General features: G+C 65.6%; 110 protein-coding genes and 3 pseudogenes (2 of these 113 cut by a window edge). 54 read left to right on the forward strand and 59 right to left on the reverse strand.

Features of this window, described 5'->3' with window-relative positions; all coding sequences use genetic code 11:
• The 3 genes from Q0O97_RS00310 to Q0O97_RS00320 form a co-directional block, all read left to right on the forward strand.
• Positions 1-401 carry the 3' portion of a DUF1190 domain-containing protein gene (locus tag Q0O97_RS00310; RefSeq protein ID WP_294923117.1) on the forward strand. 205 nt of this gene lie to the left of the window's left edge, so 401 of the gene's 606 nt are visible here — the last part of the coding sequence; the start codon falls outside the window, past its left edge; it ends in the stop codon at positions 399-401.
• Between the two features lie 86 nt (positions 402-487).
• Positions 488-1,132 (forward strand): bifunctional 4-hydroxy-2-oxoglutarate aldolase/2-dehydro-3-deoxy-phosphogluconate aldolase, encoded by a 645-nt coding sequence (gene eda / locus Q0O97_RS00315; RefSeq protein WP_294923119.1) that lies wholly within the window; start codon positions 488-490, stop codon positions 1,130-1,132.
• A 2-nt stretch (positions 1,133-1,134) separates the two neighbouring features.
• Positions 1,135-2,364 carry an MFS transporter gene (locus Q0O97_RS00320; RefSeq protein ID WP_294923123.1) on the forward strand — a complete coding sequence of 410 codons (1,230 nt, stop codon included), beginning with the start codon at positions 1,135-1,137 and terminating at the stop codon, positions 2,362-2,364.
• A gap of 84 nt (positions 2,365-2,448) precedes the next feature.
• Here Q0O97_RS00320 and xseA read toward each other — a convergent pair whose 3' ends face one another.
• Positions 2,449-4,047, reverse strand: coding sequence for an exodeoxyribonuclease VII large subunit (gene xseA, locus Q0O97_RS00325; protein WP_294923126.1), 1,599 nt, complete (start codon positions 4,045-4,047; stop codon positions 2,449-2,451).
• Positions 4,048-4,115: 68 nt separating this feature from the next.
• Here xseA and purD point away from each other — a divergent pair, with 68 nt between their 5' ends.
• Together purD and Q0O97_RS00335 are read left to right on the forward strand one after the other, a co-directional pair.
• Complete coding sequence (gene purD / locus Q0O97_RS00330; RefSeq protein WP_294923129.1) at positions 4,116-5,384, forward strand: phosphoribosylamine--glycine ligase; 1,269 nt, start codon at positions 4,116-4,118, stop codon at positions 5,382-5,384.
• Positions 5,385-5,702: 318 nt separating this feature from the next.
• Positions 5,703-7,265: a 2-isopropylmalate synthase gene (locus Q0O97_RS00335; protein ID WP_294923132.1), complete on the forward strand. Its 1,563-nt coding sequence runs from the start codon at positions 5,703-5,705 to the stop codon at positions 7,263-7,265.
• A gap of 38 nt (positions 7,266-7,303) precedes the next feature.
• Here Q0O97_RS00335 and Q0O97_RS00340 read toward each other — a convergent pair whose 3' ends face one another.
• The gene (locus Q0O97_RS00340; protein ID WP_294923135.1) at positions 7,304-8,137 is read right to left on the reverse strand and encodes a glycosyltransferase; all 834 of its coding nucleotides are present in this window, start codon (positions 8,135-8,137) and stop codon (positions 7,304-7,306) included.
• A 332-nt stretch (positions 8,138-8,469) separates the two neighbouring features.
• Between Q0O97_RS00340 and Q0O97_RS00345 the strand changes: the two genes are divergently transcribed.
• From Q0O97_RS00345 to Q0O97_RS00370, 6 genes are read left to right on the forward strand one after another with little or no spacing between them, the layout of a single operon-like run.
• Positions 8,470-9,504, forward strand: a complete 1,035-nt coding sequence (locus Q0O97_RS00345) for a rod shape-determining protein (RefSeq protein WP_294923138.1) — start codon at positions 8,470-8,472, stop codon at positions 9,502-9,504.
• A 6-nt stretch (positions 9,505-9,510) separates the two neighbouring features.
• Positions 9,511-10,428, forward strand: a complete 918-nt coding sequence (mreC, locus tag Q0O97_RS00350) for a rod shape-determining protein MreC (RefSeq protein ID WP_294923142.1) — start codon at positions 9,511-9,513, stop codon at positions 10,426-10,428.
• A complete protein-coding gene (locus Q0O97_RS00355; RefSeq protein WP_294923144.1) occupies positions 10,421-10,957 on the forward strand; it encodes a rod shape-determining protein MreD in 537 nt (178 codons plus the stop codon). Before mreC ends, Q0O97_RS00355 begins: the two co-directional genes overlap by 8 nt.
• Before the next feature lie 3 nt (positions 10,958-10,960).
• A complete protein-coding gene (mrdA, locus tag Q0O97_RS00360; RefSeq protein ID WP_294923147.1) occupies positions 10,961-12,904 on the forward strand; it encodes a penicillin-binding protein 2 in 1,944 nt (647 codons plus the stop codon).
• Positions 12,904-14,043, forward strand: coding sequence for a rod shape-determining protein RodA (gene rodA / locus Q0O97_RS00365; RefSeq protein ID WP_294923149.1), 1,140 nt, complete (start codon positions 12,904-12,906; stop codon positions 14,041-14,043). The genes mrdA and rodA overlap by 1 nt, the downstream gene beginning before the upstream one ends.
• Before the next feature lie 16 nt (positions 14,044-14,059).
• Positions 14,060-14,980, forward strand: coding sequence for a glyoxylate/hydroxypyruvate reductase A (locus tag Q0O97_RS00370; protein WP_294923152.1), 921 nt, complete (start codon positions 14,060-14,062; stop codon positions 14,978-14,980).
• A gap of 25 nt (positions 14,981-15,005) precedes the next feature.
• Here the strand turns inward: Q0O97_RS00370 and Q0O97_RS00375 are convergent, their stop codons facing one another.
• Positions 15,006-16,250 carry a Zn-dependent hydrolase gene (locus tag Q0O97_RS00375; RefSeq protein WP_294923436.1) on the reverse strand — a complete coding sequence of 415 codons (1,245 nt, stop codon included), beginning with the start codon at positions 16,248-16,250 and terminating at the stop codon, positions 15,006-15,008.
• 152 nt (positions 16,251-16,402) lie between these two features.
• Between Q0O97_RS00375 and Q0O97_RS00380 the strand changes: the two genes are divergently transcribed.
• Together Q0O97_RS00380 and Q0O97_RS00385 are read left to right on the forward strand one after the other, a co-directional pair.
• The gene (locus Q0O97_RS00380) at positions 16,403-17,377 is read left to right on the forward strand and encodes an ABC transporter substrate-binding protein (RefSeq protein WP_294923155.1); all 975 of its coding nucleotides are present in this window, start codon (positions 16,403-16,405) and stop codon (positions 17,375-17,377) included.
• Positions 17,378-17,421: 44 nt separating this feature from the next.
• A complete protein-coding gene (locus tag Q0O97_RS00385; RefSeq protein WP_294923157.1) occupies positions 17,422-18,030 on the forward strand; it encodes a YitT family protein in 609 nt (202 codons plus the stop codon).
• 23 nt (positions 18,031-18,053) lie between these two features.
• Here the strand turns inward: Q0O97_RS00385 and Q0O97_RS00390 are convergent, their stop codons facing one another.
• Both Q0O97_RS00390 and Q0O97_RS00395 read right to left on the reverse strand, forming a co-directional pair.
• Positions 18,054-18,398 (reverse strand): ArsC/Spx/MgsR family protein, encoded by a 345-nt coding sequence (locus Q0O97_RS00390; RefSeq protein WP_294923160.1) that lies wholly within the window; start codon positions 18,396-18,398, stop codon positions 18,054-18,056.
• 70 nt (positions 18,399-18,468) lie between these two features.
• Positions 18,469-19,773 (reverse strand): DUF3422 domain-containing protein, encoded by a 1,305-nt coding sequence (locus tag Q0O97_RS00395; RefSeq protein WP_294923163.1) that lies wholly within the window; start codon positions 19,771-19,773, stop codon positions 18,469-18,471.
• A 164-nt stretch (positions 19,774-19,937) separates the two neighbouring features.
• Here Q0O97_RS00395 and Q0O97_RS00400 point away from each other — a divergent pair, with 164 nt between their 5' ends.
• Positions 19,938-20,453 (forward strand): L,D-transpeptidase family protein, encoded by a 516-nt coding sequence (locus Q0O97_RS00400; protein WP_294923166.1) that lies wholly within the window; start codon positions 19,938-19,940, stop codon positions 20,451-20,453.
• A 68-nt stretch (positions 20,454-20,521) separates the two neighbouring features.
• On the opposite strand, the gene Q0O97_RS00405 is transcribed toward Q0O97_RS00400, so the two are convergent.
• The 5 genes from Q0O97_RS00405 to Q0O97_RS00425 all read right to left on the reverse strand — a co-directional run bounded on the left by Q0O97_RS00405 (position 20,522) and on the right by Q0O97_RS00425 (position 27,179).
• A complete protein-coding gene (locus Q0O97_RS00405) occupies positions 20,522-21,964 on the reverse strand; it encodes an NAD(P)(+) transhydrogenase (Re/Si-specific) subunit beta (RefSeq protein WP_294923169.1) in 1,443 nt (480 codons plus the stop codon).
• A gap of 10 nt (positions 21,965-21,974) precedes the next feature.
• Positions 21,975-23,549, reverse strand: a complete 1,575-nt coding sequence (locus Q0O97_RS00410; protein WP_294923172.1) for a Re/Si-specific NAD(P)(+) transhydrogenase subunit alpha — start codon at positions 23,547-23,549, stop codon at positions 21,975-21,977.
• Between the two features lie 89 nt (positions 23,550-23,638).
• The gene (locus Q0O97_RS00415; RefSeq protein ID WP_294923175.1) at positions 23,639-24,082 is read right to left on the reverse strand and encodes an isoprenylcysteine carboxylmethyltransferase family protein; all 444 of its coding nucleotides are present in this window, start codon (positions 24,080-24,082) and stop codon (positions 23,639-23,641) included.
• Positions 24,082-26,238, reverse strand: coding sequence for a malate synthase G (locus tag Q0O97_RS00420; protein WP_294923178.1), 2,157 nt, complete (start codon positions 26,236-26,238; stop codon positions 24,082-24,084). Before Q0O97_RS00420 ends, Q0O97_RS00415 begins: the two co-directional genes overlap by 1 nt.
• A gap of 182 nt (positions 26,239-26,420) precedes the next feature.
• On the reverse strand, positions 26,421-27,179 hold the full coding sequence (locus Q0O97_RS00425) for a hypothetical protein (RefSeq protein ID WP_294923182.1): 759 nt from the start codon (positions 27,177-27,179) through the stop codon (positions 26,421-26,423).
• Positions 27,180-27,373: 194 nt separating this feature from the next.
• On the opposite strand from Q0O97_RS00425, the gene pepN reads away from it, so the two are divergent.
• The gene (pepN, locus tag Q0O97_RS00430) at positions 27,374-29,947 is read left to right on the forward strand and encodes an aminopeptidase N (protein ID WP_294923185.1); all 2,574 of its coding nucleotides are present in this window, start codon (positions 27,374-27,376) and stop codon (positions 29,945-29,947) included.
• Between the two features lie 32 nt (positions 29,948-29,979).
• On the forward strand, positions 29,980-30,876 hold the full coding sequence (locus Q0O97_RS00435; protein WP_294923438.1) for a 1-acyl-sn-glycerol-3-phosphate acyltransferase: 897 nt from the start codon (positions 29,980-29,982) through the stop codon (positions 30,874-30,876).
• Positions 30,877-30,954: 78 nt separating this feature from the next.
• Here the strand turns inward: Q0O97_RS00435 and proB are convergent, their stop codons facing one another.
• A complete protein-coding gene (gene proB, locus Q0O97_RS00440; protein WP_294923187.1) occupies positions 30,955-32,067 on the reverse strand; it encodes a glutamate 5-kinase in 1,113 nt (370 codons plus the stop codon).
• Complete coding sequence (gene obgE / locus Q0O97_RS00445; protein WP_294923189.1) at positions 32,055-33,086, reverse strand: GTPase ObgE; 1,032 nt, start codon at positions 33,084-33,086, stop codon at positions 32,055-32,057. The genes proB and obgE overlap by 13 nt, the downstream gene beginning before the upstream one ends.
• A 161-nt stretch (positions 33,087-33,247) precedes the next feature.
• Here obgE and Q0O97_RS00450 point away from each other — a divergent pair, with 161 nt between their 5' ends.
• From Q0O97_RS00450 to eno, 3 genes are all read left to right on the forward strand, one after another.
• A complete protein-coding gene (locus Q0O97_RS00450) occupies positions 33,248-34,666 on the forward strand; it encodes a protein adenylyltransferase SelO (protein WP_294923192.1) in 1,419 nt (472 codons plus the stop codon).
• A gap of 9 nt (positions 34,667-34,675) precedes the next feature.
• Entirely contained in the window at positions 34,676-35,377 is a 702-nt protein-coding gene (locus Q0O97_RS00455) for an endonuclease/exonuclease/phosphatase family protein (RefSeq protein WP_294923195.1), read from the forward strand.
• A 67-nt stretch (positions 35,378-35,444) separates the two neighbouring features.
• Positions 35,445-36,722, forward strand: a complete 1,278-nt coding sequence (gene eno / locus Q0O97_RS00460; RefSeq protein ID WP_294923198.1) for a phosphopyruvate hydratase — start codon at positions 35,445-35,447, stop codon at positions 36,720-36,722.
• A 48-nt stretch (positions 36,723-36,770) separates the two neighbouring features.
• Here eno and Q0O97_RS00465 read toward each other — a convergent pair whose 3' ends face one another.
• The 12 genes from Q0O97_RS00465 to bhcR all read right to left on the reverse strand — a co-directional run bounded on the left by Q0O97_RS00465 (position 36,771) and on the right by bhcR (position 49,426).
• On the reverse strand, positions 36,771-37,535 hold the full coding sequence (locus tag Q0O97_RS00465) for a squalene/phytoene synthase family protein (RefSeq protein WP_294923201.1): 765 nt from the start codon (positions 37,533-37,535) through the stop codon (positions 36,771-36,773).
• The gene (cimA, locus tag Q0O97_RS00470) at positions 37,532-39,154 is read right to left on the reverse strand and encodes a citramalate synthase (protein WP_294923204.1); all 1,623 of its coding nucleotides are present in this window, start codon (positions 39,152-39,154) and stop codon (positions 37,532-37,534) included. The genes Q0O97_RS00465 and cimA overlap by 4 nt, the downstream gene beginning before the upstream one ends.
• Positions 39,155-39,186: 32 nt before the next feature.
• Entirely contained in the window at positions 39,187-40,599 is a 1,413-nt protein-coding gene (gene cysS, locus Q0O97_RS00475; protein WP_294923207.1) for a cysteine--tRNA ligase, read from the reverse strand.
• 260 nt (positions 40,600-40,859) lie between these two features.
• Positions 40,860-41,273 carry a pore-forming ESAT-6 family protein gene (locus tag Q0O97_RS00480; RefSeq protein ID WP_294923209.1) on the reverse strand — a complete coding sequence of 138 codons (414 nt, stop codon included), beginning with the start codon at positions 41,271-41,273 and terminating at the stop codon, positions 40,860-40,862.
• A 93-nt stretch (positions 41,274-41,366) separates the two neighbouring features.
• Positions 41,367-42,464 carry an ABC transporter ATP-binding protein gene (locus tag Q0O97_RS00485; protein ID WP_294923441.1) on the reverse strand — a complete coding sequence of 366 codons (1,098 nt, stop codon included), beginning with the start codon at positions 42,462-42,464 and terminating at the stop codon, positions 41,367-41,369.
• Positions 42,465-42,493: 29 nt separating this feature from the next.
• Entirely contained in the window at positions 42,494-43,300 is an 807-nt protein-coding gene (locus Q0O97_RS00490; protein WP_294923212.1) for an ABC transporter permease, read from the reverse strand.
• On the reverse strand, positions 43,297-44,163 hold the full coding sequence (locus Q0O97_RS00495) for an ABC transporter permease (protein WP_294923215.1): 867 nt from the start codon (positions 44,161-44,163) through the stop codon (positions 43,297-43,299). The genes Q0O97_RS00490 and Q0O97_RS00495 overlap by 4 nt, the downstream gene beginning before the upstream one ends.
• Before the next feature lie 296 nt (positions 44,164-44,459).
• Complete coding sequence (nrdF, locus tag Q0O97_RS00500; RefSeq protein ID WP_294923218.1) at positions 44,460-45,431, reverse strand: class 1b ribonucleoside-diphosphate reductase subunit beta; 972 nt, start codon at positions 45,429-45,431, stop codon at positions 44,460-44,462.
• An 8-nt stretch (positions 45,432-45,439) separates the two neighbouring features.
• Positions 45,440-47,575 carry a class 1b ribonucleoside-diphosphate reductase subunit alpha gene (gene nrdE / locus Q0O97_RS00505; protein ID WP_294923221.1) on the reverse strand — a complete coding sequence of 712 codons (2,136 nt, stop codon included), beginning with the start codon at positions 47,573-47,575 and terminating at the stop codon, positions 45,440-45,442.
• The gene (gene nrdI / locus Q0O97_RS00510) at positions 47,557-47,973 is read right to left on the reverse strand and encodes a class Ib ribonucleoside-diphosphate reductase assembly flavoprotein NrdI (RefSeq protein ID WP_294923224.1); all 417 of its coding nucleotides are present in this window, start codon (positions 47,971-47,973) and stop codon (positions 47,557-47,559) included. The genes nrdE and nrdI overlap by 19 nt, the downstream gene beginning before the upstream one ends.
• A 16-nt stretch (positions 47,974-47,989) precedes the next feature.
• Entirely contained in the window at positions 47,990-48,211 is a 222-nt protein-coding gene (nrdH, locus tag Q0O97_RS00515; protein WP_294923227.1) for a glutaredoxin-like protein NrdH, read from the reverse strand.
• Positions 48,212-48,586: 375 nt separating this feature from the next.
• Positions 48,587-49,426 carry an HTH-type transcriptional regulator BhcR gene (gene bhcR / locus Q0O97_RS00520; RefSeq protein WP_294923229.1) on the reverse strand — a complete coding sequence of 280 codons (840 nt, stop codon included), beginning with the start codon at positions 49,424-49,426 and terminating at the stop codon, positions 48,587-48,589.
• A gap of 171 nt (positions 49,427-49,597) precedes the next feature.
• Between bhcR and bhcA the strand changes: the two genes are divergently transcribed.
• From bhcA to uraH, 6 genes are all read left to right on the forward strand, one after another.
• Complete coding sequence (gene bhcA / locus Q0O97_RS00525; RefSeq protein ID WP_294923232.1) at positions 49,598-50,785, forward strand: L-aspartate--glyoxylate aminotransferase BhcA; 1,188 nt, start codon at positions 49,598-49,600, stop codon at positions 50,783-50,785.
• Between the two features lie 14 nt (positions 50,786-50,799).
• Positions 50,800-51,747 carry a beta-hydroxyaspartate dehydratase BhcB gene (gene bhcB, locus Q0O97_RS00530; protein ID WP_294923444.1) on the forward strand — a complete coding sequence of 316 codons (948 nt, stop codon included), beginning with the start codon at positions 50,800-50,802 and terminating at the stop codon, positions 51,745-51,747.
• A 10-nt stretch (positions 51,748-51,757) separates the two neighbouring features.
• Complete coding sequence (bhcC, locus tag Q0O97_RS00535) at positions 51,758-52,924, forward strand: 3-hydroxy-D-aspartate aldolase BhcC (RefSeq protein WP_294923236.1); 1,167 nt, start codon at positions 51,758-51,760, stop codon at positions 52,922-52,924.
• Positions 52,924-53,886, forward strand: coding sequence for an iminosuccinate reductase BhcD (bhcD, locus tag Q0O97_RS00540; protein ID WP_294923239.1), 963 nt, complete (start codon positions 52,924-52,926; stop codon positions 53,884-53,886). Before bhcC ends, bhcD begins: the two co-directional genes overlap by 1 nt.
• Positions 53,887-54,188: 302 nt before the next feature.
• Positions 54,189-55,670, forward strand: a complete 1,482-nt coding sequence (locus Q0O97_RS00545; RefSeq protein WP_294923242.1) for a nucleobase:cation symporter-2 family protein — start codon at positions 54,189-54,191, stop codon at positions 55,668-55,670.
• Between the two features lie 69 nt (positions 55,671-55,739).
• On the forward strand, positions 55,740-56,093 hold the full coding sequence (gene uraH, locus Q0O97_RS00550; protein WP_294923245.1) for a hydroxyisourate hydrolase: 354 nt from the start codon (positions 55,740-55,742) through the stop codon (positions 56,091-56,093).
• Positions 56,094-56,221: 128 nt separating this feature from the next.
• Here uraH and Q0O97_RS00555 read toward each other — a convergent pair.
• Positions 56,222-57,386: pseudogene (locus Q0O97_RS00555) on the reverse strand (IS5 family transposase).
• 144 nt (positions 57,387-57,530) lie between these two features.
• On the reverse strand, positions 57,531-58,430 hold the full coding sequence (locus tag Q0O97_RS00560; protein ID WP_294923248.1) for a LysR family transcriptional regulator: 900 nt from the start codon (positions 58,428-58,430) through the stop codon (positions 57,531-57,533).
• 129 nt (positions 58,431-58,559) lie between these two features.
• Here Q0O97_RS00560 and xdhA point away from each other — a divergent pair, with 129 nt between their 5' ends.
• Genes xdhA through guaD form a run of 4 tightly spaced genes read left to right on the forward strand, consistent with a single transcriptional unit; the run spans position 58,560 to position 64,360 of the window.
• Positions 58,560-60,005, forward strand: a complete 1,446-nt coding sequence (gene xdhA / locus Q0O97_RS00565; RefSeq protein ID WP_294923252.1) for a xanthine dehydrogenase small subunit — start codon at positions 58,560-58,562, stop codon at positions 60,003-60,005.
• Positions 60,006-60,015: 10 nt separating this feature from the next.
• Complete coding sequence (gene xdhB / locus Q0O97_RS00570) at positions 60,016-62,319, forward strand: xanthine dehydrogenase molybdopterin binding subunit (protein WP_294923255.1); 2,304 nt, start codon at positions 60,016-60,018, stop codon at positions 62,317-62,319.
• Positions 62,316-63,068, forward strand: coding sequence for a xanthine dehydrogenase accessory protein XdhC (gene xdhC / locus Q0O97_RS00575; protein WP_294923258.1), 753 nt, complete (start codon positions 62,316-62,318; stop codon positions 63,066-63,068). Before xdhB ends, xdhC begins: the two co-directional genes overlap by 4 nt.
• Positions 63,065-64,360: a guanine deaminase gene (gene guaD, locus Q0O97_RS00580; RefSeq protein ID WP_294923261.1), complete on the forward strand. Its 1,296-nt coding sequence runs from the start codon at positions 63,065-63,067 to the stop codon at positions 64,358-64,360. Before xdhC ends, guaD begins: the two co-directional genes overlap by 4 nt.
• A gap of 597 nt (positions 64,361-64,957) precedes the next feature.
• On the opposite strand, the gene Q0O97_RS00585 is transcribed toward guaD, so the two are convergent.
• Positions 64,958-65,905 (reverse strand): LysR family transcriptional regulator, encoded by a 948-nt coding sequence (locus tag Q0O97_RS00585; RefSeq protein WP_294923264.1) that lies wholly within the window; start codon positions 65,903-65,905, stop codon positions 64,958-64,960.
• Positions 65,906-66,013: 108 nt separating this feature from the next.
• Between Q0O97_RS00585 and Q0O97_RS00590 the strand changes: the two genes are divergently transcribed.
• The 7 genes from Q0O97_RS00590 to Q0O97_RS00620 all read left to right on the forward strand — a co-directional run bounded on the left by Q0O97_RS00590 (position 66,014) and on the right by Q0O97_RS00620 (position 71,423).
• Positions 66,014-67,201, forward strand: coding sequence for an MFS transporter (locus Q0O97_RS00590; protein ID WP_294923267.1), 1,188 nt, complete (start codon positions 66,014-66,016; stop codon positions 67,199-67,201).
• Between the two features lies 1 nt (position 67,202).
• Positions 67,203-67,637 carry a cyclophilin-like fold protein gene (locus Q0O97_RS00595; RefSeq protein ID WP_294923270.1) on the forward strand — a complete coding sequence of 145 codons (435 nt, stop codon included), beginning with the start codon at positions 67,203-67,205 and terminating at the stop codon, positions 67,635-67,637.
• A gap of 10 nt (positions 67,638-67,647) precedes the next feature.
• Positions 67,648-68,043, forward strand: coding sequence for a cupin domain-containing protein (locus Q0O97_RS00600; RefSeq protein ID WP_294923273.1), 396 nt, complete (start codon positions 67,648-67,650; stop codon positions 68,041-68,043).
• Positions 68,044-68,061: 18 nt separating this feature from the next.
• The gene (locus Q0O97_RS00605; protein WP_294923274.1) at positions 68,062-69,078 is read left to right on the forward strand and encodes a zinc-dependent alcohol dehydrogenase family protein; all 1,017 of its coding nucleotides are present in this window, start codon (positions 68,062-68,064) and stop codon (positions 69,076-69,078) included.
• An 87-nt stretch (positions 69,079-69,165) separates the two neighbouring features.
• A complete protein-coding gene (locus tag Q0O97_RS00610) occupies positions 69,166-69,348 on the forward strand; it encodes a hypothetical protein (RefSeq protein WP_294923277.1) in 183 nt (60 codons plus the stop codon).
• A 338-nt stretch (positions 69,349-69,686) separates the two neighbouring features.
• Positions 69,687-70,640, forward strand: a complete 954-nt coding sequence (locus Q0O97_RS00615) for an alpha/beta hydrolase (protein WP_294923280.1) — start codon at positions 69,687-69,689, stop codon at positions 70,638-70,640.
• A gap of 66 nt (positions 70,641-70,706) precedes the next feature.
• A complete protein-coding gene (locus Q0O97_RS00620; RefSeq protein WP_294923283.1) occupies positions 70,707-71,423 on the forward strand; it encodes a RibD family protein in 717 nt (238 codons plus the stop codon).
• Here the strand turns inward: Q0O97_RS00620 and Q0O97_RS00625 are convergent.
• The 5 genes and pseudogenes from Q0O97_RS00625 to Q0O97_RS00645 all read right to left on the reverse strand — a co-directional run.
• Entirely contained in the window at positions 71,405-71,698 is a 294-nt protein-coding gene (locus Q0O97_RS00625; RefSeq protein WP_294923286.1) for a hypothetical protein, read from the reverse strand. The two genes, Q0O97_RS00620 and Q0O97_RS00625, sit on opposite strands and share 19 nt — an antisense overlap.
• 68 nt (positions 71,699-71,766) lie before the next feature.
• Positions 71,767-72,048, reverse strand: coding sequence for a Rieske 2Fe-2S domain-containing protein (locus Q0O97_RS00630; protein WP_366125235.1), 282 nt, complete (start codon positions 72,046-72,048; stop codon positions 71,767-71,769).
• A pseudogene (locus Q0O97_RS17450) lies at positions 71,990-72,214 on the reverse strand (FAD-dependent oxidoreductase); the annotation flags it as partial. The gene Q0O97_RS00630 and the pseudogene Q0O97_RS17450, both read right to left, overlap by 59 nt.
• 20 nt (positions 72,215-72,234) lie before the next feature.
• Positions 72,235-72,672, reverse strand: a complete 438-nt coding sequence (locus tag Q0O97_RS00635) for an MOSC N-terminal beta barrel domain-containing protein (protein WP_294923292.1) — start codon at positions 72,670-72,672, stop codon at positions 72,235-72,237.
• Between the two features lie 226 nt (positions 72,673-72,898).
• Positions 72,899-73,611, reverse strand: a pseudogene (locus tag Q0O97_RS00645) (glycine betaine ABC transporter substrate-binding protein); the annotation flags it as partial.
• A 344-nt stretch (positions 73,612-73,955) separates the two neighbouring features.
• Here Q0O97_RS00645 and Q0O97_RS17455 point away from each other — a divergent pair.
• On the forward strand, positions 73,956-74,111 hold the full coding sequence (locus Q0O97_RS17455) for a LysR family transcriptional regulator (RefSeq protein ID WP_366125233.1): 156 nt from the start codon (positions 73,956-73,958) through the stop codon (positions 74,109-74,111).
• 123 nt (positions 74,112-74,234) lie between these two features.
• Here Q0O97_RS17455 and Q0O97_RS00655 read toward each other — a convergent pair whose 3' ends face one another.
• From Q0O97_RS00655 to Q0O97_RS00665, 3 genes are all read right to left on the reverse strand, one after another.
• Positions 74,235-75,383, reverse strand: coding sequence for an FAD-dependent oxidoreductase (locus tag Q0O97_RS00655; protein WP_294923298.1), 1,149 nt, complete (start codon positions 75,381-75,383; stop codon positions 74,235-74,237).
• Positions 75,384-75,739: 356 nt separating this feature from the next.
• Entirely contained in the window at positions 75,740-76,399 is a 660-nt protein-coding gene (locus Q0O97_RS00660) for a GntR family transcriptional regulator (protein WP_294923301.1), read from the reverse strand.
• Between the two features lie 28 nt (positions 76,400-76,427).
• Complete coding sequence (locus Q0O97_RS00665; RefSeq protein WP_294923304.1) at positions 76,428-77,441, reverse strand: asparaginase; 1,014 nt, start codon at positions 77,439-77,441, stop codon at positions 76,428-76,430.
• Between the two features lie 67 nt (positions 77,442-77,508).
• Here Q0O97_RS00665 and Q0O97_RS00670 point away from each other — a divergent pair, with 67 nt between their 5' ends.
• On the forward strand, positions 77,509-78,498 hold the full coding sequence (locus Q0O97_RS00670) for a LysR family transcriptional regulator (protein WP_294923307.1): 990 nt from the start codon (positions 77,509-77,511) through the stop codon (positions 78,496-78,498).
• On the opposite strand, the gene Q0O97_RS00675 is transcribed toward Q0O97_RS00670, so the two are convergent.
• Positions 78,489-78,974 (reverse strand): RidA family protein, encoded by a 486-nt coding sequence (locus Q0O97_RS00675; RefSeq protein WP_294923310.1) that lies wholly within the window; start codon positions 78,972-78,974, stop codon positions 78,489-78,491. The two genes, Q0O97_RS00670 and Q0O97_RS00675, sit on opposite strands and share 10 nt — an antisense overlap.
• A gap of 274 nt (positions 78,975-79,248) precedes the next feature.
• Between Q0O97_RS00675 and Q0O97_RS00680 the strand changes: the two genes are divergently transcribed.
• From Q0O97_RS00680 to Q0O97_RS00695, 4 genes are read left to right on the forward strand one after another with little or no spacing between them, the layout of a single operon-like run.
• A complete protein-coding gene (locus Q0O97_RS00680; protein WP_294923312.1) occupies positions 79,249-80,625 on the forward strand; it encodes an amidase in 1,377 nt (458 codons plus the stop codon).
• Between the two features lie 26 nt (positions 80,626-80,651).
• Positions 80,652-81,635 (forward strand): TRAP transporter substrate-binding protein, encoded by a 984-nt coding sequence (locus Q0O97_RS00685; RefSeq protein WP_294923315.1) that lies wholly within the window; start codon positions 80,652-80,654, stop codon positions 81,633-81,635.
• 34 nt (positions 81,636-81,669) lie between these two features.
• A complete protein-coding gene (locus Q0O97_RS00690; protein ID WP_294923318.1) occupies positions 81,670-82,179 on the forward strand; it encodes a TRAP transporter small permease in 510 nt (169 codons plus the stop codon).
• An 11-nt stretch (positions 82,180-82,190) separates the two neighbouring features.
• Entirely contained in the window at positions 82,191-83,465 is a 1,275-nt protein-coding gene (locus Q0O97_RS00695) for a TRAP transporter large permease (RefSeq protein WP_294923321.1), read from the forward strand.
• Between the two features lie 94 nt (positions 83,466-83,559).
• On the opposite strand, the gene Q0O97_RS00700 is transcribed toward Q0O97_RS00695, so the two are convergent.
• The 3 genes from Q0O97_RS00700 to Q0O97_RS00710 all read right to left on the reverse strand — a co-directional run bounded on the left by Q0O97_RS00700 (position 83,560) and on the right by Q0O97_RS00710 (position 86,605).
• Entirely contained in the window at positions 83,560-85,059 is a 1,500-nt protein-coding gene (locus Q0O97_RS00700) for a tripartite tricarboxylate transporter permease (protein WP_294923324.1), read from the reverse strand.
• Between the two features lies 1 nt (position 85,060).
• The gene (locus Q0O97_RS00705; RefSeq protein ID WP_294923326.1) at positions 85,061-85,510 is read right to left on the reverse strand and encodes a hypothetical protein; all 450 of its coding nucleotides are present in this window, start codon (positions 85,508-85,510) and stop codon (positions 85,061-85,063) included.
• A gap of 105 nt (positions 85,511-85,615) precedes the next feature.
• Entirely contained in the window at positions 85,616-86,605 is a 990-nt protein-coding gene (locus Q0O97_RS00710) for a tripartite tricarboxylate transporter substrate binding protein (protein ID WP_294923329.1), read from the reverse strand.
• 194 nt (positions 86,606-86,799) lie between these two features.
• On the opposite strand from Q0O97_RS00710, the gene Q0O97_RS00715 reads away from it, so the two are divergent.
• Genes Q0O97_RS00715 through prpB form a run of 3 tightly spaced genes read left to right on the forward strand, consistent with a single transcriptional unit; the run spans position 86,800 to position 89,538 of the window.
• Positions 86,800-87,432: a GntR family transcriptional regulator gene (locus Q0O97_RS00715; protein ID WP_294923332.1), complete on the forward strand. Its 633-nt coding sequence runs from the start codon at positions 86,800-86,802 to the stop codon at positions 87,430-87,432.
• Complete coding sequence (locus Q0O97_RS00720; RefSeq protein ID WP_294923334.1) at positions 87,429-88,613, forward strand: PrpF domain-containing protein; 1,185 nt, start codon at positions 87,429-87,431, stop codon at positions 88,611-88,613. The genes Q0O97_RS00715 and Q0O97_RS00720 overlap by 4 nt, the downstream gene beginning before the upstream one ends.
• Position 88,614: 1 nt before the next feature.
• On the forward strand, positions 88,615-89,538 hold the full coding sequence (prpB, locus tag Q0O97_RS00725) for a methylisocitrate lyase (protein ID WP_366125234.1): 924 nt from the start codon (positions 88,615-88,617) through the stop codon (positions 89,536-89,538).
• A 285-nt stretch (positions 89,539-89,823) separates the two neighbouring features.
• Here the strand turns inward: prpB and Q0O97_RS00730 are convergent, their stop codons facing one another.
• The 5 genes from Q0O97_RS00730 to Q0O97_RS00750 are packed head-to-tail and all read right to left on the reverse strand — an operon-like array spanning position 89,824 to position 94,731.
• Positions 89,824-90,816 (reverse strand): dipeptidase, encoded by a 993-nt coding sequence (locus Q0O97_RS00730; protein WP_366125236.1) that lies wholly within the window; start codon positions 90,814-90,816, stop codon positions 89,824-89,826.
• 26 nt (positions 90,817-90,842) lie between these two features.
• Positions 90,843-91,907, reverse strand: a complete 1,065-nt coding sequence (locus tag Q0O97_RS00735) for an ABC transporter ATP-binding protein (protein ID WP_294923340.1) — start codon at positions 91,905-91,907, stop codon at positions 90,843-90,845.
• 11 nt (positions 91,908-91,918) lie between these two features.
• Complete coding sequence (locus tag Q0O97_RS00740; protein WP_294923343.1) at positions 91,919-92,731, reverse strand: ABC transporter permease; 813 nt, start codon at positions 92,729-92,731, stop codon at positions 91,919-91,921.
• Positions 92,731-93,642 carry an ABC transporter permease gene (locus Q0O97_RS00745; RefSeq protein WP_294923346.1) on the reverse strand — a complete coding sequence of 304 codons (912 nt, stop codon included), beginning with the start codon at positions 93,640-93,642 and terminating at the stop codon, positions 92,731-92,733. The genes Q0O97_RS00740 and Q0O97_RS00745 overlap by 1 nt, the downstream gene beginning before the upstream one ends.
• An 18-nt stretch (positions 93,643-93,660) precedes the next feature.
• Entirely contained in the window at positions 93,661-94,731 is a 1,071-nt protein-coding gene (locus Q0O97_RS00750; RefSeq protein ID WP_294923349.1) for an extracellular solute-binding protein, read from the reverse strand.
• Between the two features lie 139 nt (positions 94,732-94,870).
• Between Q0O97_RS00750 and Q0O97_RS00755 the strand changes: the two genes are divergently transcribed.
• A complete protein-coding gene (locus Q0O97_RS00755) occupies positions 94,871-95,767 on the forward strand; it encodes a LysR substrate-binding domain-containing protein (protein WP_294923351.1) in 897 nt (298 codons plus the stop codon).
• Between the two features lie 53 nt (positions 95,768-95,820).
• On the opposite strand, the gene Q0O97_RS00760 is transcribed toward Q0O97_RS00755, so the two are convergent.
• Positions 95,821-96,543, reverse strand: a complete 723-nt coding sequence (locus tag Q0O97_RS00760; RefSeq protein ID WP_294923353.1) for an isochorismatase family protein — start codon at positions 96,541-96,543, stop codon at positions 95,821-95,823.
• A gap of 148 nt (positions 96,544-96,691) precedes the next feature.
• Between Q0O97_RS00760 and Q0O97_RS00765 the strand changes: the two genes are divergently transcribed.
• Positions 96,692-97,585 carry a LysR family transcriptional regulator gene (locus tag Q0O97_RS00765; protein WP_294923355.1) on the forward strand — a complete coding sequence of 298 codons (894 nt, stop codon included), beginning with the start codon at positions 96,692-96,694 and terminating at the stop codon, positions 97,583-97,585.
• A gap of 31 nt (positions 97,586-97,616) precedes the next feature.
• Here the strand turns inward: Q0O97_RS00765 and sulP are convergent, their stop codons facing one another.
• The 6 genes from sulP to Q0O97_RS00795 form a co-directional block, all read right to left on the reverse strand.
• A complete protein-coding gene (sulP, locus tag Q0O97_RS00770) occupies positions 97,617-99,332 on the reverse strand; it encodes a sulfate permease (RefSeq protein WP_294923358.1) in 1,716 nt (571 codons plus the stop codon).
• Complete coding sequence (locus Q0O97_RS00775) at positions 99,329-99,751, reverse strand: DUF6691 family protein (RefSeq protein WP_294923361.1); 423 nt, start codon at positions 99,749-99,751, stop codon at positions 99,329-99,331. Before Q0O97_RS00775 ends, sulP begins: the two co-directional genes overlap by 4 nt.
• A 3-nt stretch (positions 99,752-99,754) precedes the next feature.
• Positions 99,755-100,177: a YeeE/YedE family protein gene (locus tag Q0O97_RS00780; protein WP_294923364.1), complete on the reverse strand. Its 423-nt coding sequence runs from the start codon at positions 100,175-100,177 to the stop codon at positions 99,755-99,757.
• 3 nt (positions 100,178-100,180) lie between these two features.
• Positions 100,181-100,510 carry a metalloregulator ArsR/SmtB family transcription factor gene (locus tag Q0O97_RS00785; protein ID WP_294923367.1) on the reverse strand — a complete coding sequence of 110 codons (330 nt, stop codon included), beginning with the start codon at positions 100,508-100,510 and terminating at the stop codon, positions 100,181-100,183.
• 3 nt (positions 100,511-100,513) lie between these two features.
• Complete coding sequence (locus Q0O97_RS00790) at positions 100,514-101,395, reverse strand: MBL fold metallo-hydrolase (protein ID WP_294923369.1); 882 nt, start codon at positions 101,393-101,395, stop codon at positions 100,514-100,516.
• A gap of 84 nt (positions 101,396-101,479) precedes the next feature.
• On the reverse strand, positions 101,480-102,523 hold the full coding sequence (locus Q0O97_RS00795; RefSeq protein ID WP_294923373.1) for an AI-2E family transporter: 1,044 nt from the start codon (positions 102,521-102,523) through the stop codon (positions 101,480-101,482).
• Between the two features lie 175 nt (positions 102,524-102,698).
• On the opposite strand from Q0O97_RS00795, the gene Q0O97_RS00800 reads away from it, so the two are divergent.
• Both Q0O97_RS00800 and Q0O97_RS00805 read left to right on the forward strand, forming a co-directional pair.
• Positions 102,699-103,445 (forward strand): SDR family oxidoreductase, encoded by a 747-nt coding sequence (locus Q0O97_RS00800; RefSeq protein WP_294923450.1) that lies wholly within the window; start codon positions 102,699-102,701, stop codon positions 103,443-103,445.
• A gap of 122 nt (positions 103,446-103,567) precedes the next feature.
• Complete coding sequence (locus Q0O97_RS00805; protein ID WP_294923375.1) at positions 103,568-104,101, forward strand: CAP domain-containing protein; 534 nt, start codon at positions 103,568-103,570, stop codon at positions 104,099-104,101.
• Between the two features lie 248 nt (positions 104,102-104,349).
• Here the strand turns inward: Q0O97_RS00805 and Q0O97_RS00810 are convergent, their stop codons facing one another.
• Positions 104,350-105,024: a hypothetical protein gene (locus Q0O97_RS00810; protein WP_294923378.1), complete on the reverse strand. Its 675-nt coding sequence runs from the start codon at positions 105,022-105,024 to the stop codon at positions 104,350-104,352.
• Positions 105,025-105,164: 140 nt separating this feature from the next.
• On the opposite strand from Q0O97_RS00810, the gene Q0O97_RS00815 reads away from it, so the two are divergent.
• The gene (locus Q0O97_RS00815) at positions 105,165-105,662 is read left to right on the forward strand and encodes a ferritin-like domain-containing protein (protein ID WP_294923381.1); all 498 of its coding nucleotides are present in this window, start codon (positions 105,165-105,167) and stop codon (positions 105,660-105,662) included.
• A gap of 33 nt (positions 105,663-105,695) precedes the next feature.
• On the opposite strand, the gene Q0O97_RS00820 is transcribed toward Q0O97_RS00815, so the two are convergent.
• Both Q0O97_RS00820 and Q0O97_RS00825 read right to left on the reverse strand, forming a co-directional pair.
• Entirely contained in the window at positions 105,696-106,169 is a 474-nt protein-coding gene (locus Q0O97_RS00820; protein ID WP_294923383.1) for a sigma-70 family RNA polymerase sigma factor, read from the reverse strand.
• A 117-nt stretch (positions 106,170-106,286) separates the two neighbouring features.
• The gene (locus Q0O97_RS00825) at positions 106,287-106,451 is read right to left on the reverse strand and encodes a hypothetical protein (RefSeq protein ID WP_294923386.1); all 165 of its coding nucleotides are present in this window, start codon (positions 106,449-106,451) and stop codon (positions 106,287-106,289) included.
• A gap of 263 nt (positions 106,452-106,714) precedes the next feature.
• Here Q0O97_RS00825 and Q0O97_RS00830 point away from each other — a divergent pair, with 263 nt between their 5' ends.
• Positions 106,715-107,845, forward strand: coding sequence for a hypothetical protein (locus Q0O97_RS00830; RefSeq protein WP_294923389.1), 1,131 nt, complete (start codon positions 106,715-106,717; stop codon positions 107,843-107,845).
• Positions 107,846-107,902: 57 nt separating this feature from the next.
• Positions 107,903-108,211: a hypothetical protein gene (locus tag Q0O97_RS00835; RefSeq protein WP_294923393.1), complete on the forward strand. Its 309-nt coding sequence runs from the start codon at positions 107,903-107,905 to the stop codon at positions 108,209-108,211.
• A gap of 5 nt (positions 108,212-108,216) precedes the next feature.
• Here the strand turns inward: Q0O97_RS00835 and Q0O97_RS00840 are convergent, their stop codons facing one another.
• Both Q0O97_RS00840 and Q0O97_RS00845 read right to left on the reverse strand, forming a co-directional pair.
• Positions 108,217-108,909, reverse strand: coding sequence for a hypothetical protein (locus tag Q0O97_RS00840; RefSeq protein ID WP_294923396.1), 693 nt, complete (start codon positions 108,907-108,909; stop codon positions 108,217-108,219).
• Positions 108,906-109,109: a hypothetical protein gene (locus Q0O97_RS00845; protein ID WP_294923398.1), complete on the reverse strand. Its 204-nt coding sequence runs from the start codon at positions 109,107-109,109 to the stop codon at positions 108,906-108,908. The genes Q0O97_RS00840 and Q0O97_RS00845 overlap by 4 nt, the downstream gene beginning before the upstream one ends.
• Positions 109,110-109,254: 145 nt before the next feature.
• Between Q0O97_RS00845 and Q0O97_RS00850 the strand changes: the two genes are divergently transcribed.
• Positions 109,255-109,401: a hypothetical protein gene (locus Q0O97_RS00850; protein ID WP_294923401.1), complete on the forward strand. Its 147-nt coding sequence runs from the start codon at positions 109,255-109,257 to the stop codon at positions 109,399-109,401.
• Between the two features lie 176 nt (positions 109,402-109,577).
• Entirely contained in the window at positions 109,578-110,681 is a 1,104-nt protein-coding gene (locus Q0O97_RS00855; protein WP_294923403.1) for a PAS domain-containing sensor histidine kinase, read from the forward strand.
• Between the two features lie 82 nt (positions 110,682-110,763).
• Here Q0O97_RS00855 and Q0O97_RS00860 read toward each other — a convergent pair whose 3' ends face one another.
• From Q0O97_RS00860 to Q0O97_RS00870, 3 genes are all read right to left on the reverse strand, one after another.
• Positions 110,764-111,198: an SWFGD domain-containing protein gene (locus tag Q0O97_RS00860; protein WP_294923406.1), complete on the reverse strand. Its 435-nt coding sequence runs from the start codon at positions 111,196-111,198 to the stop codon at positions 110,764-110,766.
• Positions 111,199-111,353: 155 nt separating this feature from the next.
• Complete coding sequence (locus Q0O97_RS00865) at positions 111,354-111,731, reverse strand: hypothetical protein (protein ID WP_294923409.1); 378 nt, start codon at positions 111,729-111,731, stop codon at positions 111,354-111,356.
• Between the two features lie 9 nt (positions 111,732-111,740).
• Positions 111,741-112,183, reverse strand: the 3' portion of a protein-coding gene (locus Q0O97_RS00870; RefSeq protein ID WP_294923411.1) for a TIGR02587 family membrane protein. 385 nt of this gene lie beyond the right edge of the window; only the last 443 of its 828 coding nucleotides appear in the window; the start codon falls outside the window, past its right edge; it ends in the stop codon at positions 111,741-111,743.

The raw sequence follows: 112,183 nt of genomic DNA on the forward strand, positions 1-112,183 counted from the left end.
TGGAAACCGCACCCCGCTACGAATCGAAAGAGCTGTGCGAGCAGGAACACGGCGTCGGAAACTGCGGCGACGATCCCGCGCAAGGCGCGCAGGGCACGGGCGGCGGCGGGTTTTCCTTCATGCCGCTGCTGGTGGGCTACATGATGGGTTCGATGATGGCGCGCGGCGGCGGCATCTTCTCGCAGCCGATGGTGAACACGGCGGACGGGCGCTATTCGACCGCCAAGGGCGACCAGAGCTTTGCCAGCAACCGCGGCACGGGCAAGGTCGCGGCGCAGACCTTCACGCGCGGACCGACGACGATGGGCCAGCCGCCGCTGAGCCAGGCGGCGGTGCAGCAGCGCGGCGGCTTCGGGCGGTCGGCCACGGCACGGGGCGGCGGGCGGTCCTTCGGCGGCTGACGGGCTTGCGTCCGGGGGCATAAAGGCGCAGGCTGCGCCGCGCGCCCCCTGGGCCGACCGTTATCCCCGCCCCTTCCGAGGCCCGCATGAACCCGAAGCTGCAATCCGATCAGATCCTGAAACTCGCCGGGCTTGCGCCGGTCATTCCGGTCCTGGTGGTCCACGACCCCGAGACCGCCGAGCCGCTGGCCCGCGCGCTGGTGGATGGCGGCCTGCCCGTGCTGGAGGTGACGCTGCGCACCCCCGCCGCGCTGGATGTGATTTCACGCATGGCCCGGATTCCCGGCGCCCATGTCGGCGCGGGCACGGTGCTGACGCCCGACGACCTGCACCGCGCGCAGGATGCGGGCGCGGGCTTTGCCGTGTCCCCCGGCGCAACCGACCGGCTGATCCGCGCGGCCGAGGATGCCGCCCTGCCCCTTCTGCCCGGCGCCGTCACAGCATCCGAGATCATGCGCGCCGCCGATCACGGCTATCGCATGCTGAAGTTCTTTCCAGCCGAAGCCGCGGGCGGCGCGCGCGCGCTGAAATCGCTGGCCTCGCCCTTGCCGCATGTCTCTTTCTGCCCGACGGGGGGGATCGGCGCGGCGAATGCGCCGGACTACCTTGCCCTGCCCAATGTGCGCTGCGTCGGCGGTAGCTGGATCGTTCCCGACCGCGACCTGGCACAGGGCAACTGGGACGGCATCCGCGCGCTGGCGCAGGCCGCCGCGGGGCTGGCAAGGGGTTAGAAATGACGGACACCGCGACCCACGACATGCCGCGGACGCGGCGCAATGTCGCCGTGCTGGCGTTGGCCCAGGCCATCCTTGGCGCGCAGATGCCCGTCAATTTCACCGTCGCCGGGCTGATCGGGCAGATGCTGGCGCCAAGCCCCTGCATCGCCACGCTGCCCTTGTCGATCTTCATCCTCGGCTCGGCGCTGTCGGCGCGTCCCCTGGCGGGCTTCATGCAGCGCCACGGGCGGCGCGCGGGCTTCCTGCTGGCCTGCCTTTCGGCGGTGCTGGGCGCCGTGATCTCGCTGGCGGGGCTGTGGTATCAGTCCTTCGTGCTGTTCTGCCTGGGCGCGCTGCTGACGGGCGTCTACATGGCGGCGCAGGGCTTTTACCGCTTCGCCGCGACCGACACCGCCCCGCCCGAGTTCCAGGGCAAGGCGATTTCCTATGTGCTGGCGGCGGGGCTGGTTTCGGCGCTGCTGGGGGCGCTGATCGTGCGCGAGACGGAAAGCCTGACCGCCGTGCCCTTCATGGCGACCTATGGCGTGATCTTGCTGATCAACCTTGCCGGGCCGGTGATCTTCGCCTTCCTGGACATCCCCAAGCCGCCCGCACCCGCCCAGGGCGCCCCCCGTGGCCGCCCCCTGCGCGAGTTGATGCGCACCCCCGAGATCGCCGTCGCCATGATCTGCGGCACCATCGCCTATGCGCTGATGAACCTTGTCATGACCTCGACCCCGCTGGCGGTGGTGGGCTGCGGTTTTGCGACGACGGATGCGGCCAATATCGTCAGCCTGCATGTGGTCGCGATGTTCCTGCCCTCGTTCTTCACGGGGTTCCTGATCGCGCGATACGGCGCGCCGCAAGTCATTTTCGTGGGCATCGCCATCCTGGCGGGCGCGGCGCTGGTCGCGCTTTCGGGGGTCGAGCTGGCGCATTTCTACGGCGCGCTGATCCTGCTGGGGCTGGGCTGGAACTTCGGCTATATCGGGGCGACGGCGCTGCTGACCCGCTCGCACCGCCCCGAGGAGCGCGAGCGGATCCAGGGCATCAACGATGCGGTGGTCTTTGGCGGGGTATTCCTGGCCTCGCTGTCGTCGGGCGGGCTGATGAACTGCCTGGGCGGGAATGCCCAACAGGGCTGGAACGCCGTCAACCTGGCGATGATCCCGCTGCTGGTGCTGGCCGGCGGCATGCTGATCTGGCTGAGGCTGCGCCCGCGCGAAAACCCGCGAACGCAGGGCTAGCGCATCCGCGGCAAAACCCGACCCGCGTCTCACGCCGCCGCGACAGGGCGCATCAGGGGCTGCGGCAGGTCCGCCTGGAACAGTCTAGAACAGCGACTTCTGCCCACCGGGATCAGGCTTGCGCCGCCTGGGTCTGGCCTCGGTCGCGGGCGGGGTTTCCGGGGCGGGCGGGGGGCCTTCGCCATCGGGTCGAGCGGTGATGCGGCCATCGTGAAACTCGACCTGGAAGGCCGGGACGCCGCGCGCGGCCTCGGCCGAGGCGATCAACCCCTTCGGGCCGTGGACGATGGCGAAGCCGCGCCCCAGGGTCTCACGGTAGCCCAGTGTCTGGCGCAGCCGGTCCAGGCGTTGCAGCCCCTCGCGCCGGGTCTGGACGATGCGCGGGCCGGATGCCGCCAGCCGCGCAGCCAGCGCCGCCAGCGCCTGCCGGTCGCGCAGGGTCTGGCGTCGGGCATCGGCCAGCCCGCGCTGGCGCGCGCGCGCCACCCGTTCGCCCAGGTCCTTCAGCCGGTCGGCACGGCGCTGGCGGGCGCGGCTTTCGGCGGGTTGCAGCCGGGCGGCCAGCACCGCCAGCCGCTCGCGCCAGCCGCGCAGGAAGCGCCGCAGCGAGGCCAGCGACAGGGGCAGCGCGCTCAGCCGGTCGCGGCGGGTGCGGACGAAGCCGCGCAGGGCAGGCTCCAGCCGCTGGGCGAAGAGGTCGAACCGCTGCCGCGCCCCGTCGGTCAGCGCCTGGGGCCGTCCCAACGCCCGGCCAAGGTCGCGCAGCCGCTGGCGCTGCTGCCCGACCCTGCCCTGCTGGGCGCGCATCATCCGCAGCCCGGCCTCGGCCACGCGGGCGGCAAGATCGGCACGCACGGGCACGGCCATCTCCGCCGCCGCCGTGGGCGTGGGCGCGCGCATGTCGGCGGCGAAGTCGATCAGCGTCGTGTCGGTTTCATGCCCCACCGCCGAGATCAGGGGGATGGCGCTGTCGGCGGCGGCGCGCACGACGATTTCCTCGTTGAAGCCCCAGAGGTCTTCAAGGCTGCCGCCGCCGCGCGCGACGATAATCAGGTCCGGGCGCGGGATCGCCCCGCCCGGCTGCAATTCGTTGAAGCCGCGAATCGCGGCGGCGACCTGCGGCGCGCAATCCTGCCCCTGCACGGCGACGGGCCAGATCAGGACATGGCTGGGAAAGCGGTCGCGCAGCCGGTGCAGGATGTCGCGGATCACCGCCCCCGAGGGCGAGGTGACGACCCCGATCACCCCCGGCAGCCGGGGCAGCGGGCGCTTGCGCGCATCGTCGAAAAGCCCCTCGGCCGCCAGTGCCTTGCGGCGCTTTTCCAGCATGACCATCAGCGCGCCCGCGCCTGCGGGTTCTATCGCCTCGACGATCATCTGGTATTTCGACTGGCCGGGGAAGGTCGTCAGGCGACCGGTGGCGATGACCTCGATCCCTTCCTCGGGGCGGGTCTGCAATCGCGCGGCCTGTCCCTTCCAGGTTACGGCGGCCAGCACGGCGCGGTCGTCCTTGAGGTCGAAATAGAGATGCCCCGAGGCCGGGCGCGAGACCCGCCCGATCTCGCCCCGCACGCGGACGCGGCCAAACTGATCCTCGATCGAGCGTTTGACCGCCCCCGAAATCTGCGACACCGTGTATTCGTGGGCGTTGTCGCCCTGAGCCTCGTCGTCCAGCAGATCCATGCACCGCCACCTTGTTCCTTGCAGGGCGGCAGACTAGAACGCAGGCGCAGATTTAGAAAGGGCCACGCATGAACATCCTGATCCTTGGCAGCGGCGGGCGGGAACACGCGCTTGCCTGGGCGATCCGCCAGAACCCCAAGTGCGACCGGCTTTTCGTCGCACCGGGAAATGCCGGGATGGGCGACGTGGCGCGCTGCGTCGAGCTGGACATCATGTCCGCCCCCGCCGTGATCGGTTTTTGCGAGGAAGCCTCGGTCGACCTGGTGGTGATCGGACCCGAGGCACCGCTGGCCGCGGGCGTCTCGGACGCGCTGGCTGATGCGCGGATCAAGGTCTTCGGTCCCTCCGCCGCCGCGGCGCGGCTTGAGGCGTCCAAGGCCTTCACCAAGGAAATCTGCGACGCCTGCGGTGCGCCGACCGCCGCCTGGGCAAGGTTCGACGATGCCGAGGCGGCGCGCGGCTACATCCGCGCGCAGGGCGCCCCCATCGTCGTGAAGGCCGACGGGCTGGCCGCCGGCAAGGGCGTCACCGTCGCCATGACCGTCCCCGAGGCGCTGGAGGCCGTCGACCGCGCGCTGGGCGGCGAGTTCGGCGAGGCCGGGGCCGAGGTCGTGATCGAGGAATTCATGCAGGGCGAAGAGGCCAGCTTCTTCGTCCTGTCGGACGGCACCCATTGCCTGCCCATCGGCAGCGCGCAGGACCACAAGCGCGTGGGCGACGGCGACACCGGGCCGAACACCGGCGGCATGGGCGCCTATTCGCCTGCGCCGGTGCTGACGCCCGCGCTGCAAGAGCAGGTGATGGCCCGTATCGTGCGCCCCACCATCGCCGAGATGGCGCGGTGCGGCACCCCGTTCCAGGGCGTGCTTTACGTCGGCCTGATGATCCACGGGGGCGAGGCGAGGCTGGTCGAATACAACGTCCGCTTCGGCGACCCGGAATGCCAGGTGCTGATGATGCGGCTTGGCGCGCAGGTGCTGGACCTGATCCTGGCCTGCACCGACGGGCAGTTGGACAATGCCCGCGTGAACTGGGCCGAGGACCACGCCCTGACCGTGGTTCTGGCCGCGAAGGGCTATCCCGGCAGCTATGAAAAGGGCAGCGTGATCGGCGGGCTGGACGATCTGCCCGACGACGGGTTTCGCAAGGTCTTTCATGCAGGCACCGCATCGAAGGACGGCCGGATCGTCGCAGTGGGCGGGCGCGTCCTGGCCGCGACCGCGCGGGGCGACAGCCTCGCGCAGGCGCGCGAGCGGGCCTATGCGCTGGCCCAAGCGATCGACTGGCCCGAGGGGTTTTATCGCCGCGACATCGGTTGGCGGGCGCTGGCGCGCTGAACGGGCGGTGTCGCGGGCCGCATGGTTGCGACATGGGTATTTGGGTGATGAAGAAAGCGGGCGCCGGTCTTTCCCGTTCTTCGTTCCGATTCAGGGGTTTTCAAGCGGCGGATCGGGTGGCTATAGTGGCGCCATGACTCGGACGCGACATCATATCGCCTCGGCCAGGAACGCGCAGAACGGCGCGCGTCTTGCCGTGTCCCTTCGCGGTCTGCTTCTTCTTACGCTTCGCTGAGCGGGTCTTCCGGGCCGCCGCTCAGTGGGGTTCGTGCCCGGATTAACGAAATCTCAGGAATTTGCACGTAAGAAGGACCGGCCATGACCGACAAGAACCATGTATTGATCTTTGACACGACCCTGCGCGATGGCGAGCAATCGCCCGGTGCCACGATGACCCATGCCGAAAAGCTGGAAATCGCCCAGATGCTGGACGAGATGGGCGTCGACGTGATCGAGGCGGGCTTTCCCATCGCCTCGGAAGGCGATTTTGCGGCGGTGAGCGAGATCGCGCGGCAGGCGCAGAACAGCGTGATCTGCGGGCTGTCACGCGCCCAGATCCCGGATATCGACCGTTGCTGGGAAGCCGTGCAGCATGCGAAACGCCCGCGGATCCATACCTTCATCGGGACCTCTCCGCTGCATCGCGCCATTCCCAACCTGGACATGGACCAGATGGCCGACCGCATCCACCAGACCGTGACCCATGCGCGCAACCTGTGCGACAACGTGCAATGGTCGGCGATGGATGCGACCCGGACCGAGCATGACTATCTGTGCCGCGTGGTCGAGATCGCGATCAAGGCGGGGGCGAGCACGATCAACATTCCCGACACCGTCGGCTATACGGCGCCGCGCGAATCGGCGGCGCTGATCGCCATGCTGCTGGAGCGGGTTCCGGGCGCCGACGAGGTGATTTTTGCCACCCATTGTCATAACGACCTGGGCATGGCGACGGCCAACAGCCTGGCTGCGGTCGAGGCCGGCGCGCGCCAGATCGAATGCACGATCAACGGCCTGGGCGAACGCGCCGGCAACACCGCGCTGGAAGAGGTCGTCATGGCGCTGAAGGTTCGCCACGACATCATGCCCTATTCGACCGGCATCGACACGACGAAGATCATGGGGCTGTCGCGGCGGGTCGCGCAGGCATCCGGCTTTGCGGTGCAGTTCAACAAGGCGATCGTGGGCAAGAACGCCTTCCTGCACGAATCGGGCATCCACCAGGATGGTGTTCTGAAGAACGTCGAGACCTTCGAGATCATGCGCCCTGCCGACATCGGGCTGAACGAAAACAACATCGCAATGGGCAAGCATTCGGGCCGTGCGGCGCTGCGGGCCAAGTTGCACGACCTGGGCTATGAGGTGGGCGACAATGCGCTGAAGGACATCTTCGTGCGCTTCAAGGCGCTGGCCGATCGCAAGAAGGAAATCTTCGACGAGGATCTGGTCGCCCTGATGCAGGACAGCACCGCCAATACCGGCGACGATCACTTGCAGGTCAAGCATCTGCGGGTCGTCTGCGGCAGCGACGGGCAGTCGGCCGATCTGACCATGATCGTCGGCGGGCAGGAACAGACCGTTCAGGCCACGGGCGACGGGCCGGTCGATGCCTGCTTCAACGCGGTCAAGCAGGTCTTTCCGCATAGCGCGCGGCTGCAACTGTATCAGGTCCATGCCGTGACCGAGGGGACCGATGCGCAGGCCACCGTCAGCGTCCGGCTGGAAGAGGAAGGCCGCATCGTCAACGGCCAGTCCGCCGACACCGACACGATCCTGGCCAGCGTCAAGGCCTATGTCGGTGCGCTGAACAACCTGATCCTGCGCCGCGCCCGCACCGGCAAGGACGCGGATGCCAAGGAAATCACGATGTATTCGCATTGATCCGGTAAAGGGCGCGGGTGGATCCTGCGCCCTTTATTTCAGGCTGGACGGCGCAGGGACGACCAGTCGAAACCGGCCAGGAAGGGGAAGCTGTCCGCGACCTCGGCGTCGAACTCGGGCCGGGTCAGCGGCTCGTAGCCCCAGGGGTGGCGCGGCGTGCCCTCGCGCGCGGTATCGCCCTGGTCCCAACGCAAGACCAGATGCCCGGTGATCGAGGGGTCGAGGCAGGAAAACAGGTTCCGCGGCAGTTCGAAATGGTTGACGGCATAGATCGAGCGGCCGGCCACCATCAACCGCGCCGCGACCCCTGCCCCGACGAAGGGCCGCCACGTGCGCCAGAAACTGGGCGGCTGGCCGTCATATGTCATCACGCTGAGGCCGCGCGGAAAGCTGAGCGCGAAGCGCGGCAGCCCCCGCAGCCGCTGCGCGTTCTGCCGCAGCGTGGCGATGAAGGAGATCCCCACCGCATCGTCGTCGTCCAGCCGGAATTGCAGCGCATTCGCCCCGGTTTCCTGCTTCACGGCGGTGAGGATGGGGCGCAGCGCGTCCTCGGTATGGGTGGCGTCGGAAAAGACCACGCGGGCCTGCGGCAGGGTGGCGGCGACTGCGCGCAGCGCCTCTTGCCATTTTCGGGGCATCCGGGTCGAACCAAGGATCACGAAATCGAAATCCTGATCGCTTTGCGCCTTCAGCCCGGCCAGCGTGATATGTTCCAGCGTGTGCAGCCGCAGCCGCATGCGCTGGTCCTCGAACAGGTGCCGGGCCTGCCGTTCCAGCCGCGCCTGATCCCGCGCGACGGCGGGGCTGGTCATGCCGATCCAGTCACCCTTGCCGAGGAAGGCAAAACGGCAAACTCCCACAATCCGGTTCATCATTTATTCATAACCATATGATACAGCATCATTAAGCGCATTTTCAGAAACCAGGTCATCCAATGAACGAAACCTCTGCACCCCACTCGAAAACACCGAAAAACAGCCTGATCTATCGGCCAGATGAAGCCTAACGACAAGTGAAAACCTTTGCGAAATCCGCCGCCACGGGCTAAGGGGACAGGCAAGAAAACCCGATGGTTCAGCGAAACGGGCTTTCATACGGGCGCGGCGCGGAATATATGGGCGCATCGCGGCGGAACGGCGATTCCGGCCGGGGCGCAGGGCAAGATGGGCAGGCCGGGAAAACCGGCGCGAAAGGTATGGCGGGCATGGCATTCGGCGGGTTGTTTTCGACCGATATCGCAATCGACCTTGGGACGGCGAACACGCTGATCTATGTCAAGGGCAAGGGCATCATCCTGAACGAGCCTTCGGTCGTGGCGTTTCACGTCAAGGACGGCAAGAAACAGGTCCTCGCGGTGGGCGAAGACGCCAAGCTGATGCTGGGCCGCACCCCCGGCAGCATCGAGGCGATCCGCCCGATGCGCGAAGGCGTCATCGCCGATTTCGACAGCGCCGAGGAAATGATCAAGTATTTCATCCGCAAGGTCTTCAAGCGCACGACGTTTTCCAAGCCCAAGGTCATCGTCTGCGTGCCGAACGGTGCGACTCCGGTCGAAAAGCGCGCGATCCGGCAATCGGTGATTTCCGCGGGCGCGCGCAAGGCCGGGCTGATCGCGGAACCCATCGCGGCGGCCATCGGTGCGGGCATGCCGATCACCGATCCGACCGGCAGCATGGTCGTCGACATCGGCGGCGGCACGACCGAGGTGGCGGTGCTGTCGCTTGGCGACGTGGTCTATGCACGTTCGGTCCGCATCGGGGGCGACCGGATGGATGACGCGATCATCAGCTACCTGCGCCGCAGCCACAACCTCTTCATCGGCGAATCCACGGCCGAGCGGGTCAAGACCCAGATCGGCACGGCGCGCATGCCCGACGATGGGCGCGGCGCCGCGATCATGGTGCGGGGGCGCGACCTGCTGAACGGCATCCCCAAGGAGATGGAGATCACCCAGGCGATGGTGGCCGAGGCGCTGACCGAGCCGGTCCAGCAGATCTGCGAGGCCGTCATGGCCGCGCTGGAGGCCACGCCCCCCGACCTGGCCGCCGACATCGTCGACCGTGGCGTAATGCTGACCGGCGGCGGCGCCATGCTGGGCGAGTTGGACCTTGCGCTGCGCGAGCAAACCGGCCTGATGGTCAGCCTGGCCGACCAACCGATGAGCTGCGTCGCCCTGGGCACCGGCAAGGCGCTGGAATTCGAAAAGCAGCTTCGCCACGTCATCGACTACGACAGCTAGGCCGTCATGGCGCGCAAGGGGCCAGATTTCGCCACCCCGGTCCGGCGGATCCTGATCTTTCTGCTGGTGCTGGCGCTGCTTGCGGCCTTCCTGTTCTGGCGTATCGAGGGCAGCCGGGCCGAACGCATGCGCGCGGCCTTCGTCGACCGCTTCGTGCCCAGCTTTGAATGGGTGATGTCGCCCGCGACCCACCTGACGCGAATGGTGCGCAGCTTCCAGTCCTATTCGCGCCTCTACGAACAGAACCAGGAGTTGCGGCGCGAGTTGCAGACCATGTCCGCCTGGAAAGAGGCCGCCGTCCAGCTTGAACAGGAAAACGCCAAGCTGCTGGCGCAGAACAACGTGCGGATCGACCCAGCGCTGACCTCGGTTTCGGGCGTGGTGATGACCGACAGCGGAACGCCCTTTCGCCAGTCGGTGCTGCTGAATGTCGGCGCGCGCGACGGGATCGTCGATGGCTGGGCCACGATGGACGGGCTGGGGCTGGTCGGGCGCATCTCGGGCGTGGGCGAGACCACCAGCCGCGTGTTGCTGCTGACCGATCCTTCGTCGCGGATACCGGTGACCATCCAGCCCTCGGGGCAGCATGCGTTGCTGAGCGGGGACAACACCCCCCTGCCGGTGCTTGAATTCATCGAAAGCCCCGAAAACGTGCGCCCCGGCGACCGCGTCGTCAGTTCGGGCGATGGCGGGGTCTTTCCGCCGGGGCTGCTGGTCGGACAGGTCGCGCTGGCCACCGACGGGCGGCTGCGGGTGCGCATGTCCGCCGATTACGGGCGGTTGGAGTTCCTGCGCGTGCTGCGCAGCCACCCGGCCGAGCGGTTGTCGGACAGCGGGCGGCTGATCCCGCCGCCTTCCGCCGATTTCGTCGGCCCGCCGCTGCCACCCTGGACCATGCCGGAAGGCAACGGCGCCGATGATTGACCCGCTCAAACGCCGCCAGCTTATGGGCATGGTGCTGTTTGCGCTGATCGCGCTGGTGCTGCTGCTGGTCCGGCTGCTGCCGATCAGTCCCGGCGCGATCCCCCTGCCCGGTCCAGACCTGACGCTGTGCCTGGCTTTCGTCTGGGTTCTGCGCCGCCCCGAACAGGTGCCGGTCCTGCTGATCGCCGCCGTTTTCATGGTCGAGGACATCGTCCTGATGCGTCCTCCGGGCCTGTGGGCCGCCGTGGTCGTCCTGGGAACCGAGGCCGCGCGGCTACGTGAACCCCGTTGGCGCGAGCATCCTTTCATGGTTGAATGGGGCCGGGTCGTCCTGGTTTTCGCGCTGATGATGCTGGCCAATCGTTTCATGCAGGCGGTCGCCTTTCTGGAACTGCCCTCGTTCGGGCAGGTCTTCCTGCAATTCCTGGCGACGGCCTTCGCCTATCCCTTCGTGGCACTGGCGACGCGCTGGCTGCTGGGGCTGCGCCGGCTGGCCATCGCCGAGGCCGAGATCATGAGGCACCGCTGAACCATGCGCAAATCGCCGAAGGAAATCATGGAAAGCTCGCGCTCGGTCTCGCGCCGGGGGGTGCTGATCGGCGCGATCCAGGCGGCGGTGATCGGGGTGCTGGGGTTGCGGTTGCGCTCGATGCAGTTGGAACAGGCGGACCAGTATCGGCTGCTGGCGGACGGAAACTCGATCAAGATCAGGCTGTTGCCACCCGCGCGCGGGCTGATCCTGGACCGCAACGGCACCGTGATCGCGGGAAACGAGCAGAACTATCGCGTCACCCTGACGCGCGAGGAAGCGGGCGATGTCAGCGCCGTCATCGCGCGGTTGCGCCATATCATCCCGATGACCGACGCCCAGGCAGCCGCCGTCATCGCCGAGATCATGCGCCGCCCCGCCGTCACCCCCGTCAGCGTTGCCGACCGCCTGACATGGGACGAATTCGCCGCCATCGCGCTGAACGCGCCGGCGCTGCCCGGCATCACCCCCGAATCGGTCCTGTCGCGCATCTATCCGCAGCGCGGCGATTTCGCGCATGTGCTGGGTTATGTTGGCCCGGTGTCGGATTACGACCTGTCCCGGATCGAAAGCCCCGACCCCGTGCTGCGCCTGCCCGAGTTCCAGTTGGGCAAGGTCGGCGTCGAGGCCCGGCTGGAGGAAAACCTGCGCGGCAAGGCGGGTGCCCGCCGGGTCGAGGTCAACAGCGCCGGGCGCGAGATGCGCGAACTCAGCCGCCAGGAAGGCCAGCAGGGCGCCGCCGTGCAGATGACGCTGGACGCCGGTTTGCAGAATTTCTGCACCCAGAGGCTGGGCGAGGAAAGCGCCGCCGCCGTTGTCATCGACGTGACGAATGGGGATATCGTGGCGATTTCGTCCTCGCCCGTCTTTGATCCCAACATGTTCGTGCGCGGGATCTCGGGGCCGAATTACCGGGCGCTGCTGAACCACGACCACCGCCCACTGGCCGACAAGACCGTGCAGGGCGTCTATCCGCCCGGCTCGACCTACAAGATGATCACCCTGCTGGCGGGGCTGGAGGCGGGCATCATCAATGCCGGATCGCGTTTCTACTGCCCCGGCTATCTGCAAGTCGCCGGTCGCCGCTTCCATTGCTGGAGCAGGGGCGGCCACGGTTCGGTCGATGCGATCCAGAGCCTCGAACAATCCTGCGACGTCTATTATTACGAATTGGCGCAGCGCGTCGGAATCGAACGGATGTCCGAAATGGCCCGCCGCTTCGGCCTTGGCATGCGCCACGACCTGCCCATGTCGGCGGTGGCCGAGGGCATCGCCCCGGACCGCGAGTGGAAACGCAACCGCCACGGCCAGGAATGGCAGGTGGGCGATTCGATCAACGCCAGTATCGGCCAGGGATTCGTGCTGACCTCGCCTTTGCAACTGGCGGTGATGACCGCGCGGCTGGCGACGGGGCTGAAGGTGGAACCGCGCCTGATCAGGGCCGTGAACGGCATCCCCGAACCCTCGCCCGAATTCGAGGATATGGGAATCAACCCGCTGAATTTACGCACGGTTCGCATGGGAATGGACGCCGTGATGAACGCCAGTCGCGGCACGGCGCGGGGGTCGCGCGTGGTCATTCCGGAATGGCGGGTGGCGGGCAAGACCGGCACCAGCCAGGTGCGCAACATCACCGCCGCCGAACGGGCGCGGGGCGTGGTGCGCAACGACCAGTTGCCCTGGAACCGGCGCGATCACGGGTTGTTTGTGGGCTATGCGCCCTATGACCATCCGCGCTATGCGGTCTCGGTCGTGGTGGAACATGGCGGCGGGGCCTCTGCCGCCACCCCGATCGCACGCGACATCCTGCTGTTTGCGCTGAACGGCGGCCTGCCGCCGCTGGACGCCTACCCCCCCGGCCAGCGCGGCGGGGTCGAGGAACTTTTCGACAGCATGAACCTTGCGCCGAACGCCGTGGTCGCACAAAGCGGACGGGCGCGGGCCTGATGAGCTATCTCGATTACAAGGTCGCGCAGGTCCCGACCGGCATCCGCAAGATCCTGCATATCAACTGGCCGCTGGTCTTTCTGCTGACGGCGGTGGCCAGCTTCGGGTTCCTGATGCTCTATTCGGTCGCGGGCGGGCGGATCGAGGTCTGGGCGCAACCGCAGATGATCCGCTTCGGCATCGGCATGGTGCTGATGCTGGCGCTGGCCTTCGTGCCGATCTGGTTCTGGCGCACCATCGCCATTCCCTTTTACCTCATCTGCATCCTGCTGTTGGTCGCGGTGGACCTGTTCGGCGACGTCGGCATGGGCGCGCAGCGCTGGCTGGACCTGGGCTTTTTCCGCCTGCAACCGTCCGAGTTGATGAAGATCTCGCTGGTGCTGATGCTGGCGGCCTATTACGACTGGCTGCCGCTGGACCGGGTGTCGCGCCCCCTGTGGGTGCTGGTGCCGGTCGTGCTGGCGCTGATCCCGACCGGGCTGGTGCTGCAACAACCCGACCTTGGCACGGCGATCATGCTGGTCGCGGGCTGCGGGATCGTGATGCTGGCGGCGGGGGTCAGCCTTTGGTATTTCGGCGCGGTGATCGGCGGCGTGGCCGGGCTGGTCTATGCCGTCTTTGCCAGCCGGGGGACCGACTGGCAGTTGCTGCGCGACTACCAGTTCCGCCGCATCGACACCTTCCTGAACCCCGGATCGGACCCGCTTGGCGCGGGCTACAACATCACGCAGGCGCAGATCGCGCTTGGCTCGGGCGGGTGGTCGGGGCGGGGCTTCATGCAGGGCACGCAATCGCGGCTGAACTTCCTGCCCGAGAAACACACCGACTTCATCTTCACCACCCTGGCCGAAGAGTTCGGCTTTGTCGGGGCGTTCTCGCTCTTGATGCTCTATGCGCTGATCCTGGGCTTCTGCCTTTTCTCGGCGCTGACCAACCGCGACCGCTTCGCCAGCCTGCTGACCATCGGCATCGCGGGCACGTTCTTTCTGTTCTTCGCCGTCAATATCGGCATGGTGCTGGGGTTGCTGCCCGTCGTCGGCGCGCCCTTGCCGATGGTCAGCTATGGCGGCACGCAGATGATGATCCTGCTGATGGCCTTCGGCATGGTGCAATCGGCCCATGTCCACAGGCCGCATTGAAGAAAGAGGTTTTCCGATGAAGGTGCTGTTCGCCGCGCCCGCCGATGGCTGGGACAGGTGGCAAGGCCCGCTGACGCGCGCCTGCCCCGAGATGGAGCTTTGCCGCGAGGGCGATCCCGCCGGCTTCGACGCGCTGATCTATGCGCCGGGCTACCCCGAGGATGGCGGGACGCTGGACTTCACCCCCTTCACCCGCTCCCGCGTCGTGCAAAGCCTGTGGGCCGGGGTCGAGCGGATCGTGACCAACCCGACCCTGACCCAGCCGCTTTGCCGCATGGTCGATCCGGGGCTGGCGCAGGGCATGGCCGAGTTCTGCACCGGCTGGGCCTTGCGCGCACATCTGGGCATGGACCGCTTTGCGCAGGACGGCAAATGGCGCGGCGGCGAGGTTCCGCCCGTCGCCTCGGGCCGCCGCGTCACCGTCCTGGGAATGGGCGAGATGGGGCGCGCCACCGCGCAGGCCCTTGCCGGGCTTGGGTTTCAGGTGACCGGCTGGTCCGCCTCGGGCCGACCGGTCCAGGGGATCGAGGTTCTCGCGGGCGACCAGCTCGACCTTGCGCTGGCGCGGGCCGAGATCCTTGTCTGCCTGCTGCCCGACACGGCGCAGACCCGCGACCTGCTGGACCTGCGCAAGCTGGCGCTGATGCCGCGGGGAAGCTGGCTGATCAATGCCGGGCGCGGCACCCTGCTGCCGGAATCCGACCTGCTGCGCGCGCTGGATCTTGGCCGCCCCGGCCATGCGGTTCTGGATGTCTTCCGGCACGAACCCCTGCCGCAGGATCACCCCTTCTGGCAGCATCCGGGCGTGACCGTCACCCCCCATATCGCCGCCGCGACGCGGCCCGAAACCGCCGCGCCGGTCGTCGCGGAAAACCTGCGCCGGGCGATGGCGGGCCGCCCGCTGCTGCATATGGTGGACCCATCGCGCGGATATTGAACCGCCGGATCAGGCCGCGGGGTTTTCAGCCCCGCACCACCCCGGCGGTTTCCAGCACGGCGTGCAGCAGCACGTCCGCGCCCTTTCGCGCCCATTCGGGGGTGATCTCTTCCGCCTCGTTATGCGACAGCCCGTCCACGCAGGGGCACATGATCATCACGGTCGGCGCGACGCGGTTGATCCAGCAGGCGTCATGCCCCGCGCCCGAAACGATATCCATATGGCTATAGCCAAGCCGGCCGCAGACCGCGCGCACCCGTTCCAGCAAGCCCTCGTCGAAGGCGGGCGGATCGAAGCGGTTGACGATCCGGTGGCTGAATTCGCAACCCAAAGCCTCGCATATGGCAGGGGCGCGGTCCAGGAATTCCTGCGTCATCTCTTGCAGGACGGGCAACAGGTGGCTGCGAAAATCTATCGTGAAAACAGCCTTTTCGATGATGATGTTGGGACTGTTTGGAAAGACCTCGACATGACCGACGGCACCGACGGCGGCGGGCTGGTGCTTCATGGCGACCTCATGGGCAAGTTCGGTCAGTTGGGCCAGCCCGCGCCCCGCATTGCGCCGCATCGGCATGGGGGTCGAGCCGGTATGCTGGCCCCGTCCCGTCACCGTGCATTCGATCCAGCGCAGCCCCTGCCCGTGGGTGACGGCGCCGATGTCCTTGCCCTCGGCCTCGAGGATGGGGCCTTGTTCGATGTGATATTCAAACATGGCGTGGATCCTGCGGTCGCCGGGCCTTTCGTCGCCCTTCCAGCCGATCCGCTCAAGCTCGTCGCCGAAACGCAGCCCCTGCGCATCGGTCTGCGACAGCGCATCTTCCTGTTCGATCGCCCCCACAAAGACGCCCGAGGCCATCATGGCGGGCGTGAAGCGCGCGCCTTCCTCATTGGTCCAGTTGGCGACGACGATGGGGCGGCGCACCCGCAGGCCAAGGTCGCGGATCGTGCGCACGACCTCCAGCCCGGCAAGGACGCCCAGAACCCCGTCGAACCTGCCGCCGGTCGGCTGGGTGTCCAGATGGCTGCCGATATAGACCGGGTCCAGCGAGGGGTCCTGCCCTTCGTGGCGCATGAACATGGTGCCCATCTGGTCGATTGCGGTGGTCATCCCCGCCTCTTCGCACCATGCCTGGAACAGCCGGCGGCCTTCGGCATCGGCGTCGGTCAGGGCCTGCCGGTTGTTGCCGCCCGCCACGCCCGGACCGATCCGGGCCATCTGCATCAGGCTGTCCCAAAGCCGACTGCCGTCCACCCGATAATTCGCCGCCATTTCGCCGGTCATCGCCGTCCCCCTGCCTGTTCGCGCATTCGGCTTGTCCTTGCCCGCCCGCCATCACATCTTGCGGCGTGGCATCGACCAACCCGTGGGCTTCACGCTAGCACCGGCCCACCCCCAGTCAAGCGCCCGATTCGGAGATTACGATGAAGATCATCCCCGCACTCGCCACCGCCCTGACGCTGCTTGCCGGCGCAGCGCGGGCGCAAGAGTCCCTGCCCCTGACGGTGCAACTCAACTGGGTCGCACAGGCTGAATTCGCAGGCTATCACGTCGCACAGGAAATGGACTTCTACCGCGACGAAGGGCTGGAGGTCACGCTGCTGCCCGGCGGTCCCGGCATCCCGCCCTTGCAGTCGTTGGCGCGGGGGCGCGCCGACGTCGCCATCGAGCGGATGCCCGCCGCGCTGGTCGCGCGCGAAAGGGGCCTGCCCGTCGTCAATGTCGCGCAGCCCCTTGGCGGGTCGGGACAGGTGCTGGTCTGCCGCACCGACAGCGGCATAGCCAGCCCGGCGGATCTTGCGGGAAAGGTTGTGGGGACATGGTTCCAAGGCCATGAATATCCGCTGACGGGCTGGCTGGCCCGGATGGGGCTGGAAGGCCAGGTCACGCTGCTGGCGCAGGACCAGGGCATCGCGCCCCTGTTGCAAGGTCAGGCCGATTGCATCAGCGCGATGCGTTATCACGAATATCCCCGCATCCTCGACACCGGCTTTCCTGCCGAGGACCTCGTCGTCCTTCCCCTGTCGGACATGCTGGAAGACGGGGTCTATACATTGGAGCAGACCCTTGCGGATCCGCAAGGGGCCGAGGCGCTGACACGCTTCCTGCGCGCCTCGATGCGGGGGTGGGAACATGCGGCGCAAGACCCAGAAGAGGCCGCGCGGATCCTGTCGCGGACCGCGCAGGGCCGCGCCCTGACGCCGGAACAGCACCGGCGCATGGTCGAGGCGGTGACCCCCCTGCTGGAGCCGGCCGGCGCGCTTGACCCACAGGCCTACCAGCGCACGGTCGATCTGCTGACCGAAGGTGGCATCCTGAGACAAAGGCCTGAAAATTCCTGGGTTTCCACCATCACCGACCGCATGGCGCCCCCCGCCGAAACCGCCCCGCCCGAGTGACGCGGCCCCTTGCGCGCATCCCCGCAAGGGGGCAAGAAGCGGGCATGAATGACAAGGTTCAAGACAAGACCCACAGCCTGCTGGACGATGCGCAGGGGTTGGCCTTCGGCAGCTTCATGGGCGCCGTCGGGGTGCTGCTGCTGACGCATCTGGGCTTTGTCACCGGGCAGACGGCGGGGCTGGCGGTGCTGATTTCCTACAGCACCGGCTGGGGGTTCGCGCCGGTCTTTTTCGTGGTGAACCTGCCGTTCTACTGGCTGGGCTACAAACGCTTCGGCCCCGGTTTCACCGTCAAAACCTTCGCCGCGGTGGCCGCCATGTCGCTGATGGTCGCCATGCTGCCGCCCTACCTGCAATTCGGCGAGATCCATCCGGGGGTGGGGGCGGTTTTCTTCGGCTTCGTCACCGGCTCGGCCTTGCTGGCGCTGTTTCGGCATGGCGCCTCGCTTGGCGGGGTGGGGATCGTCGGGCTTTACCTGCAAGACCGCACGGGGTTCCGCGCGGGCTGGACGCAACTGATCTTCGATGCCTGCCTGTTTCTGTGGGCGCTGGCCCTGTTGGACCTGGCGACCGTCGGCTGGTCTTTCCTGGGCGCGGTGGTGGTCAATCTTGTCATCGCGATCAACCACCGCCGCGACCGCTATGTCGCCTGACGCATTTCCGAACGAAAAACGGCTCAGGCCGGCACGCCAAGCGCGCGCTTGACGTTCGCCGTCCAGCCCAGCAGGCGCTGGTCCCCTGCCGCGATGGCAGGACGCTTGATCAGCGAGGGCTTGGCCGACAGCATCTGGACGGGGGTGCCCGCGCGTTCCTCTTCTGACATGGCGCGCCATGTCAGGCTGGCGCGGTTGACCAGCTTTTCGCCGAATTCGCCCGACAGCGCAGCCCATTCGTCCGTGGTCAGGGGCTGCGTCTTGACGTCGCGAAACTCGATCCGCCAACCCGCGCCGCTCAGCGCATCCCGCGCCTTCTGGCAGGTCGAGCAATGGTCAAGCCCATACATCTTCAGCGTTTTCGGCATCGGCATCCTCCGGTTGGCTGGGGTTTTCCCCTTGTGCCAAGGCCGGGCGGTGAAGTCGAGTGCCCCCTTTTCAATGCCCGCCATCGCCATCCGCATGCAGCCGCGCACGGATGCGCCGGATCGACAGCCAGACCAGCCCCACGACCACGGGCGTCAGCACCGCGATCAGCAAGGTCTTGTCGATGCCAAGCCGCTGCGCCAGCGGGGCTGTCGCATAGCCCGCCAGCCCCACCGCGTAATAGCTGATGGCGACGACCGACAGCCCTTCAACCGTGTGTTGCAGGCGCAGTTGCAGGTCGGCCCGGCGGTCCATGCGCTGCATGATGGCCTGGTTCTGCGCGCTGCGTTCGACGTCGACACGGGTGCGCAGCAACTCGCCCGCGCGTTCGGTGCGGCGCAGCATGTCCTCCAGCCGCTTTTCGGCGGATTTGACGGTGCGCATGGCGGGGGCGTAGCGGCGGGCCATGAACTCGGTCAGCATCTGCCGCCCGGCAAAGCGGCTTTCGCGCAGCACCCGGACCCGGTCCAGCACGATCGCCTCATAGGCGCCGGTCGCGCCGAAGCGAAAGGCATGCGCCGCCGCCGCCGATTCGAGCTGCGCCGAGACGGCAAGCAATTCCTGCAAGGCCAGTTCGGCGGGAAGATCGGATCTGATCATGCTTTGCACGATCTGGTTCAGGCGCGGGTCCAGCACGTTCAACTGCGCGGTCAGGTCGCGCGCGCGGCCCATGCCCAGCATGGACAGGGCGCGATAGGTCTCAAGCTCCAGCAGGCGCTGGACGATGCGGCCCACGCGGTCCTGCGGGACACCGGGCTTGACGAAGATCGCGAAACGCATCCAGCCCGCCGGGTCGATCCTGAAATCCCCGGCGACGATAGCGACCTCCTCCAGCACCCAGACGGCGGCCATGCTGTCGGGAATGAACCAGTCTTGCAGGAAAGGCTGGATATCCTGGGGATCGTCGGGCAGGTAATCGACATGGACCATGACCGCCACGATCCGCTTGCCCAGCGATTCACGCTGCCATTCGGCCGGAAAGACCTCGGCAGCCGAGGGATCGAAGGGCCGTTCCGGCAATCGCGGGGTCGAGGCGGTATAGGTCACGAATTCGGTATGGCTTTCCCACCGCAGCTTGTAGCGCCCAAGCCGCGCGGCGTAATGACCGGCGGAGATATCGGGCCGCGGCGCGGCGTGGCGCTGGCACAACTCCTCCAGGTGGCGGGCGTCCTCGGCCCGGTCGCGGTTTGCCGCGTCCCTGGGGTGCTTGAAGGCCAGGTGAACCGTCGTGCCCGGCACCGGCATCCGCGACGAAGGCCGGGCATGCAACTCGTTGACCAGTTCATAGCGGTGCGGATGTTCTTCGATCATGTCCATGGGCCGAGGTTATGCCCATGCCCCGTGAAAAATGAAGCGCAATCGAACCCTTTTCGCAACGCTGACGCAAACCGGGCACACGGGGGGTTCAGCGCATCGTGATCCACGATCCCATTGCGGGAAATGCGCGCTCAAGGCAAAGTGAAGAAAAAAGGGACAGGCAGATGAAGATTTCGCGCAGGACATTGCTTGCAGGCGCGGCGCTTGGCGCACTGACGGCTTGCTCGACCACGCCCAGCAAATTCAAGAAATACGACGGACCGCCCGTGACGCAGGTTCTTGTGCGCAAGGGCGAAAGGAAGATGTATCTGCTCAACGGCAACCGCGCGCTGAAGGTCTACAATGTCGGCCTTGGCTTCGCGCCCGTTGGCCATAAGAATTTCGAGGGCGATGGCCGCACGCCCGAAGGGCTTTATCATATCGACCGGCGCAACCCCAACAGCCGCTATCACCTGTCCCTCGGCGTGTCCTATCCCAATGAGGTCGATACGGCGCGGGCGATGGCGATGGGCCGCAGCGCGGGCAGCGATATCTTCATTCATGGCCGGGGTCCCGAGGGCCGCGCGCTGGTCCAGCAACGCTGGGACTGGACCGTGGGCTGCATCGCCGTTTCCGACGAGGAAATGGAGGATGTCTATGCCATGGTCCAGGACGGCACCCCCATCATCATCACGCCCTGACAGGGCCGGAACGGACGAACGCAAAAGGCGGGCCTGAAGCCCGCCTTTCCCCTTGTCCCGCGCCCGGATCAGTCGATCATGGGCAGCAGGGCATCCACGGATTTCTTGGCATCGCCATAGAACATGCGGGTGTTTTCCTTGTAGAACAGCGGGTTCTCGATACCGGAATAGCCCGTGCCCTGGCCGCGCTTGGAAACGAAGACCTGTTTCGCCTTCCAGACCTCCAGCACCGGCATCCCGGCGATGGGGCTGTTGGGGTCCTCCTGCGCCGCAGGGTTCACGATGTCGTTCGAGCCGATGACGATCACCACATCCGTGCTGGGGAAATCCTCGTTGATCTCGTCCATCTCCATCACGATGTCATAGGGCACCTTCGCCTCGGCCAGCAGAACGTTCATGTGGCCCGGCAGGCGGCCCGCGACCGGGTGGATCGCAAAGCGCACGTTCTTGCCCTTGGCGCGCAGCTTGCGGGTCAGTTCGCTGACCGATTGCTGCGCCTGTGCCACGGCCATGCCGTAACCCGGAACGATGATCACCTCGTCGGCCTCGTTCAGCGCGGCGGCCACGCCGTCGGCGTCGATGGCGATCTGCTCGCCCTCGATCTCCATCGCGGGGCCGGTCTCGCCGCCGAAGCCGCCAAGGATCACGCTGACAAAATGGCGGTTCATCGCCTTGCACATGATATAGGACAGGATCGCGCCCGAGGAACCGACCAGCGCGCCGACCACGATCAGAAGATCGTTGCCAAGCGTGAAGCCGATGGCGGCGGCGGCCCAGCCCGAATAGCTGTTGAGCATCGAGACCACGACCGGCATGTCCGCGCCGCCGATGCCCATGATCAGGTGATAGCCGATGAAGAAGGCGAAAAGCGTGATCAGCAGCAGCCACAGCACCGCCGGACCCGTGCCCATACAGTAAAGCACGCCCAGCAGGATCGACAGCGCCAGCGCGCCGGCATTCAGCATATGGCCGCCGGGCAGCTTGCGAGGCTTGCCGTCGATCTTGCCCGACAGCTTGCCGAAGGCCACCACGGACCCCGTGAAGGTCACCGCGCCGATGAAGATGCCCAGAAAGACCTCGACCTTCAGCACCGCGATCTCGGCCGGGGTTTTCGAGGCGAGGACGGCGGCGAAGCCGTGGAAGGTCTCGGCAGCGTTCTCGGCCCGAAGGCGCAACACCCGCGACAGTTCGAACTGGGCGTTGAAGCCGATGATGACGGCGGCAAGCCCGACAAGGCTGTGCATCGCGGCGACAAGCTGCGGCATCTCGGTCATCTGGACGCGCTGCGCGACGACCCAGCCGATGGCGCCGCCGATCGCCAGCATGACCAGCGTCAGCCCCCAATTGCCATAGCCCGGCCCGATCAGCGTGGCGACGATCGCCAGCGCCATCGCCACGATGCCATACCAGACCGCGCGCTTGGCGCTTTCCTGTCCCGAAAGCCCGCCGAGCGACAGGATGAACAGCACGGCCGCGACCACATAGGCGGCGGTGGTGAATCCGTATTCCATCATGCCCTCCTTACGATTTCTGGAACATGGCAAGCATCCGGCGCGTGACCAGGAAACCGCCGAAGATATTGATCCCGGCCATGAAGACCGAAAGCGCCGCAAGGATCACGACCAGCCACGACCCCGAGCCGATCTGCAACAGCGCCCCCACGATGATGATCGAGGAAATCGCATTGGTGATCGCCATCAAGGGCGTGTGCAGCGAATGGCTGACGTTCCAGATGACCTGGAAACCGACAAAGACCGCCAGCACGAAAACGATGAAATGCGACAGGAAGCTGGCAGGCGCATAGGCCCCGACCAGCAGCATGGCGACGGCGCCCGCGCCCAGCAGGGTGACCTGCGATTTCGTCTGCGCCCGGAACTCGGCTATTTCCCTGGCCCGGCGTTCCTCGGGGGTCAGTTCCTTCGGTTTTTCCTTGGGCTTGGCGGCGGCGATGGCCGCGACCTTGGGCGGCGGCGGCGGCCATGTCACGTCGCCCGCATGGGTGACGGTCGCGCCGCGGATGACGTCGTCCTCCATGTTCTGGACCGGCACGCCGTCCTTGCCCGGCGTCAGGTCGCTCAGCATGTGGCGGACGTTGTTGCCGTAAAGCTCGGACGCCTGTGCGCCCATGCGCGACGGGAAATCGGTATAGCCGATGATCACCACGCCGTTTTCGGTCACGAAGCGTTCGTCGGGCACGGTCAGTTCGCAGTTGCCCCCACGCTCGGCGGCAAGGTCCACGATGACCGAGCCGCGCTTCATCGCCTCGACCATGTCGCGGGTCCACAGGACCGGCGCGTCGCGGCCCGGAATCAGCGCCGTGGTGATGACGATATCCATCTCGGGCGCGAGTTCGCGGAACTTCTTCAACTGCGCCTCGCGGAATTCGGGGGACGAGGGCGCCGCATAGCCGCCCGTCGCCGCGCCGTCCTGCTGGTCGCCCGCAAAGTCCAGATAGACGAACTCCGCGCCCATCGATTCGATCTGCTCGGCCACCTCGGGGCGGACGTCGAAGGCATAGACCTGCGCGCCAAGGCTGGTCGCGGCCCCGATGGCCGCAAGCCCCGCGACGCCCGCGCCGACGACCAGCACCTTGGCGGGCGGCACCTTGCCCGCCGCCGTCACTTGGCCCGTGAAGAAGCGCCCGAAGTTGTTCGCCGCCTCGATCACCGCGCGATAACCCGCGATATTGGCCATCGAGGACAGCGCGTCCATCTTTTGCGCCCGGCTGATGCGCGGCACCATGTCCATCGCAATGGCGGTCACGCCCTGGTCGCGCGCGGCCTCGAGCAGTTCGGGGTTCTGCGCGGGCAGGAAATAGGAAATCAGCGTCTGGCCCGAACGCATCCCGCCAATCTCGTCCTGGCTGGGCGGGCGGACCTTGACGACGATATCGGCGCCCTCGACCAGCGCGGCGGCATCGGGCGCGACCTGCACCCCTGCCCCCTCATAGGCCGCGTCGGTGAAGCCCGCACGCGCCCCCGCGCCGGATTCGACCATGACCTCGTATCCGAGCTTCTTCAGATGCGCCGCCGAGGATGGCGTAATCGCAACCCGGCTTTCACCATCCTGAACTTCCTTAAGTGCGCCGACTTTCATCGTGCCCCCCTCTTGTCGCAGACCTTCGGGGTTTTAGCATTGCCGGTTGCGGTATCACAAGGGCGCGAGCGACCTGAGCGGCGCGAAGGTCATAGCCACCGGCGGACCCGCGCCTTGTAGTCGCGAAAGCCCTGGCCGAACTCGGCTTCGATCACGCGCTCTTCGGGCAGGATGAAGAAGCGGGTCAGCGCTTGGGCGAAAACGGGCAGAAGGACCAGCCCGACCGGCAGTTGCAAGGCCAGCAGGACGCCGCCCATGACCAGCAGGTCGCCCAGATAGATCGGGTTGCGCGAAAAGCGGAACGGGCCGTCCGTCACCAGCGCCTTGGGCACCAGCCCCGGCATGAAGCTGGTGCGCGCCCGCGTCATCGTGGCGGCCGCCCACATCATCAACCCGATTCCCGCCGCCGTGACGCCAAGCCCCGCGACCTGCACCGCCTTGGGCAGCGCGACCGGCCAAAGCCTTCCCAGCAGCATGCCGGCCACCACGAAGGCGGCCAGCCAGAATTGCGGCAGGGCGGCAAGCCGGGCCATTACCGCGCCGCGGCCTCATCGGCCTGCAACGCCTTGGCCTGCTGGCGGCGGGCGTGCAGCACCGGCTCGGTATAGCCCGACGGCTGTTCGCGGCCCAGAAAGACCAGATCGCAAGCCGCCTGGAAGGCCACGCCGTCAAAGCCCGGCGCCATCGGACGATAGAGCGGGTCGCCCGCGTTCTGGCGGTCCACCACCTGCGCCATCTTGCGCAGCCCGTCCATCACCTGCGCCTCGGTCACGACGCCGTGCAGCAGCCAGTTCGCCAGTTGCTGGCTGGAGATGCGCAGCGTCGCCCGATCCTCCATCAGGCCCACGTCGTGGATGTCGGGCACCTTGGAACAGCCCACGCCCTGGTCGATCCAGCGCACGACATAGCCAAGGATGCCCTGGCAGTTGTTTTCGATCTCGGCCCGAATCTCGTCGTCGCTGTAGTTGCGCCCGGCGGCCAGCGGAACCGTCAGCAGGTCGTCCAGGCGCGAAGGGCGCGGGTTGGCGGCAAGTTCGCGCTGGCGGGCATGAACGTCGACCTTGTGGTAATGGGTCGCATGCAGCGTCGCGGCGGTGGGGCTGGGAACCCATGCGGTATTGGCCCCGGACTGCGGATGGGCGATCTTCTGCGCCAGCATGTCGGCCATGCGGTCGGGCGCGGCCCACATCCCCTTGCCGATCTGCGCGCGGCCCGCAAGCCCGCAGGCCAGGCCGATATCGACGTTGCGGTCCTCGTAGGCGCTGATCCAGGGCTGGGATTTCATCTCGCCCTTGGCCAGCATCGGCCCCGCCTCGATCGAGGTGTGGTATTCGTCCCCCGTCCGGTCAAGGAAGCCGGTGTTGATGAAGGCCACGCGATGCTTCGCCGCCCGGATGCACTCGGCAAGGTTGGCGCTGGTGCGGCGTTCCTCGTCCATGATGCCCAGCTTGACGGTGTATTGCGGCAAGCCCAGAACTTCCTCGACGCGGGTAAAGATCTCGTCGGCGAAGGCGACCTCTTCGGGACCGTGCATCTTGGGCTTGACGACATAGACCGAGCCGGTGGCCGAATTGCGCGGGCCTTCCTGCCTTTGCAGGTCGTGCATGGCGCAAAGCGTGGTGATCATGGCATCCATCAGGCCCTCGTGGACCTCGTTGCCGTCGCGGTCCAGGATGGCGGGGTTGGTCATCAGGTGACCGACGTTGCGCACCAGCATCAGCGCGCGGCCACGGAAGCTGACGGGCTGGCCATCTGGCCCGGTCGCCTGAACGTCGCCCGCAAGGCGGCGGGTGAAGGTCTTGCCGCCCTTCTCGACCTGTTCGGACAGGGTGCCGTCCATCAGGCCCAGCCAGTTGGAATAGGCCAGGGTCTTGTCCTCGCCATCGACGCAGGCGACGGAATCCTCGCAATCCATGATCGCGGAAAGGGCCGATTCCAGCACGATATCCGAAATCCCGGCCTTGTCCTGCCGGCCCACGGGGGTCGAGGCGTCGATGCGGATGCGAATCAGCAACCCGTTGTTGCGCAGGAAGATGTCCGAGGGCGCTGCGGTCTCGCCGATATGGCCCGCGAATTGCGCCGGATCGCGCAGGGCGGGGCGCAGCGCGCCGTTTTCGACCGAAAGCGCAGGGGCTTCGGCCCAGCTTCCATCGGCCAGCGGCGCGGCCTCGTCCAGAAAGTCGCGGCCCCACGCGATCACCCGCGCGCCGCGTTCGGCGTCGTAGCCCTTGCCCGCAGGCGCATCGCCAAGCGCATCGGTGCCGTAAAGCGCGTCATAGAGGCTGCCCCAACGCGCATTCGCCGCGTTCAGCGCATAGCGTGCGTTGGTGATCGGCACGACAAGCTGAGGCCCGGCGATGCTGGCGAATTCGGGGTCGGTATCGGCGGTCTCGACCTGGAAGGGCGCGCCTTCGGGGACCAGATAGCCGATGTCGGTCAGAAACTCGCGATAGGCCGTCAGATCGACGGGTTTGCCCCGGTTCGCGGCATGCCAGCCATCCAGCCGGGACTGGAGTTCCTCGCGCTTTTTCAGCAACGCGCCATTGCGGGGGCCAAGCTCGTGCACCAGCGCGGAAAAGCCTTCCCAGAAGCGGCGCGGTTCGACGCCCGTGCCGGGCAGCGCACGCTGGTTGATGAAGTCGGCCAGAACCTGATCGACCCTGAGACCGGCTTTCTCGATACGTTCCATGACGGCACCTTTTCGACGACGGAATTCTTCTGGCGCGTTGGTATGCGATGGCGCACAGGGTTGCAATCCGTCCGGTATGCGATTGTGGACGGGGATGCGCCCGGCCTTCGCGCGGCCCGAAAAGCGGCATGAAAAAGCCGCACCGGGGCAACCCGATGCGGCGAAACCCGTTCAGGCGGCAATCACTCGGTGGTGACGGGCTGACCTTCGGGGGTGCGGGCGGCGTCCACAGCCTCATTCAGCGCATCGGCGGCGTCCGACGCGGCAGAGGCGGCGCCTTCAGCGGCTTCGGCAACGGCATCCATCGCGCCCGCTGCGGCCTCGCTTGCCGCGTCAGCGGCTGCGGCGGCTGCTTCCGAAGCGGCAGAGGCCGCGTCGCTTGCAGCCTCGCTTGCCGCATCGGTGGTGTCCTCGACGGCCTCGCCCGTGGCGGTGGCGGCGTCGTCGGCCACCTCGGCCGCGGCATCGGCAGCCGTGCCGGCGGCATCGGCTGCGGAATCGGCGGCATCCGTGGCAGCGGCAGCGGCGTCGTCAGCCGCATCCGCGGCGTCGTCGGCAGTCGCATCCGCAGCGGCGGCAGCGTCATCGGCAGCCTCGCCTGCCGCATCCGCCGCGTCGTCCGCGGCTTCGCCCACCGCATCGGCTGCATCCTCGGCCGCGGCTGCGGCGTCGTCGGCTGCATCCTCGGCAGAGGCGGCGGCGTCATCGGCGGCCTCTTCCGCCGGGGTGGTCGCGGCGGGCGCTTCCTCGACGGTCACGCTGTCGTCGCGCATGAAATATTGCAGCGCGAAATAGGCCACGGCCAGCGCGAGCAGGATGCCGATGATCAGCGGCAGAGGCGACGAGCGCGTCTCGACCGGCTCGACGCGGGTTTCGCCAGCCGGGGGCGTGCGATCGCTGGGATCGACCGGACGGTGGGGATCGTTGGGGTCGTGGGTCATGTCGTTATCCTCGTTATGCTTCTTATCATTTGCTGGGCCAAATCTCGCGGGCCAATTCCCCGATGCGCTTCAAGGATTTGAGCGAATCGGGCCATTGCGTTTCTACACTGCCGCTTGCGACCGCGCCATCCAGCGGATAACACTCATCATCCCGCACGGGTTCCCCCGCGCGGCCTGTCCTGCGGAGAACCGTCATGGCCACCACCCAACGCCTTGCCGACTGGAAACCCTATCCTTTCAGGGTCGAGGAAACCCGGCTGGAATTCGACCTTGCCCCCAGGGGCACCACCGTCCGGTCGCAGATCAGGCTGCAACGCATCGCGCAAGGCCCGCTGGTGCTGGATGGCGCAGACCTGCGGACCCAGGCGCTGACCATCGACGGCGCACCCATTCCCGATACCGCGCACCGCATCCAGGGCGAACAGTTGGTCATCGACGCGGACGCCCTGCCCGAAGGCGGCTTCACCTTCGGTGCCGAGGTGCAGATCGACCCCGCCGCCAACACCGCGCTGGAAGGGCTTTATCAATCCGGCGACATGTTCTGCACCCAATGCGAGGCGCAGGGTTTCCGCAAGATCACATGGTATCCCGACCGTCCCGACGTGATGGCGCCCTTCCATGTCACGATCCGCTCGGACAAGCCGGTGCTGCTGTCGAACGGCAACCCCGTCCGGCAGGAAAAGGGCCTGGCGGTCTGGCACGATCCCTGGCCCAAGCCGTCCTATCTGTTCGCGCTGGTCGCGGGCAACCTGGTGTCGCTGGACGACCGTTTCACCACGCGCTCGGGGAATGTGGCCGATCTGCATGTCTGGGTACGGCCGGGGGATGAGGATCGCGCCGATTTCGCGATGGAATCGCTGAAGAAGTCGATGAAATGGGACGAGGACACCTATGGCCGCGAATACGATCTGGACGTGTTCAACCTTGTCGCCGTCGATGACTTCAACATGGGCGCGATGGAAAACAAGGGGCTGAACATCTTCAACTCGAAACTGGTCCTGGCCAGCCCCGAAACCGCGACGGACGGGGATTATGAACGGATCGAGGCGGTGATCGCCCATGAATATTTCCACAACTGGACCGGCAACCGCATCACCTGCCGCGACTGGTTCCAGCTTTGCCTGAAGGAAGGGCTGACCGTCTTTCGCGACCAGCAGTTCACCAGCGACATGCGCTCGCCCGCGGTCAAGCGCATCCATGACGTGCAAACCCTGCGCGCGCGCCAGTTCCGCGAGGACCAAGGCCCGCTGGCCCATCCGCCGCGCCCCGATCATTATCAGGAAATCAACAACTTCTATACCGCGACCGTCTACGAAAAGGGCGCCGAGGTCATCGGGATGCTCAAGCGGCTGGTCGGGGACAGCGGTTATGACAAGGCGCTGGATCTCTATTTCACGCGCCACGACGGGCAGGCCTGCACGATCGAGGACTGGCTGAAGGTCTTCGAGGATGCCACCGGCCGCGACCTGACCCAGTTCAAACGCTGGTATACCGATGCAGGCACCCCGCACCTGGCCATGAGCGAGGACTGGCAGGACGGCACGCTGACGCTGACCTTCACGCAGGAAACCGCGCCCACGCCCGGCCAGCCCGGCAAGGCCCCCCGCGCCATCCCCATCGCGCTTGGACTGATCGGCCCGAACGGGGACGAAGTGCTGCCTACCACCGTTCTGGAAATGACCGAGGCCCGGCAAAGCTTCACCTTCGACGGGCTTGGCGCGCGGCCCGTGGTGTCGCTGCTGCGCGGGTTCTCGGCGCCAGTGACGGTGGGGCGGGTGATCACGGCGGATCAGCAGGCGCTGCTTCTGGCCCATGACACCGACCCCTTCGCCCGGTGGGAAGCCGGGCACGACCTGGCGCTGGCCGATCTGGTCAGCCGCGCGACCGGCGGTCCGGCCAGCGCCGCCCATGCCGAGGCCATCGGCGGCGTCCTGGCCGATGCCGCGACCGACCCCGCCTTTGCCGCGCTGTGCCTGTCCCTGCCCGGCGAGGATGAGATCGCGACCGCCATCGCCGCACAGGGCGGCACCCCGGACCCCGATGCCATCCATGCCGCGCGCGAGGCCGCCGCGACCGATCTTGCCGCGCGGCACGAGGACGCCTTGCAGCGCCTTTACGACCGGATGGCACCCGACGGTCCCTATCGTCCCGACGCGGCAGGCAGCGCACGGCGCAGCCTGCGGCTGGCGGCACTTGCGCTGCTGAGCCGCCTGGACGAAGGCGACCGCGCGCTGGTCCTGTTCGGCACCGCCGAAAACATGACCGAGCGTTTCGGCGCGCTGGCCCGGCTGGTCGCTGCCGGACGCGACCGCGACAGCCTCGAACTGTTCCGCCGCGAATTCCAGGGCAACCGGCTGGTGATGGACAAATGGTTCACCGTGCAGGCCCTGCATGCCGCGCCGGGCGATGCCCTGGCGCGCGCCGCTGCGCTGGCCGGGCGCAGCGATTTCGACTGGAAGAACCCCAACCGTTTCCGCGCCCTGCTGGGCGGGCTGGCGGCCAATCATGCGGGCTTTCACGCAAGCGACGGCTCGGGCTACGACTTTTATGCCGGGTGGCTGATGAAGCTGGACCCGGTGAACCCGCAGACCGCGGCGCGGATGTGTTCGGCATTCGAGACCTGGCCGCGCTACGATGCAGGGCGCCGCGACAAGGCCCGCGCCGCCCTGCAACGGATCGCCGCCATGCCGGGGCTTTCGCGCAATACCGCCGAGATGGTCACGCGCATCCTTGCCGCTGGCGGCAAAGCGGGGCCTAATAAGGGCTGACGGAAACCAGCCAGAGGCCGATCATGCAGGCAATGGATGCCCGCGAGGACATGCGCACCCGGATCGAGCCGCTCATCATCGAGCGCGCGCCGTGGCTTTATTCGGGCAAGTGGCACCATACGCTGCTGCGCCACATGCTGATGCGACTGCTGCGCTATCCGCAGACGCTGAAACTGGGCGCCGATTACCGCGACCTGCCCGCGCAAGAGATGATGCGCCGCCTTGCGCTGCTGATCGCCCATGACATGCGGATCGAGGGGCTGGAGAACCTGCCCGCCTCCGGCCCCGCGCTGATCGTGTCGAACCACCCGACCGGAATCGCGGATGGGGTCATCCTGAATCATATCATCTCGGCCATCCGCGACGACCTGTTCATCTATGCCAATCACGACATCCTGCGCGTGATGCCGCAGATGGCCGAGATCATCGCCCCCGTCGAATGGCGCGTGGAAAAGCGCAGCCATGCCAAGACCCGCGCGACGATGGACTATACCCGCGAGGCACTGTCGCGGGGGCGGATCGGGCTGATATTCCCCTCGGGGCGGCTGGCCAAGCGGCGCGGGCTGGCGCTGCATGAACGGCCCTGGATGGCCAGCGCGGCGATGATCGCGCGCAAGTTCCGGGTGCCGGTCGTTCCGTTGCGGATCCGGGCGCGCAACTCGGCCCTGTTCTACCTGCTGGACGCGCTGCATCCGACAGTGCGCGACGTGACGCTGTTCAACGAGGTGCTGAACAAGCCGGGGCAGGTCTATCGCGTCACCATCGGCGCCCCCATCGCGCCCGACACCCTGCCCGCCCGCAGCGAGGACGGGATCGCCCATCTGCGCGAGGCCGTGCTGGCGCTGCCCGAACCCGGACCCGGCGCCACCCATCTGTCGCAACTGCGCGGGCTGGCGCTGAACCGGCGGGGGGCGGCCAAACCGGCGTGATTGCCGCCCGCCTTCGCCGCCGGACCGGGGCGCCGCCCCGGACCCCGGGGGTATTTGGATGATGAAGAAAGCGGGCGTTCAGATCACCATGTCGTCGCGGTGGATCAGCGCCGCGCGGCCCGGATAGCCCAGGATCGAGGTGATTTCGTCGCTGCGGTGGCCCGCGATCTCGCGCGCCTCGTCCGAGGCGTAGCGCGTCAGCCCGCAGCCGATGCGGTTGCCCTTGGTGTCGAGGATCGCGACGGGTTCGCCGCGTCCGAAGGTGCCGGTAACGGTGGTGACGCCCGCGGGAAGCAGCGACTTGCCGCGCCCGAGGGCGGCGGCGGCGCCTGCGTCCACGGTCAGCTCTCCGCGCGGTTTCATGGCGGCGATCCAGCGCTTGCGCGCGGCCTGCGGGTCGGTTTCGGGCAAAAACCAGGTCGTGCGCGCCCCTGCCGTGACCGCGGCGAGCGGGTTGGCGACCGAGCCTTCGGCGATGGCCATTGCGCAGCCCCCGGCGATGGCGATGCGCGCGGCCATGAGCTTGGTCTTCATGCCGCCCTTGCTGACGCCTGACACGGGGTCGCCGCCCATTGCCTCGATCTCGGGGGTGATCTGGCGGATCAGCGGGATGTGGCGGGCCTCGGGGTCGGTCTTGGGATTGGCGGTATAAAGCCCGTCCACGTCCGAGAGCAGCAAAAGCTGGTCCGCCCCGCAGGTCACGGCGATCTGCGCGGCAAGGCGGTCGTTGTCGCCATAGCGGATCTCATCGGTCGCGACGGTGTCGTTTTCGTTGACGATGGGCACCACGCCAAGACCCAGCAGGGTCTGCATCGTCGCGCGGCTGTTGAGATAGCGGCGGCGGTCGGTGGTGTCGTCCAGCGTCAGCAGAAGCTGGGCGGTCTTGACGCCGTGGGGGGCAAGGGCTTCCTCATAGGCGCGGGCGAGGCGGATCTGGCCGACCGCCGCCGCCGCCTGCGATTGTTCCACGCTGAGGGCACCGCCGGGCAGGCCCAGCACCTTGCGCCCAAGCGCGATCGCGCCCGAGGAGACCAGCACGACATCGGTGCCGCGCTGGCGGGCCTCGGCGATATCGTCGCAAAGCGCCCGGAGCCATGCGCCATCCAGCCCGTCGGAACCGACCAGCAGGGCCGATCCGATCTTGACGACAAGGCGGCGGGCCTGCGACAGGTCCGGGGTCAGGGCCGCCACGGTGCTTGCCCTTCCGGTTCGTCCTTGCGCCGGGTCGGCTCGATCCGCGACCAGAGCGCGCGCAGCACCTCGGTCACGCCGGTGCGGGCGACGCCGGACATCATCAGGACCGGGCCGCCGGTCTCATTCTGCAAGGCCTGGCGCGCGGCCTGAAGGCTGTCGTCGTCCAGCGCGTCGATCTTGTTCAGCACGGTCACGCGCGGCTTGGCGGCCAGCACGGGGGAATAGGCCGCAAGCTCGGTCAGGATGGTGCGGGCGTCGCCCGCCACGTCCTGCGAGGTGCCATCGACCAGGTGCAGCAGGACGGCGCAGCGTTCGACATGGCCCAGGAACTGGTCGCCAAGGCCGCGCCCTTCGGAAGCGCCCTCGATCAGGCCCGGAATATCGGCCATGACGAATTCGCGCCCGTCCACGCCGACCACGCCAAGGTTGGGGTGCAGCGTCGTGAAGGGATAATCCGCGATCTTGGGACGCGCGTTCGACACCGCCGCGAGGAAGGTCGATTTTCCCGCATTGGGCAGGCCGACCAGCCCGGCATCGGCGATCAATTTCAAGCGCAACCAGATCGTGCGCTCGACCCCCGGCTGGCCTGGGTTGGCGTGGCGCGGCGCGCGGTTGGTCGAGGATTTGAAATGCAGGTTGCCGAAGCCGCCGTTGCCGCCCCTGGCCAACAGGACGCGCGTGCCCGGCTCGGTCAGGTCGGCGATGACGGTTTCCTGATCCTCGTCCAGGATCTCGGTTCCAGCCGGGACGCGCAGCACGATGTCGTCGCCACTGGCGCCGGTGCGCTGCGCGCCCATGCCGTGCTGGCCGGATTTCGCGAAGAAATGCTGCTGATAGCGGAAGTCGATCAGGGTGTTCAGCCCCTCGACCGCCTCGGCCCAGACATTCCCGCCGCGCCCGCCGTCGCCGCCGTCCGGTCCGCCGTATTCGATGAACTTCTCGCGCCGGAACGAGACGCAGCCCGCGCCGCCGCCGCCCGAGCGGATATAGACCTTGGCCAGATCGAGGAATTTCATTGCTTTCCCGCCATGTTTTCAGGACGCCATTCGCCGAAGCGCCGTCCGGCTTGCGATACGCGCTAAGACGGTCCGGTTCAAGCGCCCCGCCGGTCGATCAGCCGATTGTGCCTTTGCGTTTTGCGGGGCCATGCCTACATTGTTCGGGCATGAGAGGTCCGATGATCGCATTCGACAACAGTTTTGCCCGCCTGCCTGCCGGCTTTTTCACCCGCACCGCCCCGACGCCCGTGCGCGACCCGGCGCTGATCGCGCTGAACCGGCCACTGGCCGACAGGCTTGGGCTGGACGCCGATTGGCTGGCAGGTCCCGAGGGGCTGGCGATGCTGTCGGGCAACCGCCTGCCCGAGGGGGCGGCGGGAATCGCGCAGGCCTATGCGGGCCACCAGTTCGGCGGTTTCGTTCCGCAATTGGGCGACGGGCGCGCGGTCCTGCTGGGCGAGGTCGTGGCGCCGGACGGCCAGCGGTTCGACCTGCAACTGAAAGGCGCAGGCCCCACGCCGTTCTCGCGGCGCGGCGACGGGCGGGCGTGGCTGGGGCCGGTCCTGCGCGAATACCTGGTCAGCGAGTTCATGGCGGCGGCGGGCATCCCGACGACGCGCGCGCTGGCCGCGGTCTCGACGGGTGAAAACGTCATCCGCGAAACCCTGCTGCCCGGCGCGATCCTGACGCGGGTTGCGGCCAGCCATATCCGCGTCGGCACCTTTGAATTCTTCGCGGTGCGCGGCGATACCGAGCGGCTGCGCCTGCTGGCCGACCACACCATCGCTCGCCACTATCCGCAGGCAGGCAGCGCGCTGGAACTGCTGCGGGCCGTGGTCGCCGCGCAGGCCGCGACGATTGCGGGCTGGATGGCGCTTGGCTTCGTGCATGGGGTGATGAACACCGACAATATGGCGCTGTCGGGGGAAACCATCGACTATGGCCCCTGCGCCTTCGTCGACGGATTCGACCCGCGCGCGGTGTTTTCATCGATCGACACGGGCGGGCGCTATGCCTGGATCGAGCAGCCCAATATCGCCGTGTGGAACCTCGCACAGCTTGCAAGCTGCCTTGTGCCGCTGATGGGCGACCAGGATCAGGCGATCCGCGACGCGACGCAGGCGGTTCACGACTTTCCCCGCATCTACGAAGGCGAATGGCTGGCGCGCTTCGCCGCCAAGCTGGGCATCGCCAGCCCGCGCGAAGAGGACCGCGCGCTGATCGAGGACCTTCTGCGCCTGATGGCTACCGGGCGGGCCGATTTCACCCGCTGCTTCGCCGGGCTGGCGGACGGGCGGGCGCGGGACGAATTCGCCGACCCCGCGCCATTCGACGAATGGCACGCCCGCTGGCAGCGCCGCATCGCCGGGGAAGCCGATCCGCAAGCCGTCATGGCCCGCGCCAACCCGCGCCGCATCCCGCGCAACCACCTGGTCGAAGAGGTAATCGCCGCCGCCCGCGACCGCGGCGATTACCAGCCCTTCCACGCGCTCAACGCCGCGCTGACCCTGCCCTTCTCCGACAAGCCGGAATGGCAGCGTTACGCCCTTGCGCCGACCCCCGAGCAGGTCGTCCACCGCACCTTTTGCGGCACCTGAGCAGGCCCCATGACGAAAGACCGCACACAGATCCGGCTTGCCAGCTACAACCTGCACAAATGCCGCGGCCTGACCGGCCCCCATGCGCCCGAGCGCAACCTGGCGGTGATCCGCGAGTTGCAGCCCGACATCATCGCCTTGCAGGAGGTGGATTTCCGTTTCGGGGTGCGGCCCGAGGCCCTGCCGCGCCGGCTGATCCGCGAGACGACCGGGCTGGTGCCCGCCGAGATCAGCCGACGCAGCAGCGAAAGCTCGCTTGGCTGGCACGGGCAGACGATCCTGATGCGGCCCGACCTGGCCGAACAGGCGGTGATCCGGCGCATGCCCCTGCCGGGGCTGGAGCCGCGCGGGGCGGTCGCGCTGCGGCTGCCGGGGCTGACCGTGATCGGGCTGCACCTGGGACTGGCGCGATCCTCGCGCCGGGCGCAACTGGCGCGGATCACCGCGCAGGCGTCGCGCATCGCCGAGGACCATATCGTGCTGATGGGCGATTTCAACGAATGGCGCGACGACCGGGGGCTGGAATCGCTGGCGGGTTTCCAGGTGATCGCGCCGGGACCGTCCTATCCCGCCCCCCTGCCCCGGCTGCGGCTGGACCGCATGGCGATCAGCCGCAACCTCGGCCTGCTGGGTGCGGGGGTGTTCACCGGGGCGCGGGCGCGCGACGCCTCGGACCACCTGCCGATCTGGGCGGAAATCGAGCTGCCCTGAAATTGCGGCTTTCCGATTTGGGCCAGTCTCGCTATTCAGGCGGCGACTTGGATCGCAGGAGAGACCCATGACCGCCATCATCGACATTTACGCGCGCGAGATTCTGGACAGCCGCGGCAATCCGACCGTCGAGGTCGACGTGACGCTGGAAGACGGCACGATGGGCCGGGCCGCCGTGCCCTCGGGGGCGTCCACCGGCGCGCATGAGGCCGTCGAGAAACGCGACGGCGACAAGGCGCGCTATCTGGGCAAGGGCGTGCTGGAGGCCGTCGCTGCGGTGAATGGCGAGATTTCCGAAAACCTGATCGGCGAGGACGCGACCGAGCAACTGGCCATCGACCGCCTGATGATCGACCTGGACGGGACGCCCAACAAGGGCCGCCTTGGCGCGAATGCGATCCTCGGCGTCTCGCTGGCCGTCGCAAAGGCCGCCGCCGAGGCGACCGGGCAGCCGCTTTTCCGCTATGTCGGCGGCACGGGGGCGCATGTCCTGCCGGTGCCGATGATGAACATTATCAATGGCGGCGAACATGCCGACAACCCCATCGACATCCAGGAATTCATGGTGATGCCGGTCAGCGCAGAGAACATCCGCGACGCCGTGCGCATGGGGTCCGAGGTCTTTCACACCCTGAAGAAGGAACTGTCCGCGGCGGGTCTGGCCACCGGCGTGGGCGACGAGGGCGGCTTTGCCCCGAACCTCTCGAGCACCCGCGACGCGCTGGACTTCATCCTGCGGGCGGTCGAAAAGGCCGGCTACAAGCCCGGCGACGACATCATGCTGGCGCTGGACTGCGCGTCCACGGAATATTTCAAGGGCGGCCGCTATGAGATTTCCGGCGAAGGCAAGTCGCTGACCCCGGCGGAAAACGTCGATTACCTTGCCGCGCTTTGCGCCGATTACCCGATCCTGTCGATCGAGGACGGCTGCGCGGAAGACGACTGGGAAGGCTGGAAACTGCTCACCGACCGCCTCGGCGCATCGGTCCAGCTTGTCGGCGACGATCTCTTCGTGACCAACCCGGCGCGGCTGGCCGAAGGCATCGCCAAGGGCTGCGGCAACAGCCTGCTGGTCAAGGTCAACCAGATCGGCACCCTGTCGGAAACGCTGGACGCCGTGCGCATGGCCGACCGCGCGCGCTATACATCGGTGATGTCGCACCGCTCGGGCGAGACCGAGGACGCCACCATCGCCGATCTCGCCGTGGCGACCAATTGCGGCCAGATCAAGACCGGCAGCCTCGCGCGGTCGGACCGGCTGGCGAAATACAACCAGTTGATCCGTATCGAGGAAATCCTGGGCGAAACCGCCGTCTACGCAGGCCGCAGCATCCTGCGCGGCTAGGTCTGCGGCGACGCGATGCGAAAGGCCCGCCCCCCGTGGCGGGCCTTTTCATTCCCACCAGCGCCCGGTCAACGCCAGCCGGCCAAGCGCGAAACGGCGGCGGAACTCGGATGCCGCGATGGGTGCGGGCTTGCCGCTTGCCGCGATTTCACGCAGCGCGGCGGTGTGGCCGATGCCCCGAAACAGCACCGGCGCGATCCGGCGCGGAACCTGCCGCCGCGCGGCCCTTGCCCGCCCAAGCGCCTGCAAGCCCTGCCCCGCCAGTTCCGACAACAGCGCCGGATCGGGACGCGCCAGCCCCATTCCAAGCGCATCAAGCTGCGGCAGCGCCGCCAGCCAATGGGCCAGCCCCGTGCCAAGGGCGTGGTCCTGCGCCGGCCCATCGGCGCCCGAGGGCGCGCCGAGCGTCAGCACCGCATGGCGCATCAATGCGCCCGAGGTGGCACGGACATAGGCCAGGACATCCTCGACTTGGCTGAAAGGCTCGCGGTAGCAGTCGCGCCGCCGGGCCTCGACCAGATCGACCAGCACCGCCGCATCGTCGCCCCACGCCTCGGCCAGCGGCCCCAGCAGGTCATGGGCGGACACATCGCCGCGTCCGATCCGGTCAAGCTGGTCGGCCCACCATTGCAGCCGCATCTCGGCGATCAGCGGTTCGTTCGCCTGCAAGGGCGCGCGGGCCAGTTCGTTGTTCAGCGCGTAAAGCGTCCAGATCCGCCCCCGCGCATCGGGGGGCAGGATCAGGCTGGCACCGAAACGGTCCGGGTCGCTTTCCCGCAGGCCCTCGGCGATGGGGGCAAGGGGATCGCTCACTTGGGCTGGACCCCGTCATGGACCAGCTTCCAGTCGATGGCATCGACCAGCGCCTCGAAACTGGCATCTACAAGGTTGGGCGAGACGCCGACCGTGGACCAGCTTCGCCCCCGGTCGTCGGCGCTGTCGATATTGACGCGGGTGACGGCATCGACCCCCGCGCCGGTGATGCGGACGCGGAAATCCGTCAGCCGCATCCCATCGACCGAGGCTTGGTAAGGTCCCAGATCCTTGGCCAGCGCGTGCCACAGCGCGCTGACCGGCCCCCGGTCGCCGCCGTGTTCGTCCATGCTTTCGCTGGCCGAGATCAACCGCTTGTCCCCGATCCGCGCCACGACCACCGCCTCGGAGACCGAGATGCGGCGGCCAAGCGCGTTCATCCGCCGCTCGATCGTCACGCGGTAACGCTCGACCTGGAAGAAGGCGGGAAGGATGCCCAACTCGCGCCGCGCCAGCAGCTCGAAACTGGCCTGCGCGCCGTCATAGGCATAGCCTTGATCCTCGCGCGATTTCACCAGTTCCAGGATGCGCGGCAAGGCGGGGTCGTCGCGGGCGATGTCGATCCCTGCATCAGTCAGGCGCGCGCGCAGATTCGACTGCCCGGCCTGGTTCGACATGGGAATGATGCGCTGGTTGCCCACCGATTCGGGCGGGACATGTTCGTAGGTCGCGGGGTTCTTGACGATGGCGCTGGCATGCAGCCCCGCCTTGTGCGCAAAGGCCGAGGCCCCGACATAAGGCAGATCGCGGGCCGAGGCGCGGTTGAGGATCTCGTCCAGCCGCCGCGAGATTCGCGTCAGGCTGGCCAGCCCCCCGGTCCCGACCCCGATCTGCAAGGTCGAGGCATAGGGTTCCTTCAACAGCAGCGTCGGGATCAGGCTGGTCAGGCTGGCATTGCCGCAGCGTTCGCCAAGGCCGTTCAGCGTGCCCTGCACCTGCCGCGCGCCCGCATCCACCGCCGCCAGCGTGCAGGCGACCGCGTTGCCGGTGTCGTCGTGGCAATGGATGCCCAGCCTGTCGCCGGGAATGCCCGCGGCGATGACCTGTGCCGTCACCTCACCCACCCGCGCGGGCAGGGTGCCGCCATTCGTGTCGCACAGCACCAGCCAGCGCGCCCCCGCATCCAGCGCGGCGCGCAGGCAGGACAGCGCGAAACCGGGGTCCTCGGCATATCCGTCGAAGAAATGCTCGGCATCGAAGATCGCCTCTCGCCCCTGCGCCACGACATGAGCGACCGAGGCGCAGATGTTTTCAAGGTTCTCGTGGGGCGTGATCCCAAGCGCCTCGCGGACATGGAAGGGATGGGTCTTGCCGACAAGGCAGACGGTGGGCGTCCCCGCGTTCAGCACCGCCGCCAGCACGTCGTCGTTCTCGGCCGAGCGACCCGCGCGTTTCGTCATCCCGAAGGCCGTCAGCGTGGCGCGGGTGGGCGGTGCGGCGGCGAAGAACTCGCTGTCGGTCGGATTCGCGCCGGGCCAGCCGCCTTCGATGTGATCGACGCCAAGCCCGTCCAGCAACAGCGCGATCTCGGCCTTCTCGGCGGCCGAGAACTGCACCCCCTGCGTCTGCTGACCATCGCGCAGCGTGGTGTCGTAAAGGTAAAGGCGCTGGCGGGTCATCGGGGCTTTCCCCTCGTGCTGGCTGGATGGGTTCATTGCGGCAGCTTGCTTTCGTCGAAATCGGGACCGGGGACAAGCTCGATCCCGGCAGCGGACATGCGCACCTCGACCCCGGCGTCCAGCAGCGCCGATTTCAGCGCATCCACGGCGGCGAAGTCCTTGCTGGCGCGGGCGTCTAGGCGCAACGCCTCCATACGCCGGGCCAGCGGGGCAAGGTCCGGCCCTGCGGCGATCCATCCCCCCAATTCGTCGCTCAGCAACCCCATCAGCCGCGCGCTGGCCAGCAGCGCAGGCCCGTCCCCCTGCCCCGCAAGCTCGTGCAACGCGGCAATGGCGCCCGCCGTATTGAGGTCGTCGGCAAGCGCGGCAAGGACCGCGGGCGCCGGGCTTGGCGCGGGTTCGATGCCCGCGACAAGCCCCCGCCACCTGCGCAGGATGGTTTCCGCGTCCGTGGCCTTGCGTTCGGTCCAGTCCATCGGCTTGCGGTAATGGGTCTGCAAGAAGACGAAGCGGATCACCTCGCCCGGCACGCCCCGGTCCAGCAGGTCGCGGACGGTGAAGAAATTGCCAAGCGACTTGGACATCTTCCGCCCCTCGACCTGCAACATCTCGTTATGCAGCCAGAAACGGGCGAAATCGTCATGGGGATTGGCGCAGCAGCTTTGCGCGATCTCGTTTTCATGGTGGGGGAATTGCAGGTCGATGCCACCGCCGTGAATGTCGAAGCTGGCGCCCAGCAGTTCCTGCGACATGGCCGAGCATTCGATGTGCCAGCCCGGACGCCCACGCCCCCACGGACTGTCCCACCCCGGCAGGTCGTCGGGCGAGGGTTTCCACAGCACGAAATCCATCGGATCGCGCTTGAAGGGCGCGACCTCGACCCGCGCGCCCGCGATCATGTCATCGACCGAACGCCCCGACAGCGCGCCATATTCCGCGTAGGATCGCACGTCGAACAGCACATGGCCCTGCGCCGCGTAAGCGTGGCCGCGGGCGACCAGGTCCTGGATCATGGCGACCATCTGGGGAATGTATTCGGTCGCGCGCGGCTCGGCCTTGTCGCCCACCTGCCCGCGAATCGCGGGGCGAAGCGCGCCAAGCGCATCCATGTCCTGATGATACCAGCCGATCGTCTCATCCGTGCGCTGGCGGATCAGTTCTTCCAGCGAACCTTGCGCGCCCGCCTGCCTGCGCGCCTGCGCGGTGGCGTTGATCTTGTCGTCGACATCGGTGAAGTTGCGGATATAGGTCACCGCATCCGCGCCGTAGACATGGCGCAGCAAGCGGTTGAGGATGTCAAAGACGATGACGGGCCGCGCATTGCCCAGATGCGCCCGGTCATAGACCGTCGGGCCGCACAGATACATGCGCACATCCCCCGCGTCGATCGGGTGAAAATCCTCTTTCCGGCGGGTCTTGCTGTTCGTCAGTCGAATCTGGACCATGACTTCCCCTGTCGCGGGCGTCATCTGGTCACGCTGATACGCCCGCCTGAATAATCAGCCGATAATGCTGCAAATGGTGGCGGTTTGCGCGATCATGGCTGACCGCTTAGCGCATCGCGGCACCCGTGCCAAGACGGGCTGCGCAAAATCGCGGTGATGGGAAAGCCGGTCGGTCGGTTCGTGCCACAGGTAGCGCACGGACGCCGTCGGGGCCTGGGAGGGACGCGCCGCCGATCCGGGACCGGCGGCGCGCGGCGGCCTTAGCTGGGAAGCTGGGCCGCGAGTTCCTGGATCATCGAATCCATCTGCTGGCAAAGCGCCTCGACCGAGCTGCCCTGAGCCGTGGCCGCGTCGGCCAGCGTCTGCTCGGCCCCCATCGCGGAAACGGTCCCGGCGGCGCCCTTCGCCTCGGCGGCATCGCCTGCGGCGGCGTCGCCCTCGGGGATCATGGTCAGCAGGCGTTCCTGGATCTCGACCGCCTGGCCGTCGATGTGGCCCTCGGCCTGGCAATGCTTGAGAACGCCAAGCTGGTTGCGCGCGCTTTCATAGGCCATCGCCGCATCCATCTGCGCAGGTGCTTCTTGCACTGGCGCTTCGGGGGCGGCCGCGTCCTGGGCAAGGGCTACGCCTGCGGTCAGGGCGAGGGCGGGCAGAAAGCTGAATACTCGGATCATGTTGATCTCCGTCGTTGGAAGGTAGGCAAAACGTGGCACTTCCACCCAGGCCCTGCAACCGGGGGCGGCGTAAACTTGCCACAAGCGGATTAACTACCTGAAAAGAATAAGCCCGCCCGGCGACCAACTGACCCTGACACGGGTGCCCACGTCCGGCAACTCGCGTCCGAAGACGTTGCGCATCGAGATGCGGACCGGCGGCGCGATTCCGTCGAAACCGGCGGCTCCGTCCATGCGCACGTCGTAATAGGTCATGTCGCCGTAATAGACGACCTCGTCGATGGTGCCGTGGGTGATGTTGCCGCTTTCGGGCTGGCCCGCGCGCAGAAGCGAGACCGCCTCGGGCCGGAATCCGACCATCGGTCCCGCATCGTCGGGGTTCGCGCGGCTGACATTGCGGTTGGGGATCTCGACCACGCCGAAGCCGGGGGTCTCGACCAGGACGCCCTCGGCCCGGTCCTGGGTCACGCGGGCGGGAAGGAAGTTCATCACGCCAAGGAAATCGGCGACGCGGCGGCTGGCGGGGCGGGAATACAGCGCCTCGGGTCCGTCAAGCTGGGCGATTTCGCCCTCGAACATGACGGCGATGCGGTCGGACATGACCAGCGCCTCCTCCTGGTCGTGGGTCACCAGGACGAAGGTGATGCCGACCTGGCGTTGCAGCTTGATCAGTTCGACCTGCATCTGTTCGCGCATCTTGCGGTCCAGCGCGGAAAGCGGCTCGTCCAGCAGCAGGACCTTGGGCTTGAGGATCAGCGCACGCGCCAGCGCGACCCGCTGGCGCTGCCCACCCGACAGCGCATGCGCGGCGCGGTTGCCATAACCGGCAAGGCCGACCATCGCCAGCGCATCCTCGACCGCAGCGGCCTTGTCGCGCGCCGGACGCGGATCGCGGCGCAGGCCGAAGCCCACGTTCTGCGCCACGCTCAGATGCGGAAAGATCGCATAGGACTGGAACACCATGTTCGTGGGCCGCCGGTTGGCGGGCACATGCACCATGTCCTGCCCGTCGATCATCACCACGCCGTCGGAAATATCCTCGAACCCCGCGATGGTGCGCAGCAGCGTGGTCTTGCCGCAGCCCGAAGGGCCGAGCAGCGAAAAGAATTCCCCCGCGCGGATGGTCAGGTCGATGCCGCGCAGGGCGTGGTAATCGCCGTAATGCTTGTGAACGCCCCGGCATTCGATCATCGGCTTGCGGTCGGATGTGTTGGTGTTGGTCACAAAAGGCCCCCGGATTCGCGCGCGCCCGTGCGGGCCACGCCCCGGCGACGGTAATATTCGGCAAGTGTCAGCATCAGGATCGAGAACAGCACCAGCACCGTCCCCAGCGCCATGATCATCGGGATCTGCGCGGGAAAGCGTAGCTGGCTGAAGATATAGGTCGGCAGCGTCACCTCGTTCCCCGCAAGGAAGAAGGCGATGATGAATTCGTCCAGGCTGATCGTGAAGCTCATCAGCAGCGAGGACACGATCCCCGGCATGACCAGCGGCAGGATGACCAGGCGGAACGCGCTCAGCCGGGTTTCGCCGAGGTCGTAGGCGGCCTCTTCCAGCGAGCGGTCCAGCGCATTGAAGGCGGTCGTCAGGATCAGCGTCGCATAGGGCATGCAGATCAGCGTATGGCCCAGGATGACCGTCAGCAGCGAAAGCCGGATGCCGATGGACAGCAGCACGACCAGCAGGGACATGGCCACGATGATCTCGGGCAGGACGATGGGCAGGATGATCAGCCCCGAGATCGCCCCCTTGCCCGGAAAGCGGAACCGCGTCACCGCCCGCGCGGCGAATATCCCCAGGCAGGTCGCCAGGACCGAAGCGCTGACCGCGATCGTCAGCGAATTCGCGATCGCCCGGCGCAGGGTCGCATTGCCCGCCATCTGGGCGAACCATTCGGTGGTGAAGCCCTTCAGCGGAAAGGCGATGACCGTGCCCGAATTGAAGGCAAAGACCGGCAGAAGCAGGATCGGCGCGTAGATAAACAGAAGGTAAAGGATCGAATAGATCCGCAGGCCCCGCCCCTTCATCGCTGCACCTTCAGGAAACGCCGGTTGACGAGGACGAAGGCAAGGCTGAGGACCGCCACGACCAGCATCGCGGTCACGGCCATCGCCGCGCCAAGCGGGCGGTTGTCCAGCGCCAGCATCTGGACCTGGATCATGTTGGCGACCATCGGAATCTTGCCGCCGCCGATCAGTTCGGGCGTGACGTAATCGCCGATGGTGGGGATGAATACGATCAGCGAGGCCGCGACCACCCCCGGCATCGCCAGCGGCAGGGTGACGCGCCAGAAGGTCATCAGGCGATTTTCGCCCAGATCCCGCCCCGCCTCCAGCAGCGGACGGTCGATCTTTTCCAGCGCCACGAAGATCGGCAGGATCGCGAAGGGCGCATAGGCATGGGCCAGCGTGATCACCATCGAATTGACGTTATAGAGGATGAATGTCAGCGGTTCGTCAATGATTCCAATCGACAGCAGGCCAGAGTTGATGACCCCGTTATAGCCCAGGATCACCTTCCACAGGAAAACGCGGATCAGGTAGCTGGTCCAGAAGGGGATGGTGATCAGAAACAGCCACAGTGCCTTGCGTTCGGGGGCCACGACGAAGGACAGGAAATAGGCCACCGGAAAGGCCAGCACGACCGTGACCAGCGTGACCATCGCCGCGACCCCCAGCGAGCGCAGCATGATCCGGCGAAAGATCGGATCGCCCCAGACCTGAACATAGTTTTCCAGCGTGAATTCGCGAATCACCGTCAGATAGCCGTCCTTGAGAAAGGAATAGGCCAGGATCGTGAACAGCGGCGCGGCAAGCACCAGCACCGAATACAGCAAGGGCGGCGTGATCAGGGTCAGGCCCTGCGCTGTCTCTGACCTGTTTCCTGCCATGAATCCCCTATCCACCCGGATCCCTTGTCCCGTCGATGATTCCCACAAACCGGCCTAAAGGAAAAGTATTTTCATTTCGTGAATATCCCCCGCCCACCGGCGAAAAAGGCGCGCGCCCCGAAAAAGGGGCCGCGCGCCTGCCGTCATGAAAATCGCTGCGACTATAGCACGATCCTGACCGGGGAAAGGTTAAGATTTGGTGTCATCCTGCACGATACGGGCCTTTTTCATCACCCCGGCACGAAAACGCCCGGCGCAAAAGGCGGCGCCGGGCGGTTCCGTGCAAGCCGAAGGGATCAGAAATCCCAGTCGTCGTCCTCGGTCGCGACGGCCTTGCCGATGACATAGGACGAACCGGACCCGCTGAAGAAGTCGTGGTTTTCGCTGTCGGGCGAAAGCGCGGACAGGATGGCGGGGTTCACCTCGGACACCTGCGGGGGGAACAGCGCCTCGTATCCCAGGTTCATCAGGGCCTTGTTGGCGTTGTAATGCAGGAATTTCTTGACGTCCTCGGTCTGGCCGATGCCGTCATAAAGTTCCTCGGTATATTTCGATTCGATGTCGTAAAGATCCAGCAACAGCGAGAAGGCGAAATCCTTCAGCGCGGCCCGTTCGGATTCAGGCAGCTTTTCGGTCGCGCGCTGGTATTTGTAGCCGATGTAATATCCATGCACGGCCTCATCGCGGATAATCAGGCGGATCAGGTCGGCGGTATTGGTCAGCTTGGCGCGGCTGGACCAGTACATCGGCAGGTAGAAGCCCGAATAGAAAAGGAAACTCTCCAGGAAAACGCTGGCGATCTTGCGCTTGTTGGGGGTTTCATGGGCCTTGTACTCATCGACGATCATCCGCGCCTTGGCTTGCAGATGCGGGTTTTCCTCGGACCAGCGGAAGGCCGCGTCCACCTCGGGCGTCGAGCAGAGCGTCGAGAAGATCGAGCTGTAGGACCGCGCATGGACCGCCTCCATGAAGGCGATGTTGGTCAGCACGGCTTCCTCGTGCGGGGTTTGCGCGTCGGGCATCAGCGACGGCGCGCCGACCGTGTTCTGGATCGTGTCCAACAACGTCAGCCCGGTAAAGACGCGGATCGTCAGTTCCCGCTCGGCCGGCGTCAGGGTCGCCCAGCTTGGCACGTCGTTGGACAGCGGCACCTTTTCGGGCAGCCAGAAGTTGACGGTCAGGCGGTTCCAGACCTCAAGGTCCTTGTCGTCCTGGATCCGGTTCCAGTTGATCGCCTTGAGGGCAATTTTCGGGGGCATGTCTTTCATTTTCATCCTCAGAGCGAGCAGGAAACGCAGCCTTCGACCTCGGTCCCTTCAAGGGCCATCTGGCGCAGGCGGATGTAATAGATGGTCTTGATGCCCTTGCGCCAGGCATAGATCTGGGCGCGGTTGATGTCGCGCGTCGTCGCCTCGGCAGGGAAGAACAGCGTCAGCGACAGGCCCTGATCGACATGCTCGGTCGCGGCGGCATAGGTGTCGATGATCGCCTCGGGACCGATCTCATAGGCGTCGCGGTAATATTCCAGGTTGTCGTTCGACATGAAGGCGGCGGGGTAATAGACCCGGCCGATCTTGCCCTCTTTGCGGATTTCCACCTTGGAAACAATGGGATGGATCGAAGATGTCGAGTTGTTTATATAGCTGATCGAGCCGGTCGGCGGCACCGCTTGCAGGTTGCGGTTGTAAAGCCCGTGTTCCATCACCAGATCGCGCAGCTTGGCCCAATCCTCGCGCGTGGGCAGCTCGATCCCCACGAACACCGCCTTGACGGCTTCGGATTCCGGCAGCCAGTCGCGTTCGACATATTTGTCGAAAAACGACCCGTCGGCGTATTTCGACTCTTCGAACCCCTTGAAGCTGGCGCCGCGTTCCCGCGCGATCAGGTTCGAGGCGCGGATCGCATGATAGGCGACGGCGGCGAAATAGACGCTGGTGAACTCGACCCCCTCGGGGCTGCCGTAATGAATGCGTTCGCGGGCAAGGAAACCGTGCAGGTTCATCTGCCCCAGCCCGATCGCGTGGCTTTCATCGTTGCCCCGCCGGATCGAGGGCACCGAGTCGATCGCCGACATGTCCGACACCGCCGTCAGCGCGCGCACCGCGGTTTCCACCGTCCCGCCGAAATCCGCCCCGTCCATCGTCGCCGCGATGTTCAGCGAACCGAGGTTGCAGGAAATATCCGTGCCCATGTGGTCATAGGACAGATCCTCGTGATAGGTGCTGGCCTCGTTCACCTGCAGGATTTCCGAACACAGGTTCGACATGGTGATGCGGCCCTTGATCGGGTTGGCGCGGTTCACCGTGTCCTCGAACATGATGTAGGGATAGCCGGATTCGAACTGGATTTCCGCCAGCGTCTGGAAGAAGGCACGGGCGTTGATCTTGCGCTTCTTGATGCGCTTGTCATCGACCATCTCGTGATATTTCTCGGAAACCGAGATTTCCGAGAAGGGCACGCCATAGACCTTCTGCACGTCATGGGGTGAGAACAGATACATGTCCTCGTTCTGCTTCGCCAGATCGAAGGTGATGTCGGGGACCACCACGCCAAGGCTGAGGGTCTTGATGCGGATCTTTTCATCCGCGTTTTCGCGCTTGGTGTCCAGGAAACGCAGGATGTCGGGGTGATGGGCGTTCAGATAGACCGCCCCCGCGCCTTGCCGCGCGCCAAGCTGGTTGGCATAGCTGAAGCTGTCTTCCAGCAGTTTCATCACCGGGATGACGCCCGAGGACTGGTTCTCGATCCCCTTGATCGGCGCGCCGGCCTCGCGCAGGTTGGTCAGCATCAGGGCGACGCCGCCGCCGCGCTTGGACAGTTGCAAGGACGAATTGATGGCGCGGCCGATGGACTCCATGTTGTCCTCGATCCGCAGCAGGAAGCAGGAAATCAGTTCGCCCCGCGATTTCTTGCCCGCATTCAGGAAGGTCGGCGTCGCAGGCTGGAAACGGCCCGAGATGATCTCATCCATCAGCCGCATCGCCAGTTCTTCGTCGCCCTGCGCCAGGGCCAGCGCGACCATGACCACCCGATCCTCATAGCGTTCGAGGTAACGCTGCCCGTCGCGGGTCTTGAGCGTGTAGCTGGTGTAATATTTGAACGCACCGAGAAAGGTCGGAAAGCGGAACTTGCGCTTGTAGGCCTCATCCCAGATCTTGCGCTGGAAATTGCGCGAATACTGGTCGAGAACCTCGGCCTCGTAATAGCCTTCTTCCAGAAGGTAGCCCAGCTTTTCGTCCAGGCTGTGGAAAAACACCGTGTTCTGGTTGACATGCTGCAGGAAATACTGCCGCGCGGCCAGACGATCCGCATCGAAGCGGATCCGCCCCTGATTGTCATACAGGTTCAGCATCGCATTCAGGGCGTGGTAATCCAGCCCCTGCATGTCCTTGGCTACGCCATCGTCAAGCATTCTGTCCCCCAGAAATCAGCAAGCCCCGCGCGCACGCGGTCAATATCGGTTTCGGTTCCGGCCAGTTCGAATTTATACAGAACCGGGACGGCACATTTTTCGGAAATGACGCGGGCCGAAAGCCCGAACATCGCGCCAAAGTTGCGGTTGCCCGTGCCGATGACCCCGCGCAGCAAGCCGCGCCGCGCGGGATCGTTCAGAAAGCGGATGACGGATTTGGGCACGGCACCGCGTCCCTGCCCGTCGGCATAGGTCGGGCAGATCAGGGCGTAGGGGCGGACGGGCGACGGCATGGGACCGTCCGCGCGCATCGGCAGGCGCATCGCGGGCAACCCCAGCCGCGCGACGAAACGCGCGGTGTTGCCCGTCGCGGACGAGAAATAGATGAGATCGCCCAAGACACCCTCCGCCAGATCAGGCCAGCGATCCGATCAGGTCGGGACGGAAGCCGGCCCAATGGTTTTCGCCGGCGATCACGACCGGAGCCTGACGATACCCCAGTTGCGTGACGATTTCCATCGCCGCATCGTCCTGCGTCAGGTCGATCACATCATAGTTCAGGCCACGGGCATCCAGCGCGCGGGTGGTCGCGGTGCATTGAACGCAGGCGGGCTTGGAATACACGGTGATGGTCATGGCGTCCCCTTCGGATATCTTTATTCTCATATGGAAGGCGACCGCGCTGGCGGACCGGCACCTTCCGGGCCTTGCCTGCTTGCGCTTGTCGGGCCGCCTGCCCGTGACGGTTGTTCGCAGCCCCGGCGATCCGGTCCAAGGCGTGGCCTGCCCGCCCTTCCCCATCGCATCCCGTCGGGGCGGGATTGCCGGGGAAACGGACTTGCCCCCTGCATTCCAGCAAAAGGCCGCGCGGACCCTTCAGGCCCGCCCCACGTTCATTTCGACGACCGAGTCGTAAACACCGAAGCTACACCATATAGATGGCACATCCTCAGTTTCTGTCAATATCTAGTAGCAGCAACAGTTGGGGATAATCCGGGGGATAAGTTGCGATCAACCTTTTCCCGCGCCCTTTCCGCCCTGCGGCGCCTGGTCGAAGGACAGTTCGCGCGCCGCCTGCGCGACCTCTTGCCCCACCGCCGCCAGCCGGTCGTCGGTCATCCGGTGCAACGGACCCGAGACCGAGATCCCCGCGACCGCCTCGCCGAAAAGATCGAAGACAGGCGCAGCGATGCACCGCATCCCTAACGCCCTTTCTTCGTCGTCCAGCGAATAGCCGCGCGCGCGGACAAGGGCCAGGTCCTCGATCAGCGCCTGGGGGTCGGTGATGGTGCGCGGGGTGAAGCGCGTCAGTTCCCGGTCGCGCAGGAAATCGCGCAGGGTCCTTTCCGGCGCATGGGCCAGAAGCGCCTTGCCGATGCCCGAGGAATGCAGCGCCGAGCGCGTCCCCGGCGGAAAGAAGGCGCGAATCGTCTCATGCGTCTCGACCTGGCCGATGAACAGCACCGCGTCGCCGTTGACGATTCCCAGGTTCGCCGTCTCGCCCGTCGCGGCCATCAGGCGGCGCAGCACCGGCCAGGACCTGTCGATCAGCCCCGAGCGCCGCATGAAGGCCGAGCCGTGGCGGAACGCGGTCGGCCCGACATGCCAGGTCTGGCTGACCGGATCGGTCTCGATCACGCCGCGCGCCGCCATCGTCGAAAGCAGCCGATGCACGGTCGAGGGCGCAAGCTCCATCCGCTCGGCCACCTCGCTCAGCGTCAGCCCCGAGGCCCCCGCCAGCAGGTCCAGGATATCCAGCGCCCGGTCCAGCGTGCGCACGCCCGCGCGATCCTCGCCCGAACCCCTGGGGCGGCCCCTCTTGCGGGGAATCACCCTGTTTTCATCGCTCATTTGAATCAGTCCCCTATCGGTGTTGAAAAGCATCCGCCCGGTGCGGAAAAGAGCATTCACCTGATTTTATTCGTTTTTCCCTATTTTTCCACCAGAAAGAAATATTTTTCAGAAAAATTGCGCGAATCCCCGGCCAAGCCTATGATTGCAGGCAAGAGAGAAGGATATGCCATGATCAGCCAGAACCCTGTCTTCATTCCCGGCCCCACCAACATGCCCGAAGCGATGCGCCGGGCGGTGGACATTCCCACCATCGACCACCGCAGCCCGGAATTCGGGCGCGTCCTGCACCCCGCGCTGGAAGGCGTGAAAAAGGTCCTGAAAACGACGCAGGCGCAGGTTTTCGTCTTTCCCTCGACCGGGACGGGCGGGTGGGAAACCGCCATCACCAACACGCTTTCGCCCGGCGACAAGGTGCTTGCCGCAAGGAACGGCATGTTCAGCCACCGCTGGATCGACATGTGCCAGCGCCACGGGCTGGACGTGACCGTCGTGCAAACCCCCTGGGGCGAAGGCATCCCCGCCGATCGGTTCGAGGAAATCCTGACCGCCGACAAGGGCCACGAGATCCGCGTCGTCCTGGCGACCCATAACGAAACCGCGACCGGCGTGCGCAGCGACATCGCCGCGGTCCGCCGCGCGCTGGACAATGCCGGCCACCCGGCGCTGCTGCTGGTCGATGGCGTCAGCTCGATCGGGTCGATGGATTTCCGCATGGACGAATGGGGCGTCGACGTCGCCGTGACCGGCAGCCAGAAGGGCTTCATGCTGCCGCCGGGCCTTGCGATCACCGCCTTTTCGCCCAAGGCGATGGAAGCGGTCGAAAGCGCGCGCCTGCCCCGCACCTTCTTCGACATCCGCGACATGGCGACGGGCTATGCCAAGAACGGCTATCCCTATACGCCGCCAGTCGGCCTGATCAACGGGCTGAACGAAAGCTGCAAGCTGCTGCTGGCCGAAGGGCTGGACAACGTCTTTGCCCGTCACCACCGCATCGCCAGCGGCGTGCGCGCGGCCGTCGACGCCTGGGGGATGCAGCTTTGCGCGCAGCGCCCGGAACTCTATTCCGAAACCGTCAGCGCCATCCTGGTTCCCGAAGGCTTCGATGCGAACCTTGTCGTCAGCCATGCGATGGACAAATATCAGGTTGCCTTCGGCACCGGGCTTGGCGATGTTGCGGGCAAGGTCTGGCGGATCGGCCATCTGGGCAGCCTGACCGACGCAATGGCGCTGCTGGCGCTTTCGGTGGCCGAGATGGTCATGGTCGATCTGGGCCTGCCGGTCAAGCTGGGCCAGGGCGTGGCGGCGGCACAGGAAAGCTATCGCCTCAGCGCCGCACCCGTGCAGAAGGCGGCCTGAACATGCCCGAGGAAATGTATATCCCGACCTATGACGACATGCTTGCCGCGCATGAGCGGATCAAGCCGCATATCCGGCGCACGCCGGTGCGGGTCTCGGATTACCTGAACGAACTGACGGGCGCGCAGCTTTTCTTCAAATGCGAGAACTTCCAGGAGCCGGGGGCCTTCAAGGTCCGCGGCGCCGCCAATGCGGTCTTCGGGCTGGACGAGGCGCAGGCGGCCAAGGGCGTCGCGACGCATTCCAGCGGCAACCATGCGTCCTGCCTGTCCTACGCGGCAATGCTGCGGGGCATCCCCTGCAACGTGGTCATGCCCCGCACCGCACCGCAGGCCAAGAAGGACACGGTGCGCCGCTATGGCGGGGTGATCACGGAATGCGAGCCTTCGACCTCTTCGCGCGAGGAAACCTTTGCCAGGGTGCAGGCGGAAACCGGGGGCGATTTCGTCCACCCCTACAACGACCCGCGCGTGATCGCGGGCCAGGGCACATGTTCCAGGGAACTGGTCGAGCAGGTGGACGGCCTTGACTTCGTGGTCGCGCCGATCGGCGGCGGCGGCATGATCTCGGGCACCTGCCTGACGCTGTCGACGCTGGCGCCGGAAACCAAGGTGATCGCCGCTGAACCCGAACAGGCCGACGACGCCTATCGCAGCTTCAAGGCCGGTCACATCATCGCCGACGACGCGCCCAAGACCATCGCCGACGGGCTGCTGGTGCCGCTCAAGGACCTGACCTGGCATTTCGTCAAGAACCACGTCCATGAGATCTACACCGCCTCGGACGCGGAAATCGTGGATGCGATGAAACTGATCTGGAAACACCTGCGCGTGGTGATGGAACCGTCCAGCGCCGTGCCCCTGGCCACGATCCTGAAGAATCCCGACGCTTTTTCCGGCCAGCGCGTCGGCATCATCATCACCGGCGGCAATGTCGACCTGGACAAGCTGCCCTGGAATTGAGGAGTATCCCATGAACGCGAAAACGGATCTTTCCGGCTACGAAGTCGGCTTCGACATTCCCGCCCTGCCCGGCATGGACGAGGCGGATATCCAGACGCCTTGCCTGATCCTCGACCTTGACGCGCTGGAGCGCAACGTCAAGAAGATGGGCGATTACGCCAAGGCGCATGGCATGGCCCACCGCGCCCACGGCAAGATGCACAAGTCGGTCGACGTGCTGAAATTGCAGATGGAACTGGGCGGCGCCATCGGCGTCTGCTGCCAGAAGGTCAGCGAGGCCGAGGTCTTTGCCCGTGCCGGCATCAAGGACATCCTGGTCAGCAACCAGGTCCGCGACCCGGCCAAGATCGACCGGCTGGCACGGATGCCCAAGGTCAGCGGCGGGCGGGTGATCGTCTGCGTCGATGATGTGGCCAACGTGGCCGACCTGTCGGCGGCGGCGGTAAAGCACGGCACCACCCTCGAGTGTTTCGTGGAAATCGACTGCGGCGCGGGCCGCTGCGGCGTCAAGACCACGCCGGAAGTGGTCGAGATCGCCAAGGCCATCGACACAGCCGAGGGGCTGAAGTTCACCGGCATCCAGGCCTATCAGGGCGCGATGCAGCACATGGACAGCTACGGCGACCGCAAGGCCAAGCTGGATGCCGCCATCGCGCAGGTCAGCGACGCGGTCGAAGCGCTGAAAGCCATCGGGCTGGAACCGGAAATCGTCTCGGGCGGCGGCACGGGCAGCTATTACTTTGAAAGCAATTCGGGCGTTTACAACGAATTGCAATGCGGCAGCTACGCCTTCATGGACGCCGATTACGGGCGCATCCTGGACAAGGACGGCAAGCGGATCGACCAGGGCGAATGGGAAAACGCGCTGTTCATCCTGACCAGCGTCATGTCCCATGCCAAGCCGCATCTGGCGATCGTGGACGCAGGGCTGAAGGCGCAGTCGGTCGATAGCGGATTGCCCTTCATCTATGGCCGCGATGATGTGAAATACATCAAGTGCAGCGATGAACACGGCGTGGTCGAGGACCCCGAGGGCGTGCTGAAGATCAACGAAAAGCTGAAGCTGGTGACCGGCCATTGCGACCCCACCTGCAACGTCCATGACTGGTATGTCGGCGTGCGCGGCGGCAAGGTCGAAACCGTCTGGCCGGTGTCCGCCCGCGGAAAGGCCTACTGATGTGGGTCGTTCCTGAAAGCGAAATCGCGGGGCTGATGACCCCGCAAGCCGCCTTCGACGCGGTGGAATCGGTCTTTGCCGCAATGGCACGCGATCAGGCCTACAACTTCCCCGTGGTGCGCGAGGCCATCGGCCACGAAGACGCGCTTTACGGCTTCAAGGGCGGGTTCGACGCCAGCGCGCCGACCCTTGGCCTGAAGGCGGGGGGCTATTGGCCCAACAACCAGAAACACGGGCTGATCAACCACCAGTCCACCGTGTTCCTGTTCGACGCCGACACGGGCCGGGTCGAGGCGGCGGTGGGCGGCAACCTGCTGACCGCGCTGCGCACGGCGGCGGCCTCGGCGGTCTCGATCAAGCACCTGGCGCCCAAGGGCGCCAAGGTTCTGGGCATGATCGGCGCGGGCCATCAATCGGCCTTCCAGATGCGCGCAGCGGCGGCTGTTCACCAGTTCGACCGCGTCATCGGCTGGAACCCCCACCCCGAGATGCTGACCCGCCTGGCCGATACCGCCGCCGATCTGGGCCTGCCCTTCGAGGCCGTCGAACTGGAGCAACTGGGCGCGGATGCGGATGTCATCATCTCGATCACCTCGTCCTTCGCGCCGATGCTGTTGGACGGGCATGTGAAAGGCCCGACCCATATCGCCGCGATGGGCACCGACACCAAGGGCAAGCAGGAACTCGATCCTGCGCTGGTCGAGCGCGCCCGCATCTTTACCGATGAGATCGCGCAATCCACCACCATCGGCGAGGCACAGCACGCCATCGCCGCCGGCCTGATCGGCGAAGGCGACATCACCCCCCTTGGCGCGGTCATCACCGGCCAGCACGAGGGCCGGGGCAATGCCGAAGTCACCATCTTCGACGGCACCGGCGTCGGGTTGCAAGACCTTGCCGTCGCGGCAAAGGTGCTGGAAATCGCCAAGGAAAAAGGCATCGCGACCAAGGTCGAGATCTGACACGCCGCAACTGCGAAACGGCTTCCGGCCCGGCCCTGGCATATGCCAAGGCCGGGCCGTTTCATGTCATGCCCGCAGGGGGTGGGGCCGCAGGGTTTCGGACGCTTCCGCCTCGGGCGATTTTATACCGTATTGATAGACAGCTAGTTGGGTGCGCTGAAAATAAGGCGCAATTAACAACGGCGCGCCGGGACATTTTAGCGTAATCAGGCGGGCAGGGAGATCGTGGACAACATCGCCAACCGCCGTTCACGATGAAATCTGATACATTAGTTTCTGACACATAGGGAGGTTCAGGACGAATGCAACCCGCACAAGAAACCGCAGGGTTCGATCCTGTCGAGGAAAAGCTGCCGGTCCCCCGCCTCACGGCCCTGGGCCTGCAACACGTTCTGGTCATGTATGCCGGCGCCGTCGCGGTGCCGCTGATCGTCGGCCGCGCCCTGCAACTTTCTCCGCAGGACGTGGCCTTTCTGATTTCGGCGGACCTTTTCGTCTGCGGCGTCGTGACCATCATCCAGTCCTTCGGGGTGACGCAGTGGTTCGGCATCAAGCTGCCGGTGATGATGGGCGTGACCTTCGCCGCCGTCGGCCCGATGATCGCCATCGCAACCTCGAACCCCGGAACGGACGGCGCGCGGATGATGTTCGGCGCGATCATGGCCGCAGGGGTCATCGCGATCTTCCTTGCGCCATTGATGGGCAAGCTGTTGCGATTCTTTCCAAGCGTGGTGACGGGGACGGTGATCCTGGTGATCGGGGTCAGCCTGCTGCCGGTCGGCATCAACTGGATCTTCGGCCTGCCCGCCGGTCCCACCGCGCCGCAGCTTGTCGATCCCGCGGCAACGGCATGGCTGGAACAGGCCCGCGCCGCCGGTGAGGTGCCCGAAAGCGTGCAACTGGCCCCGACGGTCAACAACCCCGAATATGCCTCGCTCTCGCGGATCCTGATCGGGGTGGTGGTGCTTGGCTCGATCCTGCTGATCGCGAAATTCGGGCGCGGCTTCATCGCCAATGTCGCGGTGCTGATGGGCATCGTGGTCGGGGGCGTCCTTGCCGCCGCCATGGGGATGATGCATTTCGACCAGATCGGCGAAGCCAAATGGTTCGCCCTGATCACGCCCCTGCATTTCGGGATGCCGATCTTCGATCCGATCATGATCCTGACCATGGTGCTGGTGATGTGTGTGGTGATGATCGAATCCACCGGCATGTTCCTGGCCCTGGGCGAGCTTTGCGGCCGCAAGATCGAGCGCAAGAACCTGACCGCCGGCCTGCGCGTCGACGGCCTGGGCACCTTCATCGGCGGGCTGTTCAACACCTTCCCCTATACCTCGTTCAGCCAGAATGTCGGGCTTGTCGGCGTGACCGGCGTGCGCTCGCGCTTCGTCTGCGTGGCGGCGGGGGTGATCCTGATCGTGCTTGGCCTGATCCCGAAGATGGCCGCGCTGGTCGAATCGCTGCCGACCACGGTTCTGGGCGGCGCGGGCCTGGTGATGTTCGGCATGGTCGCCGCGACCGGCATCCGCATCCTGTCCACCGTCGATTTCAAGGGGAACCGGCACAACCTGTTCATCGTTGCGGTCTCGCTTGGCCTTGGCATGATCCCGATGGTCGCGCCGGACTTCAACCAGTGGCTGCCCCATTCGCTGCATACGCTGATCCACTCGGGCATCCTGCTGGCGGCGATCGCGGCGGTCGTGCTGAACTGGTTCTTCAACGGCGCACCCAAGAGCAACGAGGCCGACGCAGCCGAAGCCGCCCGCGCGGCAGAGGCCCACTGACGCCACCCTCACCGCAAAAGGGCCGCCCATCCGACAGGTGGGCGGCCATCTCAACAACAAGGAGCCATCATGTCCGGCTATCTGACCACCCACGTCCTGGACACCGCCACGGGCCGCCCCGCGCAGGGTCTGCGGATCGAGCTGTTCCGCCTGTCGGGCGAGGCCCGCACCCGCATCGCCGAGACCGTCACCAACGGCGACGGCCGCACCGACAGCCACATCCTGCCCGCCGAACGGTTCCAGACCGGCGAATATGAACTGGTCTTTCACGTCGGCGACTGGCTGGATGCCCAGGACCATCGGGGCGAGGATCCGCGCTTCCTGAACGTCGTGCCCCTGCGCTTCGGCATGGCGGCGCAGGATCACTATCATGTGCCGCTGCTGATCTCGCCCTACGGCTACAGCACCTATCGCGGAAGCTGAGCCGCCCAGGCACTAGCAGGCTGCTGAAGTAGTCGGGCAAGCGGAACGGTTTCCGCCGCGCTTGGCGGGCGGCTTGATTTTCCGGCCTTTCTTGGCCTTGCGGCATGGGGGTGCGGTGGTTCCTGGCCTCAAATCGCCAGCAGCCGCGGCAGCCGGGCAAGGTTTGCCGCGGCCAGCGTGAGGATGAAGCGGAACCGCACCCGCTCCACGCCGCGATAGAGGGTCTGCGCCGCGCCGCCGACGGTCTTGGACCAGCCGAAAAGCTCCTCGATCCGCTTCCGGTGCTTCTGAGACAGGGCATAACCCTTGTGCCGCGTTGTCCGTCCGTCGATTGCCGAGAACCGCGCCTTCTGCGCGACATGCGGGGTGATGCAGGCTCGCCTGCAATCCGCCACGAACCCGGCAGCGTCGTATGCCTTGTCGGCGCCCAAGGTCAGCTGCCTGGTCGATCCCGGCGAATGCCGGTGCATCATGTCGAGCGCCGCCTTGCGCTCGGCACGACCGTCCGCGTGGGTCAAGTCGCCCTGGACGGCCAGCCCGCTGCGGTTCTCCATGACCGCGTGCCCGATGAAGCATAGAATCGCGCCGGTGCCCGGGGATTTCCGGTAAAGCCGCGCATCGGCATCTGTCGTGGAGGCATGCGTCGCGTTCGTGCGCTTCTGGCCCCTGAAATCCACTTCGGCATTTCGGCTGCGGCTGGCGGGGCGGGACATCGGGCGGGTTTCCGGATCGGGCTGCGGAGATGGGGTCTTGCGGGGCGGCATCCTGTGCCGGAGGATCACCGGGATCGCCGGGATCGCCGTCCTCTTTCGGCCGGATGCTCTTCATGGAAGCCCAAGCCTTCACCAATGTGCCGTCGACCGAGAAGTGGTCGCCCGACAGGAGCGCGGCGACCTCGCGATGCGCGAGAATGGCGGCCATCACCTTGCGCGACATGTCCGTGGTGAGAAGGCGGTCGCGGTTCTTGCTGAACACGGTCGGAACCCAGACCTAGTCGTCGATGCCAAGCCCCACAAACCAGCGGAACAGCAGGTTGTAGTCCAACTGCTCCATCAGATGCCGCTCGGAGCGGACCGAGAACAGAATTTGCAGCAGGCTCGCACGGATCAACCGTTCCGGCGCGATGGAGGGGCGGCCGAAATCGGCATAGAGCCGATCGAACTCGCCATCGAGGCTCGCCAAGGCGTCATGGACGACCCGCCGGATCGTGCGCAGCGGATGCCTGGTGGGGACCCGCTCTTCGAGATCGACATAACTGAACAGCGATCCGCTCGTCTCGTCTGCACCGCGCATGCCTGTCTCCGCCGTTGATCCGCAGCGGGTGAATCATGTTCTGCAATCGGCGTCGAGGCCCGACTATTTCAGCAGCCTGCTAACCCAAGGGCCGGTCCGTCGCGACCGGCCCTTGCCTTTTCGGGGTTCTTGCCTTGTCGGGGTTCAGGCCGCGAAAAGATTGCGCAGGTCACGGGCCGCGAAATCGGCGAACAGCCGCAGCTTGGGATCCTGCAGGCGGCGATGCGGGGTCAGCATCCCGAATTGCGCGGGCACGGGGGCATGTTCGGGCAGAACCTCGACCAGCGTGCCCGCGGCCAGATGCTCGGCGATCTCGTATCGCGGGCGGTTGGCGATCCCCTGCCCCGTCAGCGCCCATTCGGTCAGCACGTCGCCGTCATCGGCATCGAAACGGCCCGAGACCATCATCTTCAGCGGCCCACCCGGCGCTTGCAGCATCCAGAAGAATTCCGGGCTGCGCGGATAACGCAGCAGCAGGCAGTTGTGCCGCACCAGGTCGTCGGGCCGTTCTGGCATGCCATGCCGCGCCAGATATTCGGGCGAGGCGACCAGCGCCCGCCGGCATTCCGCGATGCGCCGCCATTTCAACGCGGAATCGCGCGGCTCACCCAGGAAAAAGGCCAAGTCGATACCATCGGCCACGATATCCACGCTGCGGTCGGACAGCCGCAGCCTGACCTCGACCCCCGGATATTCGTTGCAGAAACGCGGCACCAGCGGCCCGATCAACCGCCGCCCCAGCCCAAGCGGCGCGGTGACGCGGATCGTGCCATGCGGCATGCCGGAAAAGCCGGAAACGACCGCCTCGGCCTCGTCCAGCGATTCGATCACGCGCCGGGCGCTGTCGTAGAAGGCGCGCCCGATTTCCGTCGGGACCAGCTTGCGCGTCGTGCGGTTGAGCAGCCGCACCCCGAAGCGGGTTTCCAGGTTCTTGATCCGGTTCGAGGCGACCGCGGGCGACATCCGCAAATCGCGCCCGCCCGATGTGATCGAGCCAAGCTCGACCACACGGACGAATACGCGCAGACTTTCAAGATAGGACACGGGCGCTCCTGTCATCTTCAATATTTCTTGGAAAGTCTTATTCTCAATCCGGGATTCCGCAAAACAAAAAATTCGCTGTAAGCTGACCAACGCCCCAGCCACACGAACCAGCCAACGACGGAGCAAGCAATGGCATCGGAACTGCGCTTCCTGCTGAACGACACCGAGATCTGCCTGACGGATGCCGCCGGTTCCGACACGCTTCTGGATTTCATCCGGCTCAAACGCCAGCTTTACGGCACCAAGGAAGGCTGTGCCGAAGGCGATTGTGGCGCCTGCACCGTGCTGGTGGGCCGCCTGCTGGACGGGCGGCTGCGATACGAGCCGATCAACGCCTGCATCCGTTTTCTGGCATCCTGCCACGGCTGCCATGTCGTCACGATCGAACACCTGCGCGGGCAGGACGGCCGGTTGCATCCGGTCCAGCAGGCGATGGTCGATCACCACGGCAGCCAGTGCGGCTTTTGCACGCCGGGCTTCGTGATGTCGCTTTACGGGCTGTGGATGACGAATCCCGATCCCTCGGTGGTGGAAATCGAGAACGCCCTGCAAGGCAACCTGTGCCGCTGCACCGGCTATGAACCCATCGTCAAGGCCGCGCTGGCCGCAGCGAAGGCGGGCGGCCAGGCGATGGATGCGCTGGCGCTGGAACGCGACCGGGTGACCGAATGGGCGCGCGCCATCCCCGCCGCCCGCGTCGAGAGCCAGCGCGACGGCGACCGCGCCATCCTGCCCGCCGACAGCGCCGATCTGGCCGCCGCGCTGGCCGAGAACCCCGGCGCCACCATCGTCGCGGGCGCGACCGATGTGGGGCTTTGGGTGACCAAGATGATGCGCAACATCTCGCCCACCATCTTCATCGGCCACCTGCCGGAACTGAAGCAGGTCCGCCAGGACGAGGACGGCTTCACCATCGGCGCCACCGTCACCTATTCCGAATTCGAGCCGGTCATCGCGCAGCACTATCCGCAGGTGCTGGACTATTGGCAGCGCATCGGCGGCTGGCAGGTGCGCAACGCCGGCACCATCGGCGGCAATATCGCCAACGGCTCGCCCATCGGGGAAACGCCGCCGCTGCTGATCGCGCTTGGCGGCAGCGTGACCCTGCGCAGCACCCAAGGCATCCGGCGCGTGGCCTTGCAGGATTTCTTCATCGAATACGGCAAGCAGGACCGCCGCAAGGACGAATTCGTCGAGGCGGTCCACATCCCCCTGCCCGGCCAGGACCGCATCGCGGCCTACAAGGTCAGCAAGCGCATGCATTCCGACATCACCGCGACCGCCGCCGCCTTCCGCATCGCGACCAAGGGCGGGACGATCACCGGCGCGCGCATCGCCTTCGGCGGCATGGATGCCATCCCCCGCCGCGCACAGGGGGCCGAGGCCGCCCTGCTGGGCCAGCCCTTCGCCGCCGCCAGCTTCGAGGCCGCCGCCATCGCCGCCGAAAGCGACTTCCGCCCCTTGTCCGACTGGCGTGCCAGCGCCGATTACCGCCGCAAGCTGGCCGGGAACCTGATCCGCCGCTTCTGGCTTGAACAGGCGGGCGAAACCCACCGCCTGAGCCGCGCCGTCTGAGGAGATACCGATGAAACAGGACAGCCAGATCAAGGGCGCGCCCCATAGCTCGATCCGTCACGATTCGGCGGAAAAGCACGTCACCGGCCGCGCCGAATATACCGACGACCTGCTGGAACTCGTGGGCACGCTGCATGCCTGCCTGGGCCTGTCGCAGGTCGCGCATGGCCGCATCACCGCGATGGACCTGTCGGCGGTGCGCGCCGCGCCGGGCGTCGTCTGGGTGATGACCGCCGAGGATATTCCCGGCGAGAACGATATCAGCCCCAACGGGTTGCACGACGAACCCATCCTTGCGCCCGGTCTGGTGCAGTTCCACGGCCAGCCGGTCTTTGCCGTCGTGGCCGAGACCCGCGACAAGGCCCGCCGCGCCGCCGCGCTGGCGCGGATCGACTACGAGGAACTGCCCCACGCGCTGGACCCCATCGCCGCGCGCGATGCGGGCATGGGCTATGTCACCGCCCCCCTGACCCTGCGCCGGGGCGATGCCGCGCAGGGGTTGGAGAAATCCCCCAACCGCATCGGCGCGCGCATGACGGTGGGCGGACAGGACCACTTCTATCTGGAAGGCCAGATCGCCATGGCCATCCCCGCCGAGGACGAGGATGTCGTCATCCACGTCTCGACCCAGCACCCGACCGAGGTGCAGCACATGGTCGCCCATGCGCTTGGCACCGCGGCGAATGCCGTGGTGGTGAACGTGCGCCGCATGGGCGGGGGCTTCGGCGGCAAGGAAACGCAGATGAACCTGTTCGCCTGCGTCGCCGCCATCGCCGCCAAGAAACTGGGCCGCGCCGTCAAGCTGCGCCCCGACCGCGACGACGACATGACCGCGACCGGCAAGCGCCACGATTTCGTCATCGACTATGACCTGGGCTTCGACGACAACGGCAAGATCCTCGCGGTCAGGGGCGATTTCTATGCCCGTTGCGGCTTTTCGTCGGACCTTTCGGGGCCGGTGACGGACCGGGCGCTGTTTCACGCCGACAACGCCTATTTCTACCCCGACGTGGAACTGCACAGCCATCCGATGAAGACGAACACCGTCTCGAACACCGCCTTCCGCGGTTTCGGCGGTCCGCAGGGCGTCATCGCCGCCGAACGCTTCGTCGAGGAAATCGCCTATGCCCTTGGCCGCGACCCGCTGGAGATCCGCAAGGCCAACCTTTACGAAAACGGCCAGCTCACCCCCTATCACCAAGAGGTCGAGGACCAGATCCTGCCCCGCATCTTCGCGGAACTCGAGGAAAGCGCCGATTATCACGCCCGCCGCCGCGCGGTGCTGGACTGGAACGCCAGGGGCAGCACCATCCGCAAGGGGATCGCGCTGACGCCGGTAAAATTCGGCATCAGCTTCACCGCCACATGGTTCAACCAGGCGGGCGCGCTGGTCCATATCTACAACGACGGCTCGATCCACCTCAACCACGGCGGGACCGAGATGGGCCAGGGCCTGAACACCAAGGTCGCGCAGGTCGTGGCCGAGGCGCTTGGCGTCAGCATCGACCGCATCAAGATCACGAAAACCACGACCGAAAAGGTGCCCAACACCTCGGCCACGGCGGCAAGTTCGGGCACCGACCTGAACGGGATGGCCGCGCTGGACGCCTGCCAGCAACTGGTCCAGCGCCTGACCGCCTTCGCCGCGCAGGAAAAGGGCGTCCCGCCCGAACTGGTCGAGATCGGCGAAACCGTCCAGATCGGGGATGAGCGGATCAGCTTCCAGGACTTCGTCCGCACCGCCTATCTGGCACGGATCCAGCTTTCGGCGGCGGGCTTTTACAAGACGCCCAAGATCCACTGGAACCGCGAGACCGGACGCGGGCGCCCCTTCTACTACTACGCCTATGGCGCCGCCTGTTCCGAGGTCTCGGTCGATACGCTGACCGGCGAATACGTGATCGAACGCGCCGACGTGATCCACGACGTGGGCCGCAGCCTGAACCCCGCGCTGGACAAGGGCCAGGTCGAGGGCGCCTTCGTGCAGGGTGCGGGCTGGCTGACCTCGGAAGAACTGTGGTGGGACGACAAGGGCCGGCTGCGCACCCATGCGCCGTCCACCTACAAGATCCCGCTGGCATCCGACCGGCCCAAGATCTTCAACGTCCGGCTGGCCGACTGGTCGATCAACCGCGAGGCGACGATCAAACGCTCCAAGGCCGTGGGCGAGCCGCCCTTCATGCTGGGCATCTCGGTCTTCGAGGCGCTCGGCCACGCGGTCGCCTCCTTCGACGATTACCGCACCTGCCCGCGCCTCGACGCGCCCGCGACGCCGGAACGGGTGCTGACGGCGATCGAGCGGCTGCGCAGATGATCCGCATCCGCGTCACCTCGGCCAAAGGCTCGACCCCGCGCGAGGCAGGGGCGCAGATGTTCGTGACCCCCACGGCGCTGCACGGCACCATCGGCGGCGGGCAGCTTGAATACATGGCCATCGACCGCGCGCGGGCCATGCTGGCGCGCGGCGAGACGCGGACCGAAATGGACATCCCCCTCGGCCCCGAGATCGGCCAGTGCTGCGGCGGACGTGTCGGTCTGCAACTGGAACGGGTAGCAAACCTTCCGCCCGAACCGCCAAAACCGCAGGTGCTGATCTTCGGCGCGGGCCATGTCGGACGGGCGCTGGCCCGCGCGCTGGACCTGCTGCCGGTCCGGCCCATCCTGATCGACCAGCGCCCCGAGGAGCTGGCGCAGGCCACCGGCCTCGTCACCCGCCTCACCCCCCTGCCCGAGGCCGAGATCCGCGACGCCCCCCAAGGCACCTCCCATGTCATCCTCACCCACGACCACGCGCTGGATTTCCTGCTGGCCATCGAGGCGCTCAAACGTCGCGACGCCCCCTATGTCGGCATGATCGGCAGCGCCACAAAACGCGCGCAGTTCCAGCGTTTCGCCCGCAGCCAGGGCGCCGACCCCGCGCGCCTGACCTGCCCCATCGGCGCCGGGCCGGACCGCGACAAACCCTGCCGCGACAAACGCCCCCAGATCATCGCCGCCCTGACCGCGGCCGAGATCGTCACGCGCCTGACCGCAACCATTTCTTCATCAGAAAAATACCCATGAAACATCTCATCCGAGGCCGGATCCTGAATTTCCACGCCGACCCCGCCACCAGCGAGGATTCGCACCGCTATTACCCGGACGGCGCGCTGATCACCGAAGGTGGCCGCATCGCCGCGCTCGGCGACTATGCCGAACTGCAGGACGGCACGATCCCGGAAACCGATCACCGCCCGCATCTGATCATGGCGGGCTTCATCGACCCGCATATCCATTTCCCGCAGGTGCAGGTGATCGCAAGCTGGGGGGCGCAGCTTCTCGACTGGCTCAACACCTATACCTTCCCGTCCGAGGCGCGCTTCGGTGATCCCGCTCATGCCGCGCTCATGGCCGAGGCGTTTCTCGACCTGCTGCTGTCGCACGGCACGACCTCGGCGCTGGCCTTCTGCTCGGTCCATCCCCAATCGGCGGACGCGCTTTTCGCCGCTGCGCAATCACGCGACATGGCGATGATCGCAGGCAAGGTGATGATGGATCGCAACGCCCCCGACACGGTGCTGGACACGCCGCAACAGGGCTATGACGACAGCAAGGCGCTGATCGCCAGATGGCACGGGCGAGGGCGCCAGCGTTACGCGATCACGCCGCGCTTCGCGATCACCTCGACGCCCGAACAGATGGAGATGGCGGGCCAGCTCGCCCGCGAACATCCCGACTGCCACATCCAGACCCACCTGTCCGAAAACCGCGACGAGATCGCCTATACGCTGGAGCTTTACCCGCAGGCACGCGATTATCTGGACATCTACGAAACCCACGGCCTGCTGGGGCCGAAGCTCATGCTCGGCCATTCGATCCACCTCGAGCCGCGCGAGATCGCCCGCATGGCCGAGACCGGCAGCCGCGCGATCTTCTGCCCGACCTCGAACCTGTTCCTCGGCTCGGGGCTGTTCGACGAGGCGGGGTTGCGCGCGGCGGGCGTCACCAGCGGCATCGCCACCGATGTCGGCGGCGGCACCAGCTATTCCATGCTGCAAACCCTGAACGAGGGCTACAAGATCCTGCAATTGCGCGGCCAGAAGCTGCACCCGCTGGCCGCCTTCCACTGGGCCACGCGCGGCAACGCCATCGCCTTGGGCCTTGAGGACCGCATCGGCACGCTAGACCCCGGCACCGACGCCGATTTCATCGTGCTGGACGCCCGCGCCACCTCCGCGATGGCCCTGCGCATGGAACGCGCCGAAACCCTGGCCGAAGAACTGTTCATCCTGCAAATCCTGGGCGACGACCGCGCCATCCGTCAAACCTATATCGCGGGTAAGCCTATGCTGAAAGGCAGGCCGGAAAGCGGCTGAAAAGATTGCTCACAAGACGGTCTTCCTGCGAAAGCCGAACCCCGCCGGCGCAAGATGCAGGTTCCACACACGGGATGATCGCTTGACCCGCGTCAATACTGATCGAACTCCTGCTGCGGCTGAATGAAAGGCCTGCGGCAGGTCAATATGGGACTCGATTTCCATTGTGCGATTGAAGATAGTATCCGCCCTTCTGTAAACAGCCTGAAAGGCCAAGCTAGAGATGGCGAGATAGTTCAATGGCGGTAAGAAAAATTTATCCTCAAACGTTCAATTCTCGCAATTTCCTGCTTTGGGGAGGAATTTCTCTTGCTCTATTCTATGCGCTTATTATTATAATATTGTGACATATAAAATCTGACCACCCAGCAATATTCCTTATTATTCCAGCGCAGCTGATTTTCATCCTATGCAAAATATTACCGTTTTTCTTCAACGGATTTCCTTATCTTGCAACGGCAGGCATGGCCTTTACAGTTTTTGTGGTTGTATGGTGCGAAAATTCAGGCGAAAACGCCGCTGGCGTCGCCTCTGCCTTCAGCGTAATGCTGTCGGTGACGGCAATCGTGATGCAGCCTTATCTCTTGCAACATTTGATCAAATTGCGGTTGGTGCTTTTGAAGGGTGCGGGCCGGATCTGAAAGGAAAATATCCACCCCTGTGTCTTAGTGCGTCGACGATGACCCTGAATGCGGGCAGGTTCTGTCGGCGGCTGGGGTAATAGAGGAAATATCCGTCGAACATGGGCGACCAGTCGTCCAGCACCTGTATCAGCGCGCCGGATGCGACCTGCGCGGCAACGATGTCCTCGGGGACATAGGCGATGCCGTAGCCACTGACCGCCGCGTCGATCATGGCGTAGGAATTGTTGAAGGCCAGTTGCCCGTCCACCCGGACCCGCAACTCCTGCCCGTCCTTCTCGAACTCCCAGGCATAGAGGCCGCCTGCGCTCTCATGGCGCATGTTGATGCAGATGTGCCGGATCAGATCGCGCGGGTGCTGCGGCGTGCCATGTTCGGCCAGGTAATCGGGCGAGGCTACGGCCACCAGCCGCCAGTCGGGGCCGATGCGGACGGCGATCATGTCCTTCTCGACGCTCTCGCCCAGACGGACGCCGGCATCGAAACCGTCCTCGACGATATTGCGAAAGCTGCTGTCGAGGATCAGTTCGACGCTGATATCCGGGTAGTCGCGCAACACCGGCTTCAGCTTCGGCCAGACCACGCTTTCCAGCGCATGATCCGACAGCGTCAGCCGGACGCTTCCCGATGGCTTGTCGCGCAGCGCGGTCAGGGCGGCGATTTCTTCCTCGATCTCGGCCAGGCGCGGGGTGATGGTGTGCAGCAGGCGTTCACCCGCGGGCGTCGTGGTGACGCTGCGGGTGGTGCGGGTCAGCAGGCGGATGCCCATGCGGGTTTCCAGTTGCTTGATCGCGTGGCTCAGCGTCGATTGCGCCACGCCGATCCGGGCCGCCGCGCGGGTGAAGTTGCGCTCTTCGGCCAGGATGCGGAACCAGGTGAGCTGATTGAGGTCGGTCTTTTCCATTGCGCCAGATTAATCGACCTGTTCGATAGGTCCAATCAAAATGAAACGGGTAATCGGCAAGGTGCGGACCAGCTATATCCGGCGCGAACCCGGCAATCGGAGCATCGGATGGTTTCCACCGTGGAACAGACCGGCAGCAAGCCTGCCGCATGGGGCGCCGTGCTGTCGATGGCGCTTTGCGTGGCGATGCTAATCGCCTCGGAATTCATGCCGGTCAGCCTGCTGACCTCGATGGCCGAGGGGCTGGGCGCCACTGAGGGCCAGACCGGGCAGGCGATCTCGGTCAGCGGGTTGTTCGCGGTTGTGGCCAGTCTGCTGGTGACCACCGTAGCGGGCAGGCTGAACCGCAAATGGGTGCTGGTGGCGCTGACCGGGCTGATGCTGCTGTCTCTGGTGCTGGTCGCTGCTGCGCCGAATTTTACTATGCTGATGATCGGGCGGGCGGTCCTGGGTATCTGCATCGGTGGCTTCTGGGCGTTGGCGACGGCGGTGATCATGCGGCTGGTGCGGGCGGCGGATGTGCCGCGCGCGCTGGCGCTGATGTATGGCGGGCAAGCCATCGCCGCCGCCTTCGCCGCGCCGATCGGCAGCTATCTCGGCGGGATCTTCGGCTGGCGGGCGGTGTTCTGGGCGCTGGTGCCTATCGTTGCGGTCAATCTGGTCTGGCATGTGGTCGCGCTGCCCTCGCTGTCGGCGCGCACGCGGCAGGACGTCCGGGCGCTGTTCGACCTGCTGAAGCGGCCCTATTTCCGGCGCGGTCTGATCGCCTGTATGCTGTCCTGGGGCTCGGCCTTCAGCATGTTTACCTATCTGCGCCCCTTCCTGGAACAGGTGACCGGCGTCGACGTGACGACGCTTTCGGCGCTGCTGCTTCTGCTCGGCTGTGCCGGCTTCATCGGCACCTGGGCGGCGGGTCGTTTCATCAAGGGCAATGCCGCGCCCTTCCTGAAGCTGCCGGCGCTGGTCATGGGCGGGGCGACGCTGGGGCTGCTGTTTCTGGGCCATTCGGTCATCGCCGCGGGTCTGTTCATGGCGATCTGGGGCGCGATGAACACCATGTTCTCGGTGATCTGGATGACCTGGATGTCGCAGAATGCCGATGACGCGCCCGAGGCCGGCGGCAGCCTGATGGTGGCCGCGATCCAGGGGGCCATCCTGCTGGGCGCGGTGGTGGGCGGGCTGCTGCTGGACGGTCTCTCGATCCGGGCCACCTTCGTCGGCAGCGTGGTGCTGGCCATCCTTGCCCTCGCCCTGATCCGTGACGGCAGGCACATGCTGAAACCGAAAGGAGCCTGAGATGGCCATCTCCCGCCGCAACCTGCTGGCCGCCACCGCCGCCAGCCTCGCCCTGCCCACCTTCCTTCGCGCTCAGGACGACACCACCATGCGGATCAGATTCCTCTTCGCCGATCAGAACTTCACCGCCACGTTGGAAAACGCCCAACCCGCCCGCGAGTTGCTTTCCATGCTGCCGCTGGATCTGACCATCACTGATTACTCGACCAACGAAAAGATCGCCTACCTGCCGCACAAGCTGGCCGGGGACGGCGCCACCCGCTTCGGCAACGAGGCCATCGGCGATCTCTGCTATTATGCGCCCTGGGGCAACCTGGCAATGTTCCATGCCCCCTATCGCTGGTCGCGCGGGCTGATCCGGCTCGGGCGGCTGGATGGCGGCCCTGCGCCGCTGCTGGTGCGTGGCGAGCATCCGCTGCGTATCGAAACCCTGTAAGGAGGTTCCCATGCAGATCTTTCGTTCCGGGCAGACACCCTCACGCCCCGGCCCCGCCGAGTGGTTCACCGGCCGCGTCCGCATCGACGCGCTCTTCAACCCCGCCGCGCCGGACCGGGTGCAGGGCGCCCATGTCACCTTCGAGCCGGGCGCCCGCACCGCATGGCACACCCATCCGCTGGGCCAGACGCTGATCATCACCTCCGGCCTCGGCCGCGTCCAGCGCGAAGGCGGCCCGGTCGAGGAGATCCGCCCCGGCGATGTCGTGTGGTTCGAGCCGGGAGAAAAGCACTGGCACGGCGCCGCGCCCGAGGTCGCCATGACCCATATCGCGCTGCAAGAGGTCCGGGACGGCAAGGCCGTGGACTGGCTGGAGCATGTCAGTGACGCCGAATACGGCACCTGAACCGAAAGGGACCCGACCATGAAAGCAACCGTCCTTCACGCCCCCGGCGATGTCCGCTTCGAGGATGTGGCCGAACCGCAGATCCTCAAGCCCACCGATGCCATCATCAGGCTGGCCGCGACCTGCATCTGCGGGTCCGACCTGTGGCCGTTCCGTGGGCTGCAACCGCTTGATGAGCCGATGCACATGGGCCACGAATATTGCGGCACCGTGATCGAGGTCGGCAGCGCCGTCACCTCGGTCAGGCCGGGGCAGTTCGTCGTGGGTTCCTTCGTGCTGTCCGACAACACCTGTCCGCATTGCCGCCACGGCTTTCAGTCGTCATGCGAACAACGCGAGTTCATGACCGGCGCGCAGGCACCTTATGCCCGTGTGCCGCTGGCCGACGGCACGCTGGTCGCGCTTGACAGCCAGCCCGACGACGACCTGATCCCCAGCCTGCTGGCGGTCTCGGACGTGCTGGGCACCGGCTGGTATGCGGCGGATGCGGCGCGGGTGCAGCCCGGCTCGACCGTCGCGGTCGTGGGCGACGGCGCCGTGGGCATAATGGGCGTGCTGGCCGCCAAGCAGATGGGCGCCGAACGCATCATCGCCATGAGCCGCCACAAGTCCCGGCAGGATCTGGCGTTGGAATACGGCGCGACCGACATCGTGACGGAACGCGGCGCCGAGGGCGTGGCCCGCATCCGCGAACTGACCGGCCATGTCGGGGCGGATTCGGTGCTGGAATGCGTGGGCACCGACGAATCCATGCATCAGGCTATCGACTGCGCCCGCCCGGGCGGCTCCATCGGTTTCGTCGGTGTGCCGCATGGGGTCGAGCTTGCTGGCGACTACCTGTTCTTTGCCCAGAAGAACCTGCTGGGCGGCCCGGCCCCGGTGCGTCGATTCATGCCGCATCTGCTGGACCTCGTGCTGTCGCGCAAGATCAACCCCGGCAAGGTCTTCGACCTGTCCCTGCCGCTGGAGGACGTGGCCGAGGGCTATCGTGCGATGGACGAACGCCGTGCCATCAAGACGCTTTTGCGGGTGTAAGGGCATGGAGCATACGCATCTTGGCCGCACCGGCCTGCGGGTCAGCCGCATCACGCCTGGCACGATGGCGGGCCGCAATCGCCCGATATGGCGCAGGGTTATGGCACATCCGAGGAAATCATCAGCGACTGGCTGGCGCAGGACGCCTCGCGCCGCGACAGGATCGCGCTGGCCACCAAGGCCTATCAGCCGATGGAGACCGGGCCGAACGACAAATACCGTCCGCCTACCACTTCCGCCGCGCCTGTGAGACCAGCCTCACGCGGCTGAAAACCCACCACATCGACCGGGCGACGCCCTGGGAAGAGATTTGGCAGGCGATGGTCCCGCACGGTCGAGCAGTTGCAGCAGAACCTGAAGGCGCCATCGGTCAAGCCCTCGGGCGAGGTGCTGGCCAAGCTGGACGCAATCTGGCCCGGACCGAGCGGCGAGGCGCCGCAGGCCTGTGCCTGGTAGCACCCAACCCATGAACGGAAGGAGACATCCCGTTGAACGATCGCCTCAATCGCAGAACCCTGCTTCGGGGAACTGTCGCCGCAAGCACGGCCATCATGCTGGGCGCCGGGTCCAGCCTGGCGCAATCCTCACCCGCAACCGGAGACAATGCCATGAACCAGGACTGGGACAAGACCTTCCCCCGCAACGAAAACGTCGATCATGAGAAGGTGACGTTCACCAACCGCTACGGCATCACGCTGACGGGCGATCTCTATCTGCCCAGGGACCGCAACGCCCGTCTTCCGGCGCTGGCCATCGCCGGACCCTTTGGCGCGGTGAAGGAACAGGCGGCGGGTCTCTATGCGCAGACGATGGCGGAACGCGGCTTTGCCACGCTGGCCTTCGATCCGTCCTTCGTCGGTGAAAGCGGCACCGGCATCGCCCCGGTCGCCTCGCCCGATATCAACACCGAGGATTTCATGGCCGCCGTCGATTACCTTGGCCTGCACCCGTCCGTGGACCGCGAGCGAATCGGGATCATCGGCATCTGCGGCTTCGCAGGCATGGCACTGAACGCGGCGGCGGCGGACAAGCGCGTCAAGGCCGTCACCACCACTAGCATGTATGACATGTCGCGTGTCATGGCGCGCGGTTATTACGACGCGCTGTCCGCCGAAGATCGCGCGCAGATGCTGGACCAACTCAGCCGCCAGCGTTGGGCCGATGCCGAAAGCGGCACGCCTGCACTGGCCGGCGGTCTGCCCGACAGCCTCGAGGGCATCGACGATCCGGTCGTCACCATGTATTGGAACTATTACAAGACGGATCGCGGCTATCATCCGCGCTCGGTGAACTCGAATGCGGGCTGGACCGTGACCAATCCGCTGTCCTTCATGAACATGCCGCTGCTGACCCATATCGCGGAAATCGCGCCGCGCCCGATCCTGCTGATCGCGGGTGAAAACGCCCACTCGCGCTATTTCAGCGAGGATGCCCATGCAGCCGCCACCGAGCCGAAGGAACTGGTGATCATCGAGGGCGCCGATCACGTCGATCTCTACGACCGCATGGACAAGATCCCCTTCGACCGCATCGCCGCGTTCTTCGGCGAACATCTGGCGTAACGTAAGCCACCGCGCGGGGAAACTGTGGCACGGGCTGCACCGCGGAGATTTCGGAAAGGACAAGACATGAACCGGCCCTATGTCATCATTCACACCCATACCGCGCTTGATGGCGGGATCAACTCGATGGACCTGCCCGAGTTTCGCGCGGGCAGCCGGCATTACCAGGACATCGCGCTGACGCCCGGTCGGCAGCGGCTGGACATCGACGCCTATCTGAACGGCAAGCGCTCGACCGAGGACAACATCACCCATTACAAGGTGCCGCAACTCGATGAAAACGCGCCCGAAGTCCCGGCGGGCGATTTCCTGACCGAACCCGATGCCCGGATGTTCTATGTCTCGATCGACCCGCGCGGGGAACTGGCGCTGGAAAACACCGCGCTCGACTATGGCGGGGTCAGCGCCCATTTCCTTGAGGTGCTGTCCGAAAAGGCCAGCAATGGCTACAAGGACTATCTGCGGCGCAAGGGGATTTCCTACATCATCGCAGGGGCCGAGCAGGTCGACTACCGGGTGATGCTGGAAAAACTCAAGGCCCTTGGCATCGAGCGGCTGATGGTCGGCGGCGGCGGCACGATCAACTGGTCCTTCGTCCAGAACGGGCTGGTGGATGAGATCAGCATGGTGCTGGCGCCCATCGCCAACGGCAACCCCGACGCGCCGCGCTTCTTTACCGCGCGCGAGCCCTACAGCCGGGTGACCCCCGTCGCCTTCGACCTGATCGGGGTCGAGGATATGGGCGATGGCGTCCTCTGGCTGCGCTACAAGGTCAGGAAATAGCTGCGGGTCCCATCCGCCCATCGCATCGGCGGAACCGGGATCGAGCAGCCCAAGGGCGGCCTGCCTGATCGCGGCCCGCCCGACATTCGCGCGGCGCTGAAGCCTTCCATCGCATATTTCGCAGGCGCATAGAGGCTGGTTCCCGCGCCCGGTGCCCGGCGCGCGATCAAGGTGATGTTGATGATGATATGGCCGCGCTGGCGGGCGCGCATACGATCCCCGGTTTCAAGGACATGGTTTGCCAGCGCCAAGCCAAGACCGCGGGAAATTTCCATGATGAGCCAGGTTTTCAGCCTTGCCTCGAAGGGGTGAGCCGTTGCGAAACAGGGGCCGCGAAAGGCTGTCAATGCAGGACATGGACGTTCCGGCCCCAGATCTCGATCCTGTAGCGGGGCAGTCTGCCGCAGCCGGGGGGCACATTGTGCGGCTGACCGGATTTCAGGTCGAATTCGGCGAAATGCAGCGGGCAGACGATCCTGCCGGATTCCATGAAGCCTTCCGAAAGGGATGCGTCCGCGTGCGGGCACCTGTCGTTCACCGCGTAAAGCTGCCCGCCTGTCCTGGCGGGCGTAAAGCACGACTTCGCAGCCGATCTGCCGCGCCGCCGCCGCGATTTCCAGGTCAGGCCAGCCGCCGCCCACGATCCCCACCCGCAAGCCGGGCCGCAGGGCCTTGCGGAAACGGGCGGCGTCCTCGACGGTGCGGATGGCGTGGACACGGCCATCCCCGCGATCAAGGCCGGGAAGGCGGCGGACGGACCCGCCGGTTGCCAGCACCAGCTTGTCATAGGGGTGACGCCGACCGTCCTAGGTCAGCACCTCTTTCGTTTCGCGGCAAGCGATTGGCGGCTCAGCAGGTGAATCGGCTGCATCGAATATCTGCGTTCGGCGACGGTCGAGCCGACGCGCTCGCCATAGCGGACCAGGCCGACCCTTGTGCCGATGATACCCTCAAGCCGGTCGAAGAACGCGGTTTCACCTTCGCAAAACCACTGCTGGCGATCATGGGAAAGCTCGATCAGGCTGTCGTCGCGCGTTCTGGCATTGAGGGCAGGTGCGATGTTCCACTTTCTCATCAGCGACGGATAGGCCATCTGTCCGCTTTGCAGTTCAAACAGCGCATGGGTGCGATCGCCCCGCAGGCCCCCGGCATCCATGCGGGCCAGCTCAAGCCGCTCGCCTGCCAAGGAACTGACGGGGTAACGCCAGATCTCGAGAAGCTTGCCGATCGTCGTGGTCCGTTCATTCATCGCTGCTGTCCTGTGTTGTCTGTGCCGGGGCATCAACCAGTGCCCCGACAGACTGCCGGCACGAGGCAGGTAAAAAACCTGTCCATGACGCTGGCAAGCGCAATGATCGACAAAAGGCCTATTGCGCAGCCATGACCGACCATCTTTCGACCAGGTCGGCATGGCTTTCCCACCAGGCATCCACGGCTTGTTCCACGGTGATGCCCTCATTCATGTCGGCACTGATCCGGGTGATATCCTCGATAGGGATGAAAACGCTGGCCAGCGCCTCGCGGATAAGGGGGTTTTCAGCCGAAAACCCCTTGCCTGCAATCCAGTAATAGGTCTGCGGGGGCGCATCGTGCCGTTGGGGTCGGCGAGGAACTTGACGTCAAAAGCCCCGGCCATCCACGACGGTTCCCACAGCATCGCCACGATAGGTTCCTCGCGTTCCAGCGCAAAACTCAGCGCGGCGATCATGGCTGCGGTCGAACCGTCGATGATCTCGTAATCCAGGGCGTATTCATCCACGGCATTGGCGACATTGCGCCTCAGCCCCGAACCGGGTTCGATGCCGATGATCCTGCCATCAACCTGGTCACGGACCGAGTTCAGTTGATCGATGGAATCGACATCCATATAAGAAGGAACGACCACCCCTTGGTCAAGACCATGAGACAGCACCGAAACCTTTTCCAGGCGCATGTGATTCCTTGCCCAATAATCTTCGGTCACATAGTTGATCTGGGACGCAAGAATATCAACATCACCCCTTGTCAGCGCCCCGAATGAGATCCCCCATTCCGAGAAGCCGATCAGCTCCACCGTATAGCCCTGATGCTCCAGAAATTTCCTGATGATGAGGCTGATGGGATTAAGGTCTTCCCATACCATGCCGCCCATGCGGATGGTTTCATCTTGCGCCGCTGACACACCGGCGCCCATTGCGGTGCAGGCCATTGTTGCGGCGATCCTGAAAAATTGCGCATTCGGTTGCCTTCCTGTTGTTTTAGCTTGTTGCGATGTCAGATCGGCGCTTGCACTTGCAGCTTCAGCGCACGAACCGTTTCGGTTAACCGTTACGGCCCACCAGGTTGCAGGCCTGCGGCAAAATTATCATGGGGGAAGGAAATTCCAGCCTTCGAAAAATCTTCCCTCTCCATGAAATGAATCTATGAATGATCGCCCGCTTCCGCCGGCCATCCATAGCCGCCGGGGGCCGGGCGTCGGAAATGCGGTCGCGCCCGATGGGCATACGATCGATCTGGCTTATGATCGCCGCAAAACGGCCAGCGAGGTGAGCCATGTCCGAAAGCTTGCGCAGGCAGATTTCATCGCCCGGCGCCCTCTTCGCCTTCAAGGCGACCGCGCGCCTGGGCAGTTCCGCGGCCGCGGCGGTGGAAATGAATGTGACCCAGCCATCCATTTCCTATCGATCAAGAACCTTGAAAAGCACCTGAAAACAAAGCTTTTTGAACGACGAGGCCGCCATATTGCCCTGACGGAAGATGGAAAGGCGCTTTACCACGCAATCGAAAGGGGTTTTTTCCCATTATGCGCCCCGGATTTTTTTCGATATTCCTTCAGGTTTCCTTGCCGGCTCGAAAGAACCGCCATTTCGTGGTGGCGCGCACGCCGATTTCGGTCAGCCAGGCCGGGTATCCCCGGTTCGGCCTGGTCTTGGCGTTCAGGATGTCGTTCGAGCGGGACTTTTGCCCCAGCCCCAGTTCGGCCAGCGCCTTGCCCCAGCCGGTGCCGCGCGCGACCTCGGTGCCGTTGCAAAAGGCCGCGCCATAGACGCGATCCGCAAGCTCGCCGAAGATCATGCCGCCGTTTTCGGCAATGGTCAGCAACCCGCCCCAGCTATGCGCGTAGCCGATATGGGCCAGTTCCGGGTAACGCCGCTGGAACGCCACCTCGTGGTGCTTGCGGGCATATTCCACGTCGCCCAGGTTCGAGCGGAAGTTGCGGGCATAGGAATAAACGTTGCGCAGGAGCAGCCGGTTGTCGTCGGTCAGCCGCATGGTCGCGCCGAAGCTTTCGGCCGGGATGACGCCGAAGGGTCCGCTGGCGCCGATCACGGCCATCTCGGACGGCGTCAACAGCCGGGCCATCAAGGCATAGGTATAGAGCTTCGGCAGCGCCGCAGCCATGTTCACCAGGTATTTCGTCGGCTGCATGAGGATGGTGCCGGGGGTGTGGATCGCCGCGAAAGAATGCTTCGATCCGGTGCGGGCCTGGATTTCCTCCCGTCCCAGCCAGCGATGTTCCTTGCCGATCTGCTTCAGCGCGGCGGACATTTCGGTCAGGCATTTCTGCCCGCGTTCCGTCGCCGCGGCATGGTATTTGCCCGCAGGGTCCCAGTCGCAATCGACGCCCATTTCCTCGACCGCCTGGCGAAGATAGTCGATCCCCTCGCTGTTGACGTGGAACTCTTCCTCGTTGCCCTTTTTATCCTCGGCAAAGTGCTTGTTGCGCGGATTATGCGCCAGATCGATCGCAAAACCGGCGCAACGGCCGGCCGCGCCGTCGCCGATGCGCCCGGCATCGACCAGGACGACACGGGCGTCGGGGGTCAGCTTGCCCAACCGGCGGGCACAGTGCAGTCCGACCCAGCCGCCTCCGACGACAAGATAATCGCAAGCAATATCAGCATCCAACTGATTGGCTGCGGGCCGAGGACCAAGTGCGGCGAACCAACCGGAACGGGTTGGCTCCATATGGACAGGCATGATTTTCGTGGCAGGATCGGCGTGATTTTTCTGGTCCGAACCTACATCACCGGGTTAGCCGGCGTGATGCCGGAAATTTCCCGCTCGGGATAGAATGGGTTTATGAATAGACCGATCTGGCCTTGGCGAGAGACAAGCTTCTCCGAAACGCAAAACCTGTCAGGGGTGTGATCTGGAAGCCCACGCAATGACGCGATTGCCCGCCCACAGGACCGCAGCACTGCAATGACGCCGCTGGTTTCGCGTCCCATGCGCGGACAGGTGATCGAGGAAACGGCGAACCCGCGCCCTGCGGTGCTGGCCTTCCTGCTGTGCCCGTTCGCCCGGCGCCACGCATAACGGTCAGCGGTGGGCGGTCAGCTTTCAGAGCCTTCCAGTTTTTCGCGGATGATGGTGATGGTGGCTTCCAGATGGCGGTGGTTCAGCGTCACCGCATGTTCGCAATCGCCCTGGCGATAGGCGGCAAGGATGGCGCGGTGGTCGATGTTGCTGCGCTCGATCTCGTCGTCACGCCCGTAAAGCGACATGGCGACATAGGGCATCGCGGCGTCCTGAAGGCTTTCGACGATGCGGAACAGGCGGGTTTCGCGGTGGCTGAGCCAGAAGATCGCGTGAAAGTGCCGGTTCATCTGCGACCATTCTGTCATGTCCGTGGTGGCGGCCATGCGGGCGATCATCCCTTCGGCCTCGGTCAGGCTGTCGTCGGCGACCAGGGGAAAGCTGCGGCGGATCAGGATCGGCTCCAGCGCCAGCCGCAATTCGTAGATGTCGCAGACATCGGGCAGCGTCAGGCCGCGCACCATGTTGCCGCGATGCGCGTCCGAGACCACCAGCCCTTCCGCCGCGAGTTCGCGCAGGGCCTCGCGCACGGGGGTCGAACTGACGCCGAATTCGGTGGCGATGTGGTTCTGGCGCAGATGCGCCCCCGCTGGCAAGGTGCCGCTCAGGATCCGTGCGCGCAACTGCCGGGCGACGAATTCCGAGGCGGTGCGGGGCCGGGTGACGGTGCTGTCCATGATGATCGTTTCGCAAGCGGTCGAGGGGCTAGGCCCGTGAATGGATCTCGAATATGGGGCGGATCGCTTGCGGCTGCGCGCCGCCCGCCTGAATCGCCCAGATCAGGATGCGCGCTTTCAGGGCCGAGAGCCAGCCCCCCATCCATGCGCCCCGCTTCGCCAGGTCGATCTCGGACCCGGCATAGCCGTAGGTGGCGCGTGTGGTCGGCCCGGTGTCGCAGCGCGAGCAGACGACGACCGGGCGGCGTGGCGCGTATTGCCCGACCAGCCCGGCCAGCCAATAGGGCACATGGCCCGCCCCGAAACCGGCGATGACCACGGCCGAAAACGCATCGGAACTCAGCGCATGGCGCAAAAGGCCCGGTCCCATGCCCAGGGTCATGGTGACCAGCGCAACCTCGTGATCGCTGCGCCGGGGCGGGGACAGGGTGTGGCGCGGCAGGGGCGGGGCGAAATAGACCGGGCTGCCCTCGACCATCCGCCCCAGGGCGCCCGCCGGACCGGAATGGAAGGTCTGCACCGCCAGCGCATCGCTTTTTCGCACCCGCCGCGCGGCGTGGATCGTGTCGTTCATCACCACCAGAACACCGCGCCCCGCGCTTTCTGCGGCCTGCGCGGCTTGCAGCGCCGCTTGCAGGTTGGCGGGTCCGTCCGCCCCGGCACTGTCGGGCGTGCGCATGGCGCCGGTGACGATCAGCGGAATCCGGTGGGTCCAGAAGAGGTCCAGAAACCACGCGGTTTCCTCGATCGAATCGGTGCCCTGGGTCAGGACGATGGCGCTTGCGCCCTGCGCGGCGCGGGCCTCGCACCAATGCAGGACGTCGATCATGTCGCCCAGCCCGATCGAGGCGCTTGGCAGTTGCAGGATGCCGTGGGCGCTGACCGGCAGGGCCGGGACAAAGCCGGGGATGCTGTCCAGCAGCGCCTGCGCCGTCAGACTGGGGGTGACGCCGCTGCCCGGATGCGGGCGCGTCATGGCGATGGTGCCGCCCAGGCTGCCGATGGTGATTTCGCCCATTGCCAGATGCTCCGTATTATGCATTGTATATAATCCTAAGCGAAAGAGCGGTGCAAGGTCCCCGACCTTCGACGAGAGAGGGAGGCGCGAGTTGGCAGGCGATGACCCCGATCTGCGTCCCGTTGCGGATGTCCTGTCCCTTGGCGGCGGGCGCTATTTCCTTGAGGTGGCGCGGTCGGATTCGATCCGCCAGGCGGCAGAGCGCCTTGGGATCGCCCCTTCCGCGATCAGTCGGCAGATCGCGCGGCTTGAACACGGGCTGAACGCCCAACTGATCGAGCGGCGCGCCGATGGCGTCGTGCTGACCCAGGCGGGGCGGGTGCTGCTGACCCACCTGGAAGCGATACAGGACCGGCTGGACCGCATCGGCGAGGATATCGCCGATCTGAACGCGCTGCGCCGGGGCAAGGTGCGGATCGCGACGGTCGAGGGCATCACCCGCCCCTTCCTGTCGGACCGGATCGCGCAGTTCCGCCAGCACCACCCCGGCGTCGCCTTTCACCTGCGCGCCTGCGGCCGCCAGCGCGTGCTTGAGATGCTTGAACAGCGCCATGCGCAGATCGGCTTCATCTACGACCATTTCTCGCATCCCGCGCTGATCGAGGCGGGCCGGTGGTGCCAGCCGCTTCTGGCGCTGGCACCGCCCGATCATCCGCTGGCCGCCCGGCGCGGGCTGGGCATCGCAGAGCTGTCCGTCCAGCCCTGTGCCCTGCCGGACGAGACCTTCGGCATCCACCACCTGGTGCGGCGCGTCTTTGCGCGGGCAGGGCTGGCGATCAATGCGCCGGTGGTCGCCGACAACCTGGCCTTTCTGTGCGATCACGCCATTCGCTGTGGCCTGATCACCTACATGCCCCGGCAGGCCGCGCAGGACGCCATCGGCAGCGGCCAACTGGTTCCGCTGGATCTGATCTGCCCCGAATTCCAGCACCGCCACATCTATGCGGTGATCCGGCGCGAGCATGTCCTGCCCCCTGCCGCGCAGTCCTTTCTAAGCGACACGCTGGCCGCTTTCATGCACGAGGCGCGGCAGGAGGTGGCCGGGATCCAGGACGGGGTTCAGGCCCCGCTTCAGGAATGAAGCTCGACCGTCAGATCGGCCTCGACCGGGGCGTTGAAACCCAGTTCGTGCTGGGTCAGCGCGGCACGGGCGTGCTTGCCGCGCTCTTCGCCCCAGATCTGGACGAACAGGTCGGACGCCCCGTTCAGCACCAGGTGCGGCATGGTGAAATCCTTGGCGCAGGTGATGTAGCCGATCATCTTGACGATGCGCTTCACCCGGTCCAGATCGCCCAGCACCGCCTTCATCATCGCCAGATGGTTGATCGCCATCAGCCGGGCCGAGGCATAGCCTTCCTCGATGGTCAGATCCGCGCCGACCTTGCCGACATAGGGCAAGACGTCGTTGTCGTTTTCATCCGGCTGCGTGCCCAACGTCCCCGAGGTATAGAGGATATTCCCCACCACCACGCCGGGCACGAAATTGCCCACGGGTTTCGGCGGGCGGGGCAGAATGATGCCAAGGTCCTTCAGCCTGTTTTCCACTTCATGCGCCATCTGTCGTTCTCCTTTGTGATCGGCTTGCCCGAAGATAGGCAAACCTGCCACTGCTGCGAGCATGAAGCGGGCAACAGGGCTTTGCCGATCCGGCAACGGTGCCGGATAAGGTTACCTATTTATTTTTATTTCTGTTTATATTCGATTAGTTATGTAGAAAATCTTATCCGCTTTATAGGGTCGCTTCCGGTGCAAGGGGGAAAAACCCGCCCTTCCCGTAACCGGATTTCGCGGCCACTGTGTAAGCAGGTTTCACCCCAGGCAGGAGAACGGGATGACGGTCGATCAGCCGCTTGAATCCATCGCGCGGGATCTGCGCAGCGGCGCATTGCGGGCCGAGGCGCTGGCGGATCGGGCGATCGCGGCCCATCAGGCGGGGGGTGCCGCGCTCAACGCCTACAAGACATGGGACGGCGCGCGGGCGCTGGAGCAGGCGCGGGCCATCGACGCGCTGCTGGCCGCGGGCCGCGACCTGGGACCGCTGATGGGGATTCCGGTTTCCGTCAAGGACCTGTTCGGCGTGCCCGGCCTGCCGGTTTTCGCGGGAACCGACACGGCCTTTCCCGATGCGTATTCCGCCGCCGGGCCGCTGGTGTCGCGGCTGCTGGGGCAATTGGGCGTGGTCACGGGCAAGACCCATACCGTCGAATTCGCCTTTGGCGGGCTGGGGGTCAATGCGCATTGGGGCACCCCGCTCAACCCCTGGTCGGGCGCGGATGGCGCGCGGGTGCCCGGTGGCTCAAGCTCGGGTGCGGGGGTGTCGCTGGCAGAAGGCTCGGCACTGCTGGCGCTTGGGACGGATACGGCAGGCTCGGTCCGGGTGCCGGCGTCGTTCTGCGGGCAAGCCGCGCTGAAGACGACCTTCGGCCTGTGGGAAAGCGACGGGATCGTGCCGCTTTCGCCTTCTCTGGACACGCCGGGCCTGCTGGCGCGCAGCGCCGCCGACCTGGCATATGGATTCGCCGCGCTGGACCCGCGCGGCCCCGGCATGGCGCAGCCGCGCGACCTGTCCGGGCTGCGCATCGGGGTGCCCGAAAATTTCTTCTGGGACGGCGATGCGGGGGTCCTTGCCCGCGTCCAGGACACCCTGCGCGACCTGGAAGGCGCGGGGGCCGTTCTGGTCCGCCTGACCCTGCCCGGCTGCGACGAGGTTTTCGACATCTTCCGGCAGGGCGGCCTTGCGGCGCCCGAATTGCGCGCCTGGCTTGACCGGAATGGTCCCGAACGGATCGAGCGGCTGGACCCCGTGGTCCGCCTGCGGGTCGCGGGGGCGGACGCCATCAGCGCCCCCGAATACCTGCGCCGCCGCGAAGAATTGCATCTGCGCGGGCAGGCCGCGCGCGAGGTCTTTGCGCAATGCGACCTGCTGGCCTGCCCGACTGCCGCCATCGCGCCGCCGCGCCTTGCCGATATCGCGGAACCCGCCGATTACGCCCACGCCAACATGATGGCATTGCGCAATACCGTCATCGCCAACCTGTTCGGCTGGTGCGCGCTCAGCCTGCCTGCCGGGCCGGATGCGCAGGGCCTGCCGGTCGGGTTGCAACTGATGGCCCCGCCCTTCGACGAAACCGCCCTTCTGGCGGCCGGACGCGCCGTCGAGGGCCGTATCGGCACCGGCAGCGACCTGCTGGGCCGTCCCAATATCTGAAACCTCACGACAGGGAGACTGACAAAATGAAGAAACTTGGATTTTCCATCACCACCGCCCTTGCGTTGTGCATCGGCGCCGCAGCGGGCGCGCAGGAACATCGCCTGACCTTCGCCCATGTGCTGACCGAGGACACCCCCAACGCCCGCGCGGCGGTGATCTTCAAGGAAGAGGTCGAAAAGAATTCCGACGGCCGCATCGCCGTCGATATCCGCCCCGCCGCCGTCCTGGGCGGCGATGTCGAGATCATCGAGCAGACCCAGATGGGGCTGGTCCATATCGCGATCCCGCCAACCGGCAACCTCGCGAACTTCAACGAGCAGATGTATCTCTTCGACCTGCCCTTCCTGGTCAACGACGACGAGGGGCTGAAGCGCCTGCTGGACGGCGAGGTCGGAAGCGAGGTCCTGGCCACGCTGGACGCCAACAACCTCAAGGGCATGGCGATGTGGGGCGCGGGCTTTCGCCACATGACCAACAACATCCGCCCGATCACCGGGCCGGACGATCTGCGCGGCATCAAGATGCGCACCTTGCAGGCCCCGGCCATTCTGGCCACCTATCGCGCCTATGGCGCCAACCCGACCGCAATGGCCTATACCGAGGTCTACAACGGCCTTCAGCAGGGCGTGGTCGAGGGACAGGAAAACCCCTTCGCCAACATCTACTCGATGAAGTTCCACGAGGTGCAGAAATACCTGACCCTGACGGCCCACGCCTATCACACCTATGCGGCGGTGATGCACAAGCCGACCTGGGACGGCCTGCCCGAGGACCTGCAACAGGTGGTGCTGGATGCGCTGATCGTGGGCCGCGACGCCGCGCGCGAATTCACCGCCGAGGACGACGCCCGCATCCTGGAAGAGATCGGCGACCAGATCGAGGTGATCGAACTGACGCCCGAGGGCCGGGAAGCCTTCATCGAGGCCTCGCAGCCGATCTATGACGAATTCCGCCCCAGGGTGACGCCCGAATTGCTTGAAAAGGCGATCGCGGCGGCCAACGGCTAGGCGCGGACAGGCAGAAAACAGACGGGGACCGGATATGCTTCACAGTCTGAACCGCGTGGCCGACTGGCTCGAAGGGGCCGCCGTCACGGCGCTGATGCTGCTGGCGACGGTGGTTGCGATCATGCAGGTCGTTGCGCGCTATGTCTTCAACAACTCGCTCTATTGGTCCGAGGAACTCGTGCTTTATGCACTGATCACGATGAGCTTCCTGACCATGGGCATGGGCGTGCGCTATGCCGCCCATATCAGCGTCGAAGCGGGGCTGGCCTTTTCCGGCCCCCGTCTTGCCAGGATATTCCAGATCGGGGCGGCCCTGCTCGGCCTGGTCTTCGCCACGGTCCTGATCTTCCTGGGCTGGCGGCTGTCCATGAACACGCTGGGCATGGGCCAGCTTTCCCCCGCCATGCGGGTGCCGGTCGGCTATGTCTACCTGGTGATCCCGGTCTCGGGCGCGCTGATGGCGCTGCGCTATCTGCTGGTGCTGGCCGAGCTGCTGGCAGGCCGCGAATACGAACCTCCGCAATCCGACATCAAGAACGCCTGAGGAGACCTGACATGATTGGCGCTCTCGTTCCGGCATTCTTCGCCCTGCTGTTGCTGGGCCTGCCGATTTTCGCCTCGCTTGCCCTTGCGGTGACGGGAATCCTGCATTTCACGACCGGCATCGACCCGGTGGTGGTCCCGATGCGCATGTTCTCGGGGATGAACAACTTTTCGCTGATGTCGATCCCGTTCTTCATCCTCGCCGCCGAGTTGATGCGGATCGGCGGGCTGTCGGACCGGCTGATCGGGCTGGCGCGGGCGCTGATCGGCTGGCTGCCGGGCGGTCTGGCGGCGGCGACGGTGGTGGCCTGCCTGATGTTCGGCTCGATCTCGGGTTCCAGCCCGGCGACGGTGATCGCCATCGGCACGATCATGTATCCGGCGATGGTCAAGGCGGGCTACGACAAGTATTTCGCCATCGGCCTGATCACCACCGCCGGGACGCTGGGTCCGATCGTGCCGCCCTCGATCGCGCTGATCATCTACGGCTCGGTCACCGGCACCTCGGTCGGCCGGTTGTTCGCGGCGGGGCTGATGCCCGCGCTGCTGATCGGTTCGATGCTGATCGTCTATGCAAGCTGGTATTCGGCGCGCAAGGGCTATCCGCGCGACGCGATGCCGACCTTCGGCTCGATCGCGGCGGCGTTTCGCAACGCGGCCTGGGGACTCGGCCTGCCAGTGGTGCTGCTGGGCGGGATCTACAGCGGCGTCTTCACGCCCACCGAATCCGCCGCCGCCGCCTGCCTTTATGGCTGGTTCATCGGCGCGGTGATCTATCGCAGCATCGGGTTTCGCGACACGCTGCTGATCCTGCGCAACACCGGGCTGCTGGCGGGGCCGCTGCTGCTGATCACGGCGGGGGCATCGGCGTTTTCCTGGCTGCTGGCCAATACCGGCGCGCCCGCGCAACTGGCCTCGGCAATCCTGTCGGGCAGCGATCATCCGGTCGTGGTCATTGCGCTGTTCAACCTGATCCTGCTGGTGGCGGGCTGTTTCCTCGACAGCGCCTCGGCGATCATCATCCTGGCACCGCTGATGCAGCCCATCGCCGCGCAGGTGGGCGTGGACCCGATCCATTTCGGCATCATCATGCTGGTCAACCTGTCCGTGGGCATGCTGACGCCTCCGGTAGGGCTGAACCTGTTCGTCGCGATGGGCATCGCCAAGATGACCCTGTTCGAGATCTTCCGCGCCGCCATTCCCACCATCATGCTGATGATCGTGGCGTTGATGCTGATCTCATACATACCGGCGATCAGCAACTTCCTGCCGTCGCTATTGTTCTAGGATTTGCGACCGGGGGGCCGGGCAACCGGCCCCCTGGCACCGTCACGGCAGGCTGGCCGGGGTCAGGCCCACACCCATGATCCCGCGATGCCGGTCAGGCTTTCTTCAGCTTGCGCGCCCGCCAGACCGGCAGGACGACCGCCGACAGGATCAGCACGGCAAGCATCACCAGCGCGATGGGCCGCTCGGCCATATAGCCAAGCGGATTGCCGCCCGAGATCTGAAGCGTTCGCACCAGTTCGCCTTCGAGCATCCGCCCCAGCAGCAGCCCGATCACCGCGCAGGCGACCGGATAGCCGTGCCGCCGCATCAGCCAGCCCAGCCCCGCAAAGACCATGACCGTGACCGGACCCGCCACCGTGCCGGTGATGCCGTAGCCGCCCCATGCGCACATCGCCAGGACCGTGGGCACCAGATAGGCCAGCGGCACCTTCACGACCATGCCCAGAACCCGCAGCAGCAAAAGCCCCAGGATCAGCAGCAATGCCACCTGAACGATATTGCCCAGGATGATCGCATAGACGAGGTCGCGCTCATCGCGGATGAAGGCCGGGCCGCCCACGAGATTGTGGAAGGAAAAGGCGGCGAGCAGCACCGCCGTGGCCGCGCCGCCCGGAATGCCAAGCGCCAGAAGCGCGGTCATCGACCCGCCCTCGGAGCTGGAGTTCGAGGATTCGGCGGCCACCACCCCGCGCGGATCGCCCTTGCCGAAACCGGAACTGTCCTTGGCCGCGCGCTTTTCTTCGCTATAGGCGACGAGATTGGCGATCGAGACGCCCACGCCGGGCACGACGCCGATCAGCGCGCCGATCATGCTGCCCCGGATGAGCGAGACGGGATAGCGGAACGCCTGTCCGATTCCGCGCATGATGCCGCCGAGCCGGACCGAATGGCTCTTGTCGCCCTCGACCAGATAGCTGTTGCCGCGCAGCCGCAAAAGCTCGGATGCCGCGAAAAGGCCGATCATCGCCGGCACGACCGAAATGCCGTCGATCAGATAGGGGTTGCCCACGGTGGTGCGCATCACTCCGGTCGAGGACATGCCGACCTGGCTCAGCAGAAGGCCGAAGACCCCTGCGAGAAGCCCCTTCGCCGCGCTGCCGTCGTTGAGCGTGGCGATCAGCGTCAGGCCCCACAGAACGATGACCGCCATCTCCATCGGTCCCAGTCTCAGCACGAAGGTGGCAAGCGGCTGGATCAGCAGCAGCAGGAAGAGATAGCCGATGAGACAGCCCACGACCGAGGCCGCGAGCCCGATCCCGAGGGCTTCGTTATGCAGCCCCTTCTGCGCCATGGGATAGCCGTCGAAGGTGGTGGCGACGCTGGCCGACGAGCCGGGAATGTTCATCAGGATCGAGGTCACGCCGCCGCCATAGGCCCCGCCGGTGAAGATCGCCGTCAGGAAAAGCATGGCCTGAAGAAAATCCATGCCGAAGGTGAAAGGCAGGAAGATCGCCATCGACATCGAGATCTGCAACCCCGGAATCGCGCCGAAGACCAGACCGATGATCAGGCCCGGCACGACCCAGATCCAGGGGCCGAAATCGGAAAACAGGATCGTCAGGGCTGCGGAGAATGCGTTCAGGTCAATCATGTCAAAGCACCAGCAGGGGCATCGGGAAAGGGAAGAGCGAGCCGAAGAACTTCACCATCAGGAATGTGCAGGCCGCGGCGAACAGCGGCGGCGCCCAGAGACGCCTTTCTCCGCACAGATGGACCCCGATCCAGATGAAGAGGAAGGTCGCGACATCGAAGCCCACGCCCGTCAGCCCGAGGCAAAGCCCGGCGAACAGGGCGAGCAGAAGGATATCGCCGAAGGTTTCGGACAGGTTCGTCCGCTTCCTGACCGCGCCCGCACTCATGGCCCGCCATTCGCCGATAAGAATCCACAGCGTCAGAAGGATCACGATCACGCCCGCGGGCACGACGACGATCAGGTTGTAGGTGGTGGGGGAGGCGCCTGCCGAACTCCATATCAGGAACAGAGAGGCGGCGACGACGAGCGTCAGGAAGAACAGATGGGTCGAGGATATGCGCCGGGTCATGGCCGATCCTTGCAGGGCAGCCGGGCACGGCCGGATGGCGGGCCGGTCACGGGCTGGTTGGAAAGCGCACCGGCGGGGCCTTGCCCGCCGGCGGGGCGGTGTCGTTCAGTCCTGGAAGCGTTGCAGGATCTCGAAATTCGCTTCGATGATCTCGGTCGTGCGCTCGGGGCCGAGCCATTCGGTGCCGATGCCCTGCGCCTGAAGGCTTGCGACGAATTCCTCGTCCTGCAACGCCGTTTCATAGGCGGCGACGAAACGCTCGAACCGTTCGGGGTGGTTGTCGCGGAACTCGGCATGGGCGGCCAGCCCGCGCATCGAACCGACGAGCGGGCGCACCTCGGCATCGCGATCCGCGAGGATTTCGCTCAGCGTGGGGGCGTCCCAGTCGTCGAGGCGTTCGTCCGAGGCCACGGCCAGCGGGCGTATGAACTCGGCGATCGACAGGCTGCCGTCCGCGCCCAGAACGGACAGATCGACCTGCCCGCCCGCGACCGCCGTGCGGGCGGCGCTGCCGGACTGATAGGTCACGATGCTGACGGCGTTTTCGTCCAGCCCATAGGCTTCAAGCATCAGGACCGTGTTGATATGGCCGGTCGAGCCGGGCACCACGCTGACCCGGAAACGGCGCTCGCCCGAGGCGACGGCCTCCATGAACTCGTCCAGCGTCTCATAGGGCAGGTCGGCGTTCATCGCGAACAGATCGACATCGGTCCATTGCCCGTTCACGAAGGCGAAATCGTCCAGCGTGTAATCCGCCCCCAGTTCGAGGATGGCGCTGCTGATATAGGGATGGATCGACGAGGCGAGGAAATAGGAGCCGTCCTTGGGCATGTTGAGGAAGTAGGTGTTGCCGACATGGCCGCCGCCGCCTTCCTGATTGATCACCTGGATCGGCACGCCCAGTTCGGCCTGCATACGCTGTCCGACAAGCCTTGCGACCCGGTCGGCCGAACCGCCCGGACCAAGGGCGACGACGAAAGTGATCTGCCGGTCCGGCCAGTTGTCGTCCTGCGCGGCGACAGGGCCGGAAGCCAGCCCCAGCGTGAGCGCGCTCAGCGCCGCGGCCAGTCCGCGCGCGGTTTTCCGTGATGTCATCTTGGTAGCCTCCTCTCCCAAAGATTCAGCAAGAATGTTTACAATATACCTGCTTTAGCATTGCCTAGGTCACATATGATCTGTTGTCAACGCAAGTTTTATTGGGTATATACTAAGATAACGGCGCTGCCCAAAGAGAGGGGTTCTAAAAATTGTTTACAATAAAGGCACAAACCCCCTCCGGCACCACGGCTTTGGCGCAGCTTCAGAAAGAGATTCTTTCCGGCGATCTGGCGCCGGGCGAGCATCTGGCCGAGATCGCGATCGCCGAACGTCTCGACGTCAGCCGCGGTCCCGTGCGCGAGGCGCTGCGGCGGCTGGCCGAACAGGGCCTCGTGACGTTCACGCCCTATGTCGGCGCCAAGGTCCGCGAGCTTTCCGCATCCGATGCCCGCGCGCTTTACGAGGTGCGCGAGGCGCTGGAAGCCGAAGCGGCGCGGCTGGCGGCGCTGCGTATCGACGAGGCGGGGCGCGAGGAGCTGCGGGCGACGCTGAGCGGCCATGCGCGCGCGGTGGCGGCCCATCCCGCCGGGGCCTATCTTCAAGGCGGCGGCGATGCCGATTTTCACGACCTGCTCGCGCGGCTCTGCGGCAATCCGGTGCTGCGGCACACGCTGGCCGAGGGGTTGGGCTTGCAGCTGGTGCTGCTGCGACGTCAGCACCGCAAGGTCGAAGGGCGCGGGCGCATCGCCCTTCTCGAACACGAACGCATCGCCGAGGCGGTGATCGAGGGGGATGCCGAACTGGCGGGAATCCTGATGCGCCGTCATATCCGGGCCAGCCGGGCGTCGCTGGAAAGTCAGATCGAGGGAGAAGGGAAGCCATGACCCAGTTGCGGATACCGGCGGTTTTCATGCGCGGCGGCACGTCGAAGGCGGTCATGCTGAAGGAAGCGGACCTTCCGCGGAACCGTGCGGAATGGCCGGGCCTGTTCGCGCGGATGCTGGGCAGTCCCGATCCTTCCGCGCGCCAGCTCGACGGGATGGGGGGCGGGGTGTCCTCGCTCAGCAAGGTCTGCGTGATCGGCCCGTCGAGCCGGGCGGATGCGGATATCGACTATACGTTCGCGCAGGTGGTGGTGAAGACCGGGCAGGTCGATTTCGCGGGAAACTGCGGCAACATGAGTTCGGCGGTCGGTCCTTTCGCCGTGGATGAGGGCCTTGTGCCCGCGCCCCGCGACGGCGAGGCGCTGGTGCGCATCCACAACACCAACTCGGGCAAGATCATCCATGCGCGCTTTGCCATGCGCGACGGCGAGGCCGAGGTGGAGGGCGGCCTGGCGATACCCGGCGTCTCGGGAACCGGCGCGCCAGTGCGGCTGACCTTCCTCGATCCCGCGGGAACAAGGGGGCGCGGTCTTTTCCCGGCGGGCGCGGTCCTGAGCATGTTGCCGCATGGCCCGGACGGGAGGATCGCCGCCACGCTGGTCGATGCCGCCGTTCCCGCGGTCTTCGTCGCCGCCGCCGATCTCGGCCTCGCGCCCGGGATCATGCCCGCAGAACTCGACACGCGCGAGGATATCCTCGCCCTGCTCGAAGACCTGCGCTGCGCGGGATCGGCGGCCATGGGCATCGCCCCCGATACCGCCGCCGCGCGCGGCATCGCCGCCGTCCCGAAGATCGCGCTGGTGGGCGCCCCGGCCCCTTATCGCGCGCTGGACGGAAGCCTGATCGAGGCCGGGGAGCATGACATCCTCGTGCGGATGATCTCGGCCGGGCAGCCGCATCGGGCGCTGCCGATCACCGGATCGCTGGCCGTCGCCGCCGCCTTGGCGACGCCGGGAAGCCTGCCTCATGCGCTGGCGGGGGCGCGCCGCGCCGGCGCGGGGTTCCGTATCGGTTCACCAAGCGGAATCATCACGGTCGAGGCCGAGACCGCCCCCGGCCCCGACGGCATTCCGGCGATCGCCAGCGCCACGATCCTGCGCACCCAACGCCGCCTGATGGAGGGCCGGGTTCGCGTCCCGGCCCCATCCGCCGACGAACACGCCTTACCTACCGGAGAATGAAATGACCCAAAACGACACCCGTAAAACCTGGCTGGAACAGCCCCTGCCGCGCGACTTGGGCGCGCGCATGGCCGGCCACTGGCGCGAGGGGCGGTTCCTGTCGATCGCCGGGGCCTACGACCCGATCGGCGGGCTGATGGCGCGCAAGGCGGGGTTCGAGGCGCTCTATCTGTCCGGCGCGGCGCTGACCGCGTCCCTAGGCCTGCCCGATCTGGGGCTGATCACCATGGACGAACTGGTATCGCGCGCCCGCGCCATCGTCCGCGTCACCCGTTTGCCGCTGCTGGTCGATGGCGATACCGGCTTCGGCGAAGCGCTCAACACCATGCGTCTCGTGCGCGAGCTTGAGGATGCCGGCGTCGCGGCGGTCCAGTTGGAAGATCAGATCCTGCCGAAGAAATGCGGGCATCTGAACGGCAAGCAACTGGTCACGCCCGAGGAAATGGCCGAGAAGATCGCCGCCGCCTCGCGCGCGCGGCGCGACCTGCGCATCGTGGCGCGCACCGACGCCGCCGCATCCGAAGGCATCGAGGCGGCCATTCACCGTGCGAAGCTGTATGTCGAGGCCGGGGCCGATGCGATCTTCCCCGAAGCGTTGATCGGCGAAGAGCAGTTCCGCGCTTTCGCCGCCGCCATCGACGCGCCGCTTCTGGCGAACATGACCGAATTCGGGCGCACGCCCCAGACCTCATCCGCCGAATTCGAGCAGATGGGTTATGCGATGGCGATCTGGCCAGTGTCCAGCCTGCGCATCGCGGCGAAGGCCACCGAAGGTTTCTATCGCGAATTGCGCGACACCGGCACTGCTGCCGGAAAACTGGACGAGATGCAGTCGCGTGCCGAACTTTACGATCTGATCGGCTATTTCGAATACGAGGCGCTGGACGCCTCGATCCAGCGCACCGTTCTGGACGATATGCAATAACCCCTCGCAAAACCGGACGCGTCCGATGTCGGACAAATGATCCGCCGCACAACGGGAAATTCCTGATCCGCAGGCGGCAGTTCGTGGATTCGGACCGTCCAGCTTGACCAAGTCATTCCGAGGTAGGATTGAACCAGATCACCAGACAGCCGAACAGTTCCTTTGACAATCCTTTATCCTTTACCCCATGACTCATCATCATGGGGCAAAGGAACATTTTATCGCCTATATCCAAGACGGATGTTTATCGCAGCTTGCAACACGTGCGATAGGTAGCAGGTCCTCTTACGCCCCCCAGACCTCGCGCAGCAGGGTGATCCAGTTTTCACCCATCACCTTTTCTATTCGCGCTTCAGGCCAACCGCGCCGCTCCATCGCGGCAGTCAGCGCCCCGGTTTTCGCAATGCTGTCCATCCCTGCCGGGTTTTTGATTGGGCCGAATTTTGTCAGGCGGCGGGCATAGCCCTTGTCATGCATGATCCATTCATAGAATGCCTGATCGTGCCCTTCGGTGAAATCCGTGCCGTAGCCGACGCGATCTTCGCCGCACAGGTTGATGACATATTCGATCGCCTCGACGTAATCATCGACCGTCGCATCGGTTCCGCGCGCAAGGAAGGGCGTGAACATGGTAACGCCTACGAAACCGCCGTGATCGATGATGAAGCGCAGTTCTTCGTCGGTCTTGTTGCGGGGATGGGCCTTCAATCCGGATGGCAGGCAATGCGAATAGGCGACGGGCTGTTTCGATATCAGGATCGTATCGCGACTGCTGTTCGGCCCGACATGCGAGAGATCGCAAAGGATGCCAAGCCGGTTCATTTCGGCAACGAATTCGTGCCCGTAATCCGACAACCCCGGATCGCGGCTTTCATAGCAACCCGTCGCGACGAAGTTCTGGGTGTTGTAGGCCATCTGGATAATGCCCACGCCCAATTCCTTGAACAGTTCCAGATAACCAAGCTGATCCTCGGCCCCGGTGACATTCTGCCACCCCAGAATGATGCCGGTCTTTCCCTCGGCCTTGGCGCGACGGATGTCGGCGGTGGTCCTGACCTGAAGAATCAGGTCGGAGTGATCGCGAAACCATGCCTTCCACTGCACGATATTGCGCATGGTTTCGGTAAAGTTTTCCCAGATGCAACAGGTGCAGTTTGCAGCGGTGATGCCGCCCTTGCGCATCTCGCGGAAGATATCGGGACCAAAATCGGACACGATCAGCCCGTCGATCACGGTCAGCCGGTCATGCAAGGTCGCGGCGTGCGATCCGGGGTTCATTTCGTTCATGGTGATCTCCATTTCATTCAGTGTTCGTTCACCAGCACGCCCGCGGTGGCGGGCCAATGCACCCAGACCGAGGTGCCGCCCGGCAGGACCGGCTGACCGCCCAGACCCGGCGCGCGCACCCTTGCGCTCAGCACCGGCCCGGCTTCGGTCGCGATCTGATATTCGACAGAAGAGCCGTGATAGGTCATGATCAGCACCTTCCCCGGCAAGGCGTTGCTGTCCGGGGGCAGAGGATCGGTCGCCAGCGCGATCTCTTCGGGACGCAAGGCCAGAAAGCAGCGCCCAGCCAGCCCGCCCTGCCCGGACAGGGCAAGTCGCATCCCGGATTCCAGCACGAAACCCTCGGCAGTCACCTGCCCGGCAAGCAGGTTCGGAATACCCAGAAACCCTGCTGCAAAGGCGCTGCGCGGACGACCGAACACCTCGGCAGGAGGGCCGACCTGTTCAACCTTTCCCTTATACATCAGCACCATGCGGTCGGCGGTGCTCATCGCCTCGTCCTGATCATGGGTAACGAAAACCGTCGTCAGACCAAGCGATTGCTGCAACTGCCGGATCTCGATCTTCATCTGGTGACGTAGCGCCGCATCCAGATTCGAGAGCGGCTCATCAAGCAAAAGCACCTCTGGCTCGATCACCAACGCACGGGCCAATGCGACACGCTGCTGCTGGCCCCCCGAAAGCTGCTTGGGCAGGCGGTCGCCATATTGGTCCAGACGCACCCTTGCCAGTGCCTCGTCCACCCGCTTCACGGCATCGACCTTTGAAACCTTGCGCATCTCCAACCCGAACGCGACATTTTCCGCCACGGTCATATGCGGAAACAGCGCATAGTTCTGAAAGACGATGCCCATGTTGCGACGGCTGGGCGGCAAGCCGGTCACATCGCGCCCCCCGACCGAGATCCGGCCATTGGTCGCATCGACAAATCCGGCGATCATGCGCAGCGTCGTCGTCTTGCCACAGCCCGAGGGGCCTAGCAGCGCGACCAGCTCGCCGTCGGCGATGCGCAGCGACATGTTCTCGACCGCGACGAAATCGCCGTAATGCTTGGCGACATCCTGAAGTATGACTTCGGACATGATTTTTCCTTTCAGAATGCGCGGCTGAGCTTGGCGTAGCGATCCGTGATCAGCAGCAGCACGGTGATGAGGGCGATCTGGACCGTGGCGACCGCGCCGATGGTCGAATCGAAATTCCATTCCAGATAGTTGATCAGCGCGATTTGCAGCGTCGTCCGGTCCGGCCCGACCAGAAACAGCGATTTTTCCAGGTCGATGAACGAATTGACGAAGGCGAAAAGCGATCCCGCGATCACGCCGGGCTTGATGACCGGCAGGGTGATCCGCCGGAAAACCGTCAGCGATCCCGCGCCAAGGCTGCGCGCTGCTTCCTCGACCGAGGGGTTCATGCCGATCAGCGAAGTCGTCACCAGCCGGATCATCCAGGGAAGCGCGATCAGGCTGTGCGCGACGATCAGGCCGATGCTGGACCCTGCGATGCGCCAGCCGGTCAGGAACTCGACTTCCAGAAAGAAGATGAACAGCGAGCTTCCCCCGACGATCCCCGGCACGATCATGGGCGACATCAGGATGGTGTTGATCGTGTCGCGTCCGGGGAATGCGCCGCGCGCCAGCGCCAGGCTGGCGGGCAGGCCCAGCACCAGCGCGACGACGGTGGCGATCAGGCTGGTCTGAAGGCTGAGGAAGAAGCCGTTGCGGAAATCCGCCATCTCCCACGCGCGGCGATACCAGTCGAGCGTATAGCCCTCGGGCGGCATCGACAGGATGCGGTTGGAAAAGAAGCTCATCCACACGATGAAGATCAGCGGCAGGACGACGAAGCCGATCACCAGAAGGCTGATCACGGCATAGCCCTGACGGATATGTCTGGCCTGTATGTTCATCACTCGCTCCATCTGCGGTATTTCCGCTGGACAAGGGCCGAGACCCCCACGGTCAGGATCAGGGTCACGCTCATCAGAATGAAGGCCAGCGCTGAACCGAAGGGCCAGTTCATCGCCTTGGCGACCTGCTGATAGACGGTCGGCGCCATCATGTGGAAGGTCGGGCCGCCCAGCAGGACGGGGGTGGCATAGGCGTTCATCGACAGGATGAAGCACAGCACCGTGCCCGCCAGAATGCCCGGCAAGGCCAGCGGCAGGACGATCCGGCGCATCACCGTCAGATGTCCGGCCCCGAGGCTGCTGCCCGCCTCCTCCAGATTGGCGTCGATGGCTTCGAACACGCTGTTGAGCGTGATGATCATGAAGGGCAACAGGACCGAAACCAGACCGATGGTCACTGCGGTTGCGCTATACATGATGCCCAGTTGCCCCTCATATCCGAAATATCCCAGAACCGAGGCCAGCACCCCCCTGTCGTTCAGGATCAGCATCCAGGCCGATGTCCTGACCGCATTTCCGATCAGCAGCGGCACGAGAATCACGATAAGCAATATCCGCTTGGCCAGGGCCGAGACGTGCCGCGCCAGGAAATAGGCGACCGGCACGCCCGCGCTCAGGCAGATGGCCGTGGACAGCGCCGAGATGCCAAGGGTGCGCAGCAGCACCTCCTGATAGAAGGCATCGGTGAAGAACTTGACGTAATTCTCGGCCGTGAAGGCGCTGATCATCAGCTCGGTGGGGTCGAAACGGTTGAAACTGTTGCGCAGCATCAGCGCCAGCGGCGTCAGCAACCCGATGGTGACGACCAGCAGGGCGGGGGCGGTCAGGACGGGTCTGCCGATCCGCCGCCGAGGCCGCGGGTCGGGTGCGCAGGGCCGGGCCAGAGGCGCGACATTATCCGACATGCTCATGAGGCTCTCCTTCAGCAATCAGATGGCGAAGGACTTGTTCCACCATTCAAGCCATGCCGCCGAATTCCGGGCGACATAGGCATAGTCCAGAAAACGCATCTTCGCGCGTTCATCGGCTGTGAAGTCGATCAGCCCGCGCAATTCGTCCGTCAGCGTGGCCTTGGTGTTGGCGGGCGCATAGAAGCTGGCTTCGGCCAGCCCCGCCATCGCGGTCGGATCCAGCATCGCATCCAGATAGTCGTAGCCCGCATCCTTGTTCTGGCCGTAGGTGGTCAGGCAGGCCCCGAAGGTCACGGCGATCGCGCCTTCCTCGGGGAACTGCATTCCCAACGACTGCCCGTCATGCGCCCATTGCAGCCCGCGCGCCTTGTAGTTGACGGCAATGTCCACCTCGCCATTCGCCAGCCCGGCCTGAAGCTGCTGATGCGCGGCGTAAAGACGAGGCCGGCTTTCGGCGGCCAGCCTTTCCAGCAGGGGCTTGCCGTCGTCGGCATCCGTCATGCCGCCCTTGGCGACCACACCGGCCATCAGCATGTAGTTGAAATAAAGCTGGTTTGTCAGCCCGATGCGGCCCGCCCATTTCGGGTCCCACAGTTCGGCATAGGACTTCGGCGGCTCGGCCACCTTGTCCTTGTTGTAGATGATGACGACCCCGCTATACAGCCAGGGGACGAAATAGGGCGTGCGCAATTCCTCGACGACATCGGCATAATTCGGAATGCGCGACAGATCCAGATCATCAACGACCTCTTGCTGGCGCATCTCGAAGGCATCCGAACTGTTGAGATGGATCACATCGGCCGAGGCGCGGCGAATCCGCTTTTCACCCAGCAGCTTCGCCTTGCGTTCGGGTTCCATCGCAAGGTCGCGGGTGATGCGGAACCCCCGATCTTCCAGCAAGGGCCTTTCGACATAGCGCATCGTGCGCTCATTCCAGTCGCCGCCCCAGTTGGACACGACAACCGCCTGATCCTGGGCATGGGCACGAGCAGGCAAAAACGCGGGAACCGCTGCTCCGGCCAGCAGAGCCTGCATCATACGGCGGCGGGACAGGACGGTTTGCGTCTTGTATTCATTTGGCATTTTCATAGCTCCCTGAAGCATGGCGATGATGACCCGGTGCGTCTTTCCGGCACCTTGGGGTTAGACGATGAAGCAGAAAACTTCGTTTGTAAAATATCAATCAGTGCTTTATAAATTCCTTACAGTTATGAATATTGGTGCGGGAATGGGCTTTGATCTTCGGCATCTGCGCGCTTTCGCGACACTGGGCGAAGAGCTGCACTATGGTCGCGCGGCCGACCGTCTGGGCGTCGCTCAACCCGCACTGAGCAAGACGATGCAGCAACTGGAAGCGGCTGTCGGCACGGCGCTTCTGATCCGCACCACCCGGCGGGTCGAACTGACGGCGGCGGGCGAGGTGCTGCTGACCGAAGCCGAAAAGATCATCGGGCAGATCGACCATGCCGTGGCCCGCACGCGCAATGCCGCGCGCGGCATCCGGGGAGAGTTGCGGGTGGCCTATACCGATTTCGCGATCAACGGGCTGCTGCCGGATTTCTTGCGCGTCTTCAATGCCGCCCACCCGGATATCCGGGTCGATCTGATATTCATGCCGACGGTGCATCAGCATGTCGCGATCCTGCAACAGACCATCGACATCGGCTTTCTCTATGGCGAATTCAGACACAAGGCGACCAGAAGCCTGACCTTCGACCGGAACGAATATGTCGCCCTCGTGCCTGCCGGTCATCCGCTGGCGGCCCGGCCATCCCTGACGCTGGCCCAGCTTCGGGATGAGAAATTCGTCTTCGGGACTGGCGACAGTTGGGTCATCTTCCGCAAGGAACTGTTCGCCGAGTGCCGCGCGCGCGGCTTCTTCCCCGATATCGCGCTTGAGGCAACCAACAGCGACGGTATCTTTGGCCTGGTCGCCGCAGGGGTCGGGATCACGGTCTATTCCAGTTGTGTCGGCAATCTGCCGCGCAACGGAATCGAAGTGCGTCCGCTGACCGACCTGCCGGTAAAGCTGCCGATCACCGCGGTCTGGGACCGCAGCAACCGCTCGGGGTTGCTGGACACCTTTCTGAGGTCGTTGCGCCGGTTCACCGACGGGCGCGCATAGCAAGGAACGGATTGCATGCAACCCGTTCCCGGACGCATATGCGGACAGCCGGTTCATTCCGCCGCGATCTGCCCGGCGGTCAGGCCGTCGATATAAGCGACACATTCATCGACCGATTTGACATCGCCGAATTTGGCATCGATGTCGAAAAGGTTCCAAGCCACGGCACCCGGCACCCGGTCACCGATGCATTCGCGCACCGCGATGGGACGGAAGCCGTCCGCGATACCGTCGCAAATCGTCTGGCGCACGCAGGCGCAGGCGGTTACCCCGGTCACGAGGATCGTATCCACCCCGTTCGCCCTCAGGATGCCCGCAAGCTCGGTGCCGTGGAAGGACGAGGCGCGCTTCTTCAGCAGCGTATACTCGCCCTTGACCGGCGCGATACGGCTGTCGATGGCCCACAACTTCTTGTCTGCCAGATCGACCACATCGACCGGGATCTTGTCATGCCACAGGCCCATATCGGTGAAGGCCGCCTTGCGGTCGGTGATCTCATATGCGGTGGTCACATGGACGACGGGCAGGTTACGGGCGCGGAAGGCGGTCAGAAGGCGCTGCATTCCGGGAATGATCTCATTATCCATCTTCTCCTGATCGCAGGTGAAGGGATTGCCGGGGCGGGTCCAGGCATTGGCCAGATCGACGCTGATCAGCGCAGGGCGCTTGCCAAAACCCACGCGACGCTGGAATCCGCGCTCTTGATACAATCTGGTCGAGGCGTCGAATGCGGCTTGCAGCATCCGGTCGAGTTCCTGGTTATCGATATTGCTCATTCGTCTTTCCTCTGGGTCCGGCCAAGGTTGGGGGCGGTATCCTGTCCCGCCATATTCCCGACAATGCCGCCGGGCAGACCAAAGCGGAATTGACAGTTCGGCAATTATCAATGCACGCTCGGCATCAATCACTGCCCCATGTGGTCCCATGCACCAGCTTCCCGATACCGCGCTTCTGCGTTCCTTCGTCACCGTCGCACAGGAACTCAACTTCCGCCGCGCCGCCGACCGGCTGGCGCTGGACCAGTCCGCGCTGAGCCGCCGCATCCAGAAACTGGAAACCGCGCTTGGCTACGCGCTGTTCGAGCGCACCACGCGCGAAGTCGCGCTAACCCCCGCCGGACAGGACTTCCATCGCAACATATCGCGGGTTCTGCTGGACTGCTCGCGTTCGATCGACGAGGCGCGGCGGGTCGCACAGGGCCAGGTCGGGCGGGTCCGCATTGGCTACATGGCCTTTGCCGCAACCGAACTGATGCCGAAAGCGGTTGCGCGGTTTCGCGACAGCTATCCCGGTATCGCACTCGAGTTGCGCTACATGCGCACCCAGATGCAGAAGATCGCCATCGTCAACGACGAGATCGACGTGGGCTTCATGATCGGCCCTTACGACAGCCGCGAATGCCACAGCGTGACGCTGGCCTCGGATCGGCTTTATGCAGTCATGTCGCGGCAGCACCACCTGCTGCGTCAGCCCGCAGTCGAACCGGCCGACCTTGCGAATGAGCCGCTGATCCTGGGCAATATGGCAGAGTGGGGCGAATACCGCTTCCGGCTGGAGGATCAGTTTGGCCAGCTTGGCATCTCGCTTGAACCGGCGCTGGAAGCCAGCAGCACGCTGGCGCTGATCGGGCTGGTTGCCGCCGGATTGGGAATCACGATCTATCCTGAAAGCCTGATCGGTTTTCTTGGACATAATGTCGAGGCACGGCCGATCCTTCACCCGGGCCTTCACAGTGTCAGCGTTCTTGTCTGGAAACGCAACAACCGCGCCCGCGCGCTGATGAACTTCATCGACATCGCCCGAAAGCACGCAACCTGAACAAGGTCCGGACGCAACCGCCCAGGACAAATCACGCCGGAAAGGGAGTCGGTTTCAAGGTCTGGAAAGCGTCGAACTGGCTGAGAAAGACCTGTCCCGTCAGCGTGTCCAGAAACTCGGTGCGGCGCAGGCGGTCCATGACCGGGCCCTTGACCTCGGACAGGTGGAAGGCGATGCCGGCCTCTTTCAGGCGGTGGTTGATCTCTTCCAGGCTTTCCAGCGCGCTGGCGTCGATGCTGTTGACCGCCGAGCACATCAGCACGACATGCTTGAGCGCGGGCCGTTCCGCGACCAGCGCCGAGATGCGGTTTTCCAGATGGCGGCTATTGGCGAAATACAGGCTTTCGTCGATGCGCAGCGACAGGATTTCGGGGTCGGTCAGGACATCGTGCCGCTCGACATTGCGGAAATGCTCGCAGCCCGGCACCTGCCCCACCACGGCCATATGCGGGCGGCTGGTGCGATGAAGATGCAGCGCCAGCGATAGCAGGACGCCGGCGACGACGCCCGGCTCGACCCCCCACAGCAAGGTGACGCAGATGGTCGCGCACATGGCGGCAAAGTCTGGCCGGGAATAGGCGTGGATGCGCCGGATCGCCCGGAAATCCACCAGCGACAGCACCGCCACGATGATGATCGCGGCCAGCGTCGCCTGCGGCAGGCTGGCAAACAGCGGCGTCAGGAACAGGGTCGCCAGGGCGATGCCGATGGCGGTGAAGATGCCCGCGGCAGGCGTCTCGGCCCCGGCGTCGTAATTGACCACCGAGCGCGCGAAGCCGCCAGTGACGGGATAGCCCGCCGACAGGCCCGCCGCGATATTGGCGGCGCCGAGGCCGATCAGTTCCTGATCCGGGTGGATGCGCTGGCGCCGCCGCGCGGCCAGCGTCTGCGCGACCGAGACCGATTCGACAAAGCCGATGATGCCGATCAGGAAGGCCGGGCCGGCAAGGGTCATGACCCGCTCGATGGTGATCGCGGGCAGGCCGATGGGGGGCAGGCCGGGGGGCACCTGGCCCACCAGCGCCAGCCCCCGCGCGCCAAGATCGAGGGTAATGGCCAGCCCGATGGTGACGGCGACGCTGAGGATCGGGGCGGCCTTGGTCAGCATGTCGGCGGGGCGCGGGGGCAGCCCGAACCCTATCAGGATGCCCCGCAGCCTCGTGCGCGCGAAATACAGAAACCCGATGGTGCCCGCGCCGATGGCCAGCGCGGCGGGCTGGACGGCGCTTGCATGGGCGGTCAGGCTGCGCAGTATCTGGGGCAGGGTATTGCCGCCGCCGGGCAGGCCCAGCACATGGCGCAACTGGCTGGCCGCGATCAGCAGCCCCGAGGCGGTGATGAAGCCCGAGATCACCGGATGGCTGAGGAAATTGGCCAGAAATCCCAGCCGGAACAGCCCCATCAGCACCAGCATCCCGCCCGAGATCAGCGCCAGAGCCGCGGCGGCGACCAGGTAATCCGCCGTTCCCTGCGCGGCGAACTCTCCGACCGCCGAGGCGGTCATCAGCGACACCACCGCGACCGGGCCGACGGCAAGGCTGCGGCTGGTGCCGAAGGCCGCATAGGCCAGCAGCGGCAGGATCGAGGCGTAAAGCCCGACCTCGGGCGGCAGGCCCGCCAGCATGGCATAGGCCAGCGATTGCGGGATCAGCATGATCGTGACGATGACCGCCGCCAGCAGGTCGCTGGTCAGGGTGCCGCGGTCATAGGCCCGTGCCCAGTCGAGAATGGGCAGGTGGCGGCTCATCGGTCGCCCTGGCCGTCAGCCAGCCGACGCGCCACCCACATGCCGGCAAGCATCGAGGGCACGAAGGCCAGCACGCCCGGCGCGCCCAGCCCGACCGTGGCCAGCGCCGGTCCGGGACAAAGCCCGCCCAGCCCCCAGCCGATGCCGAACAGCGCCGCGCCCAGGACCAGCCGCGCGTCGATATCCTTGCGTTGGGGCAACTGGAACGCATCGCTGAAAACCGGGGCGGGACGCCCCAGCACGAGGCGAAAGCCCAGGAAGGCAACGATCACCGCGCCGCCCATGACGAAAGCCAGCGAGGGATCCCATGTTCCAGCGATATCCAGAAAGTTCAGCACTTTGGCCGGATCGCTCATCCCCGAGACGACCAGCCCGGTCCCCAGCAGCAGCCCGATGGCGAGGTTGATCAGGAAGGTCATGGTTTACCCCCAGACATGGCGGACAAGAAAGACGGTGGCGATGCCCGCCGCCATGAAGACCGCCGTCGCCACCAGCGAGCGCCGCGACAGCCGCGCAATCCCGCAGACGCCATGCCCGGACGTGCAGCCATTGCCCCAGACCGAGCCGAAGCCGACCAGCAGCCCCGCCGCGACCATCAGGGCCAGGTTCGACGACACCGCCTGCCGCACCGGCGCGCCGGTTGCCAGCATCACGGCGAAGGGCGCCGCCGCAAGGCCCAGCACGAAGCCCAAAGGCCCGGCGATGCCGCCGCGCCAGGGCGGCAGCAGGCGGCTGGCGATGCCGCTGATCCCGGCGATGCGGCCCTGCATCAGCATCAGCAATACCGCCGCCAGCCCGATCAGCGCGCCGCCGATCAGCGACGCGATGGGCGTGAATTCCGTCATAGGTCAGCCCTCGTTACAACGTGGTGCGCAGAACAGCGCATGCATGGTGGCGATGAAGCGCGCGATGCGCGGGTCGGCCAGGCTGTAGAAGACCTGCTTGCCCTGCTTGCGCCCCGTGACCAGCCCGGCCTCGCGCAGTTCGGCAAGCTGCTGCGACAGGCCCGGCTGGCGGATGCCCAGCAGATCCTCCAACTCGCGGACCGAACGCTCGCCATCGACCAGGGCGCAGGCGATCAGCAGCCGGTCGGGATTGGACAGTTTCTTGAGAAAGGCCGAGGCTTCCTCGACATTGGCCTTCAGGTTGGCGGCCTCGCAGGAGAGTTTCTCGATCATGGCTTACTCCCACGGCGCGCCGGTCAGGGTGTCCAGCGGGATCTTCAGATAGCGGGTGCCGTTTCCCTCGGGCTCGGGCAGGCGGCCGCCGCGAATGTTGACCTGCAAGGCGTGCAGGATCAGCTTGGGCATGGGCAGGGTGCGGTCGCGCGCCTCGCGCAGGGCGGTGAATTCCGCCTCGGTCCGGCAGGTGGACAGGTGGATGTTCCGCGCCTTCTGCTGGCCCACGGTCGATTCCCACAGGGGTTCACGCCCGTCCGGCTGATAGTCGTGGCCGGTGAAAAGGCGCGTGGCGTCGGGCAGCGCCAGGATATCCTGGATCGAGGCCCAAAGCACCTTGGCGCTGCCGCCGGGAAAATCGGCGCGGGCGGTGCCGCTGTCGGGCATGAAGATCGTGTCGTGGACGAAAGCCGCATCGCCAATGACATAGGTGATCGAGGCCAGCGTATGACCCGGCGAGAACATCACGCTTGCGTCGAGATCGCCCACCTTGAACGTATCGCCATGCGCGAAAAGCCGGTCCCATTGTGACCCGTCCGCCGGGAAATCGGGCCAGTTGTAGAAACCTTTCCACAGCTTTTGCACCTCGACCACCTTTTCGCCGATGGCGGTGGGGGCGCCGGTCTTGCCCTTCAGGTAATGCGCGGCCGAGAAATGGTCGGCATGGGGATGCGTGTCCAGGATCCACGCCACCCGGTAGCCCTTCAATGCAACGAATTCCAGGATGCGGTCGGCATTCATCGTGCCGGTCTGGCCCGATTTCTCGTCGTAATCCAGCACCGGGTCGATGATCGCGCATTCCTTCGTCGCCGGATCGGCGGCCACATATTGCACCGACCATGTGCGCGGATCGAAAAAGCCGGTGACTTCGGGTTTCTGGGGCATCTGTCTCTCCAATCACGGGGGCGGTGCGTTCATGGATTAGATATTACGATTGCGAAAAAAAGCAATCATTAAATTGAAACAATTCTACCCTTCGTCCCGAAACAGGCTCCAGACCGCGATGAACAGCGCCGCGACAAGGGGACCGACGACGAAGCCGTTCATCCCGATCTGCGAAATCCCGCCAAGGGTCGAGACAAGCACGACGTAATCGGGCAGGCTGCTGCGCCTGCCCACCAGCGGCGGGCGCAGAAGGTTGTCGATGGTGCTGATGACCAGGACCCCCACCCCCATGATGACCGCCCCCTTCAGCCAGTCGCCGGTAATCAGGAAGTAGACGGCGAAAGGCAGCCAGACCAGAAAGGCCCCCACGGCGGGCAAGAGCGACAGCACGCCCATGATGACGCCGCATAAAAGCGCGGCCTCGACGCCCACCAGCCAGAAGGTCACGCCGCCGATGGTGCCCTGAATGGTCGCGATGATGACGTTGCCGGTGACGGTGGCCTTCACCACATCGACGAATTTCTGCATGATGTGCCGGGTGTGCGGCGCGCTCAGCGGGCTGGCGGCGCCGATGGATCCGACCAGCCCCTTGCCGTCGCGAAACAGGAAGAACAGCACATAGAGCATGACGCCAAGCCCGATCGAGAACTGCGCGGCCCCCTGCCCGATCACCATCGCGCGCGAGGCGATGAATTGCGCCGCCTGGCCGACGAAGGACATCAGCCGGTCCTGGATTTCCTGGAAACTGCCCAGGTTCATGGCGCTCAGCGCGTCCAGGACAAAGGACGGCATGGCGCTGCGGAACTGCTCCATGACGGTGGCCAGGTCCGGCTCTTGCGAACTGATGCTTTGATAGACGCCCGTCGCCTGCCGGGCCAGCGCGCCCAGGATCAAGGTGGCGGGAATGACGACGATGAAGATGCAGGCCAGCACGCTGAGCAAAGCGGCCAGGTTGCGCCGCCCGCCAAGCAAGCGTTCCAGCCGGTCGTGCAGCGGGCTGAACAGGATCGCGAAGATGACCGCCCAAAGCACGCCGCCGTAAAAGGGCAGCACGATCCAGATCAGCGCGATGGTCGCGATCACGACGGTCACGACAAGGCTGGTGCCCTGTATCGTCCGCTTTTTCATTCGCCGCATGCCCCCCTTTTACCGCCCTCGGTCCAGTTCTAGCAGATTGCGGCTGCGACCGGCAGATGCCGCGCGACCGCCCGGCAGGCCGCCCCGGTCACGCCCAAATCCGCTGGCGGCCCGCGGCATCCGCCATTAGGCTCGGCCCCGTGTTCATCGCAAGGAGGGGATGATGATCAGCCTTCAAGGTCAGGTCGTTCTTGTCACGGGCGCAAGCCGCGGCATCGGCGCCGCCACCGCGCGGATCTTTGCCCAGGCGGGCGCACTGGTGGGCGTGATGGCCCGCGACAAGGCGGCGGTTCGCGAACTTGCCGATGAAATCGGCGGCATCGCCCTTGCCGGGGACGTCGCCCGCTTCGCGGATATGGAACGCGCGGTCGCGGCGCTGCACGACCACGCGGGGCGGCTGGACGTGCTGGTGAACAACGCGGGCCTGATCGGACCCATCGCCGGGCTTGGCGCAGCCGATCCCGATGCATGGGGGCAAACGATCGACGTCAACCTCAAGGGCGTCTTTCACGGGATGCGCGCCGCGCTGCCGGTGATGCGGGCACAGGGCGGCGGAACGGTCCTGACCGTCGGGTCGGGCGCGGCCCATGCGCCGCTGGAAGGATGGAGCGCATATTGCGCAAGCAAGGCGGGCGCCCATATGCTGACCCGCGCGCTGGATCACGAGGCCCGCGCCGACGGCATCCGCGCGATCACCCTGTCGCCGGGAACCGTGGCGACGGACATGCAGGACAGGATCCGCAAAAGCGGGGTCAATCCCGTCAGCCGGTTGGACTGGTCCGCGCATATCCCGCCCGAATGGCCCGCGCGTGCCCTGCTGTGGCTGGCCGGGCCGGACGGGGACGGGTTCCTGGGGGATGAGGTCTCGCTAAGGGATCAGGCGATCCGCCGGCGCATCAGCCTTGTCGAGTGACGCCTTCGCCGGCCCTCCATCGGCCCTTTCATGCCGCCGATCCATGTCCGGGCAAGGTCCGGGGTTGAACTCATCGTTCCGTTCCTTAATCTTAAGGTTGTTTTCCAGCCGAACCGGACCCGATGATCCATCCAAAGACCTGCATCCTGCCCCTTCTTGCCTGCATGGCGATCTCGGCCTGCGCCCCAACGGGTTCCGGCACGTCGGGGTCGGGCCTTGACATCCAGGCCTCTGCCGCAGGCCCGGCAAGCTGTTCGCCCACCACGGCGGCCCAGGTCGCCGCAGGGGTCCGGGCAACCAATGCGCTGAGGGCAAGGTCGAACCTGCCGCCGGTCACCGCGCGGCGCGAACTCTCGGTCGCGGCGGCGCAGCACGCCTGCGACATGGCGGAACGCGGGCGCATGACCCACGCGGGCAGCCGCACCAGCGGCCCGGCACAGCGGGTGAAAGCGCAGGGCTATGCCCCCAGGGTGACGGCCGAGAACATCGCCGCAGGGCCTTTCGATATCGAAAGGGTCCTTGCCGAGTGGAACAATTCGCCCGGACACCAGGCCAATATCCTGATCTCTCCGGTCCGCCATTTCGGCATCGGCCATGCGATGGGGGCAGATGGCAAGACGCGCTACTGGGCTGCCGTCTACGCCGCACCCCGCTAGCGGACGAGCCGGTTCACGGAAAGAACGAAATCCTCTTCGTATTCCACGAATGCGCTGATGCAGCCCTGTGCGCAAGGATTCGGATCCGCCGCGCAGGCTGAAACAAAAAGGGAAAGAAAGAGCGCAAGGCGGAACATTTGCCGCTTCCTCGTTACACGGGACCTGATGACACAACACGGTCAGGCTAGGTTCGTGCGCGCGCTTTGGAAAGCTGTCTTTTTAGCAGGCCGGGGACCGGGCGCCGCCGCTCAGGGCGACTTGCGCGAGGGGGCCGGATCGCGGGCGGTCGGGTCGTGCCGGTTGGGATCGTCGGTCACCTCTTGCGCCGGGTCGATGCGTTGCTGGCGCTGGTCGAGAACGCCGGGCGCAGGATGGCGCAGCCTGTCCGTCGAACCCTCGGGTTCGGGCACAGGAACGGCAGGGTCGGCAGCGGTGGGCGCGGGAACGGCCTGCGGCACATTCCCCTCGCGGGCGGCGGCAAGGCCAAGCGCGATGCCCACGCCAAGCGCCAGCAGGCCGCAGAAAACCGCGACGGGCGGCAGAACCAGCTCCCACCCCGGCGTGAGGCGGGCGGGAAGCAGGCCGTAATCGACGACGCCCGCCAGCGCGGCGGTTCCCAGCCCCGCGGCCCAGGCAAGGCCCGCGCGATCCCGCCGCGACCGGCGCAGCAGCAAGACCGCGACCGCCGCCCAGAAAAAACCCGCGCCGACATGGATCGCCAGCCCGAGCCCGGTATGGGCAAGGTCCAGCGCATTCGTGTCCGCCGCAGCAGGGCCGTGTAACCCGTGCGAGGTCGCATTGAAAGGCAGCCAGGCCACCTGGCCGCGCGCCACCGACCAAAGCGCCAGCACGGCGCCCGACAGGACGGCGGCCAGCGCCCCGGCCAGCAGCCAGGCGCGCATCATCGGGACGGGACGGGGCATGGTGATTCTCCTGCATCTGCTGGGGCCGAAACCGCGCGAGCAGCGGCTTTGTTCCCGGTGCCGGGAACATTTCCCCGCCGCGCCGGTTCACAACCCCACGAAACCGCCCCTTGGGCCTTCGAGACAAAGAGGAGATACCGATGCCCCACAAGACACTCGACGATCTGTTCCACGACACCCTCAAGGACATCTATTATGCCGAGCGCCAGATTCTGAAGGCGCTGCGCAAGATGGCGCGCGGGGCGCAGTCGCAGCGCCTGCGCGACGCCTTTGAAAAGCACCACGAGGAAACGGAAACGCATGTCCAGCGCCTGCAACAGGTCTTTGAACTGATCGGCAAATCCGCGCGCGGCAAGACCTGCCCCGCCATCGACGGCATCATCGAAGAGGGCGAAGAGATCATGCAGTCCTTCAAGGGCGCCCCCGCGCTGGACGCCGGGCTGGTCGCCACCGCGCAGGCGGTCGAGCATTACGAGATCGCCCGCTACGGCACCCTGCGCGAATGGGCGGTCCAACTGGGGATGAAAGAGGCCGCGGAATTGCTCGACCAGACGCTGGACGAGGAATCGGCCACCGACGACCTGCTGACCGAGATCGCCGAGCAGGACACCAACCCGGCAGCCACTGCGGCCGCCTGACATGCGAAGGCCCCGGTCCGCCGGGGCCTTTCGCTATAGCGCCGGCTCCAGCGCCTTGCGCAGCATGCCGCGCGCGCGGTTCACCCGGCTCTTGATCGTGCCGATATCGCAATCGAGCAGGCGCGCCGCCTCGATATAGCTTTCGCCCAGGGCGCCGACCAGGATGATCGCCTCGCGGTAATGCGGCGGCATCTGGCGCAGGACGGCGTTCAGTTCCTGCGTGCGCATATACCATTCCTGTCCGGGCTTGACCTGCGGCAGGGTCGAGGCGCAGTCCCCCGCCCCCGTCCGCTCGCGCGCAGCCTTGTGGCAGTTGGTGAAGAAGCGGTTGCGCATGATGGTAAAAAGCCAGGCGCGCATATTGGTGCCTGGCTGATATCTATGGGCGTTTTCTATCGCACGCAGCAGCGTTTCCTGCACAAGGTCCTCGGCATCGGGGACGGTCTTGCAAAGCGCGCGGGCATAGGCTCGCAAGGCCGGAATGTGTTTCAGGACGTCATCCGACATGAATACCTTCTCACTTTCGAAGTGATACCGGCAACCCAATGCCGTGGCCGGGGGATGGTTCCGTAAAAAGGCGGCGGCAAGGGGACAGGCAGGCGGAAACCGGCTGAAGCGCGGACCTCAGTCCCGGTCGCGCCGCTGGCGGGCATCTTCCAGCGCAGCCTCCAGCCGCTTCGCCAGTTCGCGCAGGCGGGGCGAGACCGGCTCGTTCTCGGCCTGTTCGAGCAGGGCGGTCAGCGCCTTGTCCAGTTCGGGGTCGACTGCGGGGCCGTTGTCATTGGCCATGAGATACTCCAGTTCTTGCGATTACCGCCTGTTCTAGACGATAGAGGCCGGGGACGGACCCTCTGCCACGACAATATTTTGCGATTGTCGCAGGTCAAAGGCCAAAATCCGGGTCACATTCAAGCGATTTTCGCACCGTGGCAGCATTACGCCACGTCGCGCGGCATGCGCCCGTCCGCGAACCGCCAACCGCGCGGCATTTTTTTTCAGGAACATTTCCCCGGCACGCCGGTTCAGCAGGCCCACAACATGGAGGCGACCTCATGGCGCGTGACACAGAGCCATCCGGCAAAGGGACCGCGAACGAACGGCCCGACGAGAACGTGCAGGGCGAGAACGGGCAAGGCGGGGGTTTCGCGCAACTGGGCGCGCATCACAAGGCATTGCGCGCGCTTCTGGGCGAATGTGCCGGGATCGGCGACGCCGAAAAAGCGGGCGACCTGCCGGCGCGCCTGTCGCAGGCATGGGCCAGCCACGCCGATGCGCATGGCGCGCTATACGATGCGGCGGTCGAGGCCGGCTTGCAGGAATTCCCCCTGCTGAACGACATCGCCGTCGAGACGGACCTGGTTTCCTTCCTGCTGCACCGGGTGCCGCGGGATCTGGACGGGCCGCTGGAACTGGCCGGGCTGCGCGTCGCGTCCAGGCTGATCCAGAACATCATCGAACGCGAGGAGAAGCCGCGCGACGGGCTTCTTGCCAAGGCCAGGGCGGCCGGGGTGGATCCCGACGCCCTTGGCAGGCGCATCCGTGCCTGCACGAGTTCGCCCCCGGACCAGGGGGGCGAAAACCGGCCGCACATGCGGCATCTCACGGCAAATCAGGAGGACATGATGCCGAGACATTCAAGCATGCCTGAACGCGACGAATACGGACGTTTTGTCAGCGATGACGATCATCGCGGCGGGGGCGGGCGCTCGCGCCGCTACGACGACGACCGCGAACGCGACAGCCGCGGGCGCTTCACCAGCGACAGGGACGACGACCGTTATGGGTCGCGCGGGCGGTCCTCGGGCTATGATGACGACCGCCGCTATTCGTCGCGCCGCTACGACGACGACGATGACCGCGGGTATTCGCGCGGTCGCGGCCAGGGCGGCTGGTTCGGCGACCCGCGCGGCCATGCCGAGGCTGCCCGCCGGGGCTGGGATCACCGCCGCGACGATGACGATGACCGTTATTCCTCGCGCGGGCGTTCTTCGCGCCATGACGACGACCGCCGCTATTCGTCGCGCCGCTATGACGACGACGATGATCGCGGATATTCGCGCGACCGTGGCCAGGGCGGCTGGTTCGGCGACCCCGAGGGGCATTCCGAAGCCTCGCGCCGGGGTTGGGATCACCGCCGTGATGACGATGACGACGACCGCCGCTATTCGCGCGGGCGGCGCTGAGGAAAACGGCGAAGGGGGCCAGCGCGGCCCCCTTTTCCCCAGGCCGGAGAAAAGCCGATGACGGACAAGCACAGCGCCAACCCCCTGAAACTGCGCGACCGGATCGACCGGGGCGAGACCGCCGACAAGGTGGATTTCCCCGATCCCGCCGCAGCCCCCCTTGGCACCGACGACGAGGCGGCGGGCACCCCGATCACGCCCGCGCAACTGCATCAGGCGCGCGCCGAGGAAGAAACCCGCAACGACGACAGCCCCCCTGCCGCCCGCCCCGACAAGCGCGGCCCGCTTTACGACAAGCTGGCGATTTCGCTGATAGCGGTGGTTCTGGCGGTCATCGTCATCGCCGCCGTGGCAAGCTTCCTGTAATGCCTCTACATCAGGCGCGATGTCTTCTGCCGCCGCCAGATCCGTTCCAGCAGCATGACCAGCAGCGCGCCGACCTCGCTTTCCGCTTTCAGGTGCGGGACGAATTCGATGGCCTCTTCCATCGCCTGCGCGACCAGGTCGTCGGCAAGGGAATCGTTCTGCACCAGAAAGCGCGCCATCGCCCGAAGGCGCGGCACCATGTCCAGGACCTCCATCCCCGGCGAACACTCCAGCCCGGCCCGGCTCAGCGCGATATGCAGCAGGATGGCCGAGGCGAGTTCCTCGGGTCCGTGTTCGACATCGACGCAACTGCCTTCGGGATAATGGCGCAGGCAGCGTTCGGGGTTTTCGGTAAAGATGACGAAGGGGATGCCCGCCGCCTGCAACTGGTCCGCCACCGGCTCGGGGCGGCGCAGGTTCAACACGCCCGCGTCGATGACGAAAGAGCCGGTCACGACCGGCGGCGCGACTCTGATCCCGCGCCGCGACAGGGGCGGCAGCGCGACGGGTCCGGCGGCGGCGTCGATGCCGATAAGCCGGACGCTCGCGCCGCCTTCACGCAGATAGGCGGCGACGGGGCGGGTATCGGGATGGCCGTCCTCCCACAGCACCAGCGAAAACCCGTGCAGGCAGGCAGGCGCGTAGAAATAGGCCACCCCCGCCGGGCTGATGCCCGAGGGTTTTCCGGTGCGGGTCATTGGGTCTCGGCAGGCTCGTCGGGCGGGGCTATCTGATCGGCGGGACCGGGGGTTTCGCCGGGCATTTCCGGGTCGTCGGTTTCATACTGCAACCACCAGACGAAACCCGCGACGACGATCAGGACGATCGCGATCATCCCGTAGACCGGCCCGAAATGGCGGCGCTTCTGCTTGTCGGGATCGGTGCCGGGGGCGGACATGGCATCCTCACTTTCAAAAAAACGGATCTCTGCGAAATCAACCTGCCGGGCGTCAAGATGTTCCGCACGCCGCCGCTGTTTTTCGGGAACATCCTGGCGATCCGCCGGTTACAAGGCCGCGAAAACCGCATCCGAGGAGGAAAAGATGAATCAGCAGAACCAGAACAACCCGCAAGATCAACAAGGTCAGAAAGGCCAGCAGCGTCCCGGCGAAAACCCCGACCGCCAGAACCCGCAGCAGGGCCAGGACGACCAGCAGGACCAGCGCGGCAAGCCCAACGAACCGCGCTAGAGCATCCGGGTGCGGCGGCCCATCAAGGCCGCCGCATCCCTTATTTCTTTCCAGGACTTTACGGAACCGTTTCCGGTCGCATCATTCTATATTAATCTTTTGCGGCAGCCGTCGGCCCGTGTGGCGGCAGCGGGTTTGAACGGACGGGCATGAGCGATCACCGCAAAGGGGACGGGATGGCAGACCTGCATTTTCTGAACGGCGAAAGCAGGATGGCCAGGGCGATCCGCGCCTTCGACTGGTCCGCGCACGAGCTGGGACCGCCCCAGGGCTGGCCCCCGGCGCTGAGGATCGCGGTTGGCCTGGCGCTGGATTCCAAATTCCCCAAATGCGTGGTCTGGGGACCCAACCTGATCTCGCTGCCCAACGATGCCTTCCTGCCGATCCTTGGGGACAAGGAAGCGCTTGGCCGTTCCTTCGCGGATGTCTGGCGCGAAGTCTGGCACGAGATCGGTCCCATCGCCGCGCGCGCCTATGCCGGCGAGGCGACCTTCATCGAGGATTTCCCGCTGCTGATCGACCGCCACGGCTATCCCGAACGCTGCCATTTCACCTTCTGCTACAGCCCCTTGCGCGACGAAAACGGCATTGTCCGGGGGATGATGGATACGGTGGTCGAAACCACGTCCAAGGTCGAGAACCGCCGCCAGCTACGGCTGATAAACGGCGAGTTGGGCCACCGCATCAAGAACACGCTGACCGTGGTTTCCGCCATCGTCAACCAGACGCTGAACAGTCACGCCGGGGCCGAGGCCCACGACACCCTGCGCCGCCGGATCGGGGCGCTGGCGCAGGCGCAGACCCTGCTCAACGGCTCGGCCACGCTGGAGGCCCGAATCGGCAGCGTGATCGAAGCTGCGCTGACGCCTTTCCGCACCGGACAGCGGCGTTTCCACATCGACGGGCCGGAGGTGCGGCTTTCGGCCAACCAGGCGCTGATGCTGGCGCTGGCGATCAACGAGCTTGCGACCAATGCGCTGAAATACGGCGCGCTTTCGGTTCCGGGCGGCAGCATCGACCTGAGTTGGAGCGCGGGCCGTCCCGCCAGCGACGATCCCTTTCGCCTGGTCTGGTCCGAGACGGGCGCACCCCCTGCCCCGCCGGACCGCGGAAAGGGCTTCGGCTCGATCATCATCGAGGACGCGCTGGCGCAGGATTTCCAGGGCGAAAGCAGGCTGAGCTTCACCTCCACCGGCCTGCGCTGCGAACTGACCTGCCGCATGAAGCACCTGGGCGCCGCGCAGGAAACACCCGACGCTGATCGCCTCGAATCCGTCTGACCGCAAGCCGTCCCCGGCGCGGACCCGCCCCTGCCGGGCAGGTCCGCCAAGGCCGTGGGTGGGGTGCCGGCCTTGTTCGCGACTACCAGTCGTCGCGCCAGCGGCGGCGCGGGCCGCCCGGTCCGGCATCACGGCGTCCATAGCCACGGCGTCCCCGGCCGTCATCGTCGCGCATGTCGTCCATGTCGCGGCGGCGCTCGGCATCCTCGTCGCCGAACCACGAGGCCACCTCGTCCCCCGCGCGATCCATCCAGCCGCGTTCGCGGTCCACGATGCCGCGGTCGTAATGGCTGGCCCGGCCAAAGCCGCCCAGATAGCCCGGCTCTTCATAGGGGCGGTCGCGATAGGGGCGATCATCCCGGCGGGAATAATCCCCGTAGGGCGTGCCATAAGCCCCGCGCCCATAATCGCCATAGCGGCCCGCCCGGCCATAGCCGCGGTCCTCATCGCCGTAGCGCCCGCGATAATCGTCGCGGTCCCAACGGTCTCGGCCTTCATTCCTCCAGCGATCTGCCATGCAATCCTCCTGTATTCAGACAGGGCCACCTTCCGGCGGCCGGGCGCTGGTAACCGGAAGGGCGCGGGAATGTTCCAGACTATCTCGCAAGGCCCCGATCCGTTCCGCAGGCATGGCATTTCGGCAGGTCGCGGGGGTTGCGCGCGGCCTTGGCGCTAAGGCTCGGCGAAGCCGCCGATTTCAAGGCGCAGGTCGCCGGCCTGCAGCCCCGGCGGCACGCCGAATGCGCCGCGTCGGGTGGAATGGGGGGCGACATGGTCGAACTCAACCACGCGCGGCGGGCCGTCCCCTGCCCCGGCCAGCACGGTCACCGCCAAGGCCGCCCTGTCGCCCCCGTTCGCGACCTCGATGGTCGCGACGCGCGGCCCGATATCGACAAGCGAGACGGTCAGTTCAGGCGGGTGCGAGGACGAAAACAGCGCCTGCCAGCCCAGATAGGCCAGCAGCAGGACCACGCCGCAGCCCGACAGGATGCCAAAGACCCATTCCACGGCGGGGCGTTCTTGCGGCTTTGGGGTGCTGTCACGCTTCATGGTCATGCCTCACAGGATCAGGCGGGCGGCGGCGGCGCCGATCGCACAGGGAAAAGCCAGGACGATGGCGGCCATCAACGCGCTGTCGAAGGACAGCCCGTCGGTTTGCGCGAACAGCCACAGCAGGCAGAAGCTGACGCCCAGGGCGACCGCGAAGCCGGGCAATGTCATGCGGATGAAGGCGCACCACCAGGGCTCATCGTGCGAGATTTGGGACCCGCCCGCGAAACCGACCGAAAAGACGAAGCCATGCATGAGGGCCAGCGACAGGGCGACCAGCGCCAGCGCATGCCAATGCGTCATCTGGTGGGAAATCAGCATCACTTCCTCGGTGGGGGCCACGTTCAGGCCCAGAAACAGCGCACCGACCGCCATCAGGAACAACTCGCCCCACCAGGTTTCCTCCTTCGGCTCATCCTCGGCCTCGGCGCCGAACTGGCTCTTGGCCAGCA

The sequence above is a fragment of the uncultured Paracoccus sp. genome, assembly GCF_945915435.1.
GTDB lineage: Bacteria > Pseudomonadota > Alphaproteobacteria > Rhodobacterales > Rhodobacteraceae > Paracoccus.

Bases quoted from the DNA above. Each gene is read 5' to 3' on its own strand.
- Q0O97_RS00820 (WP_294923383.1), bottom strand. From the start codon at position 106,169: ATGTCGGATGACGTCCTGAAACACATTCCGGCCTTGCGAGCCTATGCC.
- Q0O97_RS00385 (WP_294923157.1), top strand. From the start codon at position 17,422: ATGAATGACAAGGTTCAAGACAAGACCCACAGCCTGCTGGACGATGCG.
- xseA (WP_294923126.1), bottom strand. From the start codon at position 4,047: ATGGATCTGCTGGACGACGAGGCTCAGGGCGACAACGCCCACGAATAC.
- Q0O97_RS00815 (WP_294923381.1), top strand. From the start codon at position 105,165: ATGCCCCACAAGACACTCGACGATCTGTTCCACGACACCCTCAAGGAC.
- nrdH (WP_294923227.1), bottom strand. From the start codon at position 48,211: ATGACCATCACCGTGTATTCCAAGCCCGCCTGCGTTCAATGCACCGCG.
- Q0O97_RS00740 (WP_294923343.1), bottom strand. From the start codon at position 92,731: ATGAACATACAGGCCAGACATATCCGTCAGGGCTATGCCGTGATCAGC.
- Q0O97_RS00755 (WP_294923351.1), top strand. From the start codon at position 94,871: ATGGGCTTTGATCTTCGGCATCTGCGCGCTTTCGCGACACTGGGCGAA.
- Q0O97_RS00810 (WP_294923378.1), bottom strand. From the start codon at position 105,024: ATGCCCCGTCCCGTCCCGATGATGCGCGCCTGGCTGCTGGCCGGGGCG.
- Q0O97_RS00455 (WP_294923195.1), top strand. From the start codon at position 34,676: ATGACGAAAGACCGCACACAGATCCGGCTTGCCAGCTACAACCTGCAC.
- Q0O97_RS00845 (WP_294923398.1), bottom strand. From the start codon at position 109,109: ATGTCCGCCCCCGGCACCGATCCCGACAAGCAGAAGCGCCGCCATTTC.
- Q0O97_RS00710 (WP_294923329.1), bottom strand. From the start codon at position 86,605: ATGACATCACGGAAAACCGCGCGCGGACTGGCCGCGGCGCTGAGCGCG.
- Q0O97_RS00750 (WP_294923349.1), bottom strand. From the start codon at position 94,731: ATGAAAATGCCAAATGAATACAAGACGCAAACCGTCCTGTCCCGCCGC.
- Q0O97_RS00805 (WP_294923375.1), top strand. From the start codon at position 103,568: ATGATCCATCCAAAGACCTGCATCCTGCCCCTTCTTGCCTGCATGGCG.
- Q0O97_RS00660 (WP_294923301.1), bottom strand. From the start codon at position 76,399: ATGGACAGCACCGTCACCCGGCCCCGCACCGCCTCGGAATTCGTCGCC.
- Q0O97_RS00425 (WP_294923182.1), bottom strand. From the start codon at position 27,179: ATGACCCACGACCCCAACGATCCCCACCGTCCGGTCGATCCCAGCGAT.
- Q0O97_RS00415 (WP_294923175.1), bottom strand. From the start codon at position 24,082: ATGGCCCGGCTTGCCGCCCTGCCGCAATTCTGGCTGGCCGCCTTCGTG.
- Q0O97_RS00850 (WP_294923401.1), top strand. From the start codon at position 109,255: ATGAATCAGCAGAACCAGAACAACCCGCAAGATCAACAAGGTCAGAAA.
- bhcA (WP_294923232.1), top strand. From the start codon at position 49,598: ATGATCAGCCAGAACCCTGTCTTCATTCCCGGCCCCACCAACATGCCC.
- Q0O97_RS00320 (WP_294923123.1), top strand. From the start codon at position 1,135: ATGACGGACACCGCGACCCACGACATGCCGCGGACGCGGCGCAATGTC.
- Q0O97_RS00795 (WP_294923373.1), bottom strand. From the start codon at position 102,523: ATGAAAAAGCGGACGATACAGGGCACCAGCCTTGTCGTGACCGTCGTG.
- Q0O97_RS00620 (WP_294923283.1), top strand. From the start codon at position 70,707: ATGAACCGGCCCTATGTCATCATTCACACCCATACCGCGCTTGATGGC.
- Q0O97_RS00615 (WP_294923280.1), top strand. From the start codon at position 69,687: ATGAACCAGGACTGGGACAAGACCTTCCCCCGCAACGAAAACGTCGAT.
- Q0O97_RS00825 (WP_294923386.1), bottom strand. From the start codon at position 106,451: ATGGCCAATGACAACGGCCCCGCAGTCGACCCCGAACTGGACAAGGCG.
- mrdA (WP_294923147.1), top strand. From the start codon at position 10,961: ATGCGCAAATCGCCGAAGGAAATCATGGAAAGCTCGCGCTCGGTCTCG.
- obgE (WP_294923189.1), bottom strand. From the start codon at position 33,086: ATGAAATTCCTCGATCTGGCCAAGGTCTATATCCGCTCGGGCGGCGGC.
- pepN (WP_294923185.1), top strand. From the start codon at position 27,374: ATGGCCACCACCCAACGCCTTGCCGACTGGAAACCCTATCCTTTCAGG.
- bhcC (WP_294923236.1), top strand. From the start codon at position 51,758: ATGAACGCGAAAACGGATCTTTCCGGCTACGAAGTCGGCTTCGACATT.
- eda (WP_294923119.1), top strand. From the start codon at position 488: ATGAACCCGAAGCTGCAATCCGATCAGATCCTGAAACTCGCCGGGCTT.
- Q0O97_RS00400 (WP_294923166.1), top strand. From the start codon at position 19,938: ATGAAGATTTCGCGCAGGACATTGCTTGCAGGCGCGGCGCTTGGCGCA.
- Q0O97_RS00830 (WP_294923389.1), top strand. From the start codon at position 106,715: ATGGCGCGTGACACAGAGCCATCCGGCAAAGGGACCGCGAACGAACGG.
- guaD (WP_294923261.1), top strand. From the start codon at position 63,065: ATGAAACATCTCATCCGAGGCCGGATCCTGAATTTCCACGCCGACCCC.
- nrdE (WP_294923221.1), bottom strand. From the start codon at position 47,575: ATGCTTGACGATGGCGTAGCCAAGGACATGCAGGGGCTGGATTACCAC.
- Q0O97_RS00410 (WP_294923172.1), bottom strand. From the start codon at position 23,549: ATGAAAGTCGGCGCACTTAAGGAAGTTCAGGATGGTGAAAGCCGGGTT.
- Q0O97_RS00340 (WP_294923135.1), bottom strand. From the start codon at position 8,137: ATGAACCGGATTGTGGGAGTTTGCCGTTTTGCCTTCCTCGGCAAGGGT.
- Q0O97_RS00625 (WP_294923286.1), bottom strand. From the start codon at position 71,698: ATGGAAATTTCCCGCGGTCTTGGCTTGGCGCTGGCAAACCATGTCCTT.
- Q0O97_RS00595 (WP_294923270.1), top strand. From the start codon at position 67,203: ATGGCCATCTCCCGCCGCAACCTGCTGGCCGCCACCGCCGCCAGCCTC.
- Q0O97_RS00865 (WP_294923409.1), bottom strand. From the start codon at position 111,731: ATGAAGCGTGACAGCACCCCAAAGCCGCAAGAACGCCCCGCCGTGGAA.
- bhcR (WP_294923229.1), bottom strand. From the start codon at position 49,426: ATGAGCGATGAAAACAGGGTGATTCCCCGCAAGAGGGGCCGCCCCAGG.
- Q0O97_RS00490 (WP_294923212.1), bottom strand. From the start codon at position 43,300: ATGAAGGGGCGGGGCCTGCGGATCTATTCGATCCTTTACCTTCTGTTT.
- Q0O97_RS00435 (WP_294923438.1), top strand. From the start codon at position 29,980: ATGGATGCCCGCGAGGACATGCGCACCCGGATCGAGCCGCTCATCATC.
- Q0O97_RS00765 (WP_294923355.1), top strand. From the start codon at position 96,692: ATGCACCAGCTTCCCGATACCGCGCTTCTGCGTTCCTTCGTCACCGTC.
- Q0O97_RS00730 (WP_366125236.1), bottom strand. From the start codon at position 90,816: ATGAACCCCGGATCGCACGCCGCGACCTTGCATGACCGGCTGACCGTG.
- Q0O97_RS00485 (WP_294923441.1), bottom strand. From the start codon at position 42,464: ATGATCGAATGCCGGGGCGTTCACAAGCATTACGGCGATTACCACGCC.
- xdhC (WP_294923258.1), top strand. From the start codon at position 62,316: ATGATCCGCATCCGCGTCACCTCGGCCAAAGGCTCGACCCCGCGCGAG.
- Q0O97_RS00390 (WP_294923160.1), bottom strand. From the start codon at position 18,398: ATGCCGAAAACGCTGAAGATGTATGGGCTTGACCATTGCTCGACCTGC.
- Q0O97_RS00605 (WP_294923274.1), top strand. From the start codon at position 68,062: ATGAAAGCAACCGTCCTTCACGCCCCCGGCGATGTCCGCTTCGAGGAT.
- xdhB (WP_294923255.1), top strand. From the start codon at position 60,016: ATGAAACAGGACAGCCAGATCAAGGGCGCGCCCCATAGCTCGATCCGT.
- Q0O97_RS00840 (WP_294923396.1), bottom strand. From the start codon at position 108,909: ATGACCCGCACCGGAAAACCCTCGGGCATCAGCCCGGCGGGGGTGGCC.
- Q0O97_RS00785 (WP_294923367.1), bottom strand. From the start codon at position 100,510: ATGATCGAGAAACTCTCCTGCGAGGCCGCCAACCTGAAGGCCAATGTC.
- Q0O97_RS00745 (WP_294923346.1), bottom strand. From the start codon at position 93,642: ATGAGCATGTCGGATAATGTCGCGCCTCTGGCCCGGCCCTGCGCACCC.
- Q0O97_RS00610 (WP_294923277.1), top strand. From the start codon at position 69,166: ATGGCGCAGGGTTATGGCACATCCGAGGAAATCATCAGCGACTGGCTG.
- sulP (WP_294923358.1), bottom strand. From the start codon at position 99,332: ATGAGCCGCCACCTGCCCATTCTCGACTGGGCACGGGCCTATGACCGC.
- purD (WP_294923129.1), top strand. From the start codon at position 4,116: ATGAACATCCTGATCCTTGGCAGCGGCGGGCGGGAACACGCGCTTGCC.
- Q0O97_RS00735 (WP_294923340.1), bottom strand. From the start codon at position 91,907: ATGTCCGAAGTCATACTTCAGGATGTCGCCAAGCATTACGGCGATTTC.
- Q0O97_RS00635 (WP_294923292.1), bottom strand. From the start codon at position 72,672: ATGAATGAACGGACCACGACGATCGGCAAGCTTCTCGAGATCTGGCGT.
- Q0O97_RS00495 (WP_294923215.1), bottom strand. From the start codon at position 44,163: ATGGCAGGAAACAGGTCAGAGACAGCGCAGGGCCTGACCCTGATCACG.
- Q0O97_RS00780 (WP_294923364.1), bottom strand. From the start codon at position 100,177: ATGACGGAATTCACGCCCATCGCGTCGCTGATCGGCGGCGCGCTGATC.
- Q0O97_RS00685 (WP_294923315.1), top strand. From the start codon at position 80,652: ATGAAGAAACTTGGATTTTCCATCACCACCGCCCTTGCGTTGTGCATC.
- Q0O97_RS00450 (WP_294923192.1), top strand. From the start codon at position 33,248: ATGATCGCATTCGACAACAGTTTTGCCCGCCTGCCTGCCGGCTTTTTC.
- Q0O97_RS00355 (WP_294923144.1), top strand. From the start codon at position 10,421: ATGATTGACCCGCTCAAACGCCGCCAGCTTATGGGCATGGTGCTGTTT.
- cysS (WP_294923207.1), bottom strand. From the start codon at position 40,599: ATGGTCCAGATTCGACTGACGAACAGCAAGACCCGCCGGAAAGAGGAT.
- Q0O97_RS00375 (WP_294923436.1), bottom strand. From the start codon at position 16,250: ATGGCGGCGAATTATCGGGTGGACGGCAGTCGGCTTTGGGACAGCCTG.
- Q0O97_RS00405 (WP_294923169.1), bottom strand. From the start codon at position 21,964: ATGGAATACGGATTCACCACCGCCGCCTATGTGGTCGCGGCCGTGCTG.
- cimA (WP_294923204.1), bottom strand. From the start codon at position 39,154: ATGACCCGCCAGCGCCTTTACCTTTACGACACCACGCTGCGCGATGGT.
- Q0O97_RS00790 (WP_294923369.1), bottom strand. From the start codon at position 101,395: ATGCCCCAGAAACCCGAAGTCACCGGCTTTTTCGATCCGCGCACATGG.
- Q0O97_RS00690 (WP_294923318.1), top strand. From the start codon at position 81,670: ATGCTTCACAGTCTGAACCGCGTGGCCGACTGGCTCGAAGGGGCCGCC.
- Q0O97_RS00855 (WP_294923403.1), top strand. From the start codon at position 109,578: ATGGCAGACCTGCATTTTCTGAACGGCGAAAGCAGGATGGCCAGGGCG.
- xdhA (WP_294923252.1), top strand. From the start codon at position 58,560: ATGGCATCGGAACTGCGCTTCCTGCTGAACGACACCGAGATCTGCCTG.
- Q0O97_RS00720 (WP_294923334.1), top strand. From the start codon at position 87,429: ATGACCCAGTTGCGGATACCGGCGGTTTTCATGCGCGGCGGCACGTCG.
- Q0O97_RS00345 (WP_294923138.1), top strand. From the start codon at position 8,470: ATGGCATTCGGCGGGTTGTTTTCGACCGATATCGCAATCGACCTTGGG.
- Q0O97_RS00680 (WP_294923312.1), top strand. From the start codon at position 79,249: ATGACGGTCGATCAGCCGCTTGAATCCATCGCGCGGGATCTGCGCAGC.
- mreC (WP_294923142.1), top strand. From the start codon at position 9,511: ATGGCGCGCAAGGGGCCAGATTTCGCCACCCCGGTCCGGCGGATCCTG.
- Q0O97_RS00775 (WP_294923361.1), bottom strand. From the start codon at position 99,751: ATGACCTTCCTGATCAACCTCGCCATCGGGCTGCTGCTGGGGACCGGG.
- Q0O97_RS00545 (WP_294923242.1), top strand. From the start codon at position 54,189: ATGCAACCCGCACAAGAAACCGCAGGGTTCGATCCTGTCGAGGAAAAG.
- nrdF (WP_294923218.1), bottom strand. From the start codon at position 45,431: ATGAAAGACATGCCCCCGAAAATTGCCCTCAAGGCGATCAACTGGAAC.
- rodA (WP_294923149.1), top strand. From the start codon at position 12,904: ATGAGCTATCTCGATTACAAGGTCGCGCAGGTCCCGACCGGCATCCGC.
- bhcD (WP_294923239.1), top strand. From the start codon at position 52,924: ATGTGGGTCGTTCCTGAAAGCGAAATCGCGGGGCTGATGACCCCGCAA.
- Q0O97_RS00695 (WP_294923321.1), top strand. From the start codon at position 82,191: ATGATTGGCGCTCTCGTTCCGGCATTCTTCGCCCTGCTGTTGCTGGGC.
- Q0O97_RS00600 (WP_294923273.1), top strand. From the start codon at position 67,648: ATGCAGATCTTTCGTTCCGGGCAGACACCCTCACGCCCCGGCCCCGCC.
- Q0O97_RS00370 (WP_294923152.1), top strand. From the start codon at position 14,060: ATGAAGGTGCTGTTCGCCGCGCCCGCCGATGGCTGGGACAGGTGGCAA.
- Q0O97_RS00700 (WP_294923324.1), bottom strand. From the start codon at position 85,059: ATGATTGACCTGAACGCATTCTCCGCAGCCCTGACGATCCTGTTTTCC.
- Q0O97_RS00395 (WP_294923163.1), bottom strand. From the start codon at position 19,773: ATGGACATGATCGAAGAACATCCGCACCGCTATGAACTGGTCAACGAG.
- Q0O97_RS00760 (WP_294923353.1), bottom strand. From the start codon at position 96,543: ATGAGCAATATCGATAACCAGGAACTCGACCGGATGCTGCAAGCCGCA.
- Q0O97_RS00860 (WP_294923406.1), bottom strand. From the start codon at position 111,198: ATGGCAGATCGCTGGAGGAATGAAGGCCGAGACCGTTGGGACCGCGAC.
- Q0O97_RS00590 (WP_294923267.1), top strand. From the start codon at position 66,014: ATGGTTTCCACCGTGGAACAGACCGGCAGCAAGCCTGCCGCATGGGGC.
- eno (WP_294923198.1), top strand. From the start codon at position 35,445: ATGACCGCCATCATCGACATTTACGCGCGCGAGATTCTGGACAGCCGC.
- Q0O97_RS17455 (WP_366125233.1), top strand. From the start codon at position 73,956: ATGTCCGAAAGCTTGCGCAGGCAGATTTCATCGCCCGGCGCCCTCTTC.
- prpB (WP_366125234.1), top strand. From the start codon at position 88,615: ATGACCCAAAACGACACCCGTAAAACCTGGCTGGAACAGCCCCTGCCG.
- Q0O97_RS00835 (WP_294923393.1), top strand. From the start codon at position 107,903: ATGACGGACAAGCACAGCGCCAACCCCCTGAAACTGCGCGACCGGATC.
- Q0O97_RS00335 (WP_294923132.1), top strand. From the start codon at position 5,703: ATGACCGACAAGAACCATGTATTGATCTTTGACACGACCCTGCGCGAT.
- Q0O97_RS00585 (WP_294923264.1), bottom strand. From the start codon at position 65,905: ATGGAAAAGACCGACCTCAATCAGCTCACCTGGTTCCGCATCCTGGCC.
- Q0O97_RS00655 (WP_294923298.1), bottom strand. From the start codon at position 75,383: ATGCCTGTCCATATGGAGCCAACCCGTTCCGGTTGGTTCGCCGCACTT.
- Q0O97_RS00380 (WP_294923155.1), top strand. From the start codon at position 16,403: ATGAAGATCATCCCCGCACTCGCCACCGCCCTGACGCTGCTTGCCGGC.
- Q0O97_RS00420 (WP_294923178.1), bottom strand. From the start codon at position 26,238: ATGGAACGTATCGAGAAAGCCGGTCTCAGGGTCGATCAGGTTCTGGCC.
- Q0O97_RS00480 (WP_294923209.1), bottom strand. From the start codon at position 41,273: ATGATCCGAGTATTCAGCTTTCTGCCCGCCCTCGCCCTGACCGCAGGC.
- Q0O97_RS00665 (WP_294923304.1), bottom strand. From the start codon at position 77,441: ATGCATAATACGGAGCATCTGGCAATGGGCGAAATCACCATCGGCAGC.
- Q0O97_RS00675 (WP_294923310.1), bottom strand. From the start codon at position 78,974: ATGGCGCATGAAGTGGAAAACAGGCTGAAGGACCTTGGCATCATTCTG.
- uraH (WP_294923245.1), top strand. From the start codon at position 55,740: ATGTCCGGCTATCTGACCACCCACGTCCTGGACACCGCCACGGGCCGC.
- bhcB (WP_294923444.1), top strand. From the start codon at position 50,800: ATGTATATCCCGACCTATGACGACATGCTTGCCGCGCATGAGCGGATC.
- Q0O97_RS00705 (WP_294923326.1), bottom strand. From the start codon at position 85,510: ATGACCCGGCGCATATCCTCGACCCATCTGTTCTTCCTGACGCTCGTC.